The organism is Streptomyces sp. NPDC001770 (assembly GCF_053596135.1).
Map to the genome: position 1 here is coordinate 115344 of NZ_JBSFFN010000002.1, position 115343 is coordinate 230686.

Here is a 115343-nt window from a genome sequence, read left to right on the forward strand (position 1 = left end):
CCGCCCCCACCGCATCGCCGTCGGCCTCTACGACCACGAACTCGGCACCGGCCCCGACCGCCTCGTCCTGCGCGGCCGCGTCGAAGTCGACGTCCCCGGCACCGGCGAACCCCTCACCCTCCCCGGCCGGCGCCCCGTCCTCGTCGTCCCCAACGACCAGGACCTCACCTACGCCAAGACCCGCCTCGACCCCGCATCCTGGACCGCCGTCGAACACGGCCTCTCCGGCGTCCCCGACCCCCTCACCCGCGCCGTCATCTGGAACACCGCCCGCGACATGGTCCGCGACGGCGACCTCCACCCCGCCGCCCACCTCGCCCTCGCCCGCACCCACCTCCCGCACGAGACCGACCTCGCCCTCGTCCAGGGCGTCCTCGGCTTCGCCGCCCTCCTCACCGACCGCTACCTCACCCCCGAAGAGCGCCCCGCCGCCCTCGCCACCCTCACCGACCTCTGCCGCGACCTCGTCCGCCGCACCGAGGACGGCAGCAACCCCGGACTGCGCCTCGTCGCCGTACGCCACCTCATCGACGCCGCCACCCAGCCCGACACCCTCCAGGAATGGCTCGCCGACGGCACCGCACCCGGCGGCCCCGAACTCGACCCCGAACTGCGCTGGCGCGTCCTCACCCGCCTCGCCGTCCTCGGCGCCACCGACGGGACCGCCATCGCCGCCGAACTCGCCCAGGACCCCAGCGCCGCAGGCCAGGAAGGCGCAGCCCGCTGCCGCGCCGCCCTGCCCGACCCCGAGGCCAAGGCCGCCGCCTGGCAGTCCCTGTTCCACGACGACACGCTCTCCAACTACCTCTTCACCGCCACCGCGCAGGGCTTCTGGCAGCCCGAACAGACCGGCCTCACCCGCGACTACGTCGCCCGCTACTACCCCGACGCCGCGGCCCTCGCCGCCCGCCGGGGCCCCGCCATCGCCACCGCCGCGGGCCGCGCCGCCTTCCCCGCCTACGACGTGGACGCCGACGCCCTCGCACTCGGCCACCGCGCCCTCGAAGACGGAACCCTCACCCCCGCCCTCCGGCGCAAGCTCGTCGACGAACTCGACGACCTGCGCCGCGCCCTGGCCGTACGCGACGCCCACTGACCCTCCGCGGCCACCCGCGCCCGGCTCCCCTCCGCCCGAGGGGAGCCGGGCGCCGTCATGCCCGGCCCATCCCATGAACCAGCGCGCCGACGACGGCAGTCGCACGGGACGCCGGGTGCCGTGCGTACCTCCGCCACCCCATCCGTGCGTACCCGACCGGCTCGAACTCCCGTACAGGAGTGGGGAATACGTACGCGTGCGCCGCGACACACGCCCATACCCCTCTAGGGTCGGCATCGTTGGACCGGGCGGCCAAGCCACAACCCGAACAGAGAGACGCCCGCACGTCCACCGCCACCACACCAACGAAGGGGCAGCCCACACCCATGTCCTCCACCCCACCCCTCGCCGGCGGCACCGCGGGCCCCGACCACCTCCGCCCCCTCCTCGACACCGTCCTCACCGCCCTCCACGAAGGCGCCACCCGCCGCGCCGGCCCCCTCCCCGCCGGAGGCCCCACCGCCACCACCGCCCGCACCCGCCACGCCATCGGCCCCCTCCTCCCCGACCGGGGCACCGGCGCCCACCACGCCCTGAACACCCTCGTCACCGCCCTCGCCGAAGGCGCCGCGGACCCCGCACACCCCCACTGCGCCGCCCACCTCCACACCCCGCCCCTCGCCCTCGCCGCAGCCGCCGACCTCGCCGCCTCAGCCCTCAACCCCTCCATGGACTCCTGGGACCAGGCACCCGCCGCCACCACCCTCGAAACCGAACTCACCGCCACCCTCGCCCGCGAGATCTACCCCCACCACCCCCACCCCGACGCCGTCATCACCACCGGCGGCACCGAAGCCAACCAACTCGCCCTCCTCCTCGCCCGCGAACGCCACGGCCCCGTACAGACCATCCACGCCACCAACGCCCACCACAGCATCACCCGCGCCGCCTGGCTCCTCGGCCTCCCCACACCCCACGTCGTCCCCGCCCCCACCGGCACCATGGACCTCACCGCCCTCCACCACGCCCTCACCACCACTCCCGGCCCCCACCTCGTCACCGCCACCGCCGGCACCACCGACAGCGGCGCCATCGACCCCCTCACCGCCATCGCCGACCTCTGCGACACCCACGGCGCCGAACTCCACGTCGACGCCGCCTACGGAGGAACCCTCCTCCTCAGCCCCACCCACCGCAACAAAGTCCGCGGCCTCCACCGCGCCCACAGCGTCACCCTCGACCTCCACAAACTCGGCTGGCAGCCCGCCCCCGCCGGCCTGCTCGCCGTCCCCGACCACCACCACCTCGCCCCCCTCCACCACCTCGCCCCCTATCTCAACGCCGACGACGACACCGAAGCCGGCATCCCCGACACCCTCGGCCGGTCCCTACGCACCACCCGACGGCCCGACGCCCTCAAAATCGCCGTCACCCTCCAGGCCCTCGGCCGCGACGGACTCGCCGACCTCATCGACCGCACCCTCGCCGCCGCTCACCACCTCGCCGACCTCATCACCCGCACCCCCGGCCTCGAACTCCACGCACCCCCCACCATCAGCACCGTCCTCTTCCGCCCCACCGACGCCGACGACCGCACCGTCGCCACCCTCCGCCGCACCCTCCTCGACCACGGCCACGCCGTCCTCGGCCGCGCCCACGCCGACGACCGGCTCTGGCTCAAAGCCACCCTCCTCAACCCCCGCACCACCCCCGTCGACCTCGCCGCCCTCCTCGCCCACGTCACCCGCCTCAGCACCGAACTCCACGCCACCCGCCCCAGCACCGAACTCACGGAAGGCTGCACCCACCGATGACCGACCGCACCACCCCGGCCACCGGCCGGCCCCACGACCTCATCGGCATCGGCATCGGCCCCTTCAACCTCTCCCTCGCCGCCCTCGCCCACAACCTCCGCCCACCCCACACCCCCCTGACCACCGCCTTCTACGACCAACGCCCCGACTTCCACTGGCATCCCGGCCTCCTCATCGAAGGCGCCACCCTCCAAGTCCCCTTCCTCGCCGACCTCGTCACCCTCGCCGACCCCACCAGCCCCTGGACCTTCCTCAACTACCTCCGCACCCGCGACCGCCTCTACCCCTTCTACTTCGCCGAGCGCTTCCACATCCAACGCGCCGAATACGACGCCTACTGCCGCTGGGTCACCCACCAACTCCCCGGACTCCACTTCGGCCACCACGTCGAGACCATCCGCTGGAACCCCCAACACGCCCTATTCGAAGTCGACTTCACCCAAATCGCCCCCGACGGCCAGACCGAATCCCCCGGCCGCACCCACACCCGCCACCTCGCCCTCGGCATCGGCACCGCCCCCCACGTCCCCGCCCCCCTCGAACCCCTCGCCGCATCCGACGACGCCCCCGTCATCCACTCCGGCGCCTACCTCGACCACCGCGAAGAACTCCTCAGAGCCGGACACGTCACCGTCATCGGCTCAGGACAGTCCGGCGCCGAGATCTTCCTCGACCTGCTGCGCGCCCGCCCCCACGGCCACGAAAAGCTCCACTGGCTCGCCCGCACCCCCGCGTTCGCCCCGATGGAATACTCCAAACTCGGCCTCGAACACTTCACCCCCGACTACACCCGCTACTTCCACGAACTCCCCGAGCGGACCCGCGACGACCTCGTCACCCGGCAGTGGCAACTCCACAAGGGCATCGACACCGACACCATCGCCGCCATCCACGACGAGCTCTACCGCCGCACCCTCCACGGCGGCTGGCCCGACGCCACCCTCACCCCCGGCGTCGCCGTACGCACCGCCGGCCGCCTCCCCGACAAACGCGTCGAACTGCACCTCGAACACATCGAGCAGGGCACCCGCACCCGCCACACCACCGACGCCGTGGTCCTCGCCACCGGCTACCGCGAACGCCCCCTCGACACCCTCCTCGGCACCCTCGCCCCCCACATCCGCCGCGACACCACCGGCCGCCCCCGGGTCGACCTCCACCACCGCCTCGAACTCGACCCCGCCATCACCGGCAACATCTACGTCCAGAACGCCGAACGCCACACCCACGGAGTCGGCGCACCCGACCTCGGCCTCGCCGCCCACCGCAGCGCCACCATCCTCAACCACCTCACCGGCACCACCCCCTACCCGCTCCCCGACCGCACCGCCTTCACCACCTTCGGCCTCACCCCCCACCCCGCCGTCCCCCCACAGAACCCGCACACCGCCCCGCTGCGCCAGAACACCTGACCCGCCCACACCTGACCGACCCACACCTGACCCACCCACCGGCCCACCACGCGAACGGGCGGCCACCCCGGCCCGGGAGCCGGAGCGACCGCCCCGTACACCTGCGTACGAACAACAACTGGAACCGGCTGCCGCCTCCTCGTCCCCGCCGCTCGCGCACATCCCCCGGCGAGCCTCGGCAGCCGCCCGCCGCCGAGCCCGGAGCAGGCGCACGGCGGGCGGCGGATCACACGTTGAGCCTCACCGCTTCGAACCACTGGGCGTTTTCCTGGGTGCCGGCGTACGTCAGGTCGAGCTTGTCGCCGGGCTGGTCGCATGCCAGGGGAAGCCAGGCGCCGTCGACGTACGCGGTCTGACAGACGGGGCTCTTGGCGTTGTCTACCTGGATGGTGAACCCCCGCATGTAGGGGGCGTCCTTCTCGGTGCTGCCGACGTAGTTGTCGGCTCCGTCCACGGCGTACGACCAGTCATCGGGGAAGTACTGCTCGGTCCCGGTTCCCCTGGGGTTGTAGACGTTGGCGCCGCCGCCCGTGCCGTTGATCCCGGACACCGCGATGTTGACGGAGGTGATCTGCTCGCCCGAACCTTCCGTGCCCGCCGTATCACCGTCGCACTCCGCGTCGGACCAGCCGTGGTCCCTCGCGTAGAGGCGGTAGCAGATGTGCGGTTCGCCCGGTTCCTCCGCGGCCTTCTGCCGGACCGCGGTCGCCGCGGTCCGCTCCTGGGGTTCGGTCTTCTTCTCCTCGGAACCACTGCTTCCGGCCCCGCCTCCGTCCTCGTCCGCCTCCTGCGTCGCGGCGGCGGCCGGGGGCGCCGTGGCGGGCGCGGCGGGCGTGGCCTTCGGCGCTTCGGGGACCGGCGAGGGAAGGGGCGTCAACGTGCCGGCGGCCTCCTGGAGCTTTTCAGTGGTGGCGCTGTTGACCTGGGGCTTGTAGATGAGCCAGGCCATCACGAACGCGATCACCAGCGCGAGGAGAAGGCTCATGAAGGCCATGGGCCAGCGCGGCAGGACACTCCTCTGCACGTACGTGCCCGCCACCTCCAGCGGTGCGGTACCCGACCGCTGCACCGCCAGGACGTACGGCCGGTCCTCCTTGGAGCCGAACCACTTGATCTGCCGCGGCTTCAGCGTCGCCTTCAGGAACGCCGCGCGTCCCGGCTCGATCTGCACGTTGCTCGGACGGATGTCGTACGACAGCTGGTCACCGTTGTCGCTGCCGCGCACCGACGCCGTCAGCTTCGTGTTGCCCAGGTTGTCCACGGCCAGCCCGGGCCGTCCGCGGAAACGGCCCTTCACCGTCGGCGGCACCAGCTCCGCCCGCATCTCCGTGAACGGTGTGACGGTGAGGTTCCCCTCCGGAACCGTGGTGGCCTGCGGATGCTCCGTCGGCGTGACCTTCACCGCGTAAGGATGCGGACCGGCCGCCGCGTCCGGCGTGCGCGGCGGGGAGAACGTCACCTCGACCGTCCCCGTCGTCCCCGGGAACAATCGCAGTGACGGCGGCTCCACGAGAGCCCAGGGGGCGAGTGAGCCCACCACTTCGAAACGGTACTCGTCCACCACGTCACCGGTGTTGCGCAGACGCAACCGCACGGTCGTACTGTCACCCGGGTCCACAGTCGCGGAGGCAGGTTCGAGAGAGGTCCAGAGGTTCACCCATGGACGCTAAACGCGACATCGGTGCCAGGACAGGAAGCCACGGGGCACGATGGGTGCCCGAAGGGGCGAACCCGGTTTCCCCCGCACCGGACGGCGGCCGGTCACACCCGACGCCACGGTCCCGGCCCACGGGAACGGCCTCGGCCGCGCCGAACCGCCGCGCGGGGAAAGGAACGTGCAGCGGGGACGCAGGCCCTGTGCGAGCTCGGCCGCCCAGACCGTGCGCTCGTCCGTCCGCCGCCCTCCGCGATCCGGCCGGTACCAACGACCCCGAAGGGCATCGAACCGGATCGCGAAGGACGACTGGAGTACCAGGGCGTGTTCGGAACAAGCCCTGTCAGAACACCGGCACGCCGTCCCGCGTCAGACGCCAGCCGACCGTGGCGAACTCCGCCGGGTCGACCTCACCCTTCGCCGTCACCCAGGCGATGATCGTGTTCCGGATCTCGTCCGAGTTCGCCCACACCTGCTGCGCGGCCGGAACGTGCGGGAAGTTGCCGCCACCGCTCGCCCGGTAGTTGTTCACCGCCAGCACGAACTTCGCGGCCGGGTCGATCGCCGCACCCCCGAAGGACAGCCCGACGATCCGGGAACCCACCGGCTTCGCGATGTCGATGTCGTACGCCACCCCCGACAGCGCGTCGTAGTTGTAGTCCGGCGTACCGCCCGCGTTCGTCAGCTTCGACGTGTCCACCGCGGCGCCCGCCGCCGTCTGCACGTAGTACTGGGCCGAGAATTCCAGGTAGTCCTTCACCTGAGCGCCCGTGATGACCCGCGCCTCCAGCGTGTTCTCGAACGGGTACAGACCCGCCGCGTCCTTGATCGTGACGTTGCCCGCCGGGATCGAGGCCGTACGCGAGAAGCACGAGGCCTGCGACAGCACCGGCAGCGACGCGAACTCCCCGCCCGCCAGGGCCGCCTTCACCGTCTCCGCCTGGACCTGGTTGATCAGGTCGATGATCGGCTCGTCCTTCCACGGCGCCTCCACCGTGGACATCGCCGACACCGACGTACCGATGACCTGGTTCACATAGGCCACCACCTTCGCGTGCTCGTCCTTCAGGAGCCGCGTGATCTTCTTGTCCTCGGCGGCCGTGTTGGAGTTCAGCACCTGCGCGCCGACCTTCTCCACCGTCCAGCGGCCCTTCTCCCACACCAGGTCGAAGTCGAACAGCGTCAGACGCTGACCCCACTTCGCCGGCTCCGAGAGCACGACCTGCTTGCCCGTCTGCTTGTTCGTCACGAAGTACTCGGGGATGTCCGAGTGCGCGTGACCCACCAGGATCGCGTCGATCCCCGGCACCTGCTCCGCCACCAGACCGGCCGCGTTCTCCACGTACGGAATCTGGTCGCCGTACGACGAGGTGCCCGACGTACCCGAGTGCGCCGAGACGATCACGACGTCCGCACCCATCGAACGGAGCTTCGGCACCCAGTGGGCGGCCTGCTCCTCAAGACCCGGGAACACCATCTTCCCGCTCACGTTCGCCTTGTCCCAGATCGCGATGCCCGGGTTGGTCAGACCCAGCACCGCCACCCGTACGTCCTTGCCGTGCGGCGTCCGCACCTTCTTGATCACGTACGGGGCGAACGCCGGCTTCAGCGTCTTCGCGTCCAGCGCGTTCGCACCGAGCAGCGGGAAGTCGCACTGCTCCTCGAACTTCCGCAGCACCGGAATACCGTAATTGAACTCGTGATTTCCGAGCGCCGCCGCGTCATAACCGATCGCGTTCATCGCCTGCGCCATCGGGTGCACCGGACCGCGCTTCGCGGTGATCGGGTCGATCTTCGCGTAGTAGTACGAAAGCTGGGTGCCCTGGATGGTGTCACCGGCGTCGATCAGCAGCGTGTTGCCACGCCCCCGCTCCTTGCGGATCTGGTCCACCATCGTCGAGATCTTCGCCAGGCCGACGTCGTTGTGCGCGGCGTCGTCGTACTCCTTGTCCGTGAAGTAGTCCCAGTTGAAGACATTGCCGTGCATGTCCGTCGTCCCCATGACGGTGAACGAGTACCGCTTCGCGTGGCTCTCGCCGTGCCCGTGACCCTGTCCGTGGCCCGAAGGCGCGGCCTGGGCCTCTCCCGCGACAAGTCCGCCCGCCAGAGCGGCACCCGCACCCGCGGCTGCCGAACGGCCCAGAAACGTCCTGCGGTTCAACGGCATCTTTCTTGACTCCTCGTTCAATCGGACGACGCGTGCGACCGGCGCCCAGCCGGGCCGTTCCGCGTTCATGACGCGCGTAGATTCTGACGCACCCGGCGTATGCAGAACACCCTGTTCACATTTCGATCTGGTGACCGTCTGCGCACGAACGGCTGTCCCTGACGGAACATCCGGACGATTATCCGGCCTCCGAAGTCCCCCGGAAGTGCCCCGGAACTTCCCGCGCGCCCCCCGGAGCCGTCACCGGCACCCCCGGAAAACGCTCATCGGAGCAGCCCGCCGCGCAATTCGGCACTGTCAACATCCCTTAACCGAAAGGACGTTGGACAGTCATGCGGAGCCAATTGCCTACCCGTAGGTAAGGTCTAGGCTCGAACCATGCGCCGAGCGAAAATCGTCTGCACCCTGGGACCCGCGACCGACTCGTACGACCAGATCAAAGCCCTGGTCGAAGCGGGAATGGACGTCGCACGCTTCAACCTCAGCCACGGCAGCTACGCCGAACACGAACAGCGGTACCACCACGTCCGCAAAGCCTCCGAGGAGACCGGCCGCAGCGTCGGCGTCCTCGCCGACCTCCAAGGCCCGAAGATCCGCCTCGGACACTTCGGCGAAGGCCCTGTACTCCTCGAACGCGGAGACACCTTCACCATCACCGTCGAGCCCCTCGCCGACGGCGACAAGAACATCTGCGGCACCACCTACGACGGCCTCGCCGCCGACGTCACCCCCGGTGAACGCATCCTCGTCGACGACGGCCGCGTCGCACTCCAGGTGACCGCCGTCGACGGCCCCCACGTCCGCACCACCGTCCTCGAAGGCGGCGTCGTCTCCGACCACAAGGGCCTCAACCTCCCCGGCGTCGCCGTCTCCGTCCCCGCCCTCTCCGAGAAGGACATCGACGACCTCCGCTGGGCCCTGCGCATCGGCGCCGACGTCATCGCCCTCTCCTTCGTACGCAGCGGAAAGGACATCGACGACGTCCACCGCATCATGACCGAGGAAGGCCGCCGCCTCCCCGTCATCGCCAAGGTCGAGAAACCGCAGGCCGTCGAGAACATCGACGACATCGTCGCCGCCTTCGACGGCATCATGGTCGCCCGCGGCGACCTCGGCGTCGAAATGCCCCTGGAACAAGTCCCGATCGTCCAGAAACGCGCCGTCAAACTCGCCAAACGCAACGCCAAACCCGTCATCGTCGCCACCCAGATGCTCGACTCGATGATCGACAACTCCCGCCCCACCCGCGCCGAAGCCTCCGACGTCGCCAACGCGATCATCGACGGCACCGACGCGGTGATGCTCTCCGGCGAGACCAGCGTCGGCAAGTACCCCATCGAGACCGTGCGCACCATGTCCCGCATCGTCGAAGCCGCCGAGGAAGACATCCTCGCCAAGGGGCTGCCGCCCCTCACCGACCGCAACAAGCCCCGCACCCAGGGCGGCGCCGTCGCACGCGCCGCCGCCGAAATGGGCGACTTCCTCGGCGCGAAATTCCTCGTCGCCTTCACCCAGAGCGGCGACACCGCCAAACGGCTCTCCCGCTACCGCTCACCCATCCCCCTCCTCGCCTTCACCCCCGACGCCGCCACCCACGCCCAGCTCAACCTCACCTGGGGCGTCGAAACCTTCCTCGGCCCGCACGTCGAATCCACCGACGCCATGGTCGCCCAGGTCGACGAGGAACTCCTGCGCATCGGCCGCTGCGCCAAGGGCGACGTCATCGTGATCACCGCCGGCTCCCCGCCCGGCGTCGCGGGCTCCACCAACCTGGTCCGCGTGCACCACGTGGGCGAGGACGACAGCCCGAAGTAGTCCGCTCTCAGTATTTCGGCCCGACGTGCGCGTCCATGAGCGCGACGGACGCACGTCGGGCGACGGAGACGTTGTACCGCTGCCCCGCCCGGTCGCAGTGCGTCCACTCCACCCCGAGCGCGTCCAGCGTGTCCGTGTAGAGCCGCCGGATGTCGTCCGAGACGTTGGTGAACCAGTACCTCGGATACTCGTACCGCTTCCGCACCCCGCCGACGAGCCGCGTGGTCCAGTTCGTGATGCGGCAACCGTCGGAGTGGACCAGCCCGCGCACCAGCTCCCAGGGGTGCGCGGCGACGATCTCCCGCTGCCAGGGATCGAGGGTGATGCGGCGCTCGTGCTTTTTGCCGGGGGCGTGCTGGGGGAAGAGGCAGGGCAGGTGCTTGGAGTAGACCTTGATGTTGTGGCACCCGGTCTTCCGGACCCGGCAGGTGGCGTTCTCGGGAAACACCCTGCGCATCGCGGCCTCGGCCGCGTCCTGCAGGCCGGGCCAGGCGTCGTCGAGGGTGACGATGAGGCTGGTCACGCGGTGCGAGGGGGCCTGGCTGATGTGCCCGTCGCCCAGGTACAGGCCCAGGAGATAGGCGTACGCGACGGTGTCGAGCGGCGTGCCGTCGCACCGGTGGCACCTCGGGTCGTGTCGTCCCGGGCACTCGCCACGCCGGGCGCGGTCCGTGTGCTTCCAGTAGCTGATCGTGCCGGCCGGGACGTCGAGCTCCCTGGCGACGTCGGCGTTCCTGGCGCCACCCCGGAGCAGGGTGATTGCGGCGCGCCGGATCTCTGAACTGTGCACATTCATCCCACCACGATCAGTCGCAGTGGCTGCCGCCGGACATGAAACAGCGGATGTTCACGAGAAGGTGAACATCCGCTTGCGGACTGTGTGCCGAGTGCGGGATTCGAACCCGCAAGCCCTTTCGGGCAGATGTGTTTGAGACATCCGTGTATGCCATTCCACCAACCCGGCCAGGGTTACTGCCGAGGAGTGTACCGGGTGACCGGCCTCGCGCGCTGCTAGGTAGGCTCTTGGGAGCAGTACCCCTGTCCTTAACGAGGAGCCCCCGTGACCACGCCCGAGTCGCCCGAGCCCGCAGACGCCGTCGACGACGACAAGTCGCACGTTCCGCCGCTGACGACCCGCGTCGTCATCGCCGAGGACGAAGCGCTCATCCGCCTGGACCTCAAGGAAATGCTGGAGGAAGAGGGGTACGCGGTCGTCGGCGAGGCAGGAGACGGCCAGCAGGCCGTCGAGCTGGCCCGCGAGCACAAGCCCGACCTGGTCATCCTCGACGTCAAGATGCCGGTGCTCGACGGGATCTCCGCGGCCGAGAAGATCGCCGAGGAGTCCATCGCGCCGGTCCTCATGCTCACCGCGTTCTCCCAGCGCGACCTGGTGGAGCGGGCCCGCGACGCCGGGGCGATGGCTTACCTCGTGAAGCCGTTCAGCAAGAGCGACGTCGTCCCCGCGATCGAGATGGCGGTGTCCCGCTTCGCCGAACTGCGGGCGCTGGAGAACGAGGTCGCGGACCTGGCGCAGCGGCTGGAGACGCGGAAGCTGGTCGACCGGGCGAAGAGCATCCTGCAGACCGACTACGGCCTCTCGGAGCCGGCCGCGTTCCGCTGGATCCAGAAGACCTCGATGGACCGGCGGCTCTCCATGCAGCAGCTGGCCGAGGCGCTGATCGCGGATGCCGAGGAGAAGAAGAAGACGGCCGAGTAGCGGCTCGCCCGTCTCCGTTCCTTACGTCTCCGTACGCACGCTTTCCGTACGCCCCGCAGGGCCCGCACTCCGATCGCTCGGGGTGCGGGCCCTGCGGCGTACGTGCGCGGGTCTGCGCGGGTCAGTCCTCGCCGAGGTAGGCCTTGCGGACCGACTCGTCGTGCAGGAGGTCTGCTCCTGTGCCGGAGAGGACGATTCTGCCGATCTCCATGACGTGGCCCTGGTCCGCGAGGGAGAGGGCGGCCTGGGCGTTCTGCTCGACCAGGAGGATCGTCGTGCCGGAGGCCCGGAGTTCGACGATGGTCTCCATGATCTTCTGCATCATGATCGGGGAGAGGCCCATGGAGGGCTCGTCGAGCATGAGGAGCTTGGGCCGGGACATCAGGGCGCGTCCCATGGCGAGCATCTGCTGCTCGCCGCCGGAGAGGGTTCCGGCGGACTGTTTGCGGCGTTCCCCGAGGATGGGGAAGAGGTCGTAGGCGCGCTGGACGTCCTGTTCGATGCCTGCCTTGTCGCTGCGCAGATAGGCGCCGAGGAGGAGGTTCTCGGCGATCGTCAGCCGGGGGAAGATGTGGCGTCCCTCGGGGGAGTGGGCGAGGCCCAGGGCGACGATCTTGTGGGCGGGGACGTCGGCGAGGGGTTTGCCGTCGAAGAGGATGCGTCCGCCGGCCGGTTTGAGGAGCCCGGAGAGGGTGCGCAGGGTCGTGGTCTTTCCGGCGCCGTTGGTGCCGATGAGGGTGACGACCTGGCCGGCTTCGACGCTGAAGGAGATGCCCTTGACGGCCTCGATCTTGCCGTAGGCGACGCGGAGGTCCTCGACTTCCAGGAGCGCGGTCATGAGGTTTCCTCCTCGGCGGTGGTGCTCTCCGCGGCTGTGCTCGCCGCGGTCGTGCTGGTTGCGGTCGTGCGGTCCGCGGCCGTGCCGTGGCCGGCTCCGGCCTCGGCGGCTTCGACCTCGGCGACCTCGTCGGCGCCGGGGGCTCCTTCGAAGGGGGTGCCGAGGTAGGCGGCGATGACGCGTTCGTCGCTCTGGACGGTGCTGGCGGTGCCTTCGACGAGTTTCTCGCCCTGGACGAGGCAGGCGACGCGGTCGCAGAGGTTGAAGATGAAGCGCATGTCGTGCTCGATGACGAGTACGGCGATGCCCTGGTCGCGGATGGCGAAGATGAGCTCTTCGGTGACGCGGGTTTCCTGCGGGTTCATGCCGGCGGTGGGCTCGTCGAGGAGGAGGAGTCCGGGGTCGCTGGCGAGGGCGCGCGCGATTTCCAGCTTGCGCTGTTCTCCGTAGGGGAGGTTGCGTGCGAGGTGGTCGGCCTTGTGGGCGAGGCCGATGAACTCCAGGAGTTCCATGGCGCGTTCGCGGCTGGCCTTCTCGGCGCGGGTGTGGCTGGGGAGGCGCAGCAGGGCGGACCAGAGTCCGTCGGCGGTGCGGGTGTGGCGGCCGACGAGGACGTTTTCCAGGACGGTCATGTTGGCGAAGAGCCGGATGTTCTGGAAGGTGCGGGCGATGCCTGCCTGGGTGACGAGGTGGGGTTTGGGCGGCAGGACGGTGCCCTTGTAGCTGACCTTGCCCTCGGTGGGGACGTAGAGGCCGGTGAGGCAGTTGAAGAAGGTGGTCTTTCCGGCGCCGTTGGGGCCGATGAGGCCGACGATCTCGCCGCTGTCGACGGTGAGGGAGACGTCGCGTACGGCGGTGAGGCCGCCGAAGCGCATGGTCACGCCGGTGGCGTCGAGGACGGTGGTGCCGGTGGTGGGGGCGCCGGGGTTTTCGGTGGTGTTCGTGGTGGTGGTCATGGTGGTCACGCCCCCGCCTTGGCGATGCCGGCGCCGGTGTTCTCGGGCTGCCGTGGTTCGGGTACGTCGGGCTGGTCGGCCGGATCGTTCTCGTCGGCTTCGTGGAATTCGAGTTGCTTGCGCCGGTCGGCGATGAGGCCTTCGGGGCGGAAGCGCATCAGCAGGATGAGTGCGATGCCGAAGAGGAGCAGCTGGTAGTCCTGCATGAACTGGAGTTTGGCCGGGATGAGGTAGAGGAGTGCGGCGCCGACGAAGGGTCCGCTGAGGGTGCCCATGCCGCCGAGGATGACTGCGGCGAGGAGGAAGGCGGAGTTCGGGGGGACGGAGCCGGCGAACTGGTACTGCTCGGGCGTCACGGTGTAGTTGACGTGTGCCTGTACGGTCCCGGCGAGGCCGGCGAGGGTGGCGCCGAGGGCGAAGGCGAGCAGCTTGAGCCGGAAGGCGTTGATGCCCATGGCGGTGGCGGCGGTTTCGTCTTCGCGGATGGCGACCCAGGCGCGGCCGATGCGGGAGTCGCCGGAGCGGCGGAAGACGAGGATGACGACGGCGGTGACGACGAGCATCAGCAGGTAGTAGTTGGCGGGCCTGCTGAGGCTGAAGGGGCCGATGTCGTGGGTGTTTCCGAACTCGAATCCGAAGAGGTCGAGGTCGGGGATGGAGGGGATGCCCTGGGAGCCGTTGGTGAGGTCGGGTCCGCTGTTGCCGTTGAGGTTGTTGACGGTGACGCGGAAGATCTCGCCGAAGCCGAGGGTGACGATGGCGAGGTAGTCGCCGCGCAGCCGCAGGGTGGGGGCGCCGATGAGGACGCCGAAGATCAGGGAGACGACGGCTCCGGTGAGGACGGCTGCCCAGAAGGGGAACTGGATGCCGATCGCGGAGGCGGTGGCGCCGGAGACGAGGGCGGAGGTGTAGGCGCCGACGCCGAGGAAGGCGACGTAGCCGAGGTCGAGGAGGCCGGCGAGGCCGACGACGACGTTGAGGCCGAGGGCGACGGTGGCGAAGATGAGGATGTTGGTGCCGATGAGGGCGTATTCGCCGGTGGTCTGGGTGAAGGGGAAGCAGAAGGCGGCGACGAGGGCCGCGGTGAGGGTGACGTTGCGGTGTTTGGCCGTCAGCGCGGAGATGCGGGCGATGAGGCCGGCCCGGTGCAGGGCGGTGAAGCCGAAGGCGGCGGTGAGCAGGAACCCGATGAAGAGTTCGGTGTACTCGGTGTCGATGCCGTAGGAGAAGACGTAGAGGGCGGCGCCGAAGGATGCGGCGATGATGAGGATTTCGGCCCAGGAGGGGAGTTCGCGGGCGCGGCCGGGGGCCGGGGCGGTGAGGCTGTTGCGGAACACCGCGGGGCCGCCGGGGTTGTCGCCGGTGAGGGCCTGGTCGGCGGGGAGGCCGAAGGCGGCGAGTGCGGCGATCAGGGCGCCGGCGAGGGCGATCCAGGCTCCGGGCTCGAGGTTGACGATGCCGCCGAGGTCGACGGTGATGGCGCCTGCGGCGTAGCCGGTGGTGGCGAGGATGCCGAGTGCGGCGAAGCGCACGGAGGCGTTGGTGCCGCCGGGGGTGAGCCAGCCGAGTCCTCGGATGCCGTATCCGGAGAGGGCGAGGAGGAGGGTGATGAGGGAGCCGACGAGGGTGAGGACCTGGAGGCCGCCGGGGTAGCCGGTGACGGTGAGGTCGCCTGGGAATTCGTCGGTCCAGGTCCAGGCGAGGAAGGTGCCCGCCAGGGTGACGGCCGCGCCTGCGGTGGTGAGGGCGCGGGCGGTGGCGGGGGGGAGGCCGAGGGGCGCGCGGGTGGTGTGGGTGGTCATCCGTATCACGCCCGATCCGCGACGCGTTCGCCGAGCAGCCCTTGTGGCCGCAGCAGCAGGACGACGATGAGGAGCACGAAGGCCCATACGTCCTTCCAGGCGCCGCCGCCGAAGAGGTCCATGCCGGGGACGTCGCTCATGTAGCCGGTGGCGAGTGCTTCGGCGAGGCCGAGGACGACGCCGCCGAGCATGGCGCCGTAGATGTTGCCGATGCCGCCGAGTACGGCGGCGGTGAAGGCCTTGAGGCCCATGATGAAGCCCATTTTGAAGCCGATCTGGCCGTTCTTGAGCCCGTAGGCGACGGCGGCGACGGCGGCGAACGCGGCACCGATGGCGAAGGCCATGACGATGATGCGGTCGGTGTTGATGCCCATGAGCTTGGCGGTGTCGGGGTCCTGCGAGGTGGCCTGCATGCCGCGGCCGGCGCGGGTCTTGGAGACGAAGAGGCCGAGGGCGAGCATGCAGACGGGTGCGGCGATGAGGACGAAGAGGTCGCCGCGCTGGATGTGGGTGCCGAGGAGGTCGAAGGCGCCGCCCTTGAACTGGGGGAAGGAGCGGTCGGCGGTGGCGTCGGGGTACCACTTCCAGACGGCCTGCTGGAGGGCGAGGGAGAGGCCGATGGCGGTGATGAGCGGGGCGAGGCGGGGTGCGTTGCGCAGGGGCCGGTACGCGAAGCGTTCGGCGGCGACGCTGACGGCGACGGAGCAGATCACGCCGCCGACGATCATGAGGGGGACGATGGCGAGGAGGTTCCACCCGGAGGGCATCCAGAGGTACACGGTGAGTGCCCCGAAGCCTCCGATCATGAAGATTTCGCCATGTGCGAAGTTGATGAGCTGGATGATTCCGTAGACCATCGTGTAACCGATCGCGATGAGTCCGTACATCGCGCCGAGGATGAGTCCGTTGGCCAGCTGCTGCGGCAGTTCATGCACCGCTGGGCCTCCGTTGGAGTGGTTCGGATATGACACCGCGCGGGAGCAATGGTGGCGCTCCCGCGCGGTTGGTTCAGCCTGGTGGCGGCCTGAAGTGGGGCGTGGTGACGCCTACTTGGTGACGGCCTCGCTGAGCTTGGAGACCCACTTGCCGCCGTCGACCTGGTAGGCGGTCATCATGGTGTTGGTGGTGTCGCCGTACTGGTCGAAGGCGACGGGGCCGGTGACGCCGTCGAACTGGACCTTGGCCATGGCGGCGAGGACCTTCTCGCGGCTGTCGGCGGGGAGCTTGCCGTCGTTCTCGGCGGCGACGATCTTGACGGCCTCGATGATGGACCAGGTGGCGTCGTAGGTGCCGCCGCCGTACGCCTCGTAGGCGTCCTTGTAGCCGGCCGCCGAGTAGTCCGCGATGAACTTCTTGGCGGAGTCGAGCTCTTCGACGGGCTTGCCGACCGAGGTGGCGATGTCGCCCTGGGCCTTCTTGTTGAGGCTGATGAAGTCGGCGCTGTACATGCCGTCGCCGCCCATGAGCGGGATGTTGACGCTGTCCTTGAGCTGCTGGCTCAGGGGAGCGCCGGCGGGGTACTCACCGCCGTAGTAGACGGCCTTGGCGCCGGAGCTCTTCACCTTGGTGACGACGGAGTTGAAGTCGCGGTCGTCGGGGTTGACGTGGTCGCTGCCGACGATCTTTCCACCGAGGCCGGTGAAGGTCGTCTTGAAGGAGGCGGCGAGGCCGGCGCCGTACGTCTTCTGGTCGTCGATCAGGTAGACGTTCTTGATGCCCGCGTTCTTGAACAGGTAGTTCGCGGCGAAGGCGCCCTGGATGGCGTCGGTGGTGGCGGTGCGGAAGTACGTCTTGAACGGGCGCTTCTTGGCGGCGTCCCCGTCCTTCCAGTTGTCGCCCTGGGTCAGCTCGGTGCCGGTGTTGGCGGGCGAGACCTGGGTGAGGCTGGCGTCCTCGAAGGGCTTCTGCATCGACTGGGCGACGCTGGAGTTCAGCGGGCCGACGACGCCGACGAGGTCCTTGTTGCCGATGAACTTCTGGGCGTTCTGGCCGCCGACGGAGGGCTGGGCCTGGTCGTCGAGGGGCTGGAGCTCGAACGTGATGCCCGGGACCGTCTTCTCCTTGTTCGCCGTCTTGACGGCGAGGTCGGCGGAGTTCTTGATGCCGAGTCCGAGGGCGGAGAGGTCGCCGCTCAGGGGGGCGTCGAGGCCGATGACGACGGTCTGGTTATCCCCGCTGCCGCTCGCGCCGTCGCTGCCGCCCTTGTCGTCGCGCGACCCGCAGGCGGTGAGGGTGAGTGCTCCGGTGGTGAGCACTGCGGTGAGTATGAGCAATGAACGGTGTCGCACGAAAAGTCCTTTCCCTGGCGCGGCCTCCTCCGTTGAGGTGCCTGTCGTCCGCCAAGCCGTACGTGATGGGTACAAGGCGTGCTGCTGTCGCGCCCGGCGGCGCGGTGACTGGCGGTGACTCTAGGCGCAGGCGGTGGGATCGTGGACGGGTGTGGGCAACTATGTGACTGTCTTGTTATGACTTGAGGAAAGCTTGAGGTGGTGCCGGGACCTGGGCTGATTCGGCCTCTGCGGATTCCTCTCGCATGGTGAGAACGCCCAGCTCTGCTAAGGGGCTTGGGGCGATCTTGGTGCTGACGGGCGGGTTCGCCCGGGGTGGCTGGAGGAGGGGGTCGGGGGGTGCGGGGGGAGGTGCGGGGCGGGAGCCGTGTTCATTGCGCGCCTGTTACGCAGTGTTACGTCAGGCGGTTCGCTGTCCCGTCGCCGTCCCGGTGTGGCGTGAAGTGGTGCATTGAACCCCGTGTCATGGCGGGGTAGTTGGCTGAAATTCATGGTCAACTCACGTTACGTGTAGTACGCATGAAGATGCCCGGCCGGTGATTCGGGCCCGGCCGGGCAGGGGGGAGCGGGGGTGCTGGGGCGTGGGTGGTCAGCCCTCGGCGGGCACCTCGCGCAGCAGGCAGGTGAGGCGGGCGGTGCAGACGCGCTTGCCGTGGTCGTCGGTGATGACGATCTCGTAGGTGGCGGTGGAGCGACCGCGGTGCACGGGGGTGGCGACACCGGTCACCAGTCCGCTGCGGGCCCCGCGGTGGTGGGTGCAGTTGAGGTCGACCCCGACCGCGAGCTTTCCGGCGCCGCCGTGGAGCATGGAGCCGACGGAGCCGAGCGTCTCGGCGAGCACCGCGGACGCCCCGCCGTGCAGGAGGCCGTAGGGCTGGGTGTTGCCCTCGACCGGCATGGTGCCGACGACGCGCTCGGCGGACGCCTCCGTGATCCGCACGCCCATCCGCTCGCCGAGGTGCCCGGCGGAGAAGAGGGCGGGCAGATCGATGCCGAGAGAGGCGTACTCGTCGATGACCTCCTGCGGGAACACGGGTGCGGATGCGCTCTGGTCGCCCATGGGTTCGGCTCCGTTCGTCCGGTGGTGACTTCGCTGTGCGCTCCGTTCTTACCAGAGACCACTGAGCGGATGCTTAGGTGGTGTCCGGCGGATCGGGGCAGGGCGGGACGCGGCGTCCGCCCCGGGCTCATTGCCGGGCGTTCCCGGTCGGCCATACGGGGGAGGGGGACCGTTCACCGCGGTTCGGTAGGTTGGTCCGATGCGGGGACTGGGTGTCGTGGGATGTCGTCGGCTGGGACTGGCCGGTTCGCTGGGGGTGGGTGCGGGCGGCTGGGCCGCCGGAAGTCTGCCGGTGCACGACCCCTGGGGCTGGTGGACGGAGCGCGGCCCCGCCGTGACCACCGCCGGGTCCGTCCTCGCGTACGCCGGGCTCACCGCGCTCGTCGTCGCCTGGTGGGCGTACGGCCGCGCCGGCGCCTGCGCGCGGCACAGGCTGGTGACGCTCGCCTGGTGGGCGGCGCCGTTGCTGCTGGCGCCGCCCCTGTACAGCGCGGACGTGTACAGCTACGTCGCGCAGGGCGCGATGGTCGTCGAGGGCCACGACGTCTACAGCCAGGGCCCCTCGGTCCTCGACCCGGCCGGTTTCGCGGGCGACGCGGCGGCGAGCGTGGGCGGGCACTGGGTCGGCACCCCCGCCCCGTACGGCCCCTTCTTCCTGCTGCTGGCGCGGGGTGCGGCGGCGCTCACCGGCGGCACCCTGGTCCCCGCGGTCCTGGCACTGCGGCTGGTCGCGGTGGCGGCGCTGCTGCTGATCGTGTGGGCCGTGCGGCGGATGGCGCGCGAGTACGGGGCCGACGAGAGCGGGGCGCTGTGGCTCGCGGCACTCAACCCCCTGCTCCTGATCCACGTGGTGGGCGGGGTCCACAACGACGGTCTGATGGCCGGGCTCGCGCTCGCGGGCGCGGTGTGCGCGCTGCGCGGCCGCTGGGTCCTCGGAGCCGCCCTGATCGGGCTGGCGATGATGGTCAAGTCCCCCGCCGGACTGGCTCTGGTGTTCGTCGGCGTGGTGGTGGGGAGATCCTCCGCGGGGTCGCCCGCGCAACGGATCGCGCGGGGAGTGTTCGGGCCGGGGCTGGTCGCCGCCGCGACGGTGCTCCTGGTCTCCGTGGTGAGCGGCACCGGCTTCGGCTGGCTCCACACGCAGGGCGTCGCGGCGGCCATCCACACCTGGCTCTCCCTCTCCAGCGACCTGGGGGCCGGCCTCGGCGCCCTCGCCCACCTGGCGGCGGGGGCGGACGGCGACACGGTGAAGTCGGCCGTGCGGCTCCTCGGACTCGCCGCGGCGGGAGCCCTGATCGCGCGCCTCGGGTGGCGCGCGGCGACCGGCCGCCTGGACCCCGTGCTGGCGCTGGGCCTGGCGCTGACGGCGCTGGTGGTGCTCTCACCGATGGTGCAGCCGTGGTACGTCCTGTGGGGCGTGCCGTTCGTCGCCGTACGGGCCTGCCGCGGCCCGGCCGGCCGCCGGCTCGCGGTGCTATCGGCGGCACTGGTGTACGAGACGCACCCTTCGGGCTCGACCCCCGGCATCGGCTTCGCGGTGGCGGGGGCGGTCGCGGTGGCGGGGCTGTACCTGCTGCGCCGGGAGGCCGCGGCGGACCGGACGGGGAGCGAGGGCGACGGCGGGACCGGAGTGCCGGGTCCCCGCCGCGCCGGCAGCGTGCGCGACGGGGTTCGTACGGGAGCCGCCCCGGCCTGAGCCGCCCCGGTCCGGGCCGCGTGCGGGTCCGCGGTCCGGGACGCGCGGGTCGTGCGTACGGGGCGGCTCCGCCCGCTCCGGCGTGCGGAGCCGCCCGTGCGGCCGGGTCAGCCGGCGGGCTCGAAACGGACCACGACCGACTTGCTGACGGGCGTGTTGCTGGTGTCGGCGGTCGAGTCGAGCGGCACCAGGACGTTCGTCTCGGGGTAGTAGGCGGCGGCGCAGCCCCGTGCTGTGGGGTAGTGGACGACGCGAAAGCCGGGGGCGCGGCGTTCGGTGCCGTCCTTCCATTCGCTGACGAGATCGGTGTACGCGCCGTCGGCGAGGCCGAGTTCGCGGGCGTCGTCGGGGTTGACGAGGACGACGCGGCGGCCGTCCTTGATGCCGCGGTAGCGGTCGTCGAGTCCGTAGATCGTGGTGTTGTACTGGTCGTGGGAGCGCAGGGTCTGCAACAGCAGCCTGCCTTCCGGGAGTTCGGGGTACTCCACGGGGGCGGCGGTGAAGTTGGCCTTGCCGGTGGCGGTCGGGAAGCGGCGGGCGTCGCGCGGGCCGTGGGGGAGGGTGAATCCGCCGGGGCGGGCGACGCGGGCGTTGAAGTCCTCGAAGCCGGGCACCACACGGGAGATGCGGTCGCGGATCGTGCCGTAGTCCTTCTCGAAGTCCTCCCAGGGGGTCTTCGAACCGGGGCCGAGGACGGCGCGTGCCATGCGGGCCACGATGGCGGGTTCGGAGAGCAGGTGCGGGCTCGCGGGGGTCAGGTTGCCGCGGGAGGCGTGCACCATGCTCATGGAGTCCTCGACGGTGACGAACTGCTTGCCGCCGGCCTGGACGTCCTTGTCGGTGCGGCCGAGGGTCGGCAGGATCAGGGCGCGGCTGCCGGTGACGGCGTGCGAGCGGTTGAGCTTGGTCGACACGTGCACGGTGAGGCGGGCGCGGCGCATCGCCGCCTCGGTCACGTCGGTGTCGGGGGTGGCGGCGACGAAGTTGCCGCCCATCGCGAAGAAGACCTTGGCGTCGCCGTCGCGCAGGGCGCGGATGGCGCGGACCACGTCGTACCCGTGGTGGCGCGGCGACGTGATCCCGAACTCCCGGTCGAGGGCGTCGAGGAAGGCCGGTGCGGGGCGCTCGTAGATGCCCATGGTGCGGTCGCCCTGGACGTTGGAGTGGCCGCGCACCGGGCAGACTCCTGCGCCCGGCCGGCCTATGTTGCCGCGCAGCAGGAGGAAGTTGACGACCTCGCGGATGGTGGGCACGGAGTGCTTGTGCTGGGTGAGGCCCATCGCCCAGCAGACGATGGTGCGTTCCGAGGCGAGGACCAGGCGGAGGGCCTTCTCGATGTCGGCGCGGCTGAGTCCGGTGGCGGTGAGGGTGTCGTCCCAGTCGGCTTCCCGGGCGGCACGGGCGAACTCCTCGTACCCGTGGGTGTGTTCGTCGACGAACGCGGTGTCGACGGCGCCCTCGGTCTGAACGATCAGCTTGTTGAGGAGGCGGAAGAGGGCCTGGTCGCCGCCGAGACGGATCTGGAGGAAGAGGTCGGTGAGGGCGGTGCCCTTGAACATGCCCTGCGGGGTCTGCGGGTTCTTGAAGCGTTCCAGGCCGGCCTCGGGCAGCGGGTTGACCGAGATGATCTTCGCTCCGGCGTGCTTGGCCTTCTCCAGGGCGGAGAGCATGCGCGGGTGGTTGGTACCGGGGTTCTGCCCGGCGACGATGATCAGATCGGCCTGGTGGAGGTCCTCCAGGGAGACACTCCCCTTGCCTATGCCGATGGTCTCCACGAGCGCCGAGCCGGACGACTCGTGGCACATGTTGGAGCAGTCCGGCAGGTTGTTGGTGCCGTACTCGCGGGCGAAGAGCTGGAGGAGGAACGCGGCCTCGTTGCTGGTGCGGCCGGAGGTGTAGAAGAGCGCCTCGTCGGGGGAGCCGAGCCCGCGGAGTTCTTCGGCAATGATTGCGAAAGCGTCGTCCCAGCCGATCGCCTCGTAGGTGTCCGCGCCCTCGGGGAGGTACATCGGCTGCGTGATCCGGCCCTGCTGGCCGAGCCAGTACCCGCTGCGTCCCACGAGGTCGGAGACCGGGTGCGCGGCGAAGAACTCCGGGGTGACCCGGCGCAGCGTCGCCTCCTCGGCGACGGCCTTGGCGCCGTTCTCGCAGAACTCCGCGGTGTGGCGTTTGTCGCCCTCCGGCCAGGCGCAGCCGGGGCAGTCGAAGCCGTTCTTCTGGTTGACCTTGAGGAGGGTCCGCGCGGTGCGGCCCAGCCCCATCTGCTGCTGGGCCATGAGCAGCGAGTGGGCGACCGCGGGCAGCCCGGCGGCGGAATGCTGGGCCTCCTGGACCTGCGGGGCGTCCTGGACCGGGTCTCCGGTCGGGGGCTTCGTGGCCATGGTTGCTCCCCTTCGAGCGCGTGGGTTCCTCTCGTTCGATCCTGTCATGGCCGTTGAGGGGCGCATCCGGAAGGAGAAGGGCGCATCCGGCAAGGAGGGGGACGCGGCACCCGCGTGCGGTCCGTGATGTCGGTGGGCCGTGGCAGGATCGTGTATGTGGCTGAGACAGCATCGAAGAAGACGGCAGACAACCGACCGCGCCTGCTCCTCATGGACGGGCACTCCCTGGCGTACCGGGCGTTCTTCGCCCTGCCCGCGGAGAATTTCACGACCGGGACGGGGCAGCCGACGAACGCCGTGTACGGCTTCGCCTCGATGCTGGCGAACACGCTGCGCGACGAGGCGCCCACCCACTTCGCGGTGGCGTTCGACGTGTCCCGCAAGACCTGGCGCTCCAAGGAGTTCCCCGAGTACAAGGCGAACCGCTCCAAGACCCCCGACGAGTTCAAGGGGCAGGTCGAGCTGATCGGCGAACTGCTGGACGCGATGCACGCGGACCGGTTCGCCGTCGACGGCTTCGAGGCCGACGACGTGATCGCCACGCTCGCCACCCAGGCGGAGGCCGCCGGGTTCGAGGTGCTGATCGTCACGGGTGACCGCGACTCCTTCCAGCTCATCACCGAGAACGTCACGGTCCTCTATCCGACCAAGGGCGTCTCCGAGCTGACCCGCTTCACCCCGGAGAAGGTCGAGGAGAAGTACGGCCTCACCCCCGCGCAGTACCCGGACTTCGCCGCGCTGCGCGGCGACCCGTCGGACAACCTCCCCGGCATCCCCAAGGTGGGCGAGAAGACCGCCGCGAAGTGGATCAACCAGTACGGCTCCTTCGACGAGCTGGTGGCGCACGCCGACGAGGTCAAGGGCGTGGCCGGGCAGAACTTCCGCGACCACCTGGACGCGGTCCGGATGAACCGCCTGCTGACCGAGATGGTCCGCGACGTGGAGCTCCCCAAGGGCCCCGCCGAGCTGGAGCGCGCCCCGTACGACCGCGCCGCCGTCACCGGGGTGCTGGACGTCCTGGAGATCCGCAACCCGAGCCTGCGGGAGCGGCTGCTCGCCGTCGACCCGGGCGCGGCCGAGGAGGAGGCACCCGCCCCGGCCGCCGGGATCGAGCTGGACGGCACGGTCCTCGCCACCGGACAGGTCGCCGGCTGGCTGGCCGAGCACGGCGCGCAGCCGCTGGGCATGGCCACCGTGGACACCTGGGCGCTGGGCGCCGGCACCGTCACCGAGATCGCCCTCGCGGCGGTCGGCGGGGCGGCGGCCTGGCTCGACCCGACGGAGCTCGACGCCTCGGACGAGAAGGCGTTCACCGCCTGGCTCGCCGACCCGGAGCGGCCGAAGGTCCTGCACAACGCCAAGGCGGCCATGCGGGTCTTCCCCGAGCTGGGCTGGCACATCGAGGGCGTCACCATGGACACCGCGCTCGCGGCGTACCTGGTGAAGCCGGGACGCCGGTCGTTCGCGCTGGACGCACTGGCGGTGGAGTACCTCGGCCGCGAACTGGCCCCGGCCGCCTCGGCGGACGGGCAGCTCGCGTTCGGCGCGGACGACCGCGCCGAGGCCGACGCCCTGATGACGCAGGCCCGCGCCGTCCTCGACCTCGGCGCCGCGTTCAGCACCCGGCTCAGGGAGGTCGGCGCGCTCGACCTGCTCCACGACATGGAGCTGCCCACCTCGATCCTGCTGGCCCGGCTGGAGCGGCACGGCATCGCCGCCGACCGCGCCCATCTGGAGGCGATGGAGCAGCAGTTCGCCGGCGCCGTGCAGCAGGCCATAAAGGAGGCGCACGCGGCGGTGGGCCGGGAGTTCAACCTCGGCTCGCCCAAGCAGCTCCAGGAAGTCCTCTTCGGCGAACTCGGCCTGCCCAAGACCAAGAAGACGAAGACCGGGTACACCACCGACGCCGACGCGCTGGCCTGGCTCGCCGCACAGACCGAGCACGAGCTGCCGGTGATCATGCTGCGCCACCGCGAGCAGGCGAAACTGCGGGTCACCGTCGAGGGCCTGATCAAGACGATCGCGGCGGACGGCCGTATCCACACCACCTTCAACCAGACGGTGGCGGCGACCGGACGCCTCTCCTCCACCGACCCCAACCTCCAGAACATCCCGGTCCGTACGGACGAGGGGCGTGCGATCCGCCGGGGCTTCGTCGTCGGCGAGGGCTTCGAGACCCTGATGACGGCGGACTACAGCCAGATCGAACTCCGGGTGATGGCCCACCTCTCCGAGGACGCCGGTCTGATCGAGGCGTTCACCTCGGGCGAGGACCTGCACACCACGGTCGCCTCCCAGGTGTTCGGCGTCGACAAGTCGGCCGTCGACCCGGAGATGCGGCGCAAGATCAAGGCCATGTCCTACGGACTCGCCTACGGCCTCTCCGCGTTCGGGCTCTCCCAGCAGCTCAACATCGAGGCGGGCGAGGCGCGTGGCCTGATGGACACGTACTTCCAGCGCTTCGGCGGGGTACGCGACTACCTCCACCGGGTCGTCGAGGAAGCCAGGTCCACCGGTTACACCGAGACGGTCTTCGGCCGCCGCCGGTACCTCCCCGACCTCAACAGCGACAACCGCCAGCGGCGCGAGATGGCGGAGCGCATGGCGCTCAACGCCCCGATCCAGGGCACCGCCGCGGACATCGTGAAGGTCGCGATGCTCCACGTCGACCGGGCACTGACGGAGGCGAAGCTGAAGTCCCGGATGCTGCTCCAGGTGCACGACGAAATCGTGCTGGAGATCGCACCGGGCGAGAGCGTCGAGGTGGAGGAGATCCTTCGCCACGAGATGGCCTCCGCCGTGTCGCTGCGAGCCCCGCTGGACGTGTCGGTCGGTGTGGGCACCGACTGGGAGTCCGCGGCGCACTGAGGAGGTCGCGACCCGACGGGGCGCGCTTTCCCGCGGGACGGAGGCCGGGCACGAGGTGCCCGGCCTCCGCCGTGTCCTGCGCCGTGTCCTCCGTCATGTCCGGGGCGGGGAGCGGGGGCAGGGGCTGGAGCGGTGGCCAGGCACGGCCCAGGGGTGGGCCGCGCACCCCGGAAGCGAGGCGCAGTACAACTTCGGTTGAACAACGTGAAAAACCAGTAAGAACCGGTCAGACGCCTGTGTCGAAGTATCAGGAGTTGCCGTAGGGTCACGGGAGTCCTCGCGCTGGGGAGCGCGAACAGCCGTCGTCGGGGAGGGACCAGACCATATGGCAGCGCAATTCGGCCGTCGCCTGCGCAGAGGGGCCACCAGCACCGCGGTGGCCGCCGCCGTCGTCGCGGCACTCTCCGCCTCTCAGGCACCCGGCGCGCCCCTGGGCCTGGCCACCCAGCCCGGCGGGAACGACCAGCCGGCCGCGGCCGAACCCGAAGAGGGCGCCGCCACCGGCAACGACCAGTACCACACCGACCTGCCGCCGCTGGCGACCCCGGTCACCCCGGGCACTCCGGGCACCTCCGTCGGTCTGCCCGCCACCAGCGCCGAGTCCGGCATTCCGGCCTCGGTGCTCGCCGCGTACCAGCAGGCACAGTCGACCATCGCCGGCACGGACCCGGCCTGCCGGCTGCCCTGGCAACTCCTCGCCGCCATCGGCAAGGTGGAGTCGGGCCAGGCACGCGGCGGCAAGGTCGACGCGAGCGGCACCACGCTCAGCCCGATCCTCGGCCCCGCCCTCGACGGCAACGGGTTCGCACTCATCCCGGACACCGACAACGGCGCGTACGACAACGACACCGTCACCGACCGCGCGGTCGGTCCGATGCAGTTCATCCCGTCCACCTGGGCGACCTGGGGCCAGGACGCCAACGGCGACGGGCGCAAGGACCCCAACAACGTCTACGACGCGGCGCTCGCCGCCGGGCGCTACCTCTGCGCCGGTACCCGGGACCTCTCCATCGACACCGACATCGACCGCGCGGTGCTGAGCTACAACCACTCCACCGCCTACCTGTCGACCGTGCGGTCCTGGTTCGAGTACTACAACAACGGCACCCACGCGGTGCCCGACGGAACCGGCGTCCTGCCGACCACGCCCGGCCCGGCGACCGGCACCACGACCGGCCCGGCCCCGGCCTCGCCGTCCACCCCGCACCCGACGTCCCCCTCGCCCTCGCCGTCCCCGGACGGAAAGCCCGGGACCGCCTCGCCGTCCCCGAGCCCCACCCCGACGCCGGGCGGCAAGCCCGGGGGCACCGGGACCCCCAAGCCGCCCACGACCACCACGCCCCCGGCGCCCTCCCAGGTCCCCAAGCTCGCCGGGATCGAGAACGCGGGCACCGGCACGCTGACCGCCATGGCGGGCCAGCACTTCGCCGGGGACGTCACCGTCCGGGCCGTCGACGGCGAGGGCGACAGCTTCGCCGAGGCGCCCGTCACCTTCACGATCAGCGGCGACACCGACGCCCGCTTCGCCGGCGGAGCCACCAGCGCCCAGGTCGTCACCTCGGCGGACGGCACCGCCAGCGCCCCGGCTCTGGTGGCGGGCGAGACCACCGGCGACTTCCAGGTCCACGCCGCCGCCGGCACCACCGGGCAGTTCGGCCTCTCCTTCACGGCGACCGTCACCCCCCGCCGGGCCGACGCCGTCGCCCGGACGACCAGCACCGCGCCGACCGCCACCCAGGGCGGCGAGTTCACCGAGGACGTCCAGGTCAAGGCCACCCTCGGCGGTGCCGTCGCCTCCGGCGTCGCCGTCACCGCCACGATCCTCGACAGTGCGGGCCAGCCCGTGCCGGAGGGCCAAGGCCCCCGCTTCACCGGCGCGAACGACACCGAGGTCACCACGCTCACCGGCCTGAAGACCGACGCCGACGGCCTGCTCACCCTCCCGCAGATCCACGCGGGCGACACGGCGGGCACCTACACGCTGCGGATCACCACCGAGGGCGGCGCCGTCCTCGACATCGAGCTCACCGTCGAGGCGCCGCCCGCCGCCTGACGCCGCTCAGCACCCTCCGCGCGCCCGTACCGAGCACCTCCCGGTACGGGCGCGCGGCCGTACCGGCCCCGCGTTGTACCACCCCGCGTCGTACCCCCGTCGTCCTAAGGCCGCACCGGTGCGCCCTGGGCCCGCCGTCGTAACGCCGTCGTCGTACCGCCACACCGGTGCGGCGGGCCCCCGTCGCCCAAGCGTGCGCCGCTCACCAGGTCATGACGGCTGCTCCCGCTTCAGCCGTGCCGAAGTGAACCGGGTGGCCGCAACCGTCGTCGGGTCCTCCGGCCAGGGATGCCGGGGGTAGCGTCCGCGCAGCTCCGCGCGGACGGCGCGGTACCCCTCCCGCCAGAACGAGGCCAGATCCGCGGTCACCGCCGCCGGCCGCCCCGCCGGGGACAACAGGTGCACCAGCACGGGAACGCCGGCCACCGAGGGCGTCTCGGCCAGGCCGAACAGCTCCTGGAGCTTCACCGCGAGGACCGGCTGCTCACCGCCGTACTCCACCCGGATACGGGACCCGCTCGGCACCTCGATCCGCTCGGGCGCCAACTCGTCCAGCCGGGAAGCCTCGCCGGTCGCCCACGGCAGCAGCCGGCGCAGCGCCTGCCCCGCCTCGATCCGCCCCAGGTCCGCGCGGCGCCGCGCACGCGACAGCTCCGGCTCCAGCCACTCCCCGGCACGCGCCAGCAGCGCTCCGTCCGACACCTCGGGCCAGGGCGCCCCCAGAGCGCCGTGCAGGAACGCCAGCCGGGCCCGCAACTGCTCGCTGTCACGGGTCCACCGCAGCAACCCGGTGCTCTCCCGGCGCAGCCCCTCCAGGAGCGCGGTGCGCACCAGCTCCGGGGCCGGCTGCTTCAACGGGCGCACCACCAGCTCCACCGCACCGAGCCGGTCAACCACGCGCGCCACCACGTCGCCCTCGCTCCATCGGACCTCCTCGCCCCGGAACCGCAGGTGCCCCGCGGCGAGCACCGCGGTGTCCTCGTCGATCACCGCGGCAAGCCGCACCCGGGCCGACGCGGCGTGCGTGGGCCGGTCCGCCACCGCGACCGCCAGCCACGGCGAGCCGCGCAGCCCCGAGCCGTCCCGCAGCTCCGCCCCGGTCCCGGACGCCATCAGGTACGCCTCCCCGCCCCGGGCGCGCGCCACCCGTTCCGGGAAGGCAAGCGCGGCCACCAGCCCGGCGGCGGCGTCGTCCGTGACCGGAGCGGCCCCGCCCGCCGGGCCGCCGGGCGCCGCCCGTCCGGCCTCCGTCCCGCCGCCGAGCGAGGACGACAGTCGGCGCACCTCCTGGCGCCAGCGCGCGGCGTACCCGTCGCCGCCCCGGCGCGCGGTGCGCAGGGCCGCAGCCAGATCGTCGCCGTACTCGCGGGGCGGCTCCTCGCTCAGCAGGGCCACCACCTCGGCCGCCCGGCGCCCGCCCACCTCAGGGGCTCCGTCGACCAGGGCCCGCGCCAGCCGGGGATGGACACCGAGCCGGGACATCCGGGTGCCGCGCCCGGTCACCCGCCCGTCCCCGTCCACCGCGCCGACAGCCGTCAGCACCTCGCGGGCCGCGCTCATCGCCCCGGCGGGCGGCGGGTCGAGCAGCGCCAGGCCGACCGCTCCCGGGTCGCCCCAGCACGCAGCCCGGAGCGCGAACGCCGCCAGGTCCGCGACCCGGATCTCCGGGGCCGGGAACCGGGCGAGCCGCCCGTCCTCCGCCTCCGTCCAGCACCGGTACACCGCACCGGGAGCCTCCCGTCCGGCACGGCCCGCCCGCTGCCGTCCGGTCGCCTGCGAGGCCCGCACGGTCGTCAGGGCGCTCAGCCCCCGGGCGTGATCGGTCCTCGGCTCCCGGGCGAGGCCGCTGTCGACCACGACCCGCACCCCGGGCACGGTCAGCGAGGACTCCGCGACCGAGGTCGCCAGCACCACCCGCCGTCCCGCACCGGAACCCCCCGCGAGGACCGCGTCCTGCACGGCGGCGGGAGCCCGTCCGTGCACCTGGAGCACCTCCGCCCCGGCTCCGGCCAGCCGGCCGGCGACCTGGGCGATCTCGCCGACACCGGGCAGGAAGCAGAGCACGTCGCCGTCCCGCTCCGCGAGCGCCCGGCGCACCACCTGGGCGACGTGCGTCAGCAGGGCGGGATCGACCCGCATCCCGTGCGGCGGCCGGACCGGTGCGGCGGGCGGCGCCCAGACGACCTCCACCGGATGGGAGACGCCGGTCGCCTCGACCACCGGGGCACCGCCGAGCAGCTGGGCCCAGCCCTCCGCGTCGGTCGTCGCGGAGGCGGCCACCAGCCGCAGGTCGGGGCGGAGCGTCTCGCGCACGTCCAGCAGGAAGGCGGCGGCGGTGTCCGCGTCCAGGTGGCGTTCGTGGCACTCGTCGAGGATCACCACGTCGGAGCCGGAGAGCTCCTGGTCGCGTTGGAGGCGCTGGAGCAGCACCCCGGTGGTGACGACCTCGACCACGGTGTCCGGGCCGACCGCCCGCTCGCCACGCACGGTGAAGCCGACGCGGCCGCCGGGCCGCTCGCCGAGGAGCCACGCCATGCGGCGGGCCGCGGCACGCGCCGCGATCCTGCGGGGCTCGGCGACCACGACCCGGCGCGGCGGACCTTCACCGGTCAGCCCCGCGAGAGCGAGCGGGACGAGTGTGGTCTTGCCGGTGCCCGGCGGCGCGCAGAGCACGGCGGTGCCCCGCTCGTCGAGCGCCCGGCGCAGGGCGGGCACAGCGGAGCGGACGGGTAGGTCGACCAGGGCATCGGTTCGGATCACGCACCCAGTGTCGTACGGGCGGCCGGACGCCCCCACCCCCGTACGGGGGAGCCGCTTCCCCCGCACGGGGGAGGCGGCTGTGGTGGGGCGTCCGGCAGAGTCGCAGGAGTCAGCAGAACCAGGCGACAGCGCGGACCGGGCCGGCACGGAGCCGGCACAGAGCCTGCCGACGGAGATGGCCGAGGGGGACGGATGAGGTGCGGCCGGAGCGGGACGGGGTCAGTCCCGTTCGCAGACGAAGACCGCGGTGCCCGGGATGAGGTTTCCGCGCAGCGGCGACCAGCCGCCCCATTCCTGGTGGTTCCACTCCGGCCACTCGGGTTCCACCAGGTCGACGAGGCGGAAGCCGGCCGCGACCACGTCCCGGACCCGGTCGCCCAGCGTCCGGTGGTGCTCCACGTAGACGGCCTCGCCCGACTCGTCCTGCTCCACGTAGGGGACCCGGTCGAAGTAGGACGCGGCGACGGAGAGCCCCTCCGGCCCCGGTTCGTCGGGGAAGGCCCAGCGGATCGGGTGGGTCACCGAGAAGACCCAGCGGCCGCCGGGCCGCAGCACCCGGCGGACCTCGCGGAACACGCGTACCGGGTCGGCGACGAAGGGGACGGCACCGTAGGCGGAGCAGGCGAGGTCGAAGGAGCCGTCACGGAAGGGCAGCACCCCGGCGTCCGCCTCCACCAACGGCACCTCGTCGCCGATCCGCAGGGCGTGCTGGAGCTGCCGGTGGGAGAGGTCCAGGGCGACCGGGCGGGCTCCCTGCGCGGCCAGCCAGCGCGAACACTGCGCCGCGCCCGCGCCGATCTCCAGGACGTCGCGGCCCGCGAGGGAGGCGGTGGGTCCGAGCAGCCCGGCCTCCGCCTCGTCGAGTCCCTCCGGCCCCCAGACGAACCGGTCGTCGCCGAGAAACGCCCCGTGGTCGCTCTGGTACTCGTCCGCGTTCCGGTCCCACCAGCCGCGGCTGGCCCGGCTGCTCTCCGTGTCGTCCGCCTCGCGGCGGGTCGCTTCCGGTTCGGTTCCGCAGGTCTCTTGGCTCATCGTGTCCGTCGTTGTAGTTTGCCTGTACCCACCGCGTGCGGCGGGGTGCGGGGAGTGTCCGTGCGGCCGTACCCGACCCCGGGCGCCGGCTTCCGGCGACGCGCGAGCGAGGAACTTCCGAGTTCCGAAACTGGCCGGATACCGCCCAGGCACGGCCGAGTTGTGCCGGATATGGTCCGGTGCGCCCCGCGTGTGCCCCTTCGCGCATTGACCGTGTCCGGCTGCCCCCGTATGCTACAAGTTGCGCTGCGAGCCTGCGCGCCTCAGACCTAGCAGGCCGCGCTCGCGTCTGTTGCATGTCCCCTCGGTTGTCGAGGTGCCTCCCGGAGACGGGTCGGGCACTTTCCAGGCTGTCCGGCTTCTGCAGAGGCGATACGGGCTTTCGGCGTAGCAGTACCTACGACTCACTGTCCGTACCGGAGCCCTTTCCCACATGACGAGCAGCACCGAGACCACCGCCACCACTCCGCAGGTTGCGGTCAACGACATCGGCGACGCGGACGCGTTCCTCGCGGCGATCGACGAGACGATCAAGTACTTCAACGACGGCGACATCGTTGATGGTGTCATCGTCAAGGTCGACCGGGACGAGGTTCTCCTCGACATCGGTTACAAGACCGAAGGTGTCATCCCGAGCCGCGAGCTCTCGATCAAGCACGACGTCGACCCGAACGAGGTCGTCAAGGTCGGCGACGAGATCGAGGCCCTGGTTCTCCAGAAGGAGGACAAGGAAGGCCGCCTGATCCTCTCGAAGAAGCGCGCGCAGTACGAGCGTGCGTGGGGCACCATCGAGAAGATCAAGGAAGAGGACGGCATCGTCACCGGTACCGTCATCGAGGTCGTCAAGGGTGGTCTCATCCTCGACATCGGCCTCCGTGGCTTCCTGCCGGCGTCGCTCGTCGAGATGCGTCGCGTCCGCGACCTCCAGCCCTACGTGGGCAAGGAGCTCGAGGCGAAGATCATCGAGCTGGACAAGAACCGCAACAACGTGGTCCTGTCCCGCCGCGCCTGGCTGGAGCAGACCCAGTCCGAGGTTCGCCAGACGTTCCTCACCACCCTGCAGAAGGGTCAGGTCCGCTCCGGCGTCGTCTCCTCGATCGTCAACTTCGGTGCCTTCGTGGACCTGGGTGGCGTCGACGGTCTCGTTCACGTCTCCGAGTTGTCCTGGAAGCACATCGACCACCCGTCCGAGGTTGTCGAGGTCGGCCAGGAAGTCACCGTCGAGGTTCTCGACGTCGACATGGACCGTGAGCGCGTCTCCCTGTCGCTGAAGGCGACGCAGGAAGACCCGTGGCAGCAGTTCGCCCGTACGCACCAGATCGGTCAGGTCGTCCCGGGTAAGGTCACCAAGCTGGTTCCGTTCGGTGCGTTCGTGCGCGTCGACGAGGGCATCGAGGGCCTGGTCCACATCTCCGAGCTGGCCGAGCGCCACGTGGAGATCCCGGAGCAGGTCGTCCAGGTCAACGACGAGATCTTCGTCAAGGTCATCGACATCGACCTGGAGCGTCGTCGGATCAGCCTCTCGCTGAAGCAGGCCAACGAGTCCTTCGGCAGCGACCCGGCCTCGGTCGAGTTCGACCCGACCCTGTACGGCATGGCCGCGTCCTACGACGACCAGGGCAACTACATCTACCCCGAGGGCTTCGACCCCGAGACCAACGACTGGCTCGAGGGCTTCGAGGCGCAGCGCGAGGTCTGGGAGACCCAGTACGCCGAGGCGCAGCAGCGCTTCGAGCAGCACCAGGCCCAGGTCATCAAGTCCCGCGAGGCCGACGAGGCCGCCGCTGCCGAGGGCGCTGCTGCCCCGGCCGGCGCCCCGGCTGCCTCGGGCGGCAGCGGTGGCGGCTCGTACTCCTCGGAGTCGGCGGACAACTCCGGCGCCCTGGCGTCGGACGAGGCGCTCGCCGCTCTGCGCGAGAAGCTGGCCGGCGGCCAGAGCTGAAGCTCTGACCCTGGCGACCGCTGACGGACGGCGGTAGCAGGAGTAGGTACGCATGAGGCCCGTCCCCTTCGGGGGGCGGGCCTCACGCGTGTCAGGGGGAGGTGGCAGTCGCGTGTCAGGGCAGGTGGCAGCCGCGTGTCCGCGCCGGCCTCGCTCGTGCCCGCGCCCGCCTCGCTCGCGTCCGCCGTGGTCCTGACGCGTGTCCGCGGTGGCCCCATGCGTGTCGAGAGGAGGCGGCCGTGTGTCCTACGGGGTGACGGCGATGTTGGTCAGACCCGCGCCGCCGGTCACCGTGTTGTCCGAGTACACCGTCGTGGCGCAGCTCGACGTGTTCGCGGTGACGTTGATCGCCAGCCGCAGGGCCCCGGTCGCACCGGTGAGGTCCGAGGAGTTGTCCCGGAACACCGTGCCGCAGCCCCAGCCCGGCTGCTGGGTGTGCGTCTCGTACCCGGTGTTGGTCGTACGGGAACCGGTGTTGCCCTGGACGAGGACACCGTTGCCCTTCACGTCGACCCAGGAGTCGTCGTAGTTCGCACCGGTGAGCCCGCTGCCGTCGAAGGTGTTGCCGATGATCCGGGCGCCGGTGGTGCCTTCCTTGATGTCGACGTTCTCGCCCCCGAAGCCGGGGCCGATGACGTTGTCGGTGATCAGGACCCGGTCACTGTTGTCGGTGAGGTCGCCCGCCGTGCCGACGTAGACGCCCTCCCCCATGCCGCGCCCGTCGTGCCCGGTGTCGTAGATGCGCGAGTTCCGGATGACCCCGTCCTTGCTGGACGTACGGAAGTGCACGCCCTCCATGTCGAGGTCGTGGACGGTCACCGAGTCGATGACGACCCCGTTCGCGGAGTCCGTCACGATGCCCTTCTGGCCGCCGGTGACGGTGACGCCCTGCACCGTCCAGTACGAGGCGCCGTTCAGATACAACCCGTAGCCGCCGCTCGCGGTGAGGATCGCCGCGGAGGAGCCGGTCAGGGTGATGCGGGCGGCGGCGGTGCCCGGGACGGTCACCTTGAAGTTGCCGGTGTAGGTGCCGTCCGCGAGGCGGATCGTGTCGCCGGGGACGGCTGCCGCGAGCGCCGCCTTGAGCTGTTTCGCGGTGCTGACATCGACGACGCCGGCCGCGTCGGCCGGTCCCGCCGAGACGAGGGTGAGGCCGCAGGTGACGAGGGCGGCGGCAAGCAGCGGGGCGAGGGGGGTGCGGGTGCGCATGGAGTTGCCTTCCCGGAGAGTCCAGACGTCTCGTACGTGAATCTGGGGCGAGTACCTGAACGTGCTGCCCCGAGGTGAGACGTGCTGCCCGGGGCATGTTGACCCGAGACGTTAGGGGCGCGGGAGGGGAGCGTCAAGGTCTGGACCATTGCCCGAATATCGGGCCGCGATCTTCTTCGAGAGAAACATGCGAGATACACGAGTAACTGACGGGCCGTAACACGCACTTGCCAGTATCCCGACATCGACAAGATCCACGGAGGAGTCGGGACATGACCTCTATATCCAGCATGCCGAACGGTGCCGCGTCCGGTTCGAGCCGCCGCAATTTCCTGCGTCAGGTCGGTCTCACCAGTGGAGCCGGCGCCATGTTCGCCACCATGGGAGCGCTCGGCCTGGCCCCGACCGCCCAGGCCGCGAGCCGTGAACCCGCGTTCCACGCCCCCAGCAAGGGCGACTTCAACCTGAAGGGCGGCCGGGCTGCGGCGAAGGTCGTCATCGTCGGCGGTGGCATCGCCGGTCTCGCCTCCGCCTACGAGCTCGGCAAGGCGGGTTACGACTGTACGATCCTGGAGGCCCGGGCCTTCACCGGTGGCCGCAACACGACGATCCGCGGCGGTGACACCACCACCGACCTGTACGGGAACAAGCAGACCGCCAAGTTCCACGACGGGCAGTACATGAACGCCGGCCCCGGCCGGATTCCCCAGTGGATGGTCACGCTCGACTACTGCCGCGAACTCGGCGTCCCCGTCGAGGTGTTCACCAACGTGAACGCCAACGCCTACATCTTCAACGAGCGCAACGGGATGAAGGCCCCGATGCGCTACCGCACCGCCAAGGCCGACATGTACGGCTACGTCTCCGAACTCCTCGCCAAGGCCACCGACATGGGCGCCCTGGACCGTCAGATCACCGCCGACGACCAGGAGAAACTCCTCGAGTTCCTGAAGGACTTCGGCGACATCGGCGACACCCTCGAGTACACCGGCAGCCCGCGCCGCGGTTACCGCGTCGACCCTGCCGCCGTGGGCACCCCCGGCGAGCTGCTCGGGGACGTACCGACCGCCTCCGAGATCTTCTCGACCAACGTGGGCCGCTACTTCTCCTTCGAGTTCGAGTACGACCAGGCCATGCTGATGTTCCAGCCCGTCGGCGGCATGGACCGTATACCGGCGGCCCTGACCAGGGCGATAGGCAGCCGCCGCATCCGGACCGGCGCGGCCGTCACCGACATCCGGGACACCCCGCACGGCGTCACCGTCACCTACACCCAGGACGGCCGCACCCGCACCATCGACGCCGACTACTGCATCGCCGCACTGCCCCCGAACATCCTGGCCAAGACCTCGCACAACCTCGGCTCCGCCGTGCAGACCGCGCTGGAGGGATGCAAGCCCTCCTCGGCCGGAAAGATCGGCCTGGAGTACAAGAGCCGCTGGTGGGAGACCGACCACCGGATCTACGGCGGCATCACCGAGACCGACATGGACCTCTCCCACATCTGGTACCCGTCCTACGGCCACAACGGCGACCGCGGCCTGATCATCGGCTACTACAACACCGGCACCAACGCCGACTCCTACGCGGCGCTCGCACCGAAGGACCGCGAGGCCCGCGCCCTCGCCCAGGGCGTCAAGATCCACGGCGAGAAGTACCGTACGGAACTCTCCTCGTCCTTCTCGCACCACTGGCGCCAGACCCCCCACCTGGAAGCCGCCTGGCACTCGCTGGCCGGAGGCCCGGAGTCCGCCGCCTTCGCCCCGCTCAACAAGGCGGCCGGCCGCGTCTACTTCGCGGGCGACTACCTGAGCAACACCGACGCCTGGCAGCACGGGGCGTTCACCTCGGCTCGCAAGGCCGTGACCGCGCTGCACAGCCGCGTGCTCGCGTGACTTCGGTGCCCGCGTCCGCGCCCGCGTAAAACACCCGATGACGGGGCACGGACGGGGAATGTCCGTGCCCCCAGGGGTGTTCTCCTTAGGAATACGAGGAGGAGCGGTAACTGTGCCTGATCCGCAGAGTCTGTACGAATGGGAGCCGAAGGGGCTGGCCGTCGTCGACATGGCGCTTGCCCAGGAGTCGGCCGGGCTGGTCATGCTCTATCACTTCGACGGATACATCGACGCCGGTGAGACCGGCGAGCAGGTCGTCGACGGACTGCTGGAGTCGCTGCCCCACCAGGTGGTGGCCCGCTTCGACCACGACCGCCTCGTGGACTACCGCGCCCGGCGCCCGCTGCTCACCTTCCGGCGCGACCGCTGGACGGCGTACGAGACGCCGACGCTGGACGTCCGCGTGGTCCAGGACGCCACCGGCGCCCCCTTCCTCCTGCTCTCGGGGCCCGAACCGGACGTCGAGTGGGAGCGGTTCGCCGCGGCCGTCGAGCAGATCGTCGAGCGCCTCGGCGTCCGGCTCTCGGTGACCGTCCACGGCATCCCGATGGGAGTCCCGCACACCCGCCCGGTCGGCCTCACCCCGCACGGCAACCGCGTCGACCTGATGCCGGGCCACAGCACCCCGTTCGACGAGGCGCAGGTCCCCGGTTCGGCCGCCGCGCTCGTCGAGTACCGGCTGGCCGAGGCCGGTCACGACGTACTCGGCGTCGCCGCCCACGTCCCGCACTACGTCGCCCGCTCCGCCTACCCGGACGCGGCGCTCACCAGCCTCGAAGCGATCACCGCTGCCACCGGCCTGGTGCTGCCCACCGTCGCGCACACCCTGCGCACCGCCGCGCACCGCACCCAGACCGAGATCGACCGGCAGATCGGGGAGGGCGACGAAGAACTCGTCGCGCTCGTCGAGGGACTTGAGCACCAGTACGACGCGATCGCGGGTTCCGAGACCCGGGGCAACCTCGTCGCCGAGCCGGTGGACCTGCCGTCGGCCGACGAGATCGGCCTCGAATTCGAGCGTTTCCTCGCCGAGCGCGAGGGCGACGCCTGACGACGGCTGTCCGGCACGCCGCCCCGGTGCGCCGGACAGCCGTCACCGGGTGGTACGCGCGCCCACCCGGCCCCGTAGGCTGCCGCCCATGCTGAAAGTGGGCCTGACCGGCGGCATCGGTGCCGGCAAGAGCGAAGTGTCCCGGCTGCTCGTCTCGTACGGAGCCGTACTGATCGACGCCGACCGCCTCGCCCGCGAGGTTGTCGCCCCCGGGACACCGGGACTCGCCGCCGTCGTGCGGGAGTTCGGCACCGGCGTACTCCACGAGGACGGCAGCCTTAACCGGCCCGCCCTCGGTGCCATCGTCTTCGGCGACGGCGAACGGCTCGCCGCCCTCAACGCGATCGTGCACCCCCTGGTCCGCGACCGGACCGCCGAACTGGAGGGTGCGGCGGGCCCCGGGTCCGTCGTCGTCAACGACGTCCCGCTGCTCACCGAGAACGGCCTGGCCCCCCTCTACGACCTGGTCGTCGTCGTCGATGCCACCCCCGCCACCCAGCTCGACCGGCTCGTCCGGCTGCGCGGCATGGCGGAGGCCGACGCACGGGCCCGGATGGCGGCCCAGGCCACCCGCGAGGAGCGGCTCGCCGTCGCCGATCTGGTCGTGGACAACGACGGCCCCCTCGACGACCTGGAACCGCAGGTGCGACGGGTGTGGGAGGAGCTGTCCCGGCGGGCGGCCTCCGGTCCCGCGGGCCAGAGGACATAGCGGCACACCGAAGGGCGGGCGCAGGGGTCGACGGGGCCGCGGAATAGCGCGGCCCCGTCCGACGTTGCAAACGCCCGAGCGAAGGGAAGGATCCGACCGTGCCCGAACGGAACCCGGAAACCCATGTGATCGACTTCCGCGCCGCCGAGCAACTGCTGGCCGCGCGTGACCCCAAGGGTGCGGTGAAGCTCCTCGACTCGGTGATCGCCGCCCACCCGGAGAACACAGCCGCCCGGCTGCTGCGCGCCAGGGCCTTCTTCGCGGCGGCCCAACTCCGTCCGGCGGAGCTGGAGTTCGAGCTGGTGCTGGAGCGAGAGCCGGACAACGCCTTCGCCCACTTCGCGCTGGCCCGCACCTTCCAGCGGGCCGGGCGGCCGGAGCAGGCCACCCGCCACTTCCGGCTTGCCGCCGCCCTCGACCCGAACCCCGAGTACCTGACGGCCGCACGCTTCGAAAGCCGGGACTGAGCCCCCTGCGCCAGGGCCGGATGCGGCGCCCCGGCGCTCACGGAGTCCTCGTCCACGGCCGGCGCGTCCGGCCGTCGCCCTGGCCGGGTTCGTACGGCGGGACGTCCCTGCCCGGCTGGAAACGGGAGCCCTGGCGCATCCGGTGGACGATCACCGCGAAGTCCGCGGCGGTCACCGCCAGCAGCACGCCGCAGGCCGCGGCCCAGCCGGGACGGTCGGCGAGCGAGAACGCGACCGCCCCGAACAGGGTCCAGGCGACGCCCCATAGACTCAGCCAGAGCCGCATGCGCAGTGGACTGCGCGCGGTCACGGGTTCACTGCCGGTACGCATGTCCCATCACCACCTCACGTCCAGCATGGACCCGTGCCGCCGCATGTGCGGAACGCCGCCGCACGCGTAGCACGTCGTCGTGCGAGCGGCAGCCGTCGTGCGCGCGGCGGGCCTCCGTACGGCACGCCGCCGTACGGACGAACACCGGAGGGGGACGTTCGTGGCGGGTATCGGGAGTGCGGTCCGCAGGGCACGGGTGCGGGGGTGTCTGCTGGGCGGCGCCGTCGGCGACGCCCTGGGCAACCCGGTGGAGTTCCTCTCGCTGGCCGGCATCCAGCGGGCCCACGGACCGCTCGGCGTACGCGGCCTCGCTCCGGACCCCGAGGGGGTCGCCGGCCGCATCACGGACGACACCCAGATGACCCTCTTCACGGTGGAGGGGCTGATCCGCGCGGCGAACGGCGCCGGCCGCGCCGGACGCACGGGTGCGGTGCGGGCCGCCTATCTGCGATGGCTCGACACCCAGAACCACCCCTCGCCGCCGGACCGCGGCGGTGACCACACGATGCGCACCGGATGGCTGCGCCGGCAGCAGCTGCTCTACGCGCGCCGGGCCCCCGGCAACGCCTGCCTGACCGGTCTCGCCGCCGGGCACGTCCCGGACGAGACGGGTGCCCCCGGTGCGCCCGGGGCGGTGAACCCAGGCTCCAAGGGCTGCGGCACCGTGATGAGGTCCGCCCCCTTCGGGCTGACCGGGCAGTCCCCGGCGGAGGCGTTCGCGCTGGCCGCCCACTGCGCGAAGATCACCCACGGCCATCCGACCGGAGCGATCGCGGCCGGGGCGTTCGCCGCGGTCGTCGCTTACCTCCTGGCCGGCGAGTCGATGCCGGGCGCGGTACTGCGGACGATGGAACTGGCCGCGCGCCACCCGGGCCATGAGGAGACGACGGCGGCCCTGCGCGCCGCCGTCGACCGCGCCGCCGCAGGCGCCCCGACCGCCGAGGGCGTCGAGTCGCTCGGTGCCGGGTGGGTCGCCGAAGAGGCTCTCGCCATCGCCGTGTACTGCGCGCTGGCCCTGCCGGGCCCCGAGGACGTGGCGGCGGCACTGCTGCTGTCCGTCAACCACTCCGGAGACAGCGACTCCACCGGCTCGGTCTGCGGCAACCTGCTCGGCGCGCTGCACGGCGACGCCGCGCTGCCCGCCGACTGGCTGGTGCGTAACGAGGGGCTGACCCTGATCACCCGGATCGCCGACGACCTCTCCCGCCAGTTCGAAGGGCCGGTCGACTGGCCGGCGGACCGCTACCCCGGGAACTGAGTCACGGCCTCCGGCCGGAGCGTCGCTCAGTGCACGAGGGTGTAGCTGCGCCAGACCGGCGTGCTCGGGGCGTCCACGTCGGTGAGCCGGGTGGACAGGTAGGTGCTCCCCTTGCCGGTGCAGTCGCGGGAGCGGTAGAGAACCATGTCGATGAGGGTGTTGTTGTCGACCGCCTTCGCGCCCCCGGGAAGCGGGTGGCAGCCCCGTACCAGCGGGCTGTTCTCCCTGACCTCGACGTCACGCTCGGTGGTGTAGGTGACCGGCCCGACCGCGGTGCGGCCGAGACCCGAACAGCCCGAGGCGCCCAGCGCGGCGAGGGCCAGCAGTACGGCCCCCGCGGCGACGCGGGGACGGCGGAGTCGGCGGTGGAGCGTCGCTGTCACGGACATGGGCGGGTCCTCGTCTGCTCGTCCGGATCGTCAGGGTGGTGTTCGGGACCGGCGCGGAGGCGCCGGCCCGGCGAATGCCGGTACGGAGGCTCCGTACGGGCGCATGCCACGCTGCCCGCTCCCGTACGTCCCGGCACCCGGGGAGGGCCGACCGGGCGACATAGGGGAGCGTCTCGGGTTCCACGAGGGTGCAAAAAGGGCATAACGTGTTAATAGGCAACGGTTCCGTCCCGGTGCCGTTGTGTGCCGTGCCAGTGGCAGGGGGCCGTCATGGTCCAGGTGCTAGTGATCGCGATCGTCGCGGTGCTCGCCGTCTGCGGTCTGTTCGCAGTCGCGGGGGTCCGCGTCGTCAGGCAGTACGAGCGAGGGGTGGTGCTCCGGCTCGGCCGGCTCCGCAACGAGGTCAGGGGACCCGGGCTCACGTTGATCGTGCCCGGAGTGGACCGGCTCCGTAAGGTCAATCTGCAGATCGTCACGATGCCGGTCCCCGCCCAGGACGGGATCACCCGGGACAACGTGACCGTCCGGGTGGACGCCGTCATCTACTTCAAGGTGATCGACGCGGCGAGCGCCGTCATCCAGGTCGAGGACTACCGCTTCGCGGTCTCGCAGATGGCGCAGACCTCACTCCGTTCGATCATCGGCAAGAGCGACCTGGACGACCTGTTGTCCAACCGCGAGAAGCTCAACGAGGGCCTGGAACTGATGATCGACAGCCCGGCCGTCGGCTGGGGCGTCCAGATCGACCGGGTCGAGATCAAGGACGTGTCCCTGCCGGAGACGATGAAACGCTCCATGGCCCGGCAGGCGGAGGCCGACCGTGAGCGCCGCGCCCGAGTCATCAACGCCGACGCCGAACTCCAGGCCTCGAAGAAGCTCGCGGAAGCCGCAGGCCAGATGTCCGCACAGCCCGCGGCCCTCCAGCTGCGACTGCTGCAGACCGTGGTCGCGGTCGCGGCTGAGAAGAACTCCACGCTCGTCCTCCCCTTCCCGGTGGAACTCCTCCGGTTCCTCGAACGGGCCCAGCAACCGCAGGCGGGCGACGGGCAACCGCGACCCGTCACCGCCGGAACGCCGCCGGCGGATTCCGTCGCCTCCGGTACGCCGCCGGCGGATTCCGTCGCCTCCGGTACGCCGCCGGCGGATTCCGTCGCCTCCGGTACGCCGCCGGCGGATTCCGTCGCCCCCGGTTCGCCGCCGTCGCCGGGACCCGCACCGTCCGCAGCCGCGAACGGGCGCCAGCCCGTGGCGACGCGCGGTTCCGGCTCGGCCACCCCGTCGGCCCCTGCCGCCCGGCCGCGCCCCTCGCCCCCGCCCCGCGCCGCGGCCCGCCCGCGCCCGGCGCCGCCCGCCGACGCCCGGCCCCGGCCGGACCGGCTCACCCGGCACTGACACCGGCCGACGTGAGGACCGCCCGGCATGAGCAACCAGTCGGCGCTGAGACCGTACGGCGCTGCGGCCCGCCCGGCGCTGAGACGGCTCCGCGCTGAGGCCGCCCGGCGCTCGGCCCACCTGAACGAGGCCGCCCGGAACTGAGGTCCGGGCGGCCTCACCCTGTGTACACCTGGCTGGGGCCGCCCGGGTCCGCGCGTGGACGCCGACCCGTACTTCCTCGCACCCCCGCTGACCTGTCCCGATTCCGGGTGTGGCCGGCTCTGTCAGACCGCCCGCCTAGACTCGTCGGAGCCGGGAACGACACCGGCGGTGACATCGGGACGAGGTGCGGAAGCGCCCGGACGAGAGCGGGAGGGGGTGGCCGGTATGACGGTGCGGGACCTGTCGGATACGGAGACGGGCCGCCTGCTGCGGCGCGCCGCCGTCTTCCTGCCCGCCGCCCTCCCGAGGGACGGACGGATCGCGTTCTGGGATCCCGAGGACAGCGGCTGGGACCCGGCGGACCACCTGGACCACCCGGATGCGGAGCGGGACGGGGAAGCGGCCTCCCCGGCGGAGCCCCGCACCGGCGACGGCCCCGTCGCCGCGGAGATCACCGTGGTCCGCGCCCACGGCACGCAGGGGGTCCGGCGCCGTCAGGTGCCCGCCCTGCTGCTGCCGGTCGCGGACGCCGTGACGCTGCTCGCCGGAGCCCGGCACCTGCCCTCCGTGCACCCGTCCACCCGCTGCTGGGGCGCGGCGGCCCTGCACGCCCTGAGCCTCGTGGCGCGCGGACGGATGCTGCCCGGGCTCACCCCCGACGACCACGACGCCTGGCGTGCCGGTCCGCGCGACGGAGCGGACGTGGCCCACCTGCGGGCCGTCGCCGCGGCGCTGCCGCCCGAGGGGTACGCGGTCCCGCTGCCCGACACGGCCCCGCTGCGCCTCGCCGACCCCGAGTTCCTCGTCGGGGCGTTCCTGGACGCGGTCGCCGACACCCTGCCCCGGACCCCCGCCGCAGCCTTCGCCTCCGGCGCGCCGTTCGCCGCCCGGGAGGCGCAGCACCTGCCCGGCGTCGCCGCCTGGGCGGTCGAGGTCGCCGCCGGACTGGACGCCGGCGTGCAGATCTCCCTCCGGCTCGACCTGTCGGCCTTCGAGCTCTTCGACAGCTCGGACGGCCACGTCCCCGAGGGCACGTCCGGCGGCCCGGACGATTCCGCCGTACGGCACGCCGCCGCCGCAGTCGTCCAGGTGCACAGCCTCGCCGACCCCACCCGTGTCACCGACGCCGCAGCACTCTGGGACGGCACCGCGGGCGAGCCGTTCGGGCCGCGCGCCCGCGTCGACACCGTGCTCGCGCTGCGCCGGGCCGCCCGTGCGTGGGCACCCCTGGAGCGCCTGCTCGACCAGCCCGTCCCCGACGTCCTCGCCCTCACCGAGGACGAGTTGTACGAGCTGCTCGGCCCGGCCGGGGCCCGCCTCGCGAGCCTCGGCGTCAGCCTCCACTGGCCGCGCGAGCTCGCCCGCTCGCTCGCCGCCTCCGCCGTCGTACGCCCCGCCCCGGGCTCCGCCACCGACGGCACCTCCTTCTTCGACGCCGAACACCTCTTCGCCTTCGACTGGCAGCTCTCCCTGGGCGGCGAGCCCCTGACCGAGGCCGAGATGGACCGTCTCGCCGAATCGCACCGGCCGGTGGTACGGCTGCGCGACCAGTGGGTGGTCGTCGACCCCGGCCTCGTCCGCAAGGCGCGCAAACGGGAGCTCGGGCTGCTCGAACCCGCCGAGGCGCTCGCCGTCGCCCTCACCGGCAGCGCCGAGCTGGACGGCGAGCAGGTGGAGGCCGTGCCGACCGGTGCCCTCGCCGCCCTCCGCGCCCGCATCCTCGACGAGGACACCGTCCTGCCGCCGCCGCCCGGTCTGCGGGCCACACTCCGCGACTACCAGCTGCGCGGACTGACCTGGCTGGACCGGATGACCTCGCTCGGCCTCGGCGGCTGCCTCGCCGACGACATGGGCCTGGGCAAGACGATCACCGTGATCGCCCTCCACCTCCACCGCGCCCACCCCGCACCCACCCTGGTGGTCTGTCCCGCCTCCCTGCTCGGCAACTGGCACCGCGAGATCAACCGCTTCGCCCCCGGGGTCCCAGTCCGCCGCTTCCACGGCACGGACCGCACCCTCCCCGGCGAGGAGGCCGGATTCGTGCTGACCACCTACGGCACGATGCGCTCCGGCGCGGAGCAGCTCGCCGCGCACGGCTGGGGCCTGGTCGTCGCCGACGAGGCGCAGCACGTCAAGAACCCGCACTCCTCCACGGCCAGGGCGCTGCGCACCATCCCCGCCCCCGCCCGCGTCGCGCTGACCGGCACCCCCGTGGAGAACAACCTCTCCGAGCTGTGGGCGCTGCTCGACTGGACCACCCCGGGACTGCTCGGCTCCCTCAAGGCATTCCGCTCCCGGCACGCGCGGGCCGCCGAGAACACCGGTACCGCGGCGGGGCTGGGCAACGACGAGGCCGTCGAACGCCTCGCACGGCTGGTCCGCCCCTTCCTGCTGCGGCGCAAGAAGTCGGACCCCGGGATCGCCCCCGAACTCCCGCCCAAGACGGAGACCGACCACCCCGTCTCCCTCACCCGGGAGCAGGCCACGCTCTACGAGGCGGCTGTCCGCGAGACGATGGCGCGGATCGAGGCCTCGGAGGGGATGGCCCGGCGCGGCCTGATCATGAAGCTGCTCGGCTCCCTCAAGCAGATCTGCAACCACCCGGCCCAGTATCTGAAGGAGCCCGCCCCGCGCCTGGACGGCCGCTCCGGCAAGCTCGCCCTCCTCGACGAGCTGCTCGACACCATCCTGGCCGAGGACGGGTCCGTGCTGATCTTCACCCAGTACGTCTCGATGGCCCGGTTGCTCTCCGCCCACCTCGAAGCCCGCGCCGTCCCCTCGCAGCTGCTGCACGGCGGTACCCCGGTCGCCGAGCGCGAACGCATGGTGGACCGCTTCCAGCAGGGCGAGGTCCCCGTCTTCCTGCTCTCCCTGAAGGCGGCCGGCACCGGCCTCAACCTGACCCGCGCCGCCCACGTCGTGCACTACGACCGCTGGTGGAACCCGGCGGTCGAGGAGCAGGCCACCGACCGCGCGTACCGCATCGGCCAGACACAGCCCGTGCAGGTGCACCGCCTGATCGCCGAAGGCACGGTCGAGGACCGCATCGGCGAGCTGCTGGAGTCCAAGCGCGCCCTCGCCGACGCCGTGCTCGGCGACAGCGGCGAGAGCGCGCTGACCGAGCTCAGCGACCGGGACCTCGCCGATCTCGTCGCGCTCCGGAGGCCCGCGTGAGTCCCGCTCCCGGCGCCCGTACCCCTGGCGCGCGCAACCCCGGCGCCCGTCCCTCCGGCGTCCGTACGCCTGCGGTGCGGGCCGGCAGCCGCGCGCCCGCCGCCCGGCCCGGACCGGACGGCCTGCGCCGTACGTTCGAGGCCGTCCCCGCGCGCACGTCCGCCGAGGGCGAGCCCTTCGCGGACAGCTGGTGGGGCCGCGCCTGGGTGGACGCGCTGGAGGGGCTCTCGCTGGACGAGGGGCGCCTCGCCCGGGGGCGCGCGTACGCGGACTCGGGCCACGTCGCCGCGATCACCGTCACCCCCGGCCGGGTCGTCGCGTACGTGCACGGCAGCAGGCCCCGCCCGTACCGCGCGGAGATCCGCCTGCGGGTCTTCACCGAAAGCGGCTGGGACACCCTGCTGGACGCGGTGGCCGCACGCCCCGGACACTTCTCCGCGCTGCTCGCCAGAACCATGCCGCACGCCCTGGTCGACACCGCGGAGGGGGCCGGGGTCCGGCTGCTGCCGGCCGTCGACGACCTCGACCCGACCTGCTCCTGTCCCGACCGGGCGCTGCCCTGCAAACACGTCGCGGCGCTCTGCTACCAGACGGCCCGTCTGCTGGACACCGACCCGTTCGTGTTGCTGCTCCTGCGCGGACGCGGTGAGCGCGAACTCCTGGACGAGCTCGCCCGGCGCAACGCCGAGCACGCCGCCCGCGAGCGCCCCGAGGCCCCCGAAGCCCCTTCCGTGGCCGCCCAGGAGGCGTTCGCCGAGCGCTACCTGCCGCCGCTGCCGCCCCCACAGCCGGTACCCGCCCTCCCCGGCAGGCCGCCGGCCTACCCCGAACTGCCCGGTGCCCGCGACCCGCTGGCGCTGGACCAGCTGGCCACCGACGCGGCGGCCCGTGCCCACGCGATCCTCACCACCGGCCGCGACCCGATCGCCGGGCTGAGCGCCTGGCAGGATGCCGTACGGCTGGCCGCGGCCGGACCCACCGCCGGGCTCACCGCCACCAGCCGGGCCCTCTACCGCGAACTCGCCCACGCCACCGGTCGGAACACCACCGACCTCGCCCGCGCCGTGGCCGCCTGGCGGCAGGGCGGCGCGGAGGGCCTCGCCGTGCTGGAGACCCCCTGGGACCCGCCGGCCGGCCCCTTCGACCGGGCCCGCCCGGCTCTGGCGGCCGCCGACTTCCCCCGCTTCCAGCCCCGGCGCAACCACCTCACCCACCCCGGCGGCACGCTCCAGCTCCGCTTCGGCCGGGACAACCTCTGGTACGGCTACGAGGCCGACCCCGGCAGCGAGGACTGGTGGCCCCGCGCCATGCCGGGCACCGACCCGGTGGGCGTCCTGCTGGCACTGCTCGGCCGCTGACCGGTTGCTGACCGGCCGCTGGCAGGCCGCCGGCAGGCAGTTGGCGACGGTGCCGGAAGGAAAACCCTTGGAGGCAGGCCTGTTGCCGGTGCTAACTTCCGTGGCGTGGCGAAACTCAATCAGATCATCGCAGTCGAGAAGGGCGTCAAGTCCAAGGCCCACCAGGACCTGACGGCGGCCCATCACGGCCTCCAGAAGCCCGGGTTGCTGGCCGGTCTCTCCCGTACGTACCAGCCGAAGGACGAGGAGGGCGAGCAGCTGCCGCCCGAGTCGACGCTGGTACAGGTCAAGGCCGAGGACGTGCTGCGGGACACGGCCACCGCACTGACCCGTCTGTTCGACGTGACCGCCACCAAGGACTGGGCGAACTGCGCGGCCCGCGCGGACGTCACCGTCGACGGCCGGGTGCTCGTCGCGGACGCGCCCGTCTCCTACCTCCTCTTCCTGGAGAAGCAGCTCACCGACATCGGTACCTTCGTCCGCAAGCTCCCGGTACTGGACGCCTCCGAGGCGTGGGCGCAGGACCCGTCGGCCGACGCGTGGAAGACCGAGCCGGTACGCACCCTCCGTACGAAGAAGGTGCCCCGCAACCACGTGAAGGCGGAGGCCACCGAGAAGCATCCGGCGCAGGTCGAGGTGTACTACGAGGACGTGCCGATCGGTTACTGGACGACGGTCAAGTTCTCCGGCGCTCTCCCCGCCCGCCGGGTGCGGGAGCTGACGGAGCGGGTGGAGAAGCTCCAGCAGGCCGTGAAGTACGCCCGTGAGGAGGCCAACGCGGCCGAGGTCACCGACCAGCGGGTGGGTGATGCGGTCTTCGGTTACCTCTTCGGGTGACCGACCATGGATTCCCCGGCCACGGACGACCGCGGCCGGGGTGCGCGAGGAGCGCAAGCTGAAACTGAGGCTTGTCGTGACGGACGCGGTCCCAGTGGAGGTTCGACTCCTCCCTCCGGCACCCCCGGAACCCGCCCCGCCCGACGGCGGAGCGGACCCGGTACGCACCGACTCCTGGCCGGAGTAGCCCAAGAGGCAGAGGCAGACCGCGATCAATCTCAGACTCTTGCTCCAGACTCAGCATGGGCCGCCGATCGCCGGATCGACCGGGCCAGGGCCCAGCGACGTCGAAATGCCAGTTCGAATCTGGCCCGCAGAGCTCGATCTGCGGTGGTCCAAAGGCAGGACGCGACGACATCATGACTGACCCTGGTCCTTAAACGTGCCGGCGTGCGACGAAGGCGGCACCCACAGGGCCCGGAGGCCGGCTACGCCTCCGGGCCCGCTCCTGTTCCCCGGGAGGTGTTCTTCCGGACGACGCCTCTCCGGGAGGCGTGTTTCGGGGGCGATCCACGGGAACCGCGGGAACGTGCCTGCCCCGGCCCGCCCGCCGTCGGAGTCATCCGCCCGGCGCCGGTGCGGCCCGGGGAAGCCGGCCCGGTGAGCGACGAGCGGGCAGAGACGGACGGCGCGAGCGGAACGGACCGGCTGACCGCCCTGTCGGACGGGATCTTCGCGATCGCCATGACCCTGCTGGTGCTCGACATCCGGGTGCCCCGGGGCCTGGACGACGCCGGTTTCCGGGACGCCGTGCGGGACGTACTGCCGGATGTCGGCGCCTACGCGCTGAGCTTCGTCATCCTCGCGGGTTTCTGGCGCGGCCACCGGCGCATCGTGGCGCTGGTGCCCCGGTTCGAGGGGCCCTCGCTCAGGCTCGCGCTCATCTGGCTCGGCGCCATCGCCTTCCTCCCCTTCCCCACCTCGCTGCTCTCCGAGTACGCCTCCGAACCGCTCGCGGTGGCGGTCCACGCCGTCACCGTCGCCGTCACCGACCTGCTGGGGCTGGCGGTGCTCCGGACGGGACGGCGCGGCTGGTCGGCACCGGGTGCGGACCCTGCGCCGGACGGTCGGGCGCCGGGCGGTCGGGCGACGGACCGCCCGGCGACGGACGGCCCCGCGACGGACCGCCCGGCGGAGGACAGCGCCGCGGCTGCCTCCGCCTGGTCGGTCTCCGTCGATCCCGGGGCACGGGCGCTGGCCTTCGCCGTGCCCGTCCCCGTCGCCTTCGCCTGGCGCCCCTTCGCGGCCATCTGGTTCTGGCTCGCCGGCATCCCGCTCAGGGGGCTGGTGCGCAGGTTCCGCCCCGCCTGGGAAGGGAAGAGCCGCGACGGGCCCCGGCCTACTGCCGGTACCCCTCCAGGAAGCGCCCGATGCGGCTGATCGCCGCGTCGAGGTCGTCGGCGTGCGGCAGTGTCAGGATGCGGAAGTGGTCGGGCCGGGGCCAGTTGAAGCCGGTGCCCTGCACCACCTGGATCTTCTCCCGCAGCAGCAGATCGAGCACGAGCCGCTCGTCGTCGACGATGTTGTGCACCTTGGGGTCGATCCGGGGGAACGCGTAGAGGGCTCCCTTCGGCTTCACGCAGGACACCCCGGGGATCTCGTTCAGCTTCTGCCAGGCGCGGTCGCGCTGTTCGTGCAGCCTGCCGCCCGGGGCGACGAGTTCACGGATGGTCTGCCGGCCGCCGAGCGCGGCCTGGATGGCGTACTGGGCGGGGGCGTTGGCGCACAGCCGCATGGAGGCCAGCGTGGTCAGCCCTTCGAGGTAGCCGCGCGCGTGCGCCTGCGGACCGGAGACCACCAGCCACCCCGAGCGGAACCCGGCGACCCGGTACGTCTTCGACAGCCCGCTGAAGGTGAGCGTGAGCAGGTCCGGGGCGAGTGAGGCGACCGGGTGGTGCACGGCGTCGTCGTAGAGGATCTGGTCGTAGATCTCGTCGGCGTAGACCAGCAGTCCGTGCCGGCGGGCCAGATCGAGGATGCCCTCCAGGATCTCCTTCGAATAGACCGCGCCGGTGGGGTTGTTGGGGTTGATGATCACCACGGCCCTGGTACGGCCGGTGATCTTCGAGGCCATGTCGGCGAGGTCCGGGTTCCAGTCCGACCGCTCGTCGCAGGTGTAGTGGACGGCCTTGCCGCCGGCGAGGGTGACCACCGCCGTCCAGAGCGGGTAGTCCGGGCTCGGTACGAGCACCTCGTCGCCGTCCTCCAGGAACGCCTGGACGGCCATGGAGATCAGCTCGGAGACCCCGTTGCCGAGGAAGATGTCGTCCACGTCGACGTCCGGCAGACCCATCGCCTGGTAGCGCTGGGCGACCGCGCGGCGGGCGGACAGGATGCCGCGCGAATCGGTGTAGCCGTGCGCCTGGGGGAGCATCCGGATCATGTCCTGGACGATCTCCTCGGGCGCCTCGAAGCCGAACAGCGCGGGGTTGCCGGTGTTGAGCCGGAGCACACTGTGGCCCGCCTCCTCCAGCGCGTTCGCCTGCTCGATGACCGGGCCTCGGATCTCGTAACAGACCTCGTCGAGCTTGCTGGACTGCCGGAACTCCATGCGGTTCCTCCCCTGCCGATTGCGATACTTGGTTTTACCAAGTCCGACCTTGGAAAGTCCAACAACATGTCTAGACTGCGTCGTATGCCACGTCAGCAGCAGCCAGCAGCGCGCCCCGTACGCCGACGCAGTTACGACCAGTTCTGCGCCACCGCCCGAGCCCTGGACTCCGTCGGGGACCGGTGGACCCTGCTGATCGTCCGTGAACTGCTGGCCGGGCCGCGCCGCTACACCGATCTGCACGCGGACCTGCCGGGGGTCAGCACGGACGTCCTCGCCTCCCGCCTCAAGGACATGGAGCAGAGCGGCCTCGCCCTCCGCCGCAAGCTGCCGCCCCCGGCCGCCGCCTCGGTCTACGAACTCACCTCCCGGGGCAGGGAACTGCTCCCTGTCCTCACCGCCCTCGCCCAGTGGGGCGCGCCCGCCCTGGAGGAACGCCGCCCCACCGACGCCGTCCGCGCCCACTGGTTCGCCCTCCCACTGCGCCGTTCCCTGGCGGCGACGGTCCACTCCGGCCTGGTCGAAGTGCACCTGGACGAGGGCGAGTTCCACGTACGCACGGGTCCCGTGCCGCCCGGCGACGAGGTCTACGGCTACGGCCCCGCCCCCCGGGCCGACGCCCGCATCGTGCTGGACGCCGAACTCTGTCTGGCCATGGGCCGGGACGAGACCGGCTTCGCGCAGGCGGTGAAGGACGGCCGGATCGAGGTGTACGGCGAGAGCCCGCTCGCCACGGAGCTGCGCGGCGGCTGACCGGCCGCCGGGCCGGGCGCGCGCAGGCCGGTGGATGATGGGCGGGTGCGATTCGAACCGATCACCTGGGACCGGCTGGCCGAGGCCCTCGCCGCGCACGCGGACGGGCTGACCCCGGACGGCGGCGGACCCTGGCTCAGGATCGGCGTCGACGGCGCCCCCGCCGCAGGCACCGGGCCGTTGGCCGAACGCCTCGCCCAGGGCCTGCGCCTGCGGGGGCGCGCCGTATTCGTCGTGTCCACCGAGGGATTCCTGCGCCCGGCGAGCCTGCGGTACGAGTACGGCAAACGGGACCCCGACTCGTACGCCCAGGGCTGGTTCGACACCGGGGCGCTCTGGCGCGAGGTGTTCGGGCCACTCGAGACCGGCGGCAGCGGACGGGTCCTGCCCGACCTGTGGGACCCGGCCACCGACCGGGCCACCCGCAGCCCGTACCACGAGCTCCCCGAGGGCGGAGTGCTGGTGCTGCACGGACCGTTGCTGCTGGGGCAGTGGTACCCGTTCGACCTCGCGGTCCACCTGCGGCTCTCACCGGGCGCGTTGCGGCGGCGCACGGACGAGCAGGTCCAGTGGACCCTGCCCGCCTTCGCACGGTACGAGGAGGAGACCGCCCCCGCGGACCACGCCGACGCCGTCGTCCGCGCGGACGACCCCCGGCACCCGGCATGGACGGGGCTCCGCGCGAGGGGGTGAGGCGTCCTGCCGGGCCGGCGCCGGAACAAGGGCAGGGGCAGCGCCGGACCACTGGCCGGGGCGGTGCCGGAACGGCGGCCGGGGCGGTGTCAGAACAACGGCTGGGGCAGCACGCCCTCCAGCTCCAGCAGCCGCCTCTTCGTCTCCAGCCCGCCGCCGAACCCGCCGAGCCCGCCGTCGCTCTCCACCACCCGGTGGCAGGGCACCACGATCGGCAGCGGATTGGCCCCCATGGCCGCACCCACCGCCTGCGCCCCGTCCGGCCGACCCACCCGGGCGGCCAGCTCCCCGTAGCCGACGACGGAGCCGTACGGGACGCCGGTGGCGAGCTCCCGGAGGACCCGCCGGTGGAAGCCGGAGGTCAGCGACCAGTCCATCGGCAGGTCGAACGCCCGCAGCGTGCCGTCGAAATAGGCGTCGAGCAGGCGCCCGGCAGCGGCGGGTGCGGCTGAACCGCCGCCCTCCACCAACTCCGCGCCGAGCCTGTCCCGCAGCATCGCCAAGGACCGGTCACGCACCGGAGGGTGCGCGTGGAAGGTCACCGAGACCAGGCCGGTGCCGGTCGCGGCGAGCATCAGGGGCCCGATGGGGCTCGCCACCACCGACCACTCCACGGAGAGGGCGCCGTTCGTCATACCGAAAACGGTAGTACCCGCCACTGACATCGCCGGTGCCTGCCATGCGGTCCGCTCCTGAGCCCCTGGGTGTGCGGACGGCCTCCGAGGGGGAGGTGTGTCCGGGGTTCGGTGCGTGCGGAGTCGCGGGGTTGTGACGGTCGTCCTCACCCGGGGGAGAAGTGGTGAGGACCGGATCATGGGCGGTCTTTTTGCCGCCGCCCCAGTTCACGGGCGATAAAATGCCGCCCTTGTGGTCTCTTGCCGGGGTTCCCGGGTTCCGGCGGAATTCCCGTACTCCCGGAACCGCCGCCGGGGACCGCGCACCCCGATCCTTCGACCGAGGAGCAGCACCCGTCCGGCGGCGACCGGCGGGCCTTCCCCCGGTCGGCGGGAGCCAAGGGCCCCCGGCCCGTCCCCCGACCGGCAGAGCACCACCAGCACCGCGTTTTCGTGAAGGGCGTATCCAGCATGCAGGGCACAGTCGACGGCTTCTCCTACGGCCTCGTGACTCCCGTCGCGGCCTTTCTCATGGCCTGCCTCGGTGCCGCGCTGGGACTGCGCTGCACCGCCCGGTCCGTCGGCACCCCACCCCGCGAGCCCGGCCCGGTCCGGACGAAAGGCCCCGACCGGACCGGCCGCCCGTACCGGGCCGGATGGCTCGCCCTCGGCTCCACGTCCATCGGCTCCGGGATATGGACGATGCACTTCATCGCGATGATGGGCTTCCGCATCGACGAAGCATCGATCACCTACGACCGGCCGCTGATGTACGCGAGCCTCGCCGTGGCGATCGTCATGGTCGGCATCGGCATCTTCATCGTGGGGTACCGGGGTGCGACGCCGCTGGCCCTGGTCACCGGTGGCACCATCACCGGCCTGGGGGTGGCGTCCATGCACTACCTGGGCATGGCGGCCATCGCCTTCCACGGGCGGTTCGCGTACTCGACGGGCACCGTGGCCCTCTCGGTCGCCATCGCCGTGGTCGCCGCCACCGCCGCGCTCTGGGCGGCCGTCTCCCTCCACGGCGTCCTGCCGAGCCTGGGCGCCGGCGTCGTCATGGGGGCCGCCGTGAGCGGAATGCACTACACCGGCATGGCCGCCCTCCGCGTCCACCTGGTCCCCAGCGCCGCCGACGCGTCCGGGAGCGAACCGATCGGCTCGATCCTCGTACCGCTCCTCGTCGGACCGCTGGCCTTCCTGCTGCTCGCGGGGGTGATCGTGCTGTTCGACCCGCTGATCGTCGGAGGCGACCCCGGCCGGGACGGCGTGTCCCGCCGGAGCGCCGCGGACCGGCGCGGCATCCCGGTCCAGCGCCGCGGCGACACCGCGGTCGAGCCCGTGTTCGACAGTGCCCGCAGGCCCTGGCGACCCTGATCCGCAGCCGTTGTCAGTGGCGGGTCGTACGGTGGATGCATGCGGCCCGTTTCGAAGATCGAACGTTCGGTGGCACCTTTCGAGGTCGTCAGTCCCTACCAGCCCAGCGGTGACCAGCCGGCGGCCATCGCCGAGCTCGACAAGCGCATCAGGGCGGGTGAGAAGGATGTCGTCCTGCTCGGCGCGACCGGCACCGGTAAATCGGCGACAACCGCCTGGATGATCGAGAAGCTCCAGCGGCCGACCCTCGTCATGGCGCCCAACAAGACGCTGGCGGCCCAGCTGGCCAACGAGTTCCGCGAACTGCTGCCCAACAACGCCGTCGAGTACTTCGTCTCGTACTACGACTACTACCAGCCCGAGGCGTACGTCCCGCAGTCGGACACCTACATCGAGAAGGACTCCTCGATCAACGAGGAGGTCGAGCGGCTGCGCCACTCCGCGACGAACTCCCTGCTCACCCGGCGGGACGTCGTCGTCGTCGCCTCCGTCTCCTGCATCTACGGTCTCGGTACCCCGCAGGAGTACGTCGACCGCATGATCCAGCTCAAGGTCGGCGACGAGATCGACCGCGACCAGCTGCTCCGCCGGTTCGTCGAGATCCAGTACACCCGCAACGACCTCGCCTTCACCCGCGGCACCTTCCGGGTGCGCGGCGACACGATCGAGATCTTCCCGGTCTACGAGGAGCTCGCCGTCCGCATCGAGATGTTCGGCGACGAGATCGAGGCGCTCTCCACCCTCCACCCGCTCACCGGTGAGGTGATCAGCGAGGACACCTCGCTGCACATCTTCCCCGCCACCCACTACGTCGCCGGCCCCGAGCGCATGGAGAAGGCGATCACCGGCATCGAGCAGGAGCTGGAGGAGCGGCTGGCCACCATGGAGAAGCAGGGCAAGATGCTGGAGGCCCAGCGGCTCCGCATGCGCACCACGTACGACATCGAGATGCTCCGCCAGATCGGCACCTGCTCCGGCGTCGAGAACTACTCGATGCACTTCGACGGCCGGTCGCCCGGCACCGCCCCGAACACCCTCCTCGACTACTTCCCCGAGGACTTCCTGCTGGTGCTGGACGAGTCCCACGTCACGGTGCCGCAGATCGGCGCGATGTACGAGGGCGACGCCTCCCGCAAGCGGACCCTCGTCGACCACGGCTTCCGCCTGCCGTCCGCCCTGGACAACCGCCCCCTGAAGTGGGAGGAGTTCCAGGAGCGGATCGGCCAGACCGTCTACCTCTCCGCCACCCCCGGGAACTACGAGCTCTCGCGCGGCGACGGCTTCGTCGAGCAGATCATCCGCCCGACCGGGCTGGTCGACCCGGAGATCGTCGTCAAACCCACCGAGGGCCAGATCGACGACCTCGTGCACGAGATCCGCACCCGCACCGAACGCGACGAGCGGGTCCTCGTCACCACCCTCACCAAGAAGATGTCCGAGGACCTCACCGACTACTTCCTGGAACTCGGCATCCAGGTCCGGTACCTCCACAGCGACGTCGACACCCTGCGCCGCATCGAGCTGCTGCGCGAACTGCGCTCCGGCGAGTACGACGTCCTCGTCGGCATCAACCTCCTGCGGGAGGGCCTCGACCTGCCCGAGGTCTCGCTGGTCGCCATCCTCGACGCCGACAAACAGGGGTTCCTGCGCTCCGCGACCTCGCTCATCCAGACGATCGGACGCGCGGCGCGCAACGTCTCCGGCCAGGTCCACATGTACGCGGACAAGGTCACGCCCGCCATGGCGCAGGCCATCGACGAGACCAACCGGCGCCGCGAGAAGCAGATCGCGTACAACACCGAACGCGGCATCGACCCGCAGCCGCTGCGCAAGAAGATCAACGACATCGTCGCCTCCATCGCCCGCGAAGAGGTCGACACCGAGCAGCTCCTCGGCACCGGATACCGGCAGACCAAGGGCGCCAAGGCCCCGGTGCCGTCGCTCGGCGGCAAGGCGAGCAAGGCGGGGGAGGCCAAGGCGGACTCCGGGAAGGCCCGTGCCAGGGGTGCGGTGACCAGCGACCGGCCCGCCGAGGAGCTGTCCGGCATCATCGAGGAGATGACCGAGCGGATGCGGGCCGCCGCCGCCGACCTCCAGTTCGAGGTGGCCGCACGTCTGCGCGACGAGGTGGGTGAGCTGAAGAAGGAGCTGCGGCAGATGAAGGAAGCCGGGATCGCCTGAGATGCGGGGAGGTGTCCTCCCCGTGTTGCAAGAACGACACAGAACGCACCGGACCGGCTTCGGGCGGGGACGGAATGCGTAGGGTGCGGGGAAACCGCATACGGACGGTTGCGGAGCACGACGCGGAGCGACGCGGAGAGGGGACAGCGCGTGACGGTCAACATGACCAAGGGTCAGGCGATCAGCCTGCAGAAGCAGGACGGGGGAACCCTGACCGCGGTGCGGATGGGGCTCGGCTGGAAGGCGGCGGCGCGCCGCGGCTTCTTCGGATCGCGTACGCGGGAGATCGACCTGGACGCCTCGGCGGTCCTGTTCGCCGACAAGCAGCCGGTGGACGTGGTGTTCTTCCGCCACCTCGTGAGCGACGACGGCTCGGTCAAGCACACCGGTGACAATCTCGTCGGCGGCGCGGGATCGGGCGGTGACGACGAGGCGATCCTGGTGGACCTGGCGAGGGTGCCGGTCCACATCGACCAGATCGTCTTCACCGTGAACAGCTTCACCGGGCAGACGTTCCAGGAGGTGCAGAACGCCTTCTGCCGCATCGTCGACGAGACCAACGGCCAGGAACTGGCGCGCTACACGCTCGACGGCGGCGGTCAGTACACCGCCCAGATCATGGCCAAGGTGCACCGGGCCGGCGCCGGCTGGCAGATGACGGCCCTCGGCACTCCGGCCAACGGCCGCACGTTCCAGGACCTGATGCCCGCGATCCTGCCGCACCTCTGACGGCCACCCGCGACCCCGTCCGTACCACCGCGGTGTGCGGCGGGACGGGACCGGCGGGACCGGACAGAACCCACGGGCCCACGGGCCCGCCCAACTCCCGGAGGCTTCCGCCGCCGGGAGTTGCGCGTACCCGGGGCGCATTCCGCGGGGGCACGCGTACGCGCACACATCACGCAGGCTTACGCACGCACACGCTCACGCACGCACGCTCAGGCACCGACACGTCACGCAGCAAGGGGACAGGGCAATGACGGCCGAACTCGTCCGGGGGCAGAACCACCCGCTGCCTTCCACCCGCCTGGAGGTCCGGGTGACGGCGGGCTCGCCCGTCGTGGCCGGAGCCGCTCTCTCCGACGAGCGGGGCACCGTACGGGGCGCCGCCTGGGTCGCCCACCCGGGGGAGCCCCGGCTGCCCGGCGTCGAGGTACCACGGCGTGCCGCCTCCGAGCACCGGCTCGCTCTCGACCTCGACGCCCTGCCCGGGGAGGTGCACCGGGTCACCGTCCTCCTCGCGCTTCCCCGGACGCCCGGCACCCCCGCCGGGTTCGGCGCGGTCGCCGCCCCCTTTGTGGCCGTGAACGGGCCCGACGGCACCGGGATCGCCGACTTCACCCTCACCGGGCTCGCCACCGAAACAGCAGTCAGCGCCCTGGAGTTCTACCGTCGTGCCGGCGCCTGGAAGGTGCGCGCCGTGGGCCAGGGGTACGCCTCGGGGCTCGCGGGCATGCTCGCCGACCAGGGCCTGACCGGGGCGGAGGCACTGGCGGCCCTGATCCAGGAGGCTGCCGCGGGCCCCCTCGTTCCCGCCCAGGCCGGACCCGCCCTCCTACCCGCCACCCCGCCCGCCGGTGCGGAGCCGCAGGCCGGTGCCGGTGTGGGTACGGGTACGGACGCGGACGCGGCGGTGATCCCGCCCGGCGGCCGCATCGACTACGCGCACCCGCGCCGCCGGACCACCCCGGCCGCCGTACCCACCGCATCCGCGGCCACCCCGCGTTCCCCATCAGCCCCGCCCTCCGCGGCCACCCCCACCGCCGAGCCCTCCGGGCCCGCCGCACCGGTGGCCGGGGACGCCGCGGGGCACACCCTGGACGAGCGGCTCTACAACCAGGTCTGGGGCATGTTCGAGGACCTGGCCCGCAGCGTCGCCGCCTACCGCGGCGCCGTCGACTTCGCGGAGACGCGGCTGGAGGCCGAGCTCGACCGCGCCCTCTCCGACCCGCGCCACCGCGTCGGCGGGGCGGGCGACGCCGCACGCGAGGAGGCCAGGGCGAAACGCGACGAGCTGGTCGCCCGCGCCCGTGAGGTGCTCGACCGGGACCTCGCCCAGCTGGTGGCCGAGTCCGAGGTGGTGGAGCCCGCGCTCCCGGCCGCCTGCGCCGGATGGGACAGCCCCGTCTGGCACACCCGCCGGGCCCCGGCCGGACAGCCCTGGGCGCTAAGGCTCGGTGACGTCCATCTGCCCGAGCGCCCGGAGCTGCGCATTCCGCTGCTGGTCCGGCTCCCGCTGGAGCGGGGGCTGTGGATCGACGCGGGGCGGAGCGAATCGGGGGCCGATCTCCTGCTGGACGGCACGGAGCGCAAGCGCCTCGCGCTGGAGAGCGCCGTCGCCCACGCCGTACGGCTGCTCGCCGCGTACCCGGCGGGGGAGATGTCGCTCCAGGTCATCGACCCGGCGGGGACGGGTGCCGCCGCCCTCGGGCCGCTGATCCGGGCCGGGGTGCTCGCCGGGCCGCCGGTGCCGGGGGCCGCCGGGGCCGACGCCGTGCTCGATCACCTCACCCGACGCGTCGACCTGGTCCAGATGGCGGTGCGGGCGGGTGCCGCCGACGCACTGCCGCCCGATCTCGACCCCGCCGGACAGCTGCTCGTCGTCAACGACTTCCCCCACGGCTTCGACGACCGCGCGATCACCCGGCTGCGCTACCTCGCGGAGGAGGGCCCCTCCGTCGGGGTGCACCTGCTGCTGGTCGCGGACCAGGAGGAGGCGTCCGCGTACGGACCGGTCCTCGCGCCGTTCTGGCGGGGGCTCCTCAGGCTCACCCCGCTCGCCGGTGACCACCTCGCCGACCCCTGGGTGCGGCACGTGTGGACGTACGAACCCCCTCGGGTGCCACAGGGCAGCCGGATCCTGGAAGAGGTGCTGGCCGCGGTGTCCGAGGCGCGGCGGGCCGGGGACCGCTGAAGCGCGCGGCCCGGAGCATGCGGGTCGCAGGGCCACGGGGCGCGGAGGGGGCCGCGCCGACGCGCCGTAGGGCCGCAGGCGCCGGGAGGGGGCCGTGCTAACGCAGCAGGACCCGGCGGACCAGGGTCTTTTGATTCTTCTTTGCCATTCTCTTTACCTTTCCTTGGGTCTACCTGTACCGTTTCATGGACGGAGGGGAGTATTCCCACACGTGGCGTTCCCGTCAGTACGGACTGTGACCGGTCCCGGGGCGCCGGCCCGGCGCACATCCCGTGCGCCCGGGTGGAAGAGACCTCCGGCAGCGACGACGCTGATCAGTAGCCGTAGCGAACTGCCGGAGGCGCAGTGGACGTTTCATGGACCCTCTGGGTGCTGACCATTCTCGGTCTGGCCGCCCTCATCGCCGTCGACTTCTTTATCGGGCGCAAGCCCCATGACGTGTCGACCAAGGAAGCCGGGATCTGGACGGTCGTCTGGATCACGCTGGCGGCCCTCTTCGGCCTGGGCCTGCTGGTCTTCGGCAACAGCCAGTCCGCCGGCGAGTTCTTCGCCGGCTTCATCACCGAGAAATCGCTGAGCGTCGACAACCTCTTCGTCTTCGTCCTGATCATGGCGAAGTTCTCGGTGCCCTCCCAGCTCCAGCAGCGGGTGCTGCTGATCGGGGTGCTGATCGCACTCGTGCTCCGGACGGTCTTCATCGCCGCGGGCGCGGCCGTCATCGCCAACTTCTCCTGGGTCTTCTACATCTTCGGCGCGTTCCTGATCTACACGGCGTGGAAGCTGATCCAGGAGGCGCGGGCCGACGAGGAGGAGGAAGAGTTCGAGGAGAACCGGCTCCTCAAGTCCATCGAGCACCGCTTCGGCGTCGCCGACCGGTACCACGGCACCAAGCTCTTCATCCGGAACAACGGCAAGCGCGTCATGACCCCGCTGATGGTCGTCATGCTCGCGATCGGCACCACCGACGTGCTGTTCGCCCTCGACTCCATCCCCGCGATCTTCGGCCTGACCCAGGACCCGTACATCGTCTTCACGGCCAACGCGTTCGCGCTGATGGGCCTGCGCCAGCTGTACTTCCTCATCGGCGGCCTGCTGAAGAAGCTGGTCCACCTCAGCTACGGGCTCTCGGTGATCCTCGGCTTCATCGGCGTCAAGCTGGTGCTGCACGCGCTGCACGAATCGGGCCTGCACGTCCCGGAGATCTCGGTCCCGCTCTCGCTCTCCGTCATCTGCGGTGTCCTGGTGATCACCACCATCACCAGCCTGATCGCGGGCCGGAAGCAGGCGTCGGCGGAGGCCGGGGCCGCGGGGTCCGGTCCGGACGCGGGGCCGGAATCCGACCCCGTGTCCGAGTCCCGCAAGGGCAGCAGCAGCGTCGGCGGCTGATCTGCACGCCCCCGTCCCCGCCTCGCCTCCACGAAGACGGACGAGGGGCGCCCCGGTACCGGGGCGCCCCTCGTCCGTCGAGGGACCGGACCCGTCACCAGCCCCGGGCGCGCCACTCCGGGAGCTGTCCGCGCTCGTCGCCGAGCGTGGTGTCGTGGCCGTGGCCCGGGTAGACCCAGGTCTCGTCGGGCAGCTCGTCGAAGAGCTTGGTCTCCACGTCGTGGAGCAGCCGGGCGAAGGCCTCCGGGTCCTTGCGGGTGTTGCCGATGCCGCCGGGGAAGAGGCAGTCGCCGGTGAAGAGGTGCGGAGCCCCGTGCGGGTCGTCGTAGACCAGCGCGATGGAGCCCGGGGTGTGGCCGGCCAGGTGGCGGGCGGTCAGGGTGACCTCGCCCACGCGGATGGTGTCGCCGTCCTCCACGAGTACGGCGGTCGGGACCGGGATGCCCTCGGCGTCGTACCGGCCGGCGTACGTGACGGCGCCGGTGGCGGCCACCACCTCGGCCAGCGCCTGCCAGTGGTCACCGTGCTGGTGCGTGGTGACCACGGAGGCGATGCCGTCCTCACCGACGAGCCGCAGCAGGGTGTCCGCCTCGTTGGCGGCATCGATGAGGAGCTGCTCGCCGGTGGCCCGGCAGCGCAGCAGGTAGGCGTTGTTGTTCATCGGGCCGACCGCGACCTTGGAGATCATCAGGCTGGTCAGCTCGTGCACGTCCGCGGGTCCGCCGACCCGCACCGCTCCGCTGTAGGTCATGGGCGGCAGCCTATAGCGGCGGCAGTACGGGGAGCGGGCCGCCCTCCACGGTCAGTGCCGAACCGTCACGGCGGCCCGCGAGCCACCCCAGCACGTCCGCGGCCGGCCCGCTGACCACCACCGGCGGGCCGTCCGCGCCGCCGCCCGTGGTCCGGACACGGCCGTCCCCGGACCGGATGCCGGTGGAGACCACCCGCGGATGACGCACGAAGCGCTCGGCCAGGAAATCGGTCTCCCGGACCGTGAACTCCTCCGGCAGATCCTCCAGCTCGTACCCCGCGCCGAGGTCGACGTGGTGCAGCTCGATCTCGCCCCAGCGACGGAAGGGCAGCTCCGAGGCGGAGTCCGTCACCCCGTTGCGCAGCTGTACGGTGCGTGACCAGTCGGCGGGGACCGCGGCCTCGGCCAGGAACCGCTCGGTGCTCGCGCGCAGATCGGCCAGGTGCTCGGAGAGCGGCCGGGACGCTCCGGCCTCGATCTCGAGGTCCCGGATTTCGCCGCCCGCGTACATCGGGAGTCCGCGGAGAACATTTCGGAGCGCGTCGGCGTTACGTGACAGGTGGGCCAAGACATGGCCCCGGCTCCAACCGGGCAGTCGGGACGGTTCGGGGACGGTGGATTCGTCCCATGATTCCGCAGCTGCGAGCAGCCGTTCCGTGGCTCCGCGTACAGACGCCAGGTCGCGCACATGATCGCTCATGCGACCGAGCGTAGCCCCGCCACTCGTTCGGGTGAAGGAGGTTACGAGCGGCCAGAAATCGAATGTGCGTGCTATACGCTCGAAGTCGAAACCTTTCAACACCGCTGTTGCGCCCCCCATACCCTGGACAGGGGGCTCAGTTCCCCCCGTTTCTCTCAAGAAAGGTGCGGACCGGCGTGGCCGACCGTCTCATCGTCCGTGGCGCGCGCGAGCACAACCTGAAGAACGTCTCGCTCGACCTGCCCCGCGACTCCCTCATCGTCTTCACCGGGCTGTCCGGGTCGGGCAAGTCCTCCCTCGCGTTCGACACGATCTTCGCCGAGGGCCAGCGGCGCTACGTCGAGTCGCTCTCCTCGTACGCCCGGCAGTTCCTCGGCCAGATGGACAAGCCGGACGTCGACTTCATCGAAGGTCTCTCGCCCGCCGTCTCCATCGACCAGAAGTCGACCTCGCGCAACCCGCGCTCGACGGTCGGCACCATCACGGAGGTCTACGACTACCTCCGCCTGCTCTTCGCCCGCATCGGAAAGCCGCACTGCCCCGAATGCCGGCGGCCGATCTCCCGCCAGTCGCCGCAGGCCATCGTGGACAAGGTCCTCGGCCTGCCCGAGGGAAGCCGCTTCCAGGTGCTCTCCCCGCTGGTCCGTGAGCGCAAGGGCGAGTTCGTCGACCTCTTCGCCGACCTCCAGACCAAGGGATACAGCCGCGCCCGGGTCGACGGCACCACCATCCAGCTGTCCGAGCCCCCCACGCTGAAGAAGCAGGAGAAGCACACCATCGAGGTGGTCATCGACCGCCTCACGGTGAAGGACAGCGCCAAGCGCCGGCTCACCGACTCGGTGGAGACGGCCCTCGGCCTCTCCGGCGGCATGGTCGTGCTCGACTTCGTCGACCTCCCCGAGGACGACCCCGAGCGCGAGCGGATGTTCTCCGAGCACCTCTACTGCCCGTACGACGACCTCTCCTTCGAAGAGCTGGAGCCCCGTTCCTTCTCCTTCAACTCGCCCTTCGGCGCCTGCCCCGACTGCACCGGCATCGGCACCCGCATGGAGGTCGACGCGGAGCTCGTCGTCCCGGACGAGGAGAAGTCGCTGGACGAGGGGGCCATCCACCCCTGGTCGCACGGCCACACCAAGGAGTACTTCGGCCGCCTGATCGGCGCACTCGCCGAGGCCCTCGGCTTCCGCACGGACATCCCGTGGGCCGGCCTGCCGCAGCGCGCCAAGAAGGCGCTGCTCTACGGCCACAAGATCAAGACCGAGGTGCGCTACCGCAACCGGTACGGCCGCGAGCGCGCCTACACCACCCCCTCCTTCGAAGGTGCGGTCCAGTTCGTCAAGCGGCGCCACTCCGAGGCCGAGAGCGACTCCAGCCGGGAGCGCTTCGAGGGGTACATGCGCGAGGTGCCCTGCCCGACCTGTGAGGGCACCCGCCTCAAGCCGATCGTCCTCGCGGTCACGGTGATGGAGAAGTCCATCGCCGAGGTCGCCGCGATGTCGATCAGTGACTGCGCCGAGTTCCTCGGCCGGCTCAAGCTCAACGCCCGCGACAAGAAGATCGCCGAGCGGGTCCTCAAGGAGGTCAACGAGCGGCTGAGGTTCCTCGTCGACGTAGGCCTGGACTACCTCTCGCTGAACCGCGCGGCGGGCACCCTGTCCGGCGGCGAGGCCCAGCGCATCCGCCTCGCCACCCAGATCGGCTCCGGCCTGGTCGGCGTGCTGTACGTACTGGACGAGCCGTCCATCGGCCTGCACCAGCGCGACAACCACCGGCTGATCGAGACCCTGGTCAGGCTCCGCGACATGGGCAACACGCTCATCGTGGTGGAGCACGACGAGGACACGATCAAGGTCGCGGACTGGGTCGTGGACATCGGCCCCGGCGCCGGGGAGCACGGCGGCAAGGTGGTCCACTCCGGATCGCTGAAGGAGCTGCTGGCCAACAAGCAGTCGATCACCGGCCAGTACCTCTCGGGCAAGCGGGAGATCACCGTCCCCGACGTCCGCCGCCCCGTGGACCCGAGCCGCCGGCTCACCGTGCACGGCGCCCGGGAGAACAACCTCCAGGACATCGACGTCTCGTTCCCGCTGGGCGTTCTCACCGCCGTCACCGGGGTCTCCGGGTCCGGCAAGTCCACCCTGGTCAACGACATCCTCTACACCCACCTCGCCCGTGAGCTCAACGGCGCCAAGTCGGTCCCCGGCCGGCACACCCGGGTGGACGGGGACGACCTCGTGGACAAGGTGGTCCACGTCGACCAGTCGCCCATCGGCCGGACCCCCCGGTCCAACCCGGCGACCTACACCGGAGTCTTCGACCACGTCCGCAAGCTCTTCGCGGAGACGATGGAGGCGAAGGTGCGCGGCTATCTGCCGGGCCGCTTCTCCTTCAACGTGAAGGGCGGGCGCTGCGAGAACTGCTCGGGCGACGGCACCATCAAGATCGAGATGAACTTCCTGCCCGACGTGTACGTGCCGTGCGAGGTCTGCCACGGCGCCCGGTACAACCGGGAGACCCTGGAGGTCCACTACAAGGGCAAGTCCATCGCCGAGGTGCTGGACATGCCGATCGAGGAGGGCCTGGAGTTCTTCGAGGCCGTCCCGACCATCGCGAGGCACCTGCGCACCCTCAACGAGGTCGGCCTCGGATACGTCCGGCTCGGGCAGTCCGCGCCGACGCTCTCCGGCGGTGAGGCGCAGCGTGTGAAGCTGGCGAGCGAGCTCCAGAAGCGCTCCACCGGCCGCACGGTCTACGTCCTGGACGAGCCGACCACCGGTCTGCACTTCGAGGACATCAGCAAGCTGATCAAGGTCCTCTCCGGGCTGGTCGACAAGGGCAACTCCGTCGTCGTCATCGAGCACAACCTCGATGTGATCAAGACGGCGGACTGGGTCATCGACATGGGCCCCGAGGGTGGCAACGGCGGCGGTCTGGTGGTCGCCGAAGGCACCCCGGAGGAGGTGGCGGCCGTGCCCGCCAGCCACACCGGGAAGTTCCTCCAGGACGTCCTGGACACCGACCGGATCAACGAGGCGGCCGTGCCCACCGGGCGCAAGCCCGTGCGCAGGACGGCGGCCAAGAAGGCCGCCGCCAAGAAGACGGTCGCCGCCAAGGCCGCCCCCGCCCGGCGGACGGCCACGGCCGCCGTCACGGCGAAGCAGCCGGCCGCGAAGAAGCCCGCGGCCAAGAAGGCGACCCGGGCGCGCAAGGCCTGACGCCCCCGGTGCGGCCCGCCGGGGCGCCCCTTCCCACCCGGGAGGAGGCGCTCCGGCGGGCCTTGCCGCGTCCTGCCCGTGCCGCGTCCTGCCCGTGCCGGGCATGCCGTACGGCTGGCCTGGCGGCGCATGCCCGTACGCCCGTGACGGCGGGCCCGTCGGCCCGTGATCGGAACCCGTGCCCCGGACCCGGGCGCCGGGGCGCCGATCTCCGCCGGTATCGTCGGTTCTGTCGTCGTGCGCCCCGGCCGAGCGCCCTGTCGCCCCACCGGCCCACGACGCCCCTACCGCCGTGCGCACCCCGTGTGCGCCTCCCTTTACGCCCCGTACCACCGACACCCGTGGAGACCGCGATGTCCGGCTCGCCCGCCACCCGCCGCACCGTGCTGAAGGGCGCCGCGCTCGCCGGTGCCGCCGGGCTGGGAGCGGCCGCCTGCTCCACCGAGTCCAAGCTCGGCCACGCCCAGACCCCGACCCCGACCGCGCCGGTGGACCTCGGCGCGGCGGACGCGGTCCCGGTCGGCGGGTCGAAGCTCTACCGGGAGCAGCGCCTCCTGGTGACCTGCCCGGCGAAGGGGCAGTACAAGGCCTTCAGTGCCCAGTGCACCCACGCCGGCTGCGTACTGGCCAAGATCGAGAAGAACGAGGGGCACTGCCCCTGCCACGGCAGCATCTTCGACACCACGACCGGCGAGGTCATCCAGGGCCCGGCCACTGTGCCGCTGCCCGCCGTCCCGGTCAGCGCGGAGGGCGGCCGGCTCGTCGCCGGGCCCGGCGCCTGACCCTGGGAGGTACTGGGCGGCAGTCGCCCGACCGATGCCCAGGGGCGGACGGCACAGTGCGGACGGCACCCCTGGGTGTCACCGGCCGGAAGTAGGGTGTGAGACATGGCAGACCCCTCCAGCTACCGCCCCAAGCCGGGACAGATCCCCGACTCCCCGGGGGTCTACAAGTTCCGCGACGAGCACCGCCGGGTGATCTACGTCGGCAAGGCGAAGAACCTCCGCCAGCGCCTCGCCAACTACTTCCAGGACCTGGCCGGCCTCCACCCGCGCACGCGCACCATGGTGACCACGGCCGCCTCGGTGGAGTGGACGGTCGTCTCCACCGAGGTCGAGGCGTTGCAGCTGGAGTACTCCTGGATCAAGGAGTACGACCCCCGGTTCAACGTCAAGTACCGCGACGACAAGAGCTACCCGTACCTCGCGGTCACCCTCAACGAGGAGTTCCCCCGGGTCCAGGTCATGCGCGGCGCCAAGAAGAAGGGCGTGCGCTACTTCGGCCCGTACGGCCACGCCTGGGCGATCCGCGAGACCGTCGACCTGATGCTCCGCGTCTTCCCCGTACGCACCTGCTCCGCCGGGGTCTTCAAGAACGCCGCCCGCACCGGCCGCCCGTGCCTGCTCGGCTACATCGGCAAGTGCTCGGCGCCCTGCGTCGGCCGCGTCAGCCCCCAGGAGCACCGCGAACTCGCCGAGGAATTCTGCGACTTCATGGCCGGACGCACCGGCGCGTACATGCGCCGCCTGGAGAAGGAGATGATGCTCGCGGCGGAGGACATGGAGTACGAGCGCGCCGCCCGCCTCCGGGACGACATCGGGGCGCTCCGGCGGGCCATGGAGAAGAGCGCGGTCGTGCTCGCCGACGCCACCGACGCGGACCTCATCGCCGTCGCCGAGGACGAACTGGAGGCGGCCGTCCAGATCTTCCACGTGCGCGGCGGCCGGGTGCGCGGCCAGCGCGGCTGGGTCACCGACAAGGTCGAGGCCGTCGACACCTCCGGCCTCGTCGAGCACGCCCTCCAGCAGCTGTACGGGGAGGAGACCGGCGACTCCGTACCCAAGGAGGTCCTCGTACCGGCCCTGCCCGAGGACCCCGACGCGGTCTCCGAGTGGCTCGCCCACCGCCGGGGCTCCCAGGTCAGCCTGCGCATCCCGCAGCGCGGCGACAAGAAGGACCTGATGGCCACGGTCCAGCGCAACGCCCAGCAGGCCCTCGGGCTGCACAAGACCAAGCGCGCCTCCGACCTGACCACCCGCTCCCGGGCCCTGGAGGAGATCGCCGAGGCGCTCGGCCTCGACACCGCCCCGCTGCGCATCGAGTGCTACGACATCTCCCACCTCCAGGGCGACGACGTCGTCGCGTCCATGGTCGTCTTCGAGGACGGGCTCGCCCGCAAGAGCGAGTACCGCCGCTTCCAGATCAAGGGGTTCGAGGGCCAGGACGACGTCCGGTCGATGCACGAGGTGATCGGCCGCCGGTTCCGCCGCTACCTCCAGGAGAAGGAGCGCCTGGGGGAGTGGGAGGAGACGCCCGGAGCGGAGACGCCCGGAGCGGACACCTCCGGAGCGGACGCCGCAGCACCGGGCATCCCCGGAACCGGCGCCCCCGGCGGCACCGCCCAGCGCGGGACCACGGAGCCCCGCGAGGCCACCGCCCAGCGCGGGACCACAGAGCCTGCCGAGACCACAGAGCCTGCCGAGACCACAGAGCCTGCCGAGACCACGGAGCCTGCCGAGACCACGGAGCCCCCCGAGACCACGGAGCCCCGCGAGGACACCGCCGCCCACGGGGACACCGAGCCGCGTGAAGACACCGAGCCGCGTGAGGACGACGGCCGCCCCAAGCGGTTCGCCTACCCGCCGCAGCTCGTCGTGGTCGACGGCGGGCAGCCCCAGGTGGCCGCCGCCAAGCGGGCCCTGGACGAGCTGGGCATCGACGACATCGCCGTCTGCGGCCTCGCCAAGCGCCTCGAAGAGGTCTGGCTGCCCGACGACGACGATCCCGTGGTGCTGCCCCGCTCCAGCGAGGGCCTCTACCTCCTCCAGCGCGTGCGTGACGAGGCCCACCGCTTCGCCATCACCTACCAGCGGGCCAAGCGGGCCAAGCGGGTCCGCAGCAGCCCGCTGGACGGGGTCGCCGGTCTCGGCGAGAGCCGGAAACTCGCGCTGCTCAAGCATTTCGGCTCCGTCAAGAAGCTGCGGCAGGCGACAATCGACGAGATCTGCGAGGTCCAGGGGATAGGCCGCAGGACAGCGGAGTCGGTGGCCGCGGCCCTCGCCACGGCCGCCCCGGCCGCGCCCGCCGTGAACACGGCCACAGGAGAGATCATTGACGAGAACGACGGGGGCACGCCATGACCGACCATGACCACCGCCACGCGGAACCCACCCGACCGGACCCGGACCGAACAGACGGAGCAGCACACGTGAGCACGGGCACCACCAACGACACGGGCGACGTCGTCGCGGCGGCCATCCCCGAACTGGTGATCATCTCCGGAATGTCCGGCGCCGGCCGGTCCACCGCCGCGAAGTGCCTGGAGGACCTCGGCTGGTTCGTCGTCGACAACCTCCCGCCCGCGCTGATCCCGACCATGGTCGAACTCGGCGCGCGCTCCCAGGGCAACGTGGCCCGGATCGCCGTCGTCGTGGACGTACGCGGGCGCCGCTTCTTCGACAACCTCCGCGAGTCCCTGGCGGACCTGGACACCAAGCACGTCACCCGCCGGATCGTCTTCCTGGAGTCCTCGGACGACACCCTGGTCCGCCGTTTCGAGTCGGTCCGCCGCCCCCACCCCCTCCAGGGCGACGGCCGCATCGTCGACGGCATCGCGGCCGAGCGCGACCTGCTGCGCGAACTGCGCGGCGACGCCGACCTGGTCATCGACACCTCCAGCCTCAACGTCCACGAGCTGCGCGCCAAGATGGACGCCCAGTTCGCCGGCGACCAGGAGCCGGAGCTGCGTGCCACGGTGATGTCGTTCGGCTACAAGTACGGCCTGCCGGTCGACGCCGACCTCGTGGTGGACTGCCGGTTCCTGCCGAACCCGCACTGGGTCCCGGAGCTGCGCCCCTTCACCGGCCTGAACGAGGAGGTGTCCGCGTACGTCTTCGACCAGCCGGGCGCCAAGGAGTTCCTCAACCAGTACACCGAGCTGCTCCAGCTCATCGCCGCCGGCTACCGCCGCGAGGGCAAGCGCTACGTGACCATCGCGGTCGGCTGCACGGGCGGCAAGCACCGCTCCGTCGCGATGTCGGAGAAGCTCTCCGCCCGCCTCGCCGCCGAAGGCATCGAGACCGTCCTCGTCCACCGGGACATGGGGCGCGAGTGACCAGCGTCAACCTGCGGCTGCGGAGGCTGAGCCGAGCGGGCTCGCTCCGCTCCGGGCGCAGACGCGGCGGTCCGCCCAAGGTCGTCGCCCTCGGCGGCGGCCACGGGCTCTCCGCCTCGCTGACCGCGCTGCGCCGGATCACCGGCGATCTGACGGCCGTCGTCACCGTCGCCGACGACGGCGGGTCCAGCGGCCGGCTCCGCGACGAGTTCGGGGTGCTGCCGCCCGGCGACCTCCGCAAGGCCCTCGCGGCGCTCTGCGGGGACGACGACTGGGGGCGGACCTGGGCCAGGGTCACCCAGCACCGCTTCGAGTCCCGCGGCGACCTGCACGGGCACGCGGTCGGCAATCTGCTGATCGTGGCGCTCTGGGAACAGCTCGGCGACCACGTCCAGGCCCTCGACCTGGTCGGCACGCTGCTCGGCGCGCACGGCCGGGTGCTGCCCATGTCCGCCGTACCGCTGGAACTCCAGGCGCAGGTCAGGGGCCACGAACCGGACCGCCCCGACGCGATCGTGACCGTACGCGGCCAGGCGACGGTGGCGCTCACCCCGGGCGAGGTGCAGTCCGTGCAGGTGGTCCCGCACGCCCCGCCCGCCGTCCCGGAGGCGGTCGAGGCCGTCCTGGACGCGGACTGGGTGGTGCTCGGACCCGGCTCCTGGTTCTCCTCGGTCATCCCCCACCTGCTGGTCCCGGATCTGCTCGACGCGCTGGTCGCGACGAAGGCACGCAAGGTGCTCTCGCTGAACCTCGCGCCGCAACCCGGTGAAACAGATGGCTTCTCCCCGCAGCGTCATTTGGAGGTTTTGGGGCGACACGCCCCTAAACTCGCCTTGGACGTGGTGCTGGCCGACGAGGCCGCCGTGCCTGACCGCGAGTCCCTCGCCGATGCCGCGAAGCGGCTGGGTGCCGCAGTGGAGCTGGCGCCCGTGGCCTCGCCGGACGGCGTTCCGATTCATGATCCGGAGCTGCTGGCCGCCGCGTACGACCGTATTTTTCGGATGCATGGAAGGATCGGCCCATGGCGATGACGCCAGCGGTGAAGGACGAAATCTCTCGGCTTCCCGTCACCCGGACCTGCTGCAGGAAGGCGGAGGTCTCCGCGATCCTCCGCTTCGCGGGCGGGCTCCACCTGGTGAGCGGCCGGATCGTGATCGAGGCGGAGCTGGACACCGCGATGGCGGCCCGCCGGCTCAAGCGCGACATCCTGGAGATCTTCGGGCACGCCTCGGAGCTGATCGTGATGGCCCCCGGCGGGCTGCGGCGCGGCTCCCGGTACGTCGTACGCGTCGTGGCCGGCGGCGACCAGCTGGCCCGCCAGACCGGTCTCGTGGACGGCCGGGGCCGTCCCATCCGCGGGCTGCCCCCGCAGGTGGTCTCGGGGGCCACCTGCGACGCCGAGGCGGCCTGGCGCGGGGCCTTCCTGGCGCACGGCTCGCTCACCGAGCCGGGCAGGTCCTCCTCGCTGGAGGTCACCTGCCCCGGCCCCGAGGCGGCGCTCGCGCTGGTCGGTGCCGCGCGCCGGCTCTCCATCGCCGCCAAGGCCCGCGAGGTCCGCGGGGTCGACCGTGTGGTGGTCCGCGACGGCGACGCGATCGGCGCCCTGCTGACCCGGCTCGGCGCCCACGAGTCCGTGCTGGCCTGGGAGGAGCGCCGGATGCGGCGCGAGGTCCGGGCGACCGCCAACCGGCTCGCCAACTTCGACGACGCCAACCTCCGCCGCTCCGCCCGCGCCGCCGTGGCCGCCGGTGCCCGCGTGGGCCGCGCCCTGGAGATCCTGGGCGAGGAGGTCCCCGAGCACCTCGCCGCCGCCGGACGGCTGCGCATGGAGCACAAGCAGGCGTCGCTGGAGGAGCTGGGCGCGCTCGCCGATCCGCCGCTGACCAAGGACGCCGTCGCCGGGCGCATCCGCCGGCTGCTGGCGATGGCCGACAAGCGGGCCCAGGACCTCGGCATCCCGGGTACCGAGTCCACTCTCAGCGAGGAGATGGCGGACGGCCTGGTCGGCTGAGACCGGCACGGCCGGACCCCTTTCGTATACGGCCGCCGCCGGCGCTCCCTCCACGGAGACGCCGGCGGCGGCTTTTCCGCTGTCCGGAGAAGACGCCGGCCGGGGGTGGGCACGGAGCGCCGGGCGGGATGCCCGGCGCGGGCCGGGGGTACCCGGCGGGGTTCGGCTGGGGCCCGTCATGCCCTGATCGTCCGCGTGTGTACGGGCGTTGGGCACATTTCCATCGGCGCCGGACAGAATCCGGTTTGTGGCACGAAGGCCGACCGGGGAACGCCCGGCGAGGCGGAGCGCCCTGTTCCTACTGGTCAGTAGGGCTTATCGGGGCGCGCAGGAGGGCTCTCGATGTCACCCGCGGGCCACATGAGAGGTAGGGTCGGAGGCGGTCGGGGACATCCCATACAACTCGCCGGCGTCGAAACCCGGCGTACCTAACGAGGAGATCGGTTCGTGACGATCCGCGTAGGCATCAACGGCTTTGGCCGCATCGGTCGTAACTACTTCCGCGCGCTGCTGGAGCAGGGTGCGGACATCGAGATCGTGGCTGTCAACGACCTGGGTGACACTGCGACCACGGCTCACCTGCTGAAGTACGACACCATTCTGGGTCGTCTCAAGGCCGAGGTCAGCCACACCGCCGACACCATCACCGTCGACGGTCACACCATCAAGGTGCTCTCCGAGCGCAACCCGGCCGACATCCCCTGGGGTGAGCTGGGCGTCGACATCGTCATCGAGTCGACCGGCATCTTCACCAAGAAGGCCGACGCCGAGAAGCACATCGCCGGTGGCGCCAAGAAGGTCCTCATCTCGGCTCCGGCCAAGGACGAGGACATCACCATCGTGATGGGCGTCAACCAGGACAAGTACGACGCGGCCAACCACCACGTCATCTCCAACGCCTCCTGCACCACCAACTGTGTGGCGCCGATGGCCAAGGTTCTCGACGAGAACTTCGGCATCGTCAAGGGCCTGATGACGACGGTCCACGCGTACACGAACGACCAGCGCATCCTGGACTTCCCGCACTCGGACCTGCGCCGCGCCCGCGCCGCCGCCGAGAACATCATCCCGACCACGACGGGTGCCGCCAAGGCCACCGCCCTGGTTCTGCCCCAGCTCAAGGGCAAGCTCGACGGCATCGCGATGCGCGTCCCGGTCCCGACCGGTTCCGCCACCGACCTGGTCGTCGAGCTGCAGCGCGAGGTCACCAAGGACGAGGTCAACGCCGCGTTCAAGAAGGCCGCCGACGACGGCGACCTGAAGGGCTACCTGGCGTACACCGAGGACCCGATCGTCTCCTCGGACATCGTCAGCGACCCGGCGTCCTGCACCTTCGACTCCTCCCTGACGATGGTTCAGGAAGGCAAGACGGTGAAGATCCTCGGCTGGTACGACAACGAGTGGGGCTACTCCAACCGCCTCGTCGACCTGACCGTCTTCGTCGGCGGCCAGCTCTGATCCTCGGATCGGCAGGCATCTCGATGTAGTGAGGGGCTCGGACGGCGCGACGCAGCGCCGTCCGGGCCTTCTCGCGTGCTCATCCGTCCTTTCCAAGGAGTCCTGGAACAGATGAAGACGATCGACGAACTTCTCGCCGAAGGGGTCGCCGGCAAGCGGGTATTCGTCCGCGCCGACCTCAACGTGCCGCTCGACGGCACCACCATCACCGACGACGGCCGCATCCGCGCCGTCCAGCCGACCGTCGCCAAGCTGGCCGAGGCCGGCGCGCGGGTCATCGTCGCCTCGCACCTCGGCCGCCCGAAGGGCGCCCCGGACCCGGCGTTCTCGCTGGCTCCCGCCGCCGCCCGGCTCGGTGAACTGCTCGGCACCGAGGTCGCGTTCGCCACCGACACCGTGGGCGAGTCCGCCACGGCCACGGTCGCCGCCCTCACCGACGGCCAGGTCGCCGTCATCGAGAACCTCCGCTTCAACGCCGGTGAGACGTCCAAGGACGACGCCGAGCGCGGTGCCTTCGCCGACCAGCTCGCCACCCTCGCCGACGTGTACGTGGGCGACGGCTTCGGCGCGGTGCACCGCAAGCACGCCTCGGTCTTCGACCTCCCGGCCCGGCTGCCGCACTTCGCCGGCTTCCTCATCGCCACCGAGGTCGGCGTCCTGAAGAAGCTCACCAGCGACGTCAAGCGGCCCTACGCCGTGGTCCTCGGCGGTGCCAAGGTCTCCGACAAGCTCGGCGTCATCGACCACCTGCTGGAGAAGGCCGACCGCATCCTGATCGGTGGCGGCATGGCGTACACCTTCCTCAAGGCGCAGGGCCACGAGGTCGGCATCTCGCTGCTCCAGGAGGACCAGGTCCCCCAGGTGCAGGAGTACCTCAAGCGCGCCGACGAGCGCGGCGTGGAGTTCGTGCTCCCCGTCGACGTCCTCGTCTCGTCCGAATTCCCGGACCTCAAGACGAAGGCCCCGGCCAACCCCACCGTCGTCGCCTCCGATGCCATCCCGGCGGACCAGGAGGGCCTGGACATCGGCCCCAAGACGCGTGAGCTGTACGCGGCGAAGCTCGCCGACGCGGCCACCGTCTTCTGGAACGGCCCGATGGGCGTCTTCGAGCACCCCGACTACGCCGAGGGCACCCGCGCGGTCGCCCAGGCGCTCGTCGACTCCCCGGCCTTCAGCGTCGTCGGGGGTGGCGACTCCGCCGCCGCCGTCCGCATCCTGGGCTTCGACGAGAACGCCTTCGGCCACATCTCGACCGGCGGCGGCGCCAGCCTCGAATACCTCGAGGGCAAGACGCTCCCCGGCCTCGCCGCATTGGAGAACTGAGCCAGATGAGCACCCGTACCCCGCTGATGGCGGGCAACTGGAAGATGAACCTCAACCACCTCGAGGCCATCGCCCACGTCCAGAAGCTCGCCTTCGCGCTGGCCGACAAGGACTACGACGCGGTCGAGGTCGCCGTCCTGCCGCCCTTCACCGACCTGCGCTCCGTGCAGACCCTGGTGGACGGCGACAAGCTGAAGATCAAGTACGGCGCCCAGGACATCTCGGCGCAGGACTCCGGTGCGTACACCGGCGAGATCTCCGGCTCCATGCTCGCCAAGCTGAAGTGCGCGTACGTGGCCGTCGGCCACAGCGAGCGCCGCCAGTACCACGGCGAGAACGACGAGATCTGCAACGCCAAGGTGAAGGCCGCCTTCAAGCACGGGCTGACCCCGATCCTCTGCGTCGGCGAGGGCCTGGACATCCGCAAGGCCGGTGACCAGGTCTCCTACACCCTCGCGCAGCTCGACGGCGCCCTCGATGGCGTCCCGGCCGAGCAGGCCGAGTCGATCGTGATCGCGTACGAGCCGGTCTGGGCCATCGGGACCGGCGAGGTCGCCACCCCCGAGGACGCCCAGGAGGTGTGCGGAGCCATCCGTCGCCGGCTCGCCGAGCTGTACTCGCAGGAGCTGGCCGACGCGGTCCGCATCCAGTACGGCGGCTCCGTGAAGTCCGGCAACGTCGCCGCGATCATGGCGCAGCCCGACGTCGACGGCGCCCTCGTCGGCGGTGCCGCGCTGGACGCCGACGAGTTCGTCAAGATCGTCCGCTTCCGCGACCAGTGAGTATGCGCTAGCGCCGATCCGTCGTACCCTTGCGGGGGCCGGGGTGGGTTCCACCCTCGGCCCCCGTTGTGCTTCATACATTGCGTAGAAGTAGTTTTCAGAAGCATTTTTCTCAGAAGCAGTCCAGGAATTTCCGGAAAGTAGGGACCAGCCGTGATTTTGGCGTTCGAGATCGCCCTGATCGTCTTCAGCCTGCTGCTGATGCTGCTGGTGCTGATGCACAAGGGCAAGGGCGGCGGCCTCTCCGACATGTTCGGTGGCGGCATGCAGTCCTCGGTCGGCGGTTCCTCGGTGGCCGAGCGCAACCTCGACCGCATCACCGTGGTCGTCGGCCTCTGCTGGTTCGCGAGCATTGTGGCCCTCGGCCTGCTCATCAAGCTGGACGGCTGACGCATCGTCCGCGATTGCCGGTGACCGTGTAACTCCAATCACTGGACGCGCGTTGGGCCTTACGTAGACTGGGGCATCTTCGAGCAGCATCACGCAGGGAGTTACGACCGTGGCAAGTGGCAACGCGATCCGGGGAAGCCGGGTCGGAGCGGGGCCGATGGGGGAGGCCGAGCGGGGCGAGTCCGCGCCGCGTCTCCGCATCTCCTTCTGGTGCTCGAACGGGCACGAGACGCAGCCGAGCTTCGCCCATGACGCGCAGGTACCGGAGACCTGGGACTGCCCCCGATGCGGCTTCCCGGCGGGCCAGGACAAGGACAGCCCGCCCGACCCGCCGCGCACGGAACCGTACAAGACGCATCTCGCGTACGTGCGTGAGCGGCGCAGTGACGCGGACGGCGAGGCGATTCTCGCCGAGGCGCTCGCCAAGCTCCGCGGCGAGATCTGAGAACACCCCGCCCGGCTCCCGCGCCCCGAGGTCTGTCCACCACGAATGGTGCGGGACAGCCCTCCGGCGAGAGCCGCCGCCTTTCCGTACCACCCCGTTCACCGGCCGGCCACCCCCTGGGTGCCGGCCGGAACGCTTTTCGCTGCTCGCGAAGCCCCGATCTCCGCCCCCAGCCATGCCCGCGCGGCACCCGCGACCAGGATCAATTAGGTTGGGGGGTGCAGCGGGGAGCAGGTACGAGAAGAATGGGCTGATACCCGGGATGAACGCACAAAGCCGAACCAAGCTCAACCAGACGCCCGAGTGGGCGGCCCTCGGCAAGCACCGCGAGGAGCTGGGCGGGACCCACCTGCGGGAGCTGTTCGCCGAGAACGCGGACCGCGGCGCCGCCTACACCCTCCGGGTGGGCGACCTGCACATCGACTACTCCAAGCAACTGGTGACCGACGAGACGCTGCGTCTGCTGCGGGACCTCGCCGCCACCACCGGGGTCGCCGAGCTGCGGGACGCCATGTTCCGCGGCGACAAGATCAACACCACCGAGGACCGCGCCGTCCTGCACACCGCGCTCCGCGCCCCGCGCGACGCGGTGATCGAGGTCGACGGAGAGAACGTCGTGCCGGCCGTGCACGCGGTCCTGGACAAGATGGCGGGCTTCGCCGACCGGGTCCGCTCGGGCGAGTGGACCGGCCACACCGGCCGCCCCATCAAGAACATCGTCAACATCGGCATCGGCGGCTCCGACCTCGGCCCCGCCATGGCGTACGAGGTGCTGCGCTCCTTCACGGACCGCTCCCTCACCCTCCGCTTCGTCTCCAACGTCGACGGCGCCGACCTCCACGAGGCCGTCCGTGACCTGGACGCCGCCGAGACGCTCTTCATCATCGCCTCGAAGACGTTCACCACCATCGAGACGATCACCAACGCGACCTCCGCCCGCGACTGGCTCCTCACCGAGCTGAAGGCCGGTCAGGACGCCGTCGCCAAGCACTTCGTGGCGCTGTCGACCAACGCCGAGAAGGTGTCGGACTTCGGTATCGACACGGCCAACATGTTCGAGTTCTGGGACTGGGTCGGCGGTCGCTACTCCTACGACTCCGCCATCGGCCTCTCGCTGATGATCGCCGTCGGCCCGGACCGGTTCCGCGAGATGCTCGACGGCTTCCACCTCGTCGACGAGCACTTCCGCACCGCCCCGGCGGAGCGGAACGCCCCCTTGCTGCTGGGCCTGTTGGGCGTCTGGTACGGCCAGTTCTTCGACGCCCAGGCGCACGCGGTACTGCCCTACAGCCACTATCTTTCCAAGTTCACCGCCTACTTGCAGCAGCTGGACATGGAGTCCAACGGCAAGTCCGTGGACCGGGACGGCAATCCGGTCGAGTGGCAGACCGGCCCGGTCGTCTGGGGCACCCCGGGCACCAACGGCCAGCACGCGTACTACCAGTTGATCCACCAGGGCACCAAGGTCATCCCGGCCGACTTCATCGGCTTCGCCTCCCCGGTCGCCGACCTGCTGCCGGGACTCATCGCCCAGCACGACCTGCTGATGGCCAACTTCTTCGCGCAGACCCAGGCGCTCGCCTTCGGCAAGACGCCCGAAGAGGTCCGGGCCGAGGGCGTGCCCGAGGAACTCGTCCCGCACAAGACGTTCCAGGGCAACCACCCCACCACGACGATCCTCGCCGAGAAGCTCACCCCCTCGGTCCTCGGCCAGCTCATCGCGCTGTACGAGCACAAGGTCTTCGTCCAGGGTGCGATCTGGAACATCGACTCCTTCGACCAGTGGGGCGTCGAGCTCGGCAAGGTCCTCGCAAAGAAGATCGAGCCGGTCCTCACCGAGGGCAGCGGCGGCGAGCAGCTGGACAGCTCCACGGCCGCCCTCGTCGCCACCTACCGGTCGCTGCGCGGTCGCTGAACCCGGTGGTCCAGGGTGAGGGGACACCGCGCCTGAGGCCTCCGGCGCACTCGCTCGACCGGCGCGCCGTCGGCTGGTGGCGCGCCCAGTGGCTGCTGCTCACGGCGGCGCCGCTGGCCGTGCTCGGCGTCCTCGCCGCCCTCGTCACCCCGGCCCGGCCGTGGCTGCTGCTCTCCGCGGCGGTCACGGCCGGGCTCGGTGCGTGCTGCGCCGCGTGGCTGCCCCGGTGGTGGTTCCGCACCCACCGCTGGGAGGTCACCGAGGACGCCGTCTACGTCCGCACCGGTCTCTTCCTCCAGGAGTGGCGGATCGCGCCCATGTCGCGCATCCAGACCGTCGACACGGTCCGGGGCCCGCTGGAGCAGCTCTTCGGACTCGCCACGCTCACCGTCACCACCGCCTCCGCCAAGGGGGCGGTACGGATCGCGGGGCTCGGGCACGAACCCGCCGCCGCGCTCGCCGAACGCCTGACCCGCATCACCCGGGACACCCCCGGCGACGCCACATGACGGCCCCGTGCCCACTCCCGGAGGCCCCTCCGGGCGCCCCCGACGACGGCTGGCGCCGTCTCGACCCCCGTACCGCCCTGGTCACCGCGGTCCTCACGGCAGGGGTGGTGGTGGGCACCGCCGTGCCGCTGGCGATGGGGTTCCTCGGCCACTTCGGCGCCGCCCGGGCCGGACTCTGGACGGCCGCCGGGGCCGTCCTGCTGACCGGCTGCGCGGCCCTCGTCGACCACGTCCGCTGGCGCCGCACCCGCTACCGGATCGGCACCGGACACGTCGACCTCCACTCCGGGCTCCTCCTCGTACGACGCCGCTCGCTCGCGCTCGACCGCGTCCGCACCGTGGACCTCACCGCACGCCCGCTGCTGCGGGTCCTCGGCCTGGTCACCGTACGGATCGGCACCGGCGAGCACCGGGACGGCGAATCGACCCTGGAGCTCGATCCCGTCACCCGCGCCGAGGGCGAGCGGCTGCGGCGGCTGCTGCTGGCGCGAGGCGCGACGGCGGACGGCGGCACCGGGGAACGCGACGGCGAACTGGCCGTCCTCGACCCCCGCTGGATCCGCTACGCCCCGGTCTCCTTCGTCGCCCCGATGCTCGGCGGTGCGGCGGCCGGCGGCGTGATGCAGCTCAGTGAGTGGGCCGGCGCGCAGGGCGACGTCATCCACTGGACCGTCGAACTCTTCCGCGCCCTCCCGCTGTTCTGGACGCTCGCCGTCCTCTTCGCGGCGGCCCTCCTCACCGGGGCGGCCGGAGCCCTCGGGCTCTGGACCGAGATGTGGTGGAACTACCGCCTGGAGCGCGAACCCGGCGGCACCCTCAGGGTCCGCCGCGGGCTGCTGACCTCCCGCTCCACCACCGTCGAGGAGGCCCGGCTGCGCGGCGCCGAGCTCGTGGAACCCCTGGGCGTACGGCTGTTCGGTGCCGCCCGGGTGGACGCGATCACCACCGGTCTCGCGCACGACGAGGAGGCCAAGGAGGCCAGCCACAGCACCCTGCTGCCCGCCGTGCCCCGGCCGGTGGCGGACCGGATCGTCGCGGCCGTGCTCCGCGAGGAGTCCGCCCCCACCGCCGCGCCCCTGACCGGTCACCCGCGCGCCGCCCGGGGCCGCCGGCTGCGGCGCGCCCTCGCGGTGGCGCTGGCCCCGGTGGCGCTCCTGGCCACGCTCGGGGCCCTGCTGACGCCCGTCCTGCTGTGGACCGCGCTGGGCTGCGCGGCGGTGGGCGTACCGGTCGCGGTGGCGCTCGCGCTGGACGCGTACCGGAACCTCGGCCACGCCCTGACCGGCCGCCACCTGGTCACCCGCTCCGGCACCGTACGGCGCTCGACGGCGGCCCTGGAGCGGTCCGGGGTGATCGGCTGGACGGTGCGGCAGTCGTACTTCCAGCGGCGGGCGGGACTGCTGGACATCACGGCCACCACGGCCGCCGGAACGGGCGCCTACGCGGTGTACGACACCGGGGCGGGCGAGGGGCTCGCCTTCGCCGCCGAGGCCGTACCGGGGCTGCTGGCGCCGTTCCTGGAGTGGGAGGAGGGTGACCGCCGGGGCCGGTCCCACGCGCCGGTGGGCCGCCCGGACGCCCCGGTCGGTCCGCCGGAACACGCGGGCCCCGTCTGCTGATCCGGCCGGTGAAGCAGGGCGGACCCGTCGTGCGGACCTGGTCCATCGCCCTTGCCCGGTACTGTCACGAACGCCGGGCCGGCCCGGCACCAGGGTTCGGCCGACCATGACACCGGGTGGACTCGGTGTGTCGGCGTACGGAGTGGAGAACGCCATGCCTCGATGGTTCGTCCTGAAGACCGGCGGCGAGACGCCACACTTCGAACAGAGGGTTCATCGGGAATTCGGAGGGGACGAGGGGGAAGCCCTGGCCGAACTGCTGGACAGCGTCGACAACTTCGCGAAGGCGCACACCGAGAAGGGCCGGCGGCGTCAGCGCAGGGAGGTCGGCCGCGTCTCCGACCGGAGCTACTTCGTGCGCGTGCACAACGGGATGCGTGTCGAGCAGGCCCACTTCACTCTCGCCGAAGTCATGGCCGACACGCACGACGACGCCCTTCCCGACAGTGTGAGCGGGCAGCCCGGGGAGCCGGTATAGCTCCCGGTCACGGCGAGGCGGGTATGGCCTCAGCCGTGCGTGGTGTCGATGACGCAGAAGCGGTTGCCCTCGGTGTCGGCGAGCACCACGAAGTCCGGGTCCGGCGGGTAGTGCGGCCAGTCCACCCGGGAGGCGCCGAGGCAGAGCAGGCGGGCCACCTCGCCCTTCTGGTCCTCGGTGTAGACGTCGAGGTGGACGCGCGGCACCTCCTGGACGGGGCTGTCCGGGCCGCTCCGGCCGAGGGAGAGGCCGACGCCGTGGCCCTCGGCCGGGACCAGGACCACCCAGTCCTCCTGCGCGGGCTCGCGCTCCACGTAGGCGAGCGCGGCCTTCCAGAACACCGCGGCCCGACGGACGTCGGACGCTCCCATCACCACGGTGCCGATGCGTGTTTTCGTCATGCGGGCCAGCCTGTCACGCCCGTGGAGAGGGGAGAGGACCCTCTGTATCGTCACCCCTGTCCGAGAGGGGGGCGGGGCCCACGACGCGTTGCCCTCCCCGTACACGCCGAGAAGCACGGAGAGGGCCGGACGGCAGGGCCAAGACCGCTCCTACGGCCAGGCGGTGGGGGCGGGCCCCCACCGACTCCCCTTTCTCCAGGAGCTGGTGGAAGGGCACGACATGCTCCCGATGGACCCGATCCGGGTGCTCCTGCTGGAACACGACGATCCCGGCAACCTGGAACGCCCCGCGGACTTCGACCCGAAGGCGTCGGCGAACAGCTTCACCCTGCTGGTGAGCGCCTTCGAGGAACGATTCGGCCCGTCCTGCTCAAGCGGCCTGGGCCAGGACGCCAGTTTCCACGGCGTCATCGACGTTCCGGCGGACGCGACGGGCCTCGGCCTGCCCCTGCACGCCATGATGAGCAACTTCGGCGGCTACTTCGTCACCGTCCGAGTCGTGGACGACGAGGGCTTCCCCGGCGGCAGAGAGGGGCTGACCGGGGAGCTCACGACGTGGCTCGACGGCGTCTGCGCGGCGATGGGCTGCACCTTCGTCCCGGCCGAACTGCTCCATGAGCCGTACGACGGACCGTCGCGCCTGCCGGCCGCGGTGGACGTGGAGCTGGCGGCGGCGCTCGTGGCCGCGGGCGTGGCCGAAGAGGAAGAGGGCGAGGGGGAGTTGGGGAAGGCGAACTGGTACGACCGGTACTTCGAGTACATGTGAGACGTCCGGCGCCGCGGGCGCCGCCTCACACGGGCGGGCGCGCGCCCGCGCCCGCCGCGTCCGCCACGGCAAGAGGCCCGTTCCCGCTCGTGAGGAGCGGGAACGGGCCTCCGGGCAAAGGCCGGTGACGGTCTCTCAGGAAGAGGCCGGCGGGTAGAGCTCGCGGGGCAGCCGGGAGGCCGCCGCCGCGTCGAGCAGCCAGAGCGTCCGGGCACGGCCGTACGCACCGGCCGCCGGAGCCTGGATCTCCCCGGCGCCGGACAGGGCGATGGCCGCGGCCTCCGCCTTGTCCTCGCCCGCCGCGAGCAGCCACACCTCGCGCGCCGCCCGGATGGCCGGGAGCGTGAGGGTGACCCGGGTGGGCGGCGGCTTGGGGGCGCCGTGCACACCGACGACGGTGCGCTCGGTCTCCCGTACCGCGGGCAGCTCCGGGAAGAGCGAGGCGACATGAGTGTCCGGTCCGACGCCCAGCATCAGCACGTCGAACGTCGGAACGGGCCCGTGGTCCTCCGGACGCGCTGCGGCCGCGAGTTCGGCGGCGTAACCCGCGGCGGCCGCGTCCACGTCGTTCCCGAACGGACCGTCCGACGCCGGCATCGGGTGCACCCGCGCCGGGTCCAGGGCGACCGCGTCCAGCAGGGCCTCACGGGCCTGCGTGACGTTGCGCTCCGGGTCGCCGTCCGGCTCGAACCGCTCGTCGCCCCACCACAGGTCGAGCCGCGACCAGTCGATCGCGTCCCGGGCGGGCGCGGCGGCGAGCGCGGCCAGCAGGCCGTTGCCGTTGCGTCCTCCGGTCAGCACCACCGAGGCGTATCCACGAGCGGCCTGGGCGTCCACGATCTTCGTGATCAGCCGGGCCGCCGCGGCCTGCGCCATCAGTTCCTTGTCGCGGTGCACGACCAGTTGCGGGGCACTCACTTGGACGCCGCCTTCTTGGCCGGGGCGGCCTTCTTCGCGGGAGCGGCGGCCTTCGGCTTCTCAGCCGCCGGCGCCTCCTCCGCAGCCGCTTCCGGAGCCTTCGCGGCTTCCGGAGCCTTCGCGGCTTCCGGAGCCTTCGCGGCTTCCGGAGCGTCCGCGGCGGACGCCGCCGCCTTGACCTCGCCGGGGCCGCTCAGCTTGTCGACGCCGACCTTCACCGTGGTGGCGTAGGTGTTGTCCGGGTCGAGGCGCCGCAGCTCCTCCGCCAGCAGCTCGGCCGTGTCGCGCCGCTTGAGCGCCACACCGCGGTCGGGCTGACCGCTCATGGAGAGGGTGGCCAGCGAGCCGTCCGCACGGTCGAGAACGATCGGGCCGTTCTCCGTCTCCATCCGGACCGCGGTCAGACCGGGTCCCTGCGAGAACGTACGCCCCACCGGGACACCGAGCCGGTCCGTGAGCCACATGGCGAGCAGCTCACAGCTCGGGTTGTCCTTCTCGCCCTCGACGGTCGCCGAGACGACCCGCGCGGACTGCTGGTCCAGCGCCGCGGCCAGCATCGAACGCCACGGCGTGATGCGGGTCCACGTCAGGTCCGTGTCGCCGGGTTCGTACGTCGCCGCGCGGACGGCCAGCTCGTCGAGCGGGTGCTCGGCGGAGTAGGCGTCCGTGATGCGGCGCTGGGCGAGCGCGCCGAGCGGGTCCTTCGCCGGGTCGGCGGGGGCGTCCTCGGCCCACCACACCACGACCGGGGCGTCCGGCAGTAGCAGCGGCAGGACCACCGACTGGGCGTGGTTGGCGAGTTCGCCGTGGAGCCGCAGGACGACCGTCTCACCGGTGCCCGAGTCGGAACCGACCCGGATCTCGGCGTCGAGACGCGCGTCGCGACGGCTGCGCGGCGAGCGGCTGACCCGCTTGATCACCGCGATGATCCGCGAGGGGTGCTCGCGGGAGGAGTCGCTCGCCGCCTTGAGGGCGTCGTAGGCGTTCTCCTCGTCCGTGACGACGACCAGCGTGAGCACCATGCCGATGGCCGGGGTGCCGATGGCACGACGGGCCGAGATCAGCGCGTTGTTGATCTTGCTGGACGTGGTTTCCGTGAGATCGATCTTCATGGCCGGCGCCAGCTCCGTCCGTCGCGTGCGAGCATCTCGTCAGCCTCGGCCGGACCCCAGGTACCGGCCGGGTACTGAGCGGGCTTGCCGTTCTTCTCCCAGTACTCCTCGATCGGGTCGAGGATGTTCCAGGAGAGCTCGACCTCCTGGTGGCGGGGGAAGAGGTTGGCGTCACCGAGCAGCACATCGAGGATGAGCCGCTCGTACGCCTCCGGGCTGGACTCGGTGAAGGACTCGCCGTAGGCGAAGTCCATCGTGACGTCCCGGACCTCCATGGAGGTGCCCGGCACCTTCGAGCCGAACCGCACCGTCACGCCCTCGTCCGGCTGGACGCGGATGACCAGGGCGTTGCCGCCCAGCTCCTCCGTCGCACCGGACTCGAACGGAAGGTACGGGGCGCGCTTGAAGACGACCGCGATCTCCGTGACCCGGCGGCCGAGCCGCTTTCCGGTACGGAGGTAGAACGGGACGCCCGCCCAGCGGCGGTTGTTGACCGTCAGCTTGATCGCCGCGAAGGTGTCGGTCGTCGACGAGGGGTCGATGCCGTCCTCCTCGAGGTAGCCGAGGACCTCCTCGCCGCCCTGCCAGGCGTGGCTGTACTGGCCGCGCACCGTGTGCTTGCCCAGGTCCTCGGGCAGCTCGACGGCGGTGAGCACCTTGAGCTTCTCGGCGACCAGGGCCTTCGGGTGGAAGGAGCCGGGCTCCTCCATCGCGGTGAGCGCCAGCAGCTGGAGCAGGTGGTTCTGGATGACGTCACGGGCGGCGCCGATGCCGTCGTAGTACCCGGCGCGGCCGCCGATGCCGATGTCCTCGGCCATCGTGATCTGGACGTGGTCGACGTACGACCTGTTCCAGATCGGCTCGAACATCGTGTTGGCGAACCGCAGCGCCAGGATGTTCTGGACCGTCTCCTTGCCCAGGTAGTGGTCGATACGGAAGACCTCGTTGGGCGGGAACACGTCGTGCACGAGCTGGTTCAGCTCCTGCGCGCTCTCCAGGTCGTGGCCGAAGGGCTTCTCGATGACGGCACGGCGCCAGGCGCCCTCCGTCTGCTCCGCGAGACCGTGCTTCTTGAGCTGCTCGACGACCTTGGGGAAGAACTTCGGCGGCACGGACAGGTAGAAGGCGAAGTTGCCTCCGGTGCCCTGCGCCTTGTTGAGCTCGTCGATCGTCTCCTTGAGAGTCTCGAACGCGTCGTCGTCGTCGAAGTTGCCGGGCACGAACCGCATGCCCTGGCTCAGCTGCTGCCAGACCTCCTCGCGGAAGGGGGTGCGGGAGTGCTCGGCGACGGCGTCGTGGACGACCTGCGCGAAGTCCTCGTCCTCCCAGTCGCGGCGCGCGAAGCCGATGAGCGAGAAGCCCGGCGGCAGCAGGCCGCGATTGGCCAGGTCGTAAACGGCGGGCATGAGCTTTTTTCTGGACAAATCGCCCGTGACACCGAAGATGACCAGGCCCGACGGCCCCGCGATGCGCGGGAGCCGTCGGTCCTGGGGGTCACGAAGCGGGTTTGCTCCGGGAACACCAGACAAAGTGGTCAGCCCTCCGAAGGAGCGAGGCGCGCGAGCTCCGCCTCGGTCGACTTGAGCAGGTCGTTCCAGGCGGCCTCGAACTTGTCGACGCCCTCGGACTCCAGCAGCGCCACGACATCGTCGTAGCTGACACCGAGCTTCTTGACGGCGTCGAGGTCGGCGCGCGCCTGCTCGTAGCCACCGGTGATGGTGTCGCCGGTGATCCGACCGTGGTCGGCCGCGGCCTCCAGGGTCGCCTCCGGCATGGTGTTGACCGTGTTCGGCGCGACGAGCTCGTCGACGTACAGGGTGTCCTTGAGGGACGGGTCCTTGACGCCGGTGGAGGCCCACAGCGGACGCTGCTTGTTGGCCTGCGCCTTGTCGAGGGCGGCCCAGCGGTCCGAGGAGAAGAGCTCCTCGTACGCCTCGTACGCCAGACGGGCGTTGGCGAGGGCGGCCTTGCCCTTGGCGGACTTCGCCTCGTCGCTGCCGACGGCGTCCAGACGCTTGTCGATCTCGGCGTCCACGCGGGACACGAAGAAGGAGGCGACCGAGTGGATCTTCGACAGGTCCAGGCCCGCGGCCTTCGCCTGCTCCAGACCCGTGATGTACGCGTCCACGACCTCGCGGTAGCGCTCCAGGGAGAAGATCAGCGTCACGTTGACGCTGATGCCCTTCGCGATGACCTCGGTGATCGCCGGCAGGCCGGCCTTGGTCGCCGGGATCTTGATGAGCGTGTTCGGCCGGTCGACCAGCCAGGCCAGCTGCTTGGCCTCGGCGACGGTCGGCGCGGTGTGGTGGGCCAGACGCGGGTCGACCTCGATCGAGACCCGGCCGTCCTGGCCGTCGGTGGCGTCGAAGACCGGACGCAGGATGTCGGCGGCGTCGCGGACGTCGGCCGTCGTGATCATGCGGATGGCTTCCTCGACGGTCACCTTGCGGGACGCCAGGTCCGCGAGCTGCTGCTCGTAACCGTCGCCCGAGGAGATCGCCTTCTGGAAGATCGACGGGTTGGTGGTGACACCGACGACGTGGCTCTGGTCGATCAGCTCGGCGAGGTTGCCGGAGGTGATGCGCTTGCGCGACAGGTCGTCGAGCCAGATCGCGACGCCTTCGTCGGAAAGGCGCTTGAGTGCGTCTGTCATGAAAATTACATCTCCTACTAGATCGTATGTACGCGTCAGCGCGCGGCGGCGTCGAGAGATTCCCGGGCGGCGGCGACCACGTGCTCGGGGGTGAACCCGAACTCGCGGAACAGCACCTTCGCGTCGGCCGAGGCACCGAAGTGCTCCAGCGACACGATGCGGCCCGCGTCGCCCACGTACCGGTACCAGGTCAGGCCGATGCCCGCCTCGACGGCGACCCGGGCCTTCACGGCCTTCGGCAGGACGCTCTCGCGGTACTCCGGGGTCTGCTCCTCGAACCACTCGACGCACGGCATCGAGACGACCCGGGTCGGCACACCGGCCGCCTGGAGCTGCTCGCGCGCCTCGACGGCGAGGTGGACCTCGGAACCGGTGCCGATGAGGACGACCTGCGGCTCGCCGCCGTCGGCCTCGAACAGCACGTACCCGCCCTTGGCGGCGTCGTCGTTCGCCTCGTACGTCGGCACGCCCTGGCGGGTGAGCGCCAGCCCGTGCGGGGCACCCTTGCCGAAGACCTTGGTCCAGCGGCGCTGGATCTCGCGCCAGGCGATGGCGGTCTCGTTGGCGTCGGCCGGGCGCACGACGTTCAGGCCCGGGATGGCACGCAGCGACGCGACGTGCTCGACCGGCTGGTGCGTCGGGCCGTCCTCGCCCAGACCGATGGAGTCGTGCGTCCAGACGTACGTCACCGGCAGGTGCATCAGCGCGGACAGACGGACGGCGTTGCGCATGTAGTCGGAGAACACCAGGAAGGTGCCGCCGTACACGCGGGTGTTGCCGTGCAGCGTGATGCCGTTCATCTCCGCGGCCATGGAGTGCTCGCGGATACCGAAGTGGATCGTGCGGCCGTACGGGTTCGCCTCGGGCAGCGGGTTGCCGGCCGGGAGGAACGACGACGACTTGTCGATCGTGGTGTTGTTCGAGCCGGCGAGGTCGGCGGAGCCGCCCCACAGCTCGGGGATGACCTCACCGAGGGCCTGGAGCACCTTGCCGGACGCGGCGCGGGTGGCGACGGAGGTGCCGGCCTCGAAGACGGGGAGCTTCTCCTCCCAGCCCTCGGGCAGCTCGCCCGCGTCGATCCGGTCGAACTCGGCGGCGCGCTCCGGGTTGGCGGTGCGCCAGGCGGCGAAGGACTTCTCCCACTCGGCCTTGGCGTCGCGGCCGCGGTCCAGCGCCTCACGGGTGTGCGAGAGGACCTCGTCGGAGACCTCGAAGGTCTTCTCCGGGTCGAAGCCGAGGACCCGCTTGGTCGCGGCGATCTCGTCGTCGCCGAGCGCGGAGCCGTGCGCGGCCTCGGTGTTCTGGGCGTTCGGGGCCGGCCAGGCGATGATCGAGCGGGCCGCGATGAACGACGGACGCCCGGTCTCGGCCTTGGCGGCCTGCAGCGCCTCGTACAGACCCGCCGGGTCCAGGTCGCCGCTGGGGAGCTGCTTCACGCGCTGGACGTGCCAGCCGTACGCCTCGTACCGCTTCAGGGTGTCCTCGGAGACCGCGGTCTCCGTGTCGCCCTCGATCGAGATGTGGTTGTCGTCCCAGAGCAGGATCAGGTTGCCGAGCTTCTGGTGCCCGGCCATCGAGGACGCCTCGGCGGAGATGCCCTCCTGGAGGCAGCCGTCGCCGGCGATGACCCAGATGTTGTGGTCGAACGGCGAGGTGCCGGGCGCCGCGTCGGGGTCGAACAGGCCGCGCTCGTAGCGGGCGGCCATGGCCATGCCCACGGCGTTGGCGACACCCTGGCCCAGCGGGCCCGTGGTGGTCTCGACGCCCGTGGTGTGGCCGTACTCCGGGTGGCCCGGGGTCTTCGAACCCCAGGTGCGGAAGGACTTGAGGTCGTCCAGCTCCAGGCCGTAACCGGCCAGGTACAGCTGGATGTACAGAGTCAGGCTGGAGTGGCCCGCGGACAGCACGAAACGGTCGCGGCCCGTCCAGTCGGCGTCCGCGGGGTCGTGCCGCATCACCTTCTGGAAGAGGGTGTACGCGGCCGGAGCCAGGCTCATCGCCGTGCCCGGGTGGCCGTTTCCGACCTTCTGTACGGCGTCGGCTGCGAGAACGCGGACAGTGTCCACGGCCCGCTGGTCCAATTCGGTCCACTGAAGGTCTGTGGTGGTCGGCTTGGTGCTCACCCTGAGTCAGGGCTCCTCTCCACTGTTCGGAAAACCGGGGGCTGGTGACCGCACCGGACGTTGTTGAGCCTACCCCCGTGACAACAAGGGATTTCCGGTTGGATTCCAGGGTGCGCGGCATTGGCGGAGTTCGCCTTTCGTATGAGCGGGACGGCTCACTATTGGGCTTCTCCAATGAGCGTGACCAGGTACTTCTGTGCTTCTCGGCCGAGCGGCGGGCCTCTCGTCCGAGCTTGGTCCGGCGGGCCGCTCGAATGGGTTTCGCTGCCGCTCGTACGTGCCACCCCAACACGAGTCCACCCCCGCGAAGGGCGGCCTGTCCCCAACGTCTACAGTGGTCTGGTTCGCGCAAGTCTTTACTGGGCCCTCACGCCCGGTGCTTGCTGGGATTTCTCTGTCAGGGGTGTGCGTGACGGCCGTCGAGTCCCGACCCGCAGGGGTCGCCTTGACTCCGAGCCCAGTGGGCCATCGCCCGTTCGGGGCCCGCATCAAGGCATTCGTGGCGCTGACGAAGCCACGGATCATCGAGCTGTTGCTCATCACCACCGTTCCGGTGATGTTCCTGGCCGCTCAGGGTGTGCCCGACCTGTGGCTCGTTCTCGCTACCACCGTCGGCGGATACATCTCCGCGGGCGGTGCCAATGCGCTCAACATGTACATCGACCGCGACATCGACGCGTTGATGGACCGCACGTCCCAGCGCCCGCTGGTCACCGGAATGGTGAGCCCGCGCGAGTGCCTGGCCTTCGGGATCGCCCTCGGGGTCGTCTCGACGGTCTGGTTCGGGCTGCTGGTCAACTGGCTCTCCGCAGCGCTCAGCCTCGGCGCGCTCCTCTTCTACGTCGTCGTCTACACGATGCTGCTGAAGCGGCGCACCGCCCAGAACATCGTCTGGGGCGGGATCGCCGGCTGCATGCCGGTCCTCATCGGCTGGTCCTCGGTGACCGACTCGGTCTCCTGGGCCGCGGTCATCCTCTTCGCGGTCATCTTCTTCTGGACGCCCCCGCACTACTGGCCGCTGTCCATGAAGGTGAAGGACGACTACGCCCGCGTCGGCGTCCCGATGCTGCCGGTCATCGCCTCGAACCGGGTCGTCGCCCGCCAGATCGTCATCTACAGCTGGGTGATGGTCGCGGTCTCGCTGCTGCTGACCCCGCTCGGCTACACCGGCTGGTTCTACACCGCGGTGGCACTGCTCTCCGGCGGCTTCTGGCTCTGGGAGGCGCACGGCCTGCAGAACCGGGCCAAGGCCGGGATCGCCGGCGCGAAGCTGAAGGAGATGCGGCTGTTCCACTGGTCCATCACCTACGTCTCGCTCCTCTTCGTCGCCGTCGCGGTGGACCCCTTCCTCCGCTGACCTTCCCGACATCTCCGCCGACGGGCGGGTGACGTGGCCCAGCCCACGTCACCCGCCCGTCGCCCGTTGGCCTACCCATCGGTAGCATCCTGTTCCATGGCAGACATGGCGCAGACGGATGAGACCCAGCGGGTGGACAGCAAGCGCGCGGCCCGCGACGCACGCAGGGCGGCCCGGCTCGCCAAGGAGATCGGTGCCTTCGCCAAGGCGCACGGTGGCGCCGAGGGGCAGCTGGCCTACCTCGGCCAGGCGGGCACCCGGATCGTCCTGGTGGGCGAGGACGGCGGCTGGGGCGATCTGGTGGCCCCCTCGCACGCGGTGGCCGAGAGCGCCGCGGAGAAGTCCGGCCTGACCCTCCACGAGAGCTTCGACGGGGAGTTCGCCGCGAAGGTACGCACCGGCCGGTACGAGTGGACCCGGATGGCGGGCATCCAGGTGGGTGGCCCGGCCAACCGCGACTGACCCGTCCCTCGCACCCGTACGTACGAAAGCCCCCCGGCACCTCAGGGCGCCGGGGGGCTTCGTACGTACGGAGGGCTCAGACGGTCGTCAGCGCCTCGCCGGACCGGGGGAGCGGGGCGCCGTCGACGGTCGCCGGCCGCTCGCGCTGGGAGAGCAGGACCCGCAGGACCCCGATCCACACCAGGCACGCGCCCACCATGTGCAGGCCCACCAGGATCTCCGGGGTGTCCAGGAAGTACTGGACGTACCCGATGACGCCCTGGCCCATCAGCACCAGGAACAGCTCCGCGGCTCGGCGGCGCGGTCCGGGAGGGGCGTCCACGGCCTTCAGCACGAACCAGAGCGCCAGCGTCAGCGCCACCACGACCCAGGCCAGGTCCGCGTGGAGCTGGCTGATCAGCTTCCAGTCGAGCGGGATGCGGTGCACGTCACTGGAGTCGCCCGCGTGCCGGCCCGCGCCGGTCACCACCGTGCCGACGGCGACCAGCAGCCCCGCGGCCACCACGAGGATCCAGGTCAGCTGCGAGACCGCCTTGCCGACCAGCGGCTTCGGCGCGCCGTCACCCTCGCCGACCCGGTGGTGCAGCACCACGGCGACGGTGATCAGGGCGGCGGAGAGCAGGAAGTGCGCGGCCACGCTGTACGGGTTGAGGCCGACCAGCACCACGAACCCGCCGAGCACGGCGTTGCCCATGACCACCCAGAACTGGGCCCAGCCGAGCCGGGTGAGGCTCCGGCGCCGGGGCTTGAGCGCCCGCGCCGCGACGATCGCCCAGCCGACGGCCGCGCAGAGCACGTACGTCAGCATCCGGTTGCCGAACTCGATGACGCCGTGGAAGCCCATCGCGCTGGTCGTCGTGAGGCTGTCCTCGGTGCACTTGGGCCACGTGGGGCAGCCGAGACCGGAACCGGTCAGCCGCACCGCGCCACCGGTGGCGACGATGATCACCGCCATCACGACGGCGGACATGGCGGCACGGCGGACGGTCCGGGGATCCGGAGTCCACCGTTCGGCGATGTACTGGAGCGGGTTCCGCGCGGCTTGAGCGACTTCGGCTCGGGTCAGCTTGGGCACGCGCACCATGGTAGGCGGAAGCTTGTGCAAGCTTTCACGAGGGGGACGAGTCACCCCGAACCGTGACCGGAGTCACCGGTACCGCGCCGCGGCCCGTCACTCCCAGCGGAAGAAGCGCGCCGCCGCGCCGAGCCCCAGCACCGACCAGACGGCGAGGATGCCCAGGTCGCCCCAGGGGATGCCCGCACCGTGCTGGAGCACGTCCCGCAGGCCGTCCGAGAGCGCCGCGATCGGCAGCAGGCCGAGCACCGAGGCCACCGCGTCCGGGAACTTCTCCATCGGCACGATCACCCCGCCGCCGACCAGCAGCAGCAGGAAGACCAGGTTCGCCGCGGCGAGGGTCGCCTCGGCCTTCAGCGTCCCGGCCATCAGCAGGCCCAGGCCCGAGAAGGCGGCGGTTCCCAGCACCAGCAGGAGCAGCACGGCGAGGGGGTTGCCGTGCGGCGACCAGCCCAGCGCGAAGGCGATCACGGTCAGCAGGACCACCTGGAGCACCTCGGTCACCAGGACCGACAGTGTCTTGGAGGTCATCAGCGCCCACCGGGGCAGCGGCGACGCGCCGAGCCGCTTCAGGACGCCGTACCGGCGCTCGAAGCCGGTGGCGATGGCCTGGCCGGTGAACGCGGTGGACATCACGGCCAGCGCCAGGATGCCGGGCGCCAGGAAGTCGACGGGGTCGCCGGCACCGGTGTCCACGATGTCGACCGAGCCGAAGAGCACCAGCAGCAGCGCCGGGATGATCACCGTCAGCAGGAGCTGCTCGCCGTTGCGCAGCAGCATCCGGGTCTCCAGCGCGGTCTGCGCGGCGATCATCCGGGACAGCGGGGCGGCGCCCGGGCGGGGGGCGTACGTACCGGCGCTCATGCGCGCAGCTCCTTGCCGGTGAGTTCCAGGAAGACGTCCTCCAGGGTGTGCCGCTCGACGGCGATGCCGTCCGGCATGACCCCGTGTTGGGCGCACCAGGAGGTGACGGTGGCCAGCAGTTGCGGGTCGATGGTCCCGGAGATGCGGTACGAGCCGGGGACGGGCTCGGCGGCGCCGGAACCGTCCGGCAGCGCCTTGATCAGCGAGCCGAGGTCGAGCCCGGGGCGTCCGGAGAAGCGCAGGGTGTTCTCCGCGCCGCCCCGGCACAGCTCCTCGGGGCTGCCCTGGGCGACGACACGCCCGGCGTCGACGATGGCGACGTCGTCGGCGAGCTCCTCGGCCTCGTCCATGTAGTGGGTGGTGAGCACCGCCGACACGCCGTCCGCGCGCAGCTCGCGCACGAGGTCCCAGGTGGCGCGGCGGGCCTGCGGGTCGAGTCCGGCGGTGGGCTCGTCGAGGAAGACCAGTTCGGGGCGGCCGACGACGGCCATGGCGAGCGCGAGGCGCTGCTGCTGGCCGCCCGAGAGGCGCCGGTAGGCGGTGCGGCCGCAGCTGCCGAGACCGAGGCGTTCGATCAGGGCATCGACGTCGAGCGGGTGCGCGTGGAGCTTCGCCATGTGGCGGAGCATCTCCTCGGCGCGGGCGCCGGAGTAGACGCCGCCGGACTGGAGCATCACGCCGATCCGGGGGCGGAGCCGGGCCGCGTCCGCGACCGGATCGAGCCCCAGCACGCGGACGGTGCCCTCGTCGGGGCGGCGGTAGCCCTCGCAGGTCTCGATCGTGGTGGTCTTGCCGGCGCCGTTGGGGCCGAGGACCGCGGTCACCGTGCCCGCCGCGACGCTCAGATCGAGTCCGTCGACGGCTGTCTTGGCGCCGTACCGCTTCACCAGGCCTTCGACCCGTACGACAGGCTCGTTGCTCATGGCGGGTAAGTCTAAGTCCCGGGGGATCCGGCAACCCCCGCCGGGCCCTGGCGGGGTGGGGATCCCTGGCCAGATTAGGTAACCCTAAGTGACGAACCACACCGTTGATCGTTCCGGACCGTGGTTGTCATGCCGCTCCGAATTACGCAACAATGGCGTTGTGAAATACGTTGGCGAGGCTCCGCAGGAGGAACTCGCGACCGGTGAGCGCCCGACGCGCAACCGGATCGCGCGCTCCATCCTGGACCACGGCCCCTCCACCGCCGCCGACCTCGCGAAGCGGCTCGGACTCACCCAGGCCGCCGTCCGGCGTCACCTGGACGCCCTCGCCTGCGACGGAGTCGTCGAACCCCGCGAGCAGCGGGTGTACGGCGCACGGACCCGCGGCCGGCCCGCCAAGGTGTTCGCGCTGACGGACAGCGGCCGGGACGCCTTCGACCAGTCGTACGACAAGCTCGCGGCCGAGGCGCTGCGCTGGATCGCCGAGACCGCGGGTGACGAGGCGGTCGTCGCGTTCGCCCGTTCCCGGATGACCGCACAGGCGGAGAAGTACCGCGCGGCGGTCGAAGCCGCCGCCCCCGAGGACCGGACAGCGGCCCTGGCCAGGGCCTTGTCCGCGGACGGGTACGCTGCTACGGCGCGCAGCGCGCCGGGTCCGCAGCAGGCCGAGCAGCTCTGCCAGCACCACTGCCCGGTGGCGCACGTCGCCGAGCAGTTCCCGCAGCTGTGCGAGGCGGAGACGGAATTCTTCTCCGAGCTGCTCGGGACCCACGTACAGCGTCTGGCCACCCTCGCCCACGGCGACGGCGTGTGCACGACGTATGTCCCCAAGGGCGGCCCGGGCGGCGGTACCACCGACGCCGGCGCGCCCCCACAGACCACCACCACCTCAGTATCAGCAAGCACTGCCGGGAGGAACCCCGCATGACGCTCCCTACGGAGACTGCCCACCCCGAACTCGAGGGCCTGGGTACGTACGAATTCGGCTGGGCCGACTCCGACGCGGCAGGCGCGGCGGCCAAGCGCGGCCTCTCGGAAGATGTCGTCCGTGACATCTCGGCCAAGAAGAACGAGCCCGAGTGGATGCTGAAGCTCCGCCTCAAGGGCCTCAAGCTCTTCGGCAAGAAGCCCATGCCGAACTGGGGCTCGGACCTGTCGGGCATCGACTTCGACAACATCAAGTACTTCGTGCGGTCCACCGAGAAGCAGGCGGAGTCCTGGGAGGACCTGCCCGAGGACATCAAGAACACGTACGACAAGCTCGGCATCCCGGAGGCGGAGAAGCAGCGCCTCGTCGCCGGTGTCGCCGCGCAGTACGAGTCCGAGGTCGTCTACCACCAGATCCGTGAGGACCTGGAGGAGCAGGGCGTCATCTTCCTCGACACGGACACCGCGCTGAAGCAGCACCCGGAGCTCTTCAAGGAGTACTTCGGCACCGTCATCCCGGTCGGCGACAACAAGTTCGCCTCGCTGAACACGGCCGTGTGGTCCGGTGGCTCGTTCATCTACGTGCCCAAGGGCGTCCACGTCGACATCCCGCTCCAGGCCTACTTCCGTATCAACACGGAGAACATGGGCCAGTTCGAGCGGACGCTGATCATCGTCGACGAGGACGCGTACGTCCACTACGTCGAGGGCTGCACCGCGCCGATCTACTCCTCGGACTCGCTGCACAGCGCCGTGGTCGAGATCATCGTGAAGAAGGGCGGCCGCTGCCGCTACACGACCATCCAGAACTGGTCGAACAACGTCTACAACCTGGTCACCAAGCGCGCCGTGGCGTACGAGGGCGCGACCATGGAGTGGGTCGACGGCAACATCGGCTCCAAGGTCACCATGAAGTACCCGGCCGTCTACCTCATGGGCGAGCACGCCAAGGGCGAGACGCTCTCCATCGCCTTCGCGGGCGAGGGCCAGCACCAGGACGCCGGCGCCAAGATGGTCCACATGGCCCCGAACACCTCGTCCAACATCGTCTCCAAGTCGGTGGCGCGAGGCGGCGGCCGCACCTCCTACCGCGGCCTCATCGAGATCGGCGAGGGCGCGCCGGGTGCGAAGTCCAACGTGCTCTGCGACGCGCTGCTCGTCGACACGATCTCGCGCTCCGACACCTACCCGTACGTCGACGTCCGCGAGGACGACGTGTCGATGGGCCACGAGGCGACCGTCTCCAAGGTCTCCGAGGACCAGCTCTTCTACCTGATGAGCCGCGGACTCACCGAGTTCGAAGCCATGGCGATGATCGTGCGCGGGTTCGTCGAGCCGATCGCCAAGGAGCTCCCGATGGAGTACGCCCTGGAGCTGAACCGGCTGATCGAGCTGCAGATGGAGGGCTCGGTCGGCTGATACGGCCACCCCGCCGTACACCCGTCCGAACCCCCTACGTCTTGACTTAAGAAAGCGAGCACTACGACAGCCATGGCTGAGGCTCAGAATTCCCCGGTGGGCTCCACCACCGCCGGTTCCATCGCGGTGGCCGCCGAGTCGACCGTCGCCACGCGCATGAGCGCCCCGCCCTCCTTCGACGTGGCGGACTTCCCGGTCCCGCACGGCCGCGAGGAGGAGTGGCGCTTCACGCCGCTGGAGCGCCTGCGTGGGCTGCACGACGGCACCGCGGTGGCGAACGGCGGCGGCGTGAAGGTCGCCGTCGAGGCGCCCGAGGGCGTCACGGTGGAGACCGTGGGCCGCGACGACGCCCGGCTCGGCCGGGCCGGTGTCCCGGTGGACCGGGTCGCCGCCCAGGCGTACTCCGCGTTCACGCAGGCGTCGGTCGTCACGGTCGCGAAGGAGGCCGTGCTCACCGAGCCGGTCCGCATCGCGGTGCACGGCGAGGGCGGCACCTCCTACGGCCACCTGCTCGTCGAGGTCGGCGCCTTCGCCGAGGCGGTCGTGGTCATCGACCACACCGGTGACGCGGTGCTCGCCGCCAACGTGGACTACGTCCTCGGCGACGGCGCGAAGCTCACCGTCGTCTCCGTCCAGGACTGGGACGACACCGCGGTCCACGTCGGCCAGCACAACGCGCTGATCGGCCGCGACGCCTCGTTCAAGTCCGTCGTCGTCACCTTCGGCGGCGACCTGGTCCGGCTGCACCCCCGGGTCGCGTACGCCGGCACCGGTGGCGAGGCCGAGCTGTTCGGTCTGTACTTCACGGACAAGGGCCAGCACCAGGAGCACCGCCTCCTGGTCGACCACAACACCCCGCACTGCAAGTCCAACGCGGTGTACAAGGGCGCCCTCCAGGGCGACGGGGCCCACGCGGTCTGGATCGGGGACGTCCTCATCCAGGCCAAGGCCGAAGGCACCGACACCTACGAGATGAACCGCAACCTGGTTCTGACCGACGGTGCCCGCGTCGACTCGGTGCCGAACCTGGAGATCGAGACCGGCGAGATCGTCGGCGCCGGCCACGCCTCGGCCACCGGCCGTTTCGACGACGAGCAGCTGTTCTACCTCCAGTCCCGCGGTATCCCGGCCGAGGAGGCCCGCCGGCTCGTCGTGCGCGGCTTCTTCGCCGAGCTGGTCCAGCAGATCGGCCTGCCGGACGTCGAGGCGCGCCTGCTCGACAAGATCGAGGCAGAGCTGAAGGCGTCCGTCTGATGGCGTTCGTCAAGGTGTGCGCGCTGAGCGAGCTGGAGGACGACACCCCGAAGCGGGTGGAGCTCGAAGGCACCGCCGTCTCGGTCGTCCGTACCGAGGGCGAGGTGTTCGCCATCAACGACGTCTGCTCGCACGCCAATGTGTCGCTGTCGGAGGGCGAGGTGGAGGACTGCATGATCGAGTGCTGGCTGCACGGCTCGTCCTTCGACCTGCGCACCGGCAAGCCGTCCGGCCTTCCCGCGACGCGCCCCGTCCCCGTTTACCCCGTAAAGATCGAAGGGGACGATGTGCTCGTCTCCGTCACCCAGGAGTCCTGAGTCACCCATGGCAACGCTTGAAATCCGCGACCTGCACGTCACCGTCGAGGCCGACAACGCCACGAAGGAGATCCTCAAGGGCGTCGACCTGACCGTGAAGCAGGGCGAGACCCACGCCATCATGGGCCCCAACGGGTCCGGCAAGTCCACCCTGGCGTACTCGCTCGCCGGTCACCCCAAGTACACGATCACGAGCGGCACCGTCACCCTCGACGGCGAGGACGTCCTCGAGATGTCCGTCGACGAGCGCGCCCGCGCCGGCCTGTTCCTCGCCATGCAGTACCCGGTCGAGATCCCCGGCGTCTCGGTCTCCAACTTCCTGCGCACCTCCGCCACCGCCGTCCGCGGCGAGGCCCCCAAGCTGCGTACGTGGGTCAAGGAGGTCAAGGAGACGATGGCCGGGCTCCAGATGGACCCGGCGTTCGCCGAGCGCAACGTCAACGAGGGCTTCTCCGGCGGCGAGAAGAAGCGCCACGAGATCCTCCAGCTGGAGCTCCTCAAGCCGAAGGTCGCCATCCTCGACGAGACCGACTCCGGCCTCGACGTCGACGCCCTGCGCGTCGTCTCCGAGGGCGTCAACCGGGTCCGCGAGACCGGCGAGGTCGGCACCCTGCTGATCACCCACTACACGCGGATCCTCCGCTACATCAAGCCCGACTTCGTGCACGTCTTCGCCAACGGCCGCATCGCCGAGTCCGGCGGCGCCGAGCTGGCCGACAAGCTGGAGAACGAGGGCTACGAGGCGTACGTGAAGGGTGGCGCTTCCGCGTGACTGACGCCCGCAAGGGGCTGACCGGCCTCCTCGACACCGAGGCGATCCGCAAGGACTTCCCCATCCTGGGCCGCACGGTCCACGACGGCAAGAAGATCGTGTACCTGGACAGCGCGGCGACCTCGCAGAAGCCGCGCCAGGTGCTCGACGCTCTCAGCGAGTACTACGAGCGGCACAACGCCAACGTCCACCGCGGTGTGTACACCATCGCCGAGGAGGCCACCGCGCTGTACGAAGGCGCCCGCGACAAGGTCGCCGCCTTCATCAACGCGCCGAGCCGCGACGAGGTCATCTTCACGAAGAACGCCTCGGAGTCGCTCAACCTCGTCGCGAACATGCTCGGCTGGGCCGATGAGCCCTACCGGGTCGACCGTGACACCGAGATCGTCACCACCGAGATGGAGCACCACTCCAACATCGTCCCGTGGCAGCTGCTCGCGCAGCGCACCGGCGCGAAGCTGAAGTGGTTCGGCATCACGGACGACGGCCGGCTCGACCTGTCCAACATCGACGAGATCATCACCGAGAAGACGAAGATCGTCTCCTTCACGCTGGTCTCGAACATCCTGGGCACGATCAACCCGGTCGAGCAGATCATCCGCCGCGCCCAGCAGGTCGGCGCGCTGGTCTGCATCGACGCCTCGCAGGCCGCCCCGCACATGGTGCTCGACGTGCAGGCGCTGCAGGCCGACTTCGTGGCCTTCACCGGTCACAAGATGGTCGGCCCGACCGGCATCGGCGTCCTGTGGGGACGGCAGGAGCTCCTGGAGGACCTGCCGCCGTTCCTCGGCGGCGGCGAGATGATCGAGACCGTGTCGATGCACTCGTCGACGTACGCCCCGGCACCGCACAAGTTCGAGGCGGGTACGCCCCCGATCGCGCAGGCCGTCGGCCTCGGCGCGGCCGTGGACTACCTCACCGCCATCGGCATGGAGAACATCCACCGCCACGAGCAGGTGATCACCGAATACGCGGTGGCGCGGCTCCTGGAGGTGCCGGACCTGCGGATCATCGGCCCGACCACGGCCGAGAACCGCGGCGCCACGATCTCCTTCACGCTCGGCGACATCCACCCGCACGACGTGGGCCAGGTGCTCGACGAACAGGGCATCGCGGTCCGGGTCGGCCACCACTGCGCACGGCCGGTCTGCCTGCGGTACGGAATTCCCGCGACCACGCGGGCGTCGTTCTATCTGTACTCCACGCCTGCCGAGGTCGACGCCCTGGTGGACGGTCTGGAGCACGTACGGAACTTTTTCGGTTAATGGGCACAGTGGCTGAGGGCTGACGGGTGAAACTGGATTCGATGTACCAGGAAGTCATCCTGGATCACTACAAGCACCCCCACGGGCGCGGTCTGCGGGACGGCGACGCCGAGGTGCACCACGTCAATCCGACGTGCGGCGACGAGATCACGCTCCGCGTGCGGTACGAGGGCGACACCCTCGCCGACGTCAGCTACGAGGGGCAGGGCTGCTCGATCAGCCAGGCCAGCGCCTCGGTGCTGAACGACCTGCTGGTCGGCAAGGAGCTGGACCAGGCGCGGAGGATCCAGGACGCGTTCCTGGAACTGATGCAGTCCAAGGGCCAGCTGGAGCCCGATGACGCGATGGAGGAGATACTGGAGGACGCGGTCGCGTTCGCCGGTGTCTCCAAGTACCCGGCTCGCGTCAAGTGCGCGCTGCTGAGCTGGATGGCGTGGAAGGACGCGACGGCGCAGGCGCTGTCCGAAGGGAAGACCTCATGAGCGAGAACGAGACTGTGGCACTGAAGCCGGCCTCCGAGGAGGAGGTCCGCGAGGCGCTGTACGACGTCGTCGACCCCGAGCTGGGCATCGACGTCGTCAACCTGGGCCTGATCTACGGCATCCACATCGACGACGCCAACATCGCCACCCTCGACATGACGCTGACGTCCGCGGCCTGCCCGCTGACCGACGTCATCGAGGACCAGGCGAAGTCCGCGACCGACGGCATCGTCAGCGAGCTGCGGATCAACTGGGTCTGGATGCCGCCGTGGGGCCCGGACAAGATCACGGACGACGGGCGCGAGCAGCTGCGCGCGCTCGGCTTCAACGTCTGAGCATCGCTCCGTGAGGTACGAGGACGGCCCCCCGGCATCGGCCGGGGGGCCGTCCTCGTACTGTTCGTCCACCGTACGGGTGACGTGTGCCCCTCGTTGGCCCAGGAACCGGAACCTTGTCGTCGAAACCACGCCGACGGTCGAGAGACGGTCGAGCCATGCCGACGAGAGGGACGCAGTGACGCACCAGCCTTCACTCCAGCACCGCCGGGCCGCCGCCGCGACGGCCGGGATCATCGCGCTGGCCGCCCTGGGGCTCACCGCCCCCGCGCACGCCGCGTCCTACGGGACGCCGACCATCGCCCTGTCGGCGACGTACCTCTCCGGCGCGGTGGGAGCCACGGGCGACCCGGTCGTGACCGTCACCGTCGCGCAGAGCGGCGCCGACGCCACCGCCCTCACCGTCGCGGCCTCCGCCAGCTCCAAGACCTCGGTCGCCGCGACCTCCGACGTGACCGTGACCGGCACCGGCGCGACCCGCCAGATCTCCGTCACCGCGCACGCCCGCGGCTACACCGACCTCACCATCAAGGTCACCGGCCTCGGCGGCAAGACGGCCACCAAGAAGCTGTACTACGCCGCCTCGGCCGCCGTGCAGAACGCCGCCGACACCCGCTACCTCACCGGCTCCTCCGACGCCTCGGCCGCCGTCGACGTCGGCGGCGGTTACGCGGTCGTCGCCGACGACGAGTCGAACGTCCTGCGCCTCTACAACCTCGCCGTCTCCGGCGCGCCCGTGAAGACCTGGGACGTCGCGTCCAAGCTCGGGGCGGACAAGGAGATCGACATCGAGGCCGCGGCCAGAGTCGGCAACACCATCTACTGGACCGGCTCGCTCGGCAACAACAAGGACGGCGAGTACAAGGAGGACCGCAACACCGTCTTCACCACGACCGTCTCCGGCTCCGGCGCCTCCACCGCGCTCACCGTCGGCAGCTCGTACAAGAAGCTCCGGGACGACCTCGTCGCCTGGGACGAGGCGAACGACGACCGGTACGGCTTCGCCGACGGCACCGAGGACGGCCAAGTACCCAAGCAGATCGACGGGTTCAACGTGGAGGGCCTGGAGTTCGCGCCCGGCTCCACCACCACCGCGTACGTCGGCTTCCGGGCGCCCCTCGTGCCGCCGAAGTCCGGCGGCAAGGGCCTGATCGTGCCGGTGACCAACTTCGACAAGGTCGTGGGCAGCGGCGCCAAGGCGGTCTTCGGCACCCCGATCGAGCTGGACCTCGGCGGCCTCGCGATCCGCGACATCCGGAAGAACGCGGCGAACCAGTACCTCATCGTCGCCGGCTCCTGGGAGGCGGACGACAACTCCGACCCGTACGCCCTCTACAGCTGGGACGGCGTCGCCGGCCACGCCCCCGTCAAGCGCACCGACCTGCCCACCACCGACCCGGGCGGCTGGGAGGCCGTCGTCTCGGTGCCCGACCTGACGGTCGCGGGCACCCGCGCCCAGCTGATCACCGACGCCGGCGCGGCCGACCTCTACGGGGACGGCACGGAGGCGAAGGACCTGGACCACGCCGAGTTCAAGAAGTCCCGCGCCACCTGGTTCACGGTCGGCGGCTGACCGACTCCGGGCCGACGGACGGCCCGAGGGCTCGCGGAGCCCGACGACCGGCCCCGGGTGAACGGCCCCGGATGAACAGCACCGGATGAACGGTCCCCGACGGGTCGGGGACCGTTCATCCGGGGAACATCCGCCCGCCCGGTTGGCTCCGTGCGGGGAGGGCATCCTTACGCCCGGCGTGCCGCACGGGCACCCGCGAGGGCGAGGGCGGGCGAATGACACCGATCAGCCGTAGGGGATTCGTAGGACTCGGTGCCTCCGTGGCAGCCGGTCTGACGCTGGGAGCGGGAACGCGCCCCGCCGGGGCCACGGATGCGGCCGCGGCCACCGCGACGGGAACCATCACGGACGTGCGCCACGTGGTGATCCTGATGCAGGAGAACCGCAGCTTCGACCACTACTTCGGACGGCTGAAGGGCGTACGGGGCTTCGACGACCGCAGCACCGTCACCCTGGCCGGCAACCGCCCGGTCTTCGACCAGCCCAACGGCACGGGCCGCCAGTTCCCCTGGAAGCTGAGCGCGACCCCGGCCGCCGGCGGCCAGGACGGCGAGACTCTGGCCCAGTGCAACGGCGACCTGCCGCACTCCTGGTCCTCCCAGCACTCGGCCTGGAACAAGGGCCGCCTGGACAACTGGGTGGCGGGCGTCGGCAGCGTCCGCTCGCTCGGCTACCTCGACCGTTCGGACCTCCCCTTCCACTACGCGCTCGCCGACGCCTACACGGTCTGCGACGCCTACTTCTGCTCCACCCTCAGCGCCACCGGCCCGAACCGCACCTACCTGTGGAGCGGCAAGGTCGACGCCGCCAGCTACGACGGCGGCGACGAGTCGGGCCTGACGTGGCAGAACTACGCCCAGGCACTCCAGGCGGCCGGAGTGAGCTGGAAGGTCTACCAGAACGCCCAGGACAACTACGGGGACAACGGCTGCGCCTACTTCAAGGCCTTCGCGAACGCCAAGGCGGGTGATCCGCTGTACGACCGGGGCATGTCCTCCGTCCCGAAGGCGACCGGGTCCACCCCGGACGACATCGCCGCCGCCATCAAGGCGGACGTCCTCGCCGGGACCCTGCCGCAGGTCTCCTGGGTGGTCCCGAACCAGGCGTTCTCCGAACACCCCTACGCCCCGCCCGGCGACGGTGCCCACTTCGTCGACCTCGTCTACCGGGCCCTCGCGGCGGACCCCGACGTCTTCGACGCCACCGTCCTGTTCCTCAACTACGACGAGAACGACGGCTTCTTCGACCACGTGCCGCCGCCCGCCCCGCCCGCGGGGACTCCCGGCGAGTTCCTGAACGGCGTGCCGTACGGCTTCGGCTTCCGCGTCCCGATGACCGTCGTTTCTCCCTGGACCCGCGGCGGCTGGGTCTCCTCGGAGGTCTTCGAGCACACCTCGGTGCTGCGTTTCCTGGAGACCTGGACGACCGCCCTCGGCACGCCCGCGGTCTGCCCCAACATCAGTGAGTGGCGACGCAAGGTGAGCGGGGACCTGACCGGCGTCTTCGACTTCGCCCACCCGGTCAAGGGCGCGGTGGCGCTGCCCGCGACCGGCGTGATCGGGCTCTCGACGTGCGGCCCGCTGCCCAATCCCGTTCCGACGAACAACGCCCTGCCGGCGCAGGAGCCCGGCACCCGTCCCTCCCGGGCCCTGCCCTACCAGCCCAACGGGTACCTGGACCGGCTGGAGTTCGGTGCCTCGGGGAAGATCCTCGCCTGGTTCACGATGGCCAACCAGGGGGCACCGGCGACCCGGGCGGCCCACTTCTCCATCCACCCGAACGCCTACCGCGACACCACCCCGTGGCAGTACACGGTGGACGCCCAGGGCACCGCCTCCGACTTCTTCAACATCGGTACCGGATACGGCGGCGGCGCGTACGACCTCACCATGACCGGCCCCAACCGGTTCCTGCGCCGGTTCCGGGGTGACGCCACCAAGGCGGGCAAGACGGCGGAGGTGCGCACCCGGTACGCCACCGAGACCGGCACGGGCAAGCCCGCCCTCTGGTTCACCATGGTCAACTCGGGCCCGGCCGCCGTGAAGTTCACCATCACGTCCACCCACTACCGAAGCGACGGTCCGTGGACCTACACCGTCCCCGCCGGTACCTCCACGGAGGACTTCTTCAACGTGGTCGCCCTCACGAACGGCTGGTACGACTTCACGGTCACGGTCGACTCCGACGCCTCGTGGTCGCGCAGGTTCACCGGACGGCTGGAGACCGGCGCGGCCGGGGTCAGCGGCTGACGCCTGCCGGTTCCGCCGGACGGGCCGCGCCGATGCCCGGTGGTGGCCGGCGCGGTCTGGCAGAGTGACGGCCATGGCCTCTTCTTGGTACACGCTCGTCGTGGACGCCCACGACATGCCGTCGCTCGCCCGCTTCTGGTGCGAGGTGCTGGACTGGAAGGTCGTCCACGAGGACGAGGACGAGGTGACGATCGGGGCGAACCCGGAGGCGCTGCCCGGCCTCTGCTTCGTCTCCGTGCCCGAGCGGAAGACGGTGAAGAACCGTCTGCACATCGACCTCAGCCCCGACGACCGGGACGCCGAGGTCGAGCGGATCGTCGCGCTCGGTGCCACGCGGGTCGACGTCGGGCAGGGGGACGACGTCAGTTGGGTCGTGCTGGCAGATCCTGAGGGCAATGAATTCTGCGTACTCCGCCCGAAGCGGACACTGCGGGACTGAGAGGCTCTCCGCGTCGGCCCGGCGGGGCCGCGTTCAGGCGGAGTAGTGGCCTTCCACCCGGATCACGCGGATGCCGCTGACGTGCCGGCCCCCGCAGCGGTCCTGAGGCAGGACCAGCTGCGGGCCTGAGCGGTTGAGGGACGCTCCGTCGATGCGCACCGCGAGCAGCACCGGCGCGCGGGCGAAGTCCGGGTCGATCTCGGCCCAGGTCAGCAGGGTGCGGTGTCCGTCGGAGCCCGTGACCGTGATCAGGAAGCGCAGCCGGTCCTTGCGGCGCACCGGGTCGAAGACCGGTCGGGCGTCGCGCAGTACGTCGTGGAGGAGTGGGCCCTCGAAAGCGTGGTGCCGTACACCGCTGGTCGCGCACTCGAAGCTGACTTCGGCGCGGTGCTGCGGCCAGGCGAGCAGGTCGGGCACGGTCAGCCCGGCCGGCCGGGCCAGATCGCCGGTCAGAGCGAACTCCGCAGGATGGGTGGGCTGTTCGGCCAGGGGCTGACTCACGGGCTACCACCTCCCGGATGACGGTACCCGGGAAGCGGTCCCGCGCAAACGTGAATGCCCGCCGCATCCGGGAACTTGCCCGGCTGATGCGATGTGGAGAAGGTGTTCAGCCTGGTATTTGCGGTTCCGACCGAGGTGCGGGCCGTCCGGCTCCGGGACCTCGGGGGCCGGACGGCCGCAGGGTGTCAGGGTGCGGAGTCCTCGTCCTGGCCGGGGGCGGCGCCTGGCTGCTGGGCAGGGCCGGGCTGCGGTGTGTCGCCCGGCTGCGGGCCGGGGTGGCCGTACGGGGCAGAGCCCGGCGGGGCCTGGTGGCCGTACGGCGGGGGCGCGTAGGCGGGTTGCGGGGGGAGGCCCGCCGCGGCGGCCAGGTCCTGGGCGAGGTTCTCCGTGCGCATGCGGCGGTCGATGTAGAGCAGTCCCAGAATCAGCGGCGGGAAGGTGCTCACGAAGATCTGGCCGATCAGCTGGCCGGCCAGCGCGATCGCGACGATGCCCGCCATGGAGATCAGGACGTTGGTGAGGGTCGTGTCGCTGTCCATGTCCGAAGTGGTCAGCGCGGAGGAGAACATGGCGGCGGCGGAGAACGGTATCTGGATGACGGACGAGGCCATGCCAGCGACCATCTGGCCCAGCAGCGATATGCCGAGGATCCGCCACCAGCTGCCGCGCACCAGCCGGGACGAGCGGCGCATCGCGGCGATCGGTCCCTGGCGTTCGAGCACCACCGCCGTCGGCGCCAGCGAGAACTTCACCCAGAGCCAGGAGGCGAGCGGTCCGGCCACCAGCAGGAGCAGGACGGAGATCCCCAGGAACGCGGCGGCGTTGTCCGAGTCCCCGTTCGATACGACCAGCGCGACCAGGGACGCCTCGAATCCCACCGCCAGGACGAGGGGAACCACCCCGATCAGCCCGGTCAGGAACACGGTGCCCAGCATGGCCCGCAGTCTGGACACGGCGGTCCCGCGGACCATGCGGAAGGTCACCGGACGGCCCAGAACCGCTCCCTGGAGTACCGCGGGCGCCGCCGCCTGTACCAGGGCGAGGGCCAGGACGAACACGACGATCCCGATCAGCATCACGATGCCGAGCGCCACCAGGATCGGGGTGATGTCGTCCCAGGGGACGTCCGTCTCCTCGGTGGACGCCCTGAGGCTGTCGATGCGGCCGTGGACGGCGGAGAAGGCGACGAGCAGGGTGGCCGTGAACGCGACCGCCGCCGTTCCGTAGACCGCCGCGGTGAAGCCGAACAGTGCCTTCCAGTAGCGGCCCATCGTGGAGAAGGCGCCGTTGAAGATGTTCGAGAGCTGCAGCGGCGCCAGCGGGATCACCCCGGGCTCCTGCGGCGGTGGCATCCGCCGGCCGCCCCAGCCCTGGTGAGCTCCCCAGCCGTACGGCGCGCCCCCCTGCGCTGCGCCGCCCCACCCCGCGTCCTGCGACATCGTTCCCCCCGTGAAATTGTTCTGTTGTTCGACGGTCTCATGTTCGATCAAGGCCGGTGCGGGACACCGTAGCGCTCGGGACCGGGGAACGGGACTGCGGGAGGCCGTAAGCCGGGACGTGTGGACCAGGGGCGCGAGCGGCCGGTTCCTGAGACCGGTTCGCCCGGGCGGGACCCGGACGGTTAGGTTTTGGTCATGACCGACACGACTTCCCAGGGCTCGTCCCGTACCACCGGCGCCGTCGCCGCCGGCCTCGCCACCATCGCCGGGAACGGCACCGTCCTCGACACCTGGTTCCCCGCCCCCGAGCTCACCGCCGAGCCCGGCCCGGCCGGCACCCGGCGGCTCACCGCCGACGAGGCCGTGAACCTCCTCGGTGAGGGCGCCACCAAGGCCGTCGGCGTGGACGCCCGCCGCGGAGTCGAGATCGTCGCCGTCCGCACGGTCATCTCCTCGCTGGACGACAAGCCGCTGGACGCGCACGACGCCTACCTGCGCCTGCACCTGCTCTCGCACCGGCTCGTCCAGCCGCACGGCCAGAACCTGGACGGCCTCTTCGGCCTGCTCGCCAACGTCGCCTGGACCTCGCTCGGACCGGTCGCCGTGGACGACCTGGACACGGTCCGGCTGAACGCCCGCGCCGAGGGCCTGCACCTTCAGGTCACCTCGGTCGACAAGTTCCCGAGGATGACGGACTACGTCGCGCCCAAGGGCGTCCGGATCGCCGACGCCGACCGGGTCCGCCTCGGCGCGCACCTGGCGTCCGGCACCACCGTCATGCACGAGGGCTTCGTCAACTTCAACGCCGGCACGCTCGGCACGTCCATGGTCGAGGGCCGCATCTCCGCGGGCGTCGTCATCGGCGACGGCTCCGACATCGGCGGCGGCGCCTCCACCATGGGCACCCTCTCCGGCGGTGGCAAGGAGCGCATCGCGATCGGCGAGCGCTGCCTCATCGGCGCGGAGGCGGGCATCGGCATCGCGCTCGGCGACGAATGCGTCGTCGAAGCCGGGCTGTACGTCACCGCCGGCACCCGCGTCACGATGCCGGACGGCCAGGTCGTCAAGGCACGCGACCTCTCGGGCGCCTCGAACATCCTCTTCCGCCGCAACTCCGTCACGGGCGCCGTCGAGGCCCGCCCGAACAACGCGGTCTGGGACGGACTGAACGACATCCTGCACGCGAACGACTGAGCGCGCAGGGCGGTACGGAACGGCCCCCGGGTCCCCCGGGGGCTGTTCCGTACCCGGGCCGACGCGACAGGGGGGCGCCTGGCGCGGAGAGTGGAGGGAGGAGAACCTGCCGACGCTCGAAAGGGGATCCACCGTGCGGGCGCTCACTTACCACGGAAAGCGGGACGTCAGGGTCGAGACGGTCCCCGATCCTCCGATCGAGAAGCCGGACGACGTGATCGTGCGCATCACCTCGACCGGGATCTGCGGCTCCGACCTCCATCTCTACGAGGTCCTCGGCCCCTATCTCGACCCGGGCGACATCCTCGGCCACGAGCCGATGGGGATCGTCGAGGAGACCGGCCCCGAGGTCACCGCGGTGGCGAAGGGCGACCGGGTCGTCATCCCGTTCAACATCTGCTGCGGCCGCTGCTTCATGTGCGAACAGGGACTGCACTCCCAGTGCGAGACCACCCAGGTGCGCTCCCGAGGCATGGGCGCCGCGCTCTTCGGCTACACCAAGCTCTACGGACAAGTCCCGGGCGGGCAGGCGCAGTTCCTCCGTGTCCCGTTCGGCAACAGCCTCCCGATCAAGGTACCGGCGGGGCCGCCGGACGACCGGTTCGTCTACCTCTCCGACGTGCTGCCCACCGCCTGGCAGGCGGTCGACTACGCGGCGATCCCGCCCGGCGGCACGGTCACCGTCCTCGGCCTCGGCCCCATCGGTGCGATGGCGGCCCGCATAGCCCGCCACCGGGGAGCCGGACTCGTCGTCGGCGTGGACCTCGTACCCGAACGCCTGGCCAGGGCGAGTACGTACGGCGCCACCTGCCTGGACCTGCGCCGGTACGACAAGGGACCGGGCGACGCGATCCGGGAACTCACCCAGGGACGCGGCACGGACTCCGTCATCGACGCCGTCGGCATGGAGGCGCATGGCGCCCCGACGGCCAAGGCGGCCCACTGGGCGGTCGGGCTGCTCCCGGACGCCGTGGCCGAACGCCTCATGGAGACGGCGGGCATCGACCGGCTGTCCGCGGTGTACGCCGCCGTGGACGCGGTGCGCCGGGGCGGCACGATCTCGCTCTCCGGCGTCTACGGAGGCGCCGTCGACCCGCTGCCCCTGCTGAAGATGTTCGACAAGCAGATCCAGCTCCGGATGGGCCAGGCCAACGTCTGGCGCTGGGTCGACGACATCCTGCCGCTGCTCACCGACACGGACCCGCTGGGCGTCGACACCTTCGCGACGCACCACCTGCCGCTGGAACAGGGGCCCCGGGCGTACGCCGCCTTCCAGCAGAAGGCGGACGGCATGATCAAAACCCTGCTGCACCCCTGACCGGATTCCGGCGGGCTGCCGCCCCTCACGAACGCCGGTGCTGCCGCCACTCGATCATGAGGACGGCGGCGTCGTCCGCCGGCCTGTCGTTCTGGTGCTCCAGGACGTGACGGACTCCAGGGGCCGGGGGAGGGCACCGGCACGCACCGTCCAGGTGCGACGGACCGGAGCGTGCCGTCGTCCGTCCAGACAGGCCGGGGCGGCCGGGCGAGCCAGTTCTCGGCGCCGTTCGGTGGGGCGGCCCCGCGGGAACACCGGGCGGGCGGCGGACGCACGACTGCCCCGGGGCCGGAGCCCCGGGGCAGTCCCACGCGTTCAGCCGGTGCGTGACCGTCAGCGGAAGGAGCTGATGTACCCGGCCGCCGGAGTGCCGACACCCGTCACGTCGTCGTATCCCCTGACCGCCGTGAGCGAGGCGTCCTTGCCGAGGGTCCGCAGCGAGGTCAGCAGACCGTCCGTCGCGTCGACGCTGTTGGCGAAGTCGACCCGGGCCACCGCGAGGTCACGGCCCGCACCCAGCGGGTGGTCGGTGACGTCGTGGTACGCCTTCGAGGAGTAACGGGCGTAGATCCCCGGGTTGGCGAATCCGATCGGCCGGCCGTGCTGCGCCTGCTGCGCCAGGGCCTGGACACCGGCGATGACCGGGGCCGCCAGCGACGTGCCGCCGATGCGGTACTCGTCGTAGCCGAGCGAGCCGTCGGGCAGCGTCTGGGTCTGGCCGACCAGGAAACCGGTGTTCGGGTCGGCGACCGCCGCGATGTCCGGTTCGGTACGCATCCGGGTCTTGCCGTTCGCCTTGGCGAGCGAGTCCGGCACGACACCGCGCTGGTAGGACGGCTGCTGAACGGTCGAGCTGGTGCCGCCGCCCGCGCCGGAGGTGTAGGCGCCGGGGAAGCCGGTCCAGCTCTTCCCGTCGTCGGAGAGACTGGCCTTCAGCGTGCCCCAGCCGGTCTCCCACTGGTACGCGTCACCCTTGCCGACGGCCAGCGAGGTGCCGCCGACCGACGTCACCCACGCGGAGTTGGACGGGACGTCGACCTGCTTGGTGCCGGTGGACGCGACGTTGTCGCCCGCGTCGCCGGAGGAGAAGTAGAAGCCGATGCCCTCGACCGCGCCCAGCTTGAACACCTGGTCGTACGCGGCCGCGACGTCCGGGGTCTCGTTGGCCTCGACGTCGCCCCAGGAGTTGGAGACGATGTCGGCGAGCCGGTGGTCGACGACCTTGTTGAGCGAGTCCAGCAGGTCGGCGTCGTAGCAGGAGGCGCCGCCCACGTAGACGATGTCCGCGGCGGGCGCGACGGCGTGCACGGCCTCGACGTCGAGGGTCTCCTCGCCGTACCAGCCGGACGCCCCGCACTCCTCGGTCGCCGTGTAGTCGGCCGGCAGCACCTGGCTGAGCTGGCCCTTCGTGTACGGGGCGTCGCCGTTGCGCTTGGCGTACTCGGCGGCGTCCTTCGCGATGGTCGGCGACGCGTACGCGTCGGTGATCGCGACGGTCACACCCTTGCCGGTCCAGCTGCCCGCACCGTACGCGGAGCGCAGCTGCTTGCCGGTGTAGCCCCTGACCGCGTACGGCACCTTGGAGCCGTACGCGCCCGGCAGCGAGGAGGCGGTCTTCGAGCCGTAGTACGTGGAGAAGGGGCCCGCGTTGCGGAACACCGCGTCCGGCGGCGGCAGGACCTCGTCCTGGCTCGACTTGTGCGGCGCGTTGTCCAGACCGGACACCGCCAGCACGGCCTTGCTCAGCCCGGCCGGGACGGAGGCCGTCGCGGCCGGGGCGCGGTAGGTCCGGTTGCCCTTGCGGTAGTTGTGCAGCTGGGTGCTGAACGTCTTCTCGGCCGCGGCGACGTCACCGGTGGCGGAGACGTAGTGCTGGTTCGCACCGGTGACGGTCAGGCCGTTCGACGTCAGCCACTGGCTGACCTCGTCGATCTGCCGCTGGGTCGCTCCGAACCGGGCCTGCGCCTGCTCGGCGCTCAGGTACTTCCCGTACGAGGAGGACTGCGGGTCGGACACGGCGGCGGCGTAGGCGGCCAGCCCGGCCGCGTCCCGCCCGGCGAGGTGGACCCGGACGTTCACCTTGCTGGTGTCGGCCGTGGCACCCTGGTCGGCCTGGGCGGTCGCCCAGGCCGGCTTGGTGCCCTGCAGCGCGTCGCGCCCACCCGGAGCGGAGTCCGCGCTGGCGGACGGTATGCCCAGGGCGAGTGCGCCGGCGAGCAGCGGCAGAGTTGCTGCCATGCTCAGCCCGGCGCGGCTTCTGGCGCGGCTGATTCTCATGTAACCCCCTGCGATATGGGTGTTCGCGTGCGGAGCATGTGCTGGATGACGCGCACATGTAGTCCGTCACTCTTGCGAGGAACCCTTCATGTAAGGGGCATGCATTTACCAAGAAACTGTCAAGAGGTGCTCCCGGGAGGGGAGTTCGTGCATGGAAGAGCGGGAATGTGCGGGCGCGTGCGAGGCTTGTGCGTGCTTTGGGCCCGGCTGCCCCGCTGCCCGGCTGCCCGGCTGTCCGGCTGTCCGCGTGCCGCGCGTCGGCTCACCCGGCGAGAAGTTCCTGATGGGCCCTCCGCAGCTCCTCGGTCGCCTCGGGGCCCGCGGGGAGCAGCGGCTCACGGACCGGACCGAGGTTCAGCAGCGCCTTGGCGGTGACCGTGCCGGGCAGCCCGGACGCCATCATCAGCTCGGTCAGCCGGGCGTTGCGGGCGTTGAGCCGGGCGGCCTCGCCGGTGCGGCCGGCGTCGAAGGCGTCGAGCGGAGCCCGCGTGTGACGGGGCGCGACATTGGCCACGGTGCTCACGTATCCCGCGCCGCCGACCGCGTACAGGGGCAGGTTGAGCTCCTCGCAGCCGGAGTAGTACGCGAGCCCCGTGCGGGAGAGCACCCGGGTCGTGCCGAGCATGTCGTACGCGCAGTCCTTCACGGCCACGACGCGGGGATGCTCCGCGAGCCTCAGCAAGGTCTCCGGTTCGATCCGGGTGCCGGTGCGGCCCGGGATGTCGTAGAGCATCAGCGGCAGCCCGGTCGCCTCCGCGACACGCAGGAAGTGCGCCTGGACCGCCTCCTGCGGGGGCCGGCTGTAGTACGGCGTCACCACCAGCAGCCCGTCCGCGCCCGCCTGTTCGGCCGCACGCGCCAGCTCCACGGTGTGCCGGGTGTCCGCGCTGCCGACGCCCGCCAGGACCGGCACCCCGTCACCCACCGCCTCGCGCACGGCCCGCACCAGCGCCGTCTTCTCCGCGTCCGTCGTGGTCGGGGATTCCCCGGTGGTGCCGCTGAGCACGAGTCCGTCGCAGCCACCGCGCACCAGGGCGGCGGCGTGGGCGCCCGCGGCATCCGGGTCGAGCGCGCCGGAGGCCGTGAACGGGGTGACCATCGCGCAGAGCGCACGGCCGAAGGGGCGGGGCCGGGTGTTCGTCGTCATGGGGGCAGTCTCGGCAGGGCAGGGTGCCCGGGTCCAGCAAGATCTGCTTGCCACGAGGATGTAGCGGAGCTGAACGATGACGGAGACGGCCCGCGCGCGGAGGCGTGACGGGCGGCGGGCGGAGCGGCGCCGGAACGGCTCGGCGCACCGGGTGCGCTGGGGCCGGGCAGCCCCGGGGCGTGCCGGGCGGGTTCGGATCGAGCCGTCCGGGAAGCGTGCCGGGTCACGCTCGGATCGAACCGTTCGGCGCGCGGTGGCGTCTCACATGATCCGGAAGGGGCGGGGGAGAGCGGCAGGGGGAGCGGATGCCTACACGTGCGGGTGAACGGATACGGCGGGGGAGCGGCGCCGCCGCGCTGCTCGGGGCGGGGGCGCTGGCCCTGGCCGGCTGCGCGGGGATCTTCGTACCGGCGGGGGAGGGCGAACCTCAGCCTCCGCCGACCGCCACCCGGGCGCCGGTCCCGTCCGGCGGGCCCGTCGCGGCGGAGACCCTGGACCCCGCCGCCGTCCCGTACGGCGACATCGCGCCGCCCTCCCCGACCCCGACGGCCGCCCCGGCCCCCACGCCGGCCGGCGACTGCCCCGCCTCCGGCGTCCGGGTGGACATGGGGCCGGTGGAAACGGCGATGTTCGCCCGCGCCGTCGTGCTGACCCTCGTCAACTGCGGCACCGAGCCCTACCGGGTCGACGGCTACCCCTCGGTCCGGGTCCTGGACGAGAACGGCGACCGGCTGCCGGTCCCGGTCAACCCGGGCCGCTCGATGTTCGGCGCCGACCTCGGCCCCGAACCGGTGGCGCTGAAGCCAGGCGGCACCATGAAGTCCGTCCTCGCCTGGGTCTCGACCAAGGAGGGCGGCGACCTCGTCGAGAGCGACTCCCTGGAGCTCGCGGCGGCTCCGGACACGGGATCGCGGAACGTTCCGCTGGTGGGCCACGACCTCCGGCTGATGGACGAGCTGAACATGACGGCCTGGCGGACGAAGCTGCCGAGCTGAGCGGGACCGCCTCCGCCGTCCGCCGCCCGACGAAGCGCCGCCCGCCGCCCCCTCGGACCTGCTCGTCAACAGGCTCCGGGGGTTCCCCCGTACGTGGAGCGGCTGGGCGAACCCTGCCGGTCGGCGGCACTAGGCTTGGACGGCCTGAACCGTGTACGCACCCGTGCACCCGAGCACGCGCCGAGGAGAACCCCCGATGTCCGCAGAGCGTCCCACCCTGCCGCCGGTGCGGCTTCCCGCCGAGGCCGAACTGGCCAGGGACGCCCTGGCCGCGCCGCTGCTCGTGCGGGCCGTGCGCCTCGCCCGCTGGGCCGGGCCCGGTACACGCGTCGGTGCCGGTGGCGAGCTCGTCGAGGCACAGCTCCCCGCAGCCGCCGAGCACCTCGGCCTGCCCGCCGACGAGGACGGGGCCGCCCTCGCCAGCGAGGCCTGGCGGCTTGCCGTGGACACCGGTCTGGTCGACGTCACCGACCCGTCCGACGACTCCGGCTCGTCCGACTCCTCGGCCGGCGGGGGCGACGGGGACGGCGGGGCGGCGGAGTCCGCCGAGGGCACCGCCACGCAGGGGGAGAGCCTCGCCCTGCTGACCGGCGGTTCGCCGGCCGACGTCCTCTCCGTATGGCTCGACGGCCTGGAGGCCGCCTTCGCCGACGCCACCGCCCCGGTCTTCGACGACTTCGCCGATCTGGTCGGGGAGGACGGCTCGGTCGACTTCGGTGCCCTGGACTGGGACCCGGAGGCCGAGGCCGAATTCCTCGAAGGCGTGCTCGGCAACCTCTACCTCCTCACGCTCTCCGAGGGCGGACCGGGCGACGGCCCCGTACCGCTGCCCGCCCTCGCCGCGTCCATGATCGTCCCGGACGACATGGGTGAGCCCACCGACGACATCCTGGAGCAGGTGTCGGAGGCGATGATGCGGCTGGACGACCAGTTCCGGGTACTGGAGCCGATCGGGATCGTGGAGTACCACCCCGTCGACGAGACGCTGATGTCCGAGGAGGGCGAAGCACCGTCCCAGTCCGTCGGCGACGAGGAGGACGTCAGCCGGTACGGCATGGTCAGGCTCACCCCGCTCGGGCTCTACGGCATCCGGTCCCGGATGCTGGAGGCGGGCGTGGACGCGCCCGCCATCGGCGACCTCGCGGACAAGGACGCCGCCGCCCTCCTGGACGGTGTCGCGTACTACCCGGAGGCGGCCGCACAGGCGGAGATCGGGCAGTGGATCGCCGGACGCGGGAACGGCGACGCCGTCGCGACCGCCGCCGACCTGCTCGCCGCCGCCCGGGGCGACGACGAGGGCGCCCCACTGCGCCGGCTCCACTGCCAGCAGGCGCTCGCCCTCACCGGCCCCGCCGCCGAGCCCGCCCTGCGCGCGGTGCTCGGAGACCCGGAGCTGGGCGGGCTCGCCCGGGTCTGGCTCGCCGAGCACGGCGCCGCAGACGTCCCGCCGCCGCCGGAGGCCATGGTCTTCTGGCTGGCCGTGGACACCCTCGCCGCGCAGCTGGACGCCGACGGCGAGGTGGCGGAGCTCCAGGGGCTCGTCGAGGGGCTCGTCAGCCGGGACGGCGACTTCTTCGACCAGATCTGGCGGGTCGACCACCCGGCGACCGCCGAGGTGCTCGACGCCATGGGCCGGCTGCACGGCGACAAGAAGACGGCGAAGGAAGCGCGCAAAGCCGCCTTCAAGGCCCGCTCCCGCACCGGTTCCTGACGGTACGTCGGCTGTCGCACGTGATGCGGCGGCAGCCGACTCCGGTGCGGTGCGCGGTAGTTGAGTCCACATGATCCGGGGCTTCCGTTGCACGGCAAGGGTGTGCCCACAAGTCGCCCGCAGTTCATGCGGAGTTGGCCTCGGGCCGCGAATGTGGGCGCGCCAGCGTCCCGGACACCGCACAGGAGCCCGTCATGTCGTTCACGCGCAGGGAATTCAACCGACAGTCCGCCGTAGCCGGCGCCGGAATCGCCCTCACCGGGGTGGTCGGCACCCTGGCCACCGCGCCCGGTGCCCTCGCCGCGGAGCACGACGGACACGGCCGCGGCGGGCACGACGACCACGACGACCACGACGACCGCGGCCACCACGGTCACACCAAGGCGCCCGGCTACGGCCCGCTGATCGCCGACCCCAAGGGCATCCTGGCGCTGCCCGCCGGCTTCTCGTACCGGATCGTCACGCACAGCGGTGTCACCAAGCTGGAGTCGGGCGAGACCACCCCCTCCAACCACGACGGCACCGCCGCCTTCGAGGGACCGCGCGGCGTCACCCTCCTGGTCAACAACCACGAGCTGAGCGGTACGCGCGCCGACTGGCCGCGCCCCGTCCCGCTCACCGAGGGCCTCGTCTACGACCCGGTCGCGGCGGGCGGCTGCACCGTCGTGGAGACCCGCCAGGGCGGCCACACCGCCGAGTGGGTCGGCATCGCCGGTACGTCCACCAACTGCGCGGGCGGCGCGACCCCGTGGGGCACCTGGCTGACCTGCGAGGAGACCGAGGACCGGGCGGGCAAGAACGGACTCCTCAAGGACCACGGCTACGTCTTCGAGGTCGACCCCTACGACAAGCGCGCCAACCGCGACCCGCGCCCCGTCAAGGCCTTCGGGCGGTTCGCCCACGAGGCCGTCGTCATCGACCCGCAGCGCGGCCACGCCTACCTCACCGAGGACGCGGCCACCCCGAACGGGCTGCTCTACCGCTGGGTCCCGCCGCACGGCTTCAAGCACGGCCGCGGCAAGCTCCGCACGCTCGCCGACGACGCCGGTGTCCTCCAGGCCACCAAGTGCTTCGACAAGAGCGGCGCGTTCGTCGACGACCTGTCCCGCGCCACGAAGATCGGCACCGTGTACGGCGTCGACTGGGTCGACGTCCCGGACCGCGATGCCAGGACGGTCTCCGTGCGCAAGCAGTTCACCGGCACGGAGGTCACCCGCGCCCGCAAGCTCGAAGGCATGTGGTGGGGCGACGGCGGCGTCTACATCGTCTCCTCGTTCGCCCGCTCGGAGAGCCCCGTCCAGCACGACGGCCAGGTCTGGTTCTACGACCCCAAGCGCCGCACCCTCACCCTCAAGGTGCTCCTCGGCGTCAACCCCGACCCGTCGAAGGAC

General features: G+C 71.3%; 92 protein-coding genes, 1 tRNA gene and 1 pseudogene (2 of these 94 cut by a window edge). 61 read left to right on the forward strand and 33 right to left on the reverse strand.

The window, feature by feature from the left end:
* From pepN to ACWCSV_RS02890, 3 genes are all read left to right on the forward strand, one after another.
* Positions 1–1096 carry the 3' end of an aminopeptidase N gene (pepN, locus tag ACWCSV_RS02880; protein WP_451138063.1) on the forward strand. The gene continues 1400 nt to the left of window position 1, outside the view, so 1096 of the gene's 2496 nt are visible here — the last part of the coding sequence; the start codon falls outside the window, past its left edge; the stop codon is at positions 1094–1096.
* Positions 1097–1422: 326 nt separating this feature from the next.
* Positions 1423–2850, forward strand: coding sequence for a pyridoxal phosphate-dependent decarboxylase family protein (locus ACWCSV_RS02885; RefSeq protein ID WP_451138064.1), 1428 nt, complete (start codon positions 1423–1425; stop codon positions 2848–2850).
* The gene (locus ACWCSV_RS02890) at positions 2847–4262 is read left to right on the forward strand and encodes a lysine N(6)-hydroxylase/L-ornithine N(5)-oxygenase family protein (RefSeq protein WP_451138065.1); all 1416 of its coding nucleotides are present in this window, start codon (positions 2847–2849) and stop codon (positions 4260–4262) included. Before ACWCSV_RS02885 ends, ACWCSV_RS02890 begins: the two co-directional genes overlap by 4 nt.
* A 226-nt stretch (positions 4263–4488) precedes the next feature.
* Here the strand turns inward: ACWCSV_RS02890 and ACWCSV_RS02895 are convergent, their stop codons facing one another.
* Positions 4489–5919 (reverse strand): COG1470 family protein, encoded by a 1431-nt coding sequence (locus ACWCSV_RS02895; protein WP_451138066.1) that lies wholly within the window; start codon positions 5917–5919, stop codon positions 4489–4491.
* Positions 5920–6259: 340 nt separating this feature from the next.
* A complete protein-coding gene (locus ACWCSV_RS02900) occupies positions 6260–8083 on the reverse strand; it encodes a bifunctional metallophosphatase/5'-nucleotidase (protein WP_451138067.1) in 1824 nt (607 codons plus the stop codon).
* A gap of 378 nt (positions 8084–8461) precedes the next feature.
* On the opposite strand from ACWCSV_RS02900, the gene pyk reads away from it, so the two are divergent.
* Positions 8462–9898: a pyruvate kinase gene (pyk, locus tag ACWCSV_RS02905; RefSeq protein ID WP_451138068.1), complete on the forward strand. Its 1437-nt coding sequence runs from the start codon at positions 8462–8464 to the stop codon at positions 9896–9898.
* A 7-nt stretch (positions 9899–9905) separates the two neighbouring features.
* Here pyk and ACWCSV_RS02910 read toward each other — a convergent pair whose 3' ends face one another.
* Together ACWCSV_RS02910 and ACWCSV_RS02915 are read right to left on the reverse strand one after the other, a co-directional pair.
* Positions 9906–10694, reverse strand: a complete 789-nt coding sequence (locus ACWCSV_RS02910; RefSeq protein WP_451138069.1) for a helix-turn-helix domain-containing protein — start codon at positions 10692–10694, stop codon at positions 9906–9908.
* An 85-nt stretch (positions 10695–10779) separates the two neighbouring features.
* Positions 10780–10862: transfer RNA gene (locus ACWCSV_RS02915), tRNA-Leu, on the reverse strand.
* Positions 10863–10958: 96 nt separating this feature from the next.
* On the opposite strand from ACWCSV_RS02915, the gene ACWCSV_RS02920 reads away from it, so the two are divergent.
* Positions 10959–11615: an ANTAR domain-containing response regulator gene (locus tag ACWCSV_RS02920; protein ID WP_327175171.1), complete on the forward strand. Its 657-nt coding sequence runs from the start codon at positions 10959–10961 to the stop codon at positions 11613–11615.
* Positions 11616–11736: 121 nt separating this feature from the next.
* Here ACWCSV_RS02920 and ACWCSV_RS02925 read toward each other — a convergent pair whose 3' ends face one another.
* From ACWCSV_RS02925 to ACWCSV_RS02950, 6 genes are all read right to left on the reverse strand, one after another.
* Complete coding sequence (locus tag ACWCSV_RS02925) at positions 11737–12453, reverse strand: ABC transporter ATP-binding protein (protein WP_451138070.1); 717 nt, start codon at positions 12451–12453, stop codon at positions 11737–11739.
* Positions 12450–13409, reverse strand: coding sequence for an ABC transporter ATP-binding protein (locus ACWCSV_RS02930; protein ID WP_451138243.1), 960 nt, complete (start codon positions 13407–13409; stop codon positions 12450–12452). Before ACWCSV_RS02930 ends, ACWCSV_RS02925 begins: the two co-directional genes overlap by 4 nt.
* Before the next feature lie 5 nt (positions 13410–13414).
* Positions 13415–15211, reverse strand: coding sequence for a branched-chain amino acid ABC transporter permease (locus tag ACWCSV_RS02935; RefSeq protein ID WP_451138071.1), 1797 nt, complete (start codon positions 15209–15211; stop codon positions 13415–13417).
* Positions 15212–15216: 5 nt separating this feature from the next.
* Positions 15217–16146 (reverse strand): branched-chain amino acid ABC transporter permease, encoded by a 930-nt coding sequence (locus ACWCSV_RS02940; protein ID WP_451138072.1) that lies wholly within the window; start codon positions 16144–16146, stop codon positions 15217–15219.
* Between the two features lie 111 nt (positions 16147–16257).
* A complete protein-coding gene (locus tag ACWCSV_RS02945) occupies positions 16258–17484 on the reverse strand; it encodes a branched-chain amino acid ABC transporter substrate-binding protein (RefSeq protein ID WP_451138244.1) in 1227 nt (408 codons plus the stop codon).
* A 604-nt stretch (positions 17485–18088) separates the two neighbouring features.
* Entirely contained in the window at positions 18089–18559 is a 471-nt protein-coding gene (locus tag ACWCSV_RS02950; RefSeq protein WP_451138073.1) for a PaaI family thioesterase, read from the reverse strand.
* Between the two features lie 199 nt (positions 18560–18758).
* On the opposite strand from ACWCSV_RS02950, the gene mptB reads away from it, so the two are divergent.
* Positions 18759–20255, forward strand: coding sequence for a polyprenol phosphomannose-dependent alpha 1,6 mannosyltransferase MptB (mptB, locus tag ACWCSV_RS02955; protein ID WP_451138074.1), 1497 nt, complete (start codon positions 18759–18761; stop codon positions 20253–20255).
* A gap of 107 nt (positions 20256–20362) precedes the next feature.
* On the opposite strand, the gene ACWCSV_RS02960 is transcribed toward mptB, so the two are convergent.
* On the reverse strand, positions 20363–22636 hold the full coding sequence (locus tag ACWCSV_RS02960) for an FdhF/YdeP family oxidoreductase (protein ID WP_451138075.1): 2274 nt from the start codon (positions 22634–22636) through the stop codon (positions 20363–20365).
* Between the two features lie 156 nt (positions 22637–22792).
* Here ACWCSV_RS02960 and polA point away from each other — a divergent pair, with 156 nt between their 5' ends.
* Positions 22793–25504, forward strand: coding sequence for a DNA polymerase I (gene polA / locus ACWCSV_RS02965; RefSeq protein ID WP_451138076.1), 2712 nt, complete (start codon positions 22793–22795; stop codon positions 25502–25504).
* Between the two features lie 325 nt (positions 25505–25829).
* A complete protein-coding gene (locus ACWCSV_RS02970; RefSeq protein ID WP_451138077.1) occupies positions 25830–27557 on the forward strand; it encodes a lytic murein transglycosylase in 1728 nt (575 codons plus the stop codon).
* Positions 27558–27767: 210 nt separating this feature from the next.
* Here ACWCSV_RS02970 and hrpB read toward each other — a convergent pair whose 3' ends face one another.
* Entirely contained in the window at positions 27768–30317 is a 2550-nt protein-coding gene (hrpB, locus tag ACWCSV_RS02975) for an ATP-dependent helicase HrpB (protein WP_451138078.1), read from the reverse strand.
* A gap of 219 nt (positions 30318–30536) precedes the next feature.
* The gene (locus ACWCSV_RS02980; protein WP_451138079.1) at positions 30537–31349 is read right to left on the reverse strand and encodes a class I SAM-dependent methyltransferase; all 813 of its coding nucleotides are present in this window, start codon (positions 31347–31349) and stop codon (positions 30537–30539) included.
* Positions 31350–31782: 433 nt separating this feature from the next.
* On the opposite strand from ACWCSV_RS02980, the gene rpsA reads away from it, so the two are divergent.
* A complete protein-coding gene (gene rpsA, locus ACWCSV_RS02985) occupies positions 31783–33291 on the forward strand; it encodes a 30S ribosomal protein S1 (RefSeq protein WP_266703241.1) in 1509 nt (502 codons plus the stop codon).
* Positions 33292–33537: 246 nt separating this feature from the next.
* Here rpsA and ACWCSV_RS02990 read toward each other — a convergent pair whose 3' ends face one another.
* Positions 33538–34500, reverse strand: coding sequence for a right-handed parallel beta-helix repeat-containing protein (locus ACWCSV_RS02990; protein ID WP_451138080.1), 963 nt, complete (start codon positions 34498–34500; stop codon positions 33538–33540).
* 368 nt (positions 34501–34868) lie between these two features.
* Between ACWCSV_RS02990 and ACWCSV_RS02995 the strand changes: the two genes are divergently transcribed.
* The 4 genes from ACWCSV_RS02995 (at position 34869) to ACWCSV_RS03010 (ending at position 38622) form a co-directional block, all read left to right on the forward strand.
* Positions 34869–36395 carry a flavin monoamine oxidase family protein gene (locus ACWCSV_RS02995; RefSeq protein WP_451138245.1) on the forward strand — a complete coding sequence of 509 codons (1527 nt, stop codon included), beginning with the start codon at positions 34869–34871 and terminating at the stop codon, positions 36393–36395.
* A gap of 112 nt (positions 36396–36507) precedes the next feature.
* A complete protein-coding gene (locus tag ACWCSV_RS03000) occupies positions 36508–37446 on the forward strand; it encodes a PAC2 family protein (RefSeq protein ID WP_266703237.1) in 939 nt (312 codons plus the stop codon).
* 88 nt (positions 37447–37534) lie between these two features.
* Positions 37535–38155, forward strand: a complete 621-nt coding sequence (coaE, locus tag ACWCSV_RS03005) for a dephospho-CoA kinase (RefSeq protein WP_451138081.1) — start codon at positions 37535–37537, stop codon at positions 38153–38155.
* A 98-nt stretch (positions 38156–38253) separates the two neighbouring features.
* The gene (locus ACWCSV_RS03010) at positions 38254–38622 is read left to right on the forward strand and encodes a tetratricopeptide repeat protein (protein WP_451138082.1); all 369 of its coding nucleotides are present in this window, start codon (positions 38254–38256) and stop codon (positions 38620–38622) included.
* 37 nt (positions 38623–38659) lie between these two features.
* On the opposite strand, the gene ACWCSV_RS03015 is transcribed toward ACWCSV_RS03010, so the two are convergent.
* Complete coding sequence (locus tag ACWCSV_RS03015; protein WP_451138083.1) at positions 38660–38953, reverse strand: DUF6343 family protein; 294 nt, start codon at positions 38951–38953, stop codon at positions 38660–38662.
* Positions 38954–39113: 160 nt separating this feature from the next.
* Here ACWCSV_RS03015 and ACWCSV_RS03020 point away from each other — a divergent pair, with 160 nt between their 5' ends.
* Positions 39114–40211, forward strand: coding sequence for an ADP-ribosylglycohydrolase family protein (locus ACWCSV_RS03020; protein ID WP_451138246.1), 1098 nt, complete (start codon positions 39114–39116; stop codon positions 40209–40211).
* A gap of 26 nt (positions 40212–40237) precedes the next feature.
* On the opposite strand, the gene ACWCSV_RS03025 is transcribed toward ACWCSV_RS03020, so the two are convergent.
* A complete protein-coding gene (locus tag ACWCSV_RS03025) occupies positions 40238–40600 on the reverse strand; it encodes a hypothetical protein (protein WP_451138084.1) in 363 nt (120 codons plus the stop codon).
* Between the two features lie 270 nt (positions 40601–40870).
* Here ACWCSV_RS03025 and ACWCSV_RS03030 point away from each other — a divergent pair, with 270 nt between their 5' ends.
* From ACWCSV_RS03030 to ACWCSV_RS03055, 6 genes and pseudogenes are all read left to right on the forward strand, one after another.
* Positions 40871–41992 carry a slipin family protein gene (locus ACWCSV_RS03030; RefSeq protein ID WP_451138085.1) on the forward strand — a complete coding sequence of 374 codons (1122 nt, stop codon included), beginning with the start codon at positions 40871–40873 and terminating at the stop codon, positions 41990–41992.
* Positions 41993–42361: 369 nt separating this feature from the next.
* Positions 42362–45310 (forward strand): DEAD/DEAH box helicase, encoded by a 2949-nt coding sequence (locus ACWCSV_RS03035; protein WP_451138086.1) that lies wholly within the window; start codon positions 42362–42364, stop codon positions 45308–45310.
* 74 nt (positions 45311–45384) lie between these two features.
* Positions 45385–46668, forward strand: coding sequence for an SWIM zinc finger family protein (locus ACWCSV_RS03040; protein ID WP_451138247.1), 1284 nt, complete (start codon positions 45385–45387; stop codon positions 46666–46668).
* 105 nt (positions 46669–46773) lie between these two features.
* Positions 46774–47505, forward strand: a complete 732-nt coding sequence (locus ACWCSV_RS03045; RefSeq protein WP_451014139.1) for a DUF7873 family protein — start codon at positions 46774–46776, stop codon at positions 47503–47505.
* A gap of 34 nt (positions 47506–47539) precedes the next feature.
* A pseudogene (locus ACWCSV_RS03050) lies at positions 47540–47626 on the forward strand.
* 479 nt (positions 47627–48105) lie between these two features.
* Positions 48106–48885, forward strand: coding sequence for a TMEM175 family protein (locus ACWCSV_RS03055; protein WP_451138087.1), 780 nt, complete (start codon positions 48106–48108; stop codon positions 48883–48885).
* Here ACWCSV_RS03055 and ACWCSV_RS03060 read toward each other — a convergent pair.
* Complete coding sequence (locus ACWCSV_RS03060; protein WP_451138088.1) at positions 48845–50056, reverse strand: pyridoxal phosphate-dependent aminotransferase; 1212 nt, start codon at positions 50054–50056, stop codon at positions 48845–48847. The two genes, ACWCSV_RS03055 and ACWCSV_RS03060, sit on opposite strands and share 41 nt — an antisense overlap.
* 84 nt (positions 50057–50140) lie before the next feature.
* Between ACWCSV_RS03060 and ACWCSV_RS03065 the strand changes: the two genes are divergently transcribed.
* Together ACWCSV_RS03065 and ACWCSV_RS03070 are read left to right on the forward strand one after the other, a co-directional pair.
* Complete coding sequence (locus ACWCSV_RS03065; protein WP_451138089.1) at positions 50141–50809, forward strand: winged helix-turn-helix transcriptional regulator; 669 nt, start codon at positions 50141–50143, stop codon at positions 50807–50809.
* 45 nt (positions 50810–50854) lie between these two features.
* Positions 50855–51502, forward strand: coding sequence for a uridine kinase (locus tag ACWCSV_RS03070; RefSeq protein ID WP_451138090.1), 648 nt, complete (start codon positions 50855–50857; stop codon positions 51500–51502).
* A gap of 89 nt (positions 51503–51591) precedes the next feature.
* Here the strand turns inward: ACWCSV_RS03070 and ACWCSV_RS03075 are convergent, their stop codons facing one another.
* Positions 51592–52137 (reverse strand): methylated-DNA--[protein]-cysteine S-methyltransferase, encoded by a 546-nt coding sequence (locus ACWCSV_RS03075; RefSeq protein WP_451138091.1) that lies wholly within the window; start codon positions 52135–52137, stop codon positions 51592–51594.
* Between the two features lie 450 nt (positions 52138–52587).
* Between ACWCSV_RS03075 and ACWCSV_RS03080 the strand changes: the two genes are divergently transcribed.
* From ACWCSV_RS03080 to ACWCSV_RS03100, 5 genes are all read left to right on the forward strand, one after another.
* Positions 52588–53493 carry an MHYT domain-containing protein gene (locus ACWCSV_RS03080; RefSeq protein ID WP_451138092.1) on the forward strand — a complete coding sequence of 302 codons (906 nt, stop codon included), beginning with the start codon at positions 52588–52590 and terminating at the stop codon, positions 53491–53493.
* Positions 53494–53532: 39 nt separating this feature from the next.
* The gene (uvrB, locus tag ACWCSV_RS03085; protein WP_451138093.1) at positions 53533–55674 is read left to right on the forward strand and encodes an excinuclease ABC subunit UvrB; all 2142 of its coding nucleotides are present in this window, start codon (positions 53533–53535) and stop codon (positions 55672–55674) included.
* A gap of 150 nt (positions 55675–55824) precedes the next feature.
* Entirely contained in the window at positions 55825–56403 is a 579-nt protein-coding gene (locus ACWCSV_RS03090) for a TerD family protein (RefSeq protein ID WP_390964140.1), read from the forward strand.
* A 247-nt stretch (positions 56404–56650) separates the two neighbouring features.
* Positions 56651–58588 carry a TerD family protein gene (locus tag ACWCSV_RS03095; RefSeq protein ID WP_451138094.1) on the forward strand — a complete coding sequence of 646 codons (1938 nt, stop codon included), beginning with the start codon at positions 56651–56653 and terminating at the stop codon, positions 58586–58588.
* 345 nt (positions 58589–58933) lie between these two features.
* Positions 58934–59974 carry a TerC family protein gene (locus ACWCSV_RS03100; RefSeq protein WP_451138095.1) on the forward strand — a complete coding sequence of 347 codons (1041 nt, stop codon included), beginning with the start codon at positions 58934–58936 and terminating at the stop codon, positions 59972–59974.
* A 94-nt stretch (positions 59975–60068) separates the two neighbouring features.
* Here the strand turns inward: ACWCSV_RS03100 and ACWCSV_RS03105 are convergent, their stop codons facing one another.
* Together ACWCSV_RS03105 and ACWCSV_RS03110 are read right to left on the reverse strand one after the other, a co-directional pair.
* Positions 60069–60725 (reverse strand): MBL fold metallo-hydrolase, encoded by a 657-nt coding sequence (locus ACWCSV_RS03105; protein ID WP_451138096.1) that lies wholly within the window; start codon positions 60723–60725, stop codon positions 60069–60071.
* A gap of 10 nt (positions 60726–60735) precedes the next feature.
* Positions 60736–61425, reverse strand: a complete 690-nt coding sequence (locus ACWCSV_RS03110) for a maleylpyruvate isomerase family mycothiol-dependent enzyme (RefSeq protein WP_451138097.1) — start codon at positions 61423–61425, stop codon at positions 60736–60738.
* A gap of 176 nt (positions 61426–61601) precedes the next feature.
* On the opposite strand from ACWCSV_RS03110, the gene uvrA reads away from it, so the two are divergent.
* The 15 genes from uvrA (at position 61602) to ACWCSV_RS03185 (ending at position 79684) form a co-directional block, all read left to right on the forward strand.
* Complete coding sequence (gene uvrA / locus ACWCSV_RS03115; RefSeq protein WP_451138098.1) at positions 61602–64640, forward strand: excinuclease ABC subunit UvrA; 3039 nt, start codon at positions 61602–61604, stop codon at positions 64638–64640.
* Positions 64641–64993: 353 nt separating this feature from the next.
* Positions 64994–65422 (forward strand): Rieske (2Fe-2S) protein, encoded by a 429-nt coding sequence (locus ACWCSV_RS03120; RefSeq protein WP_451138099.1) that lies wholly within the window; start codon positions 64994–64996, stop codon positions 65420–65422.
* 105 nt (positions 65423–65527) lie between these two features.
* The gene (gene uvrC / locus ACWCSV_RS03125; protein WP_451138100.1) at positions 65528–67780 is read left to right on the forward strand and encodes an excinuclease ABC subunit UvrC; all 2253 of its coding nucleotides are present in this window, start codon (positions 65528–65530) and stop codon (positions 67778–67780) included.
* The gene (gene rapZ, locus ACWCSV_RS03130) at positions 67777–68754 is read left to right on the forward strand and encodes an RNase adapter RapZ (protein WP_451138101.1); all 978 of its coding nucleotides are present in this window, start codon (positions 67777–67779) and stop codon (positions 68752–68754) included. Before uvrC ends, rapZ begins: the two co-directional genes overlap by 4 nt.
* Positions 68751–69785 carry a gluconeogenesis factor YvcK family protein gene (locus tag ACWCSV_RS03135; RefSeq protein WP_451138102.1) on the forward strand — a complete coding sequence of 345 codons (1035 nt, stop codon included), beginning with the start codon at positions 68751–68753 and terminating at the stop codon, positions 69783–69785. Before rapZ ends, ACWCSV_RS03135 begins: the two co-directional genes overlap by 4 nt.
* The gene (gene whiA, locus ACWCSV_RS03140; protein ID WP_266703180.1) at positions 69776–70765 is read left to right on the forward strand and encodes a DNA-binding protein WhiA; all 990 of its coding nucleotides are present in this window, start codon (positions 69776–69778) and stop codon (positions 70763–70765) included. Before ACWCSV_RS03135 ends, whiA begins: the two co-directional genes overlap by 10 nt.
* 447 nt (positions 70766–71212) lie before the next feature.
* Entirely contained in the window at positions 71213–72223 is a 1011-nt protein-coding gene (gap, locus tag ACWCSV_RS03145; protein ID WP_327175134.1) for a type I glyceraldehyde-3-phosphate dehydrogenase, read from the forward strand.
* Positions 72224–72334: 111 nt separating this feature from the next.
* Positions 72335–73546, forward strand: a complete 1212-nt coding sequence (locus ACWCSV_RS03150) for a phosphoglycerate kinase (protein ID WP_451138103.1) — start codon at positions 72335–72337, stop codon at positions 73544–73546.
* A gap of 5 nt (positions 73547–73551) precedes the next feature.
* Positions 73552–74328, forward strand: coding sequence for a triose-phosphate isomerase (gene tpiA, locus ACWCSV_RS03155; RefSeq protein WP_451138104.1), 777 nt, complete (start codon positions 73552–73554; stop codon positions 74326–74328).
* Between the two features lie 153 nt (positions 74329–74481).
* Complete coding sequence (secG, locus tag ACWCSV_RS03160; RefSeq protein ID WP_327175131.1) at positions 74482–74718, forward strand: preprotein translocase subunit SecG; 237 nt, start codon at positions 74482–74484, stop codon at positions 74716–74718.
* A gap of 109 nt (positions 74719–74827) precedes the next feature.
* The gene (locus ACWCSV_RS03165) at positions 74828–75163 is read left to right on the forward strand and encodes an RNA polymerase-binding protein RbpA (protein ID WP_266703170.1); all 336 of its coding nucleotides are present in this window, start codon (positions 74828–74830) and stop codon (positions 75161–75163) included.
* Positions 75164–75425: 262 nt separating this feature from the next.
* Positions 75426–77078 (forward strand): glucose-6-phosphate isomerase, encoded by a 1653-nt coding sequence (gene pgi, locus ACWCSV_RS03170; RefSeq protein WP_451138105.1) that lies wholly within the window; start codon positions 75426–75428, stop codon positions 77076–77078.
* 5 nt (positions 77079–77083) lie between these two features.
* A complete protein-coding gene (locus tag ACWCSV_RS03175; protein WP_386889309.1) occupies positions 77084–77587 on the forward strand; it encodes a PH domain-containing protein in 504 nt (167 codons plus the stop codon).
* Positions 77584–79206 carry a PH domain-containing protein gene (locus tag ACWCSV_RS03180; RefSeq protein WP_451138106.1) on the forward strand — a complete coding sequence of 541 codons (1623 nt, stop codon included), beginning with the start codon at positions 77584–77586 and terminating at the stop codon, positions 79204–79206. The genes ACWCSV_RS03175 and ACWCSV_RS03180 overlap by 4 nt, the downstream gene beginning before the upstream one ends.
* A gap of 154 nt (positions 79207–79360) precedes the next feature.
* A complete protein-coding gene (locus ACWCSV_RS03185; protein WP_451138107.1) occupies positions 79361–79684 on the forward strand; it encodes a hypothetical protein in 324 nt (107 codons plus the stop codon).
* Positions 79685–79713: 29 nt separating this feature from the next.
* Here the strand turns inward: ACWCSV_RS03185 and ACWCSV_RS03190 are convergent, their stop codons facing one another.
* Positions 79714–80085 carry a VOC family protein gene (locus ACWCSV_RS03190; protein WP_451138108.1) on the reverse strand — a complete coding sequence of 124 codons (372 nt, stop codon included), beginning with the start codon at positions 80083–80085 and terminating at the stop codon, positions 79714–79716.
* A gap of 205 nt (positions 80086–80290) precedes the next feature.
* Here ACWCSV_RS03190 and ACWCSV_RS03195 point away from each other — a divergent pair, with 205 nt between their 5' ends.
* Positions 80291–80851, forward strand: coding sequence for a hypothetical protein (locus ACWCSV_RS03195; protein WP_451138109.1), 561 nt, complete (start codon positions 80291–80293; stop codon positions 80849–80851).
* Between the two features lie 135 nt (positions 80852–80986).
* Here the strand turns inward: ACWCSV_RS03195 and pgl are convergent, their stop codons facing one another.
* From pgl to tkt, 5 genes are read right to left on the reverse strand one after another with little or no spacing between them, the layout of a single operon-like run.
* Entirely contained in the window at positions 80987–81769 is a 783-nt protein-coding gene (gene pgl / locus ACWCSV_RS03200) for a 6-phosphogluconolactonase (protein ID WP_358759858.1), read from the reverse strand.
* A complete protein-coding gene (gene opcA / locus ACWCSV_RS03205; protein WP_451138110.1) occupies positions 81766–82881 on the reverse strand; it encodes a glucose-6-phosphate dehydrogenase assembly protein OpcA in 1116 nt (371 codons plus the stop codon). The genes pgl and opcA overlap by 4 nt, the downstream gene beginning before the upstream one ends.
* Positions 82878–84410 (reverse strand): glucose-6-phosphate dehydrogenase, encoded by a 1533-nt coding sequence (zwf, locus tag ACWCSV_RS03210; RefSeq protein ID WP_451138111.1) that lies wholly within the window; start codon positions 84408–84410, stop codon positions 82878–82880. Before zwf ends, opcA begins: the two co-directional genes overlap by 4 nt.
* 5 nt (positions 84411–84415) lie before the next feature.
* On the reverse strand, positions 84416–85534 hold the full coding sequence (gene tal, locus ACWCSV_RS03215; RefSeq protein ID WP_451138112.1) for a transaldolase: 1119 nt from the start codon (positions 85532–85534) through the stop codon (positions 84416–84418).
* A 35-nt stretch (positions 85535–85569) separates the two neighbouring features.
* Positions 85570–87657: a transketolase gene (gene tkt / locus ACWCSV_RS03220; RefSeq protein ID WP_451138113.1), complete on the reverse strand. Its 2088-nt coding sequence runs from the start codon at positions 87655–87657 to the stop codon at positions 85570–85572.
* 403 nt (positions 87658–88060) lie between these two features.
* Here tkt and ACWCSV_RS03225 point away from each other — a divergent pair, with 403 nt between their 5' ends.
* Positions 88061–89014, forward strand: coding sequence for a heme o synthase (locus ACWCSV_RS03225; RefSeq protein ID WP_451138114.1), 954 nt, complete (start codon positions 88061–88063; stop codon positions 89012–89014).
* A 105-nt stretch (positions 89015–89119) separates the two neighbouring features.
* Positions 89120–89476 (forward strand): hypothetical protein, encoded by a 357-nt coding sequence (locus tag ACWCSV_RS03230; RefSeq protein WP_451138115.1) that lies wholly within the window; start codon positions 89120–89122, stop codon positions 89474–89476.
* A gap of 76 nt (positions 89477–89552) precedes the next feature.
* Here the strand turns inward: ACWCSV_RS03230 and ACWCSV_RS03235 are convergent, their stop codons facing one another.
* From ACWCSV_RS03235 to ACWCSV_RS03245, 3 genes are all read right to left on the reverse strand, one after another.
* Complete coding sequence (locus ACWCSV_RS03235) at positions 89553–90560, reverse strand: COX15/CtaA family protein (protein ID WP_451138116.1); 1008 nt, start codon at positions 90558–90560, stop codon at positions 89553–89555.
* An 87-nt stretch (positions 90561–90647) separates the two neighbouring features.
* Entirely contained in the window at positions 90648–91415 is a 768-nt protein-coding gene (locus ACWCSV_RS03240) for an ABC transporter permease (protein WP_451138117.1), read from the reverse strand.
* Complete coding sequence (locus ACWCSV_RS03245) at positions 91412–92338, reverse strand: ABC transporter ATP-binding protein (RefSeq protein WP_451138118.1); 927 nt, start codon at positions 92336–92338, stop codon at positions 91412–91414. Before ACWCSV_RS03245 ends, ACWCSV_RS03240 begins: the two co-directional genes overlap by 4 nt.
* A gap of 160 nt (positions 92339–92498) precedes the next feature.
* On the opposite strand from ACWCSV_RS03245, the gene ACWCSV_RS03250 reads away from it, so the two are divergent.
* From ACWCSV_RS03250 to ACWCSV_RS03300, 11 genes are all read left to right on the forward strand, one after another.
* A complete protein-coding gene (locus ACWCSV_RS03250) occupies positions 92499–93266 on the forward strand; it encodes a helix-turn-helix transcriptional regulator (protein ID WP_451138119.1) in 768 nt (255 codons plus the stop codon).
* Positions 93263–94684 (forward strand): Fe-S cluster assembly protein SufB, encoded by a 1422-nt coding sequence (gene sufB / locus ACWCSV_RS03255; protein WP_451138120.1) that lies wholly within the window; start codon positions 93263–93265, stop codon positions 94682–94684. The genes ACWCSV_RS03250 and sufB overlap by 4 nt, the downstream gene beginning before the upstream one ends.
* Before the next feature lie 72 nt (positions 94685–94756).
* A complete protein-coding gene (gene sufD / locus ACWCSV_RS03260) occupies positions 94757–95938 on the forward strand; it encodes a Fe-S cluster assembly protein SufD (protein ID WP_266703130.1) in 1182 nt (393 codons plus the stop codon).
* A complete protein-coding gene (locus tag ACWCSV_RS03265; protein WP_451138121.1) occupies positions 95938–96255 on the forward strand; it encodes a bifunctional 3-phenylpropionate/cinnamic acid dioxygenase ferredoxin subunit in 318 nt (105 codons plus the stop codon). Before sufD ends, ACWCSV_RS03265 begins: the two co-directional genes overlap by 1 nt.
* Before the next feature lie 7 nt (positions 96256–96262).
* Positions 96263–97027, forward strand: coding sequence for a Fe-S cluster assembly ATPase SufC (gene sufC, locus ACWCSV_RS03270; RefSeq protein ID WP_266703126.1), 765 nt, complete (start codon positions 96263–96265; stop codon positions 97025–97027).
* Positions 97024–98292 (forward strand): cysteine desulfurase, encoded by a 1269-nt coding sequence (locus ACWCSV_RS03275; RefSeq protein ID WP_451138122.1) that lies wholly within the window; start codon positions 97024–97026, stop codon positions 98290–98292. Before sufC ends, ACWCSV_RS03275 begins: the two co-directional genes overlap by 4 nt.
* A 26-nt stretch (positions 98293–98318) precedes the next feature.
* A complete protein-coding gene (sufU, locus tag ACWCSV_RS03280; RefSeq protein WP_451138123.1) occupies positions 98319–98774 on the forward strand; it encodes a Fe-S cluster assembly sulfur transfer protein SufU in 456 nt (151 codons plus the stop codon).
* A complete protein-coding gene (locus ACWCSV_RS03285; RefSeq protein WP_266703120.1) occupies positions 98771–99109 on the forward strand; it encodes a metal-sulfur cluster assembly factor in 339 nt (112 codons plus the stop codon). The genes sufU and ACWCSV_RS03285 overlap by 4 nt, the downstream gene beginning before the upstream one ends.
* 178 nt (positions 99110–99287) lie before the next feature.
* On the forward strand, positions 99288–100682 hold the full coding sequence (locus tag ACWCSV_RS03290) for a hypothetical protein (protein ID WP_451138124.1): 1395 nt from the start codon (positions 99288–99290) through the stop codon (positions 100680–100682).
* A gap of 215 nt (positions 100683–100897) precedes the next feature.
* Positions 100898–102931, forward strand: a complete 2034-nt coding sequence (locus ACWCSV_RS03295) for a phosphocholine-specific phospholipase C (RefSeq protein WP_451138125.1) — start codon at positions 100898–100900, stop codon at positions 102929–102931.
* 73 nt (positions 102932–103004) lie between these two features.
* Positions 103005–103370 carry a VOC family protein gene (locus tag ACWCSV_RS03300; protein ID WP_451138126.1) on the forward strand — a complete coding sequence of 122 codons (366 nt, stop codon included), beginning with the start codon at positions 103005–103007 and terminating at the stop codon, positions 103368–103370.
* Between the two features lie 33 nt (positions 103371–103403).
* Here ACWCSV_RS03300 and ACWCSV_RS03305 read toward each other — a convergent pair whose 3' ends face one another.
* Together ACWCSV_RS03305 and ACWCSV_RS03310 are read right to left on the reverse strand one after the other, a co-directional pair.
* A complete protein-coding gene (locus tag ACWCSV_RS03305) occupies positions 103404–103871 on the reverse strand; it encodes a molybdopterin-dependent oxidoreductase (RefSeq protein ID WP_451138127.1) in 468 nt (155 codons plus the stop codon).
* Positions 103872–104056: 185 nt separating this feature from the next.
* Positions 104057–105199 carry a DUF7847 domain-containing protein gene (locus ACWCSV_RS03310; protein WP_451138128.1) on the reverse strand — a complete coding sequence of 381 codons (1143 nt, stop codon included), beginning with the start codon at positions 105197–105199 and terminating at the stop codon, positions 104057–104059.
* A 306-nt stretch (positions 105200–105505) separates the two neighbouring features.
* Here ACWCSV_RS03310 and dapD point away from each other — a divergent pair, with 306 nt between their 5' ends.
* The gene (gene dapD, locus ACWCSV_RS03315; RefSeq protein WP_451138129.1) at positions 105506–106504 is read left to right on the forward strand and encodes a 2,3,4,5-tetrahydropyridine-2,6-dicarboxylate N-succinyltransferase; all 999 of its coding nucleotides are present in this window, start codon (positions 105506–105508) and stop codon (positions 106502–106504) included.
* 133 nt (positions 106505–106637) lie between these two features.
* A complete protein-coding gene (locus ACWCSV_RS03320; protein ID WP_451138130.1) occupies positions 106638–107822 on the forward strand; it encodes a zinc-dependent alcohol dehydrogenase in 1185 nt (394 codons plus the stop codon).
* 333 nt (positions 107823–108155) lie between these two features.
* Here the strand turns inward: ACWCSV_RS03320 and ACWCSV_RS03325 are convergent, their stop codons facing one another.
* Positions 108156–110099, reverse strand: coding sequence for a S53 family peptidase (locus ACWCSV_RS03325; RefSeq protein WP_451138131.1), 1944 nt, complete (start codon positions 110097–110099; stop codon positions 108156–108158).
* Between the two features lie 262 nt (positions 110100–110361).
* Complete coding sequence (gene dapA, locus ACWCSV_RS03330; RefSeq protein ID WP_451138132.1) at positions 110362–111246, reverse strand: 4-hydroxy-tetrahydrodipicolinate synthase; 885 nt, start codon at positions 111244–111246, stop codon at positions 110362–110364.
* A gap of 305 nt (positions 111247–111551) precedes the next feature.
* Here dapA and ACWCSV_RS03335 point away from each other — a divergent pair, with 305 nt between their 5' ends.
* The 3 genes from ACWCSV_RS03335 to ACWCSV_RS03345 all read left to right on the forward strand — a co-directional run.
* A complete protein-coding gene (locus ACWCSV_RS03335) occupies positions 111552–112241 on the forward strand; it encodes a DUF4232 domain-containing protein (RefSeq protein ID WP_451138133.1) in 690 nt (229 codons plus the stop codon).
* 196 nt (positions 112242–112437) lie between these two features.
* Positions 112438–113952 (forward strand): hypothetical protein, encoded by a 1515-nt coding sequence (locus ACWCSV_RS03340; protein WP_451138134.1) that lies wholly within the window; start codon positions 112438–112440, stop codon positions 113950–113952.
* 194 nt (positions 113953–114146) lie between these two features.
* Positions 114147–115343, forward strand: partial view of an alkaline phosphatase PhoX gene (locus ACWCSV_RS03345; protein ID WP_451138135.1) — the 5' portion only. The gene runs 285 nt beyond the window's last position; the window shows 1197 of its 1482 coding nt (coding positions 1–1197); its start codon is at positions 114147–114149; the stop codon falls past the right edge of the window.

What these genes read in the sequence shown, in the direction of transcription:
- ACWCSV_RS03325 (WP_451138131.1), bottom strand. Translation starts at nt 110,099, where the DNA reads ATGAGAATCAGCCGCGCCAGAAGCCGCGCCGGGCTGAGCATGGCAGCA.
- ACWCSV_RS03025 (WP_451138084.1), bottom strand. Translation starts at nt 40,600, where the DNA reads ATGTCCGTGACAGCGACGCTCCACCGCCGACTCCGCCGTCCCCGCGTC.
- ACWCSV_RS03295 (WP_451138125.1), top strand. Translation starts at nt 100,898, where the DNA reads ATGACACCGATCAGCCGTAGGGGATTCGTAGGACTCGGTGCCTCCGTG.
- ACWCSV_RS02930 (WP_451138243.1), bottom strand. Translation starts at nt 13,409, where the DNA reads ATGACCACCACCACGAACACCACCGAAAACCCCGGCGCCCCCACCACC.
- ACWCSV_RS03105 (WP_451138096.1), bottom strand. Translation starts at nt 60,725, where the DNA reads ATGACCTACAGCGGAGCGGTGCGGGTCGGCGGACCCGCGGACGTGCAC.
- ACWCSV_RS03245 (WP_451138118.1), bottom strand. Translation starts at nt 92,338, where the DNA reads ATGAGCAACGAGCCTGTCGTACGGGTCGAAGGCCTGGTGAAGCGGTAC.
- ACWCSV_RS03065 (WP_451138089.1), top strand. Translation starts at nt 50,141, where the DNA reads ATGCCACGTCAGCAGCAGCCAGCAGCGCGCCCCGTACGCCGACGCAGT.
- dapA (WP_451138132.1), bottom strand. Translation starts at nt 111,246, where the DNA reads ATGACGACGAACACCCGGCCCCGCCCCTTCGGCCGTGCGCTCTGCGCG.
- ACWCSV_RS03285 (WP_266703120.1), top strand. Translation starts at nt 98,771, where the DNA reads ATGAGCGAGAACGAGACTGTGGCACTGAAGCCGGCCTCCGAGGAGGAG.
- ACWCSV_RS02900 (WP_451138067.1), bottom strand. Translation starts at nt 8,083, where the DNA reads ATGCCGTTGAACCGCAGGACGTTTCTGGGCCGTTCGGCAGCCGCGGGT.
- ACWCSV_RS03075 (WP_451138091.1), bottom strand. Translation starts at nt 52,137, where the DNA reads ATGACGAACGGCGCCCTCTCCGTGGAGTGGTCGGTGGTGGCGAGCCCC.
- sufB (WP_451138120.1), top strand. Translation starts at nt 93,263, where the DNA reads ATGACGCTCCCTACGGAGACTGCCCACCCCGAACTCGAGGGCCTGGGT.
- tal (WP_451138112.1), bottom strand. Translation starts at nt 85,534, where the DNA reads ATGACAGACGCACTCAAGCGCCTTTCCGACGAAGGCGTCGCGATCTGG.
- ACWCSV_RS03110 (WP_451138097.1), bottom strand. Translation starts at nt 61,425, where the DNA reads ATGAGCGATCATGTGCGCGACCTGGCGTCTGTACGCGGAGCCACGGAA.
- sufD (WP_266703130.1), top strand. Translation starts at nt 94,757, where the DNA reads ATGGCTGAGGCTCAGAATTCCCCGGTGGGCTCCACCACCGCCGGTTCC.
- ACWCSV_RS03180 (WP_451138106.1), top strand. Translation starts at nt 77,584, where the DNA reads ATGACGGCCCCGTGCCCACTCCCGGAGGCCCCTCCGGGCGCCCCCGAC.
- opcA (WP_451138110.1), bottom strand. Translation starts at nt 82,881, where the DNA reads ATGAAGATCGATCTCACGGAAACCACGTCCAGCAAGATCAACAACGCG.
- ACWCSV_RS03015 (WP_451138083.1), bottom strand. Translation starts at nt 38,953, where the DNA reads ATGCGTACCGGCAGTGAACCCGTGACCGCGCGCAGTCCACTGCGCATG.
- ACWCSV_RS03060 (WP_451138088.1), bottom strand. Translation starts at nt 50,056, where the DNA reads ATGGAGTTCCGGCAGTCCAGCAAGCTCGACGAGGTCTGTTACGAGATC.
- ACWCSV_RS03095 (WP_451138094.1), top strand. Translation starts at nt 56,651, where the DNA reads ATGACGGCCGAACTCGTCCGGGGGCAGAACCACCCGCTGCCTTCCACC.
- ACWCSV_RS03265 (WP_451138121.1), top strand. Translation starts at nt 95,938, where the DNA reads ATGGCGTTCGTCAAGGTGTGCGCGCTGAGCGAGCTGGAGGACGACACC.
- ACWCSV_RS03300 (WP_451138126.1), top strand. Translation starts at nt 103,005, where the DNA reads ATGGCCTCTTCTTGGTACACGCTCGTCGTGGACGCCCACGACATGCCG.
- ACWCSV_RS03185 (WP_451138107.1), top strand. Translation starts at nt 79,361, where the DNA reads ATGCCTCGATGGTTCGTCCTGAAGACCGGCGGCGAGACGCCACACTTC.
- ACWCSV_RS02885 (WP_451138064.1), top strand. Translation starts at nt 1,423, where the DNA reads ATGTCCTCCACCCCACCCCTCGCCGGCGGCACCGCGGGCCCCGACCAC.
- ACWCSV_RS03340 (WP_451138134.1), top strand. Translation starts at nt 112,438, where the DNA reads ATGTCCGCAGAGCGTCCCACCCTGCCGCCGGTGCGGCTTCCCGCCGAG.
- ACWCSV_RS03235 (WP_451138116.1), bottom strand. Translation starts at nt 90,560, where the DNA reads ATGGTGCGCGTGCCCAAGCTGACCCGAGCCGAAGTCGCTCAAGCCGCG.
- ACWCSV_RS02990 (WP_451138080.1), bottom strand. Translation starts at nt 34,500, where the DNA reads ATGCGCACCCGCACCCCCCTCGCCCCGCTGCTTGCCGCCGCCCTCGTC.
- uvrC (WP_451138100.1), top strand. Translation starts at nt 65,528, where the DNA reads ATGGCAGACCCCTCCAGCTACCGCCCCAAGCCGGGACAGATCCCCGAC.
- ACWCSV_RS03030 (WP_451138085.1), top strand. Translation starts at nt 40,871, where the DNA reads ATGGTCCAGGTGCTAGTGATCGCGATCGTCGCGGTGCTCGCCGTCTGC.
- ACWCSV_RS02890 (WP_451138065.1), top strand. Translation starts at nt 2,847, where the DNA reads ATGACCGACCGCACCACCCCGGCCACCGGCCGGCCCCACGACCTCATC.
- ACWCSV_RS02960 (WP_451138075.1), bottom strand. Translation starts at nt 22,636, where the DNA reads ATGGCCACGAAGCCCCCGACCGGAGACCCGGTCCAGGACGCCCCGCAG.
- mptB (WP_451138074.1), top strand. Translation starts at nt 18,759, where the DNA reads ATGCGGGGACTGGGTGTCGTGGGATGTCGTCGGCTGGGACTGGCCGGT.
- tpiA (WP_451138104.1), top strand. Translation starts at nt 73,552, where the DNA reads ATGAGCACCCGTACCCCGCTGATGGCGGGCAACTGGAAGATGAACCTC.
- ACWCSV_RS02910 (WP_451138069.1), bottom strand. Translation starts at nt 10,694, where the DNA reads ATGAATGTGCACAGTTCAGAGATCCGGCGCGCCGCAATCACCCTGCTC.
- dapD (WP_451138129.1), top strand. Translation starts at nt 105,506, where the DNA reads ATGACCGACACGACTTCCCAGGGCTCGTCCCGTACCACCGGCGCCGTC.
- ACWCSV_RS03120 (WP_451138099.1), top strand. Translation starts at nt 64,994, where the DNA reads ATGTCCGGCTCGCCCGCCACCCGCCGCACCGTGCTGAAGGGCGCCGCG.
- rpsA (WP_266703241.1), top strand. Translation starts at nt 31,783, where the DNA reads ATGACGAGCAGCACCGAGACCACCGCCACCACTCCGCAGGTTGCGGTC.
- pgi (WP_451138105.1), top strand. Translation starts at nt 75,426, where the DNA reads ATGAACGCACAAAGCCGAACCAAGCTCAACCAGACGCCCGAGTGGGCG.
- ACWCSV_RS03080 (WP_451138092.1), top strand. Translation starts at nt 52,588, where the DNA reads ATGCAGGGCACAGTCGACGGCTTCTCCTACGGCCTCGTGACTCCCGTC.
- ACWCSV_RS03240 (WP_451138117.1), bottom strand. Translation starts at nt 91,415, where the DNA reads ATGAGCGCCGGTACGTACGCCCCCCGCCCGGGCGCCGCCCCGCTGTCC.
- rapZ (WP_451138101.1), top strand. Translation starts at nt 67,777, where the DNA reads ATGACCGACCATGACCACCGCCACGCGGAACCCACCCGACCGGACCCG.
- whiA (WP_266703180.1), top strand. Translation starts at nt 69,776, where the DNA reads ATGGCGATGACGCCAGCGGTGAAGGACGAAATCTCTCGGCTTCCCGTC.
- ACWCSV_RS03190 (WP_451138108.1), bottom strand. Translation starts at nt 80,085, where the DNA reads ATGACGAAAACACGCATCGGCACCGTGGTGATGGGAGCGTCCGACGTC.
- ACWCSV_RS03035 (WP_451138086.1), top strand. Translation starts at nt 42,362, where the DNA reads ATGACGGTGCGGGACCTGTCGGATACGGAGACGGGCCGCCTGCTGCGG.
- ACWCSV_RS02995 (WP_451138245.1), top strand. Translation starts at nt 34,869, where the DNA reads ATGTTCGCCACCATGGGAGCGCTCGGCCTGGCCCCGACCGCCCAGGCC.
- ACWCSV_RS03230 (WP_451138115.1), top strand. Translation starts at nt 89,120, where the DNA reads ATGGCGCAGACGGATGAGACCCAGCGGGTGGACAGCAAGCGCGCGGCC.
- pyk (WP_451138068.1), top strand. Translation starts at nt 8,462, where the DNA reads ATGCGCCGAGCGAAAATCGTCTGCACCCTGGGACCCGCGACCGACTCG.
- ACWCSV_RS02950 (WP_451138073.1), bottom strand. Translation starts at nt 18,559, where the DNA reads ATGGGCGACCAGAGCGCATCCGCACCCGTGTTCCCGCAGGAGGTCATC.
- ACWCSV_RS02925 (WP_451138070.1), bottom strand. Translation starts at nt 12,453, where the DNA reads ATGACCGCGCTCCTGGAAGTCGAGGACCTCCGCGTCGCCTACGGCAAG.
- uvrB (WP_451138093.1), top strand. Translation starts at nt 53,533, where the DNA reads ATGCGGCCCGTTTCGAAGATCGAACGTTCGGTGGCACCTTTCGAGGTC.
- coaE (WP_451138081.1), top strand. Translation starts at nt 37,535, where the DNA reads ATGCTGAAAGTGGGCCTGACCGGCGGCATCGGTGCCGGCAAGAGCGAA.
- ACWCSV_RS03150 (WP_451138103.1), top strand. Translation starts at nt 72,335, where the DNA reads ATGAAGACGATCGACGAACTTCTCGCCGAAGGGGTCGCCGGCAAGCGG.
- ACWCSV_RS02980 (WP_451138079.1), bottom strand. Translation starts at nt 31,349, where the DNA reads ATGAGCCAAGAGACCTGCGGAACCGAACCGGAAGCGACCCGCCGCGAG.
- sufC (WP_266703126.1), top strand. Translation starts at nt 96,263, where the DNA reads ATGGCAACGCTTGAAATCCGCGACCTGCACGTCACCGTCGAGGCCGAC.
- ACWCSV_RS02970 (WP_451138077.1), top strand. Translation starts at nt 25,830, where the DNA reads ATGGCAGCGCAATTCGGCCGTCGCCTGCGCAGAGGGGCCACCAGCACC.
- ACWCSV_RS02935 (WP_451138071.1), bottom strand. Translation starts at nt 15,211, where the DNA reads ATGACCACCCACACCACCCGCGCGCCCCTCGGCCTCCCCCCCGCCACC.
- ACWCSV_RS03335 (WP_451138133.1), top strand. Translation starts at nt 111,552, where the DNA reads ATGCCTACACGTGCGGGTGAACGGATACGGCGGGGGAGCGGCGCCGCC.